The 115,343-nt window shown below is 60.3% G+C and carries 103 protein-coding genes and 1 pseudogene (2 of these 104 running past the window's edge); 56 read left to right on the forward strand and 48 right to left on the reverse strand.

All coding sequences use genetic code 11. The features are described 5' to 3' along the window. From kdpB to DHV10_RS03575, 6 genes are all read left to right on the forward strand, one after another. Window positions 1-678: the final stretch of a potassium-transporting ATPase subunit KdpB gene (kdpB, locus tag DHV10_RS03550; protein ID WP_109484918.1), read on the forward strand. The gene continues 1,503 nt to the left of window position 1, outside the view; the window shows 678 of its 2,181 coding nt (coding positions 1,504-2,181); its start codon lies off the left edge, out of view; it ends in the stop codon at window positions 676-678. 27 nt (window positions 679-705) lie between these two features. Beyond that, on the forward strand, window positions 706-1,329 hold the full coding sequence (gene kdpC / locus DHV10_RS03555; protein ID WP_109484919.1) for a potassium-transporting ATPase subunit KdpC: 624 nt from the start codon (window positions 706-708) through the stop codon (window positions 1,327-1,329). Between the two features lie 168 nt (window positions 1,330-1,497). Next, window positions 1,498-2,238: a (Fe-S)-binding protein gene (locus DHV10_RS03560; RefSeq protein WP_109484920.1), complete on the forward strand. Its 741-nt coding sequence runs from the start codon at window positions 1,498-1,500 to the stop codon at window positions 2,236-2,238. Beyond that, window positions 2,235-3,713 carry a LutB/LldF family L-lactate oxidation iron-sulfur protein gene (locus tag DHV10_RS03565; RefSeq protein WP_338042564.1) on the forward strand — a complete coding sequence of 493 codons (1,479 nt, stop codon included), beginning with the start codon at window positions 2,235-2,237 and terminating at the stop codon, window positions 3,711-3,713. The genes DHV10_RS03560 and DHV10_RS03565 overlap by 4 nt, the downstream gene beginning before the upstream one ends. Then, window positions 3,710-4,339 (forward strand): LutC/YkgG family protein, encoded by a 630-nt coding sequence (locus tag DHV10_RS03570; RefSeq protein ID WP_109484922.1) that lies wholly within the window; start codon window positions 3,710-3,712, stop codon window positions 4,337-4,339. The genes DHV10_RS03565 and DHV10_RS03570 overlap by 4 nt, the downstream gene beginning before the upstream one ends. 95 nt (window positions 4,340-4,434) lie before the next feature. Beyond that, on the forward strand, window positions 4,435-6,657 hold the full coding sequence (locus tag DHV10_RS03575) for a bifunctional rhamnulose-1-phosphate aldolase/short-chain dehydrogenase (RefSeq protein WP_109484923.1): 2,223 nt from the start codon (window positions 4,435-4,437) through the stop codon (window positions 6,655-6,657). 208 nt (window positions 6,658-6,865) lie between these two features. On the opposite strand, the gene dnaE is transcribed toward DHV10_RS03575, so the two are convergent. Beyond that, window positions 6,866-10,375: a DNA polymerase III subunit alpha gene (gene dnaE, locus DHV10_RS03580; RefSeq protein ID WP_109484924.1), complete on the reverse strand. Its 3,510-nt coding sequence runs from the start codon at window positions 10,373-10,375 to the stop codon at window positions 6,866-6,868. A gap of 224 nt (window positions 10,376-10,599) precedes the next feature. Between dnaE and DHV10_RS03585 the strand changes: the two genes are divergently transcribed. From DHV10_RS03585 to DHV10_RS03600, 4 genes are all read left to right on the forward strand, one after another. Beyond that, window positions 10,600-11,151, forward strand: coding sequence for a hypothetical protein (locus tag DHV10_RS03585; protein WP_162601165.1), 552 nt, complete (start codon window positions 10,600-10,602; stop codon window positions 11,149-11,151). 77 nt (window positions 11,152-11,228) lie between these two features. After that, entirely contained in the window at window positions 11,229-11,636 is a 408-nt protein-coding gene (locus DHV10_RS03590) for a VOC family protein (RefSeq protein WP_109484926.1), read from the forward strand. A gap of 224 nt (window positions 11,637-11,860) precedes the next feature. Next, entirely contained in the window at window positions 11,861-12,457 is a 597-nt protein-coding gene (locus tag DHV10_RS03595) for a hypothetical protein (RefSeq protein WP_109484927.1), read from the forward strand. A gap of 195 nt (window positions 12,458-12,652) precedes the next feature. After that, window positions 12,653-12,916, forward strand: a complete 264-nt coding sequence (locus DHV10_RS03600) for a hypothetical protein (RefSeq protein WP_109484928.1) — start codon at window positions 12,653-12,655, stop codon at window positions 12,914-12,916. A 9-nt stretch (window positions 12,917-12,925) separates the two neighbouring features. On the opposite strand, the gene DHV10_RS03605 is transcribed toward DHV10_RS03600, so the two are convergent. Further along, window positions 12,926-14,638 carry an alpha/beta hydrolase-fold protein gene (locus DHV10_RS03605; RefSeq protein ID WP_109484929.1) on the reverse strand — a complete coding sequence of 571 codons (1,713 nt, stop codon included), beginning with the start codon at window positions 14,636-14,638 and terminating at the stop codon, window positions 12,926-12,928. Between DHV10_RS03605 and DHV10_RS03610 the strand changes: the two genes are divergently transcribed. Beyond that, complete coding sequence (locus tag DHV10_RS03610) at window positions 14,637-15,032, forward strand: hypothetical protein (protein WP_109484930.1); 396 nt, start codon at window positions 14,637-14,639, stop codon at window positions 15,030-15,032. The genes DHV10_RS03605 and DHV10_RS03610 overlap by 2 nt on opposite strands. 594 nt (window positions 15,033-15,626) lie before the next feature. Here the strand turns inward: DHV10_RS03610 and DHV10_RS03620 are convergent. After that, the gene (locus DHV10_RS03620; protein WP_204101309.1) at window positions 15,627-16,859 is read right to left on the reverse strand and encodes a dipeptidase; all 1,233 of its coding nucleotides are present in this window, start codon (window positions 16,857-16,859) and stop codon (window positions 15,627-15,629) included. Window positions 16,860-17,170: 311 nt separating this feature from the next. Between DHV10_RS03620 and DHV10_RS27490 the strand changes: the two genes are divergently transcribed. Then, entirely contained in the window at window positions 17,171-17,902 is a 732-nt protein-coding gene (locus DHV10_RS27490; protein WP_204101310.1) for a hypothetical protein, read from the forward strand. 148 nt (window positions 17,903-18,050) lie between these two features. Here DHV10_RS27490 and DHV10_RS03630 read toward each other — a convergent pair whose 3' ends face one another. Then, entirely contained in the window at window positions 18,051-18,926 is an 876-nt protein-coding gene (locus tag DHV10_RS03630) for an SDR family NAD(P)-dependent oxidoreductase (protein WP_239461270.1), read from the reverse strand. Window positions 18,927-19,083: 157 nt separating this feature from the next. On the opposite strand from DHV10_RS03630, the gene DHV10_RS03635 reads away from it, so the two are divergent. Next, complete coding sequence (locus tag DHV10_RS03635; protein ID WP_109484933.1) at window positions 19,084-19,575, forward strand: hypothetical protein; 492 nt, start codon at window positions 19,084-19,086, stop codon at window positions 19,573-19,575. A 154-nt stretch (window positions 19,576-19,729) separates the two neighbouring features. Beyond that, a complete protein-coding gene (scpB, locus tag DHV10_RS03640) occupies window positions 19,730-20,521 on the forward strand; it encodes a methylmalonyl-CoA decarboxylase (protein WP_204101311.1) in 792 nt (263 codons plus the stop codon). 135 nt (window positions 20,522-20,656) lie between these two features. Here the strand turns inward: scpB and DHV10_RS03645 are convergent, their stop codons facing one another. Then, a complete protein-coding gene (locus DHV10_RS03645; RefSeq protein ID WP_204101312.1) occupies window positions 20,657-21,835 on the reverse strand; it encodes a hypothetical protein in 1,179 nt (392 codons plus the stop codon). A 333-nt stretch (window positions 21,836-22,168) separates the two neighbouring features. On the opposite strand from DHV10_RS03645, the gene DHV10_RS03650 reads away from it, so the two are divergent. After that, the gene (locus DHV10_RS03650) at window positions 22,169-23,401 is read left to right on the forward strand and encodes a glycosyltransferase family 4 protein (RefSeq protein ID WP_109485689.1); all 1,233 of its coding nucleotides are present in this window, start codon (window positions 22,169-22,171) and stop codon (window positions 23,399-23,401) included. Here the strand turns inward: DHV10_RS03650 and DHV10_RS03655 are convergent. Continuing rightward, the gene (locus DHV10_RS03655; RefSeq protein WP_162601166.1) at window positions 23,393-24,115 is read right to left on the reverse strand and encodes a LolA-like protein; all 723 of its coding nucleotides are present in this window, start codon (window positions 24,113-24,115) and stop codon (window positions 23,393-23,395) included. The two genes, DHV10_RS03650 and DHV10_RS03655, sit on opposite strands and share 9 nt — an antisense overlap. Window positions 24,116-24,415: 300 nt before the next feature. Here DHV10_RS03655 and DHV10_RS03660 point away from each other — a divergent pair, with 300 nt between their 5' ends. From DHV10_RS03660 to DHV10_RS03675, 4 genes are all read left to right on the forward strand, one after another. After that, entirely contained in the window at window positions 24,416-24,892 is a 477-nt protein-coding gene (locus DHV10_RS03660) for a multiheme c-type cytochrome (RefSeq protein ID WP_109484935.1), read from the forward strand. Beyond that, a complete protein-coding gene (locus DHV10_RS03665; RefSeq protein WP_204101313.1) occupies window positions 24,889-25,620 on the forward strand; it encodes a 4Fe-4S dicluster domain-containing protein in 732 nt (243 codons plus the stop codon). Before DHV10_RS03660 ends, DHV10_RS03665 begins: the two co-directional genes overlap by 4 nt. Window positions 25,621-25,726: 106 nt before the next feature. Continuing rightward, the gene (gene nrfD, locus DHV10_RS03670) at window positions 25,727-26,905 is read left to right on the forward strand and encodes an NrfD/PsrC family molybdoenzyme membrane anchor subunit (protein ID WP_109484937.1); all 1,179 of its coding nucleotides are present in this window, start codon (window positions 25,727-25,729) and stop codon (window positions 26,903-26,905) included. Window positions 26,906-26,938: 33 nt separating this feature from the next. Next, the gene (locus DHV10_RS03675) at window positions 26,939-28,675 is read left to right on the forward strand and encodes a hypothetical protein (RefSeq protein ID WP_109484938.1); all 1,737 of its coding nucleotides are present in this window, start codon (window positions 26,939-26,941) and stop codon (window positions 28,673-28,675) included. 69 nt (window positions 28,676-28,744) lie between these two features. Here DHV10_RS03675 and DHV10_RS03680 read toward each other — a convergent pair whose 3' ends face one another. Together DHV10_RS03680 and DHV10_RS03685 are read right to left on the reverse strand one after the other, a co-directional pair. Continuing rightward, the gene (locus DHV10_RS03680) at window positions 28,745-30,274 is read right to left on the reverse strand and encodes a Gfo/Idh/MocA family protein (RefSeq protein ID WP_239461271.1); all 1,530 of its coding nucleotides are present in this window, start codon (window positions 30,272-30,274) and stop codon (window positions 28,745-28,747) included. 112 nt (window positions 30,275-30,386) lie between these two features. Then, a complete protein-coding gene (locus DHV10_RS03685; RefSeq protein WP_109484940.1) occupies window positions 30,387-31,400 on the reverse strand; it encodes an SAM-dependent methyltransferase in 1,014 nt (337 codons plus the stop codon). Between the two features lie 198 nt (window positions 31,401-31,598). Between DHV10_RS03685 and DHV10_RS03690 the strand changes: the two genes are divergently transcribed. The 3 genes and pseudogenes from DHV10_RS03690 (at window position 31,599) to DHV10_RS03695 (ending at window position 32,640) form a co-directional block, all read left to right on the forward strand. Continuing rightward, the gene (locus DHV10_RS03690) at window positions 31,599-32,084 is read left to right on the forward strand and encodes a DUF2846 domain-containing protein (RefSeq protein ID WP_162601167.1); all 486 of its coding nucleotides are present in this window, start codon (window positions 31,599-31,601) and stop codon (window positions 32,082-32,084) included. Window positions 32,085-32,185: 101 nt separating this feature from the next. Then, window positions 32,186-32,239 (forward strand): annotated as a pseudogene (locus DHV10_RS27920) (VOC family protein); the annotation flags it as partial. Window positions 32,240-32,307: 68 nt separating this feature from the next. Then, window positions 32,308-32,640 carry a VOC family protein gene (locus DHV10_RS03695; protein ID WP_275425887.1) on the forward strand — a complete coding sequence of 111 codons (333 nt, stop codon included), beginning with the start codon at window positions 32,308-32,310 and terminating at the stop codon, window positions 32,638-32,640. Between the two features lie 36 nt (window positions 32,641-32,676). Here DHV10_RS03695 and DHV10_RS03700 read toward each other — a convergent pair whose 3' ends face one another. From DHV10_RS03700 to DHV10_RS27930, 4 genes are all read right to left on the reverse strand, one after another. After that, a complete protein-coding gene (locus tag DHV10_RS03700) occupies window positions 32,677-35,316 on the reverse strand; it encodes an ABC transporter permease (protein ID WP_109484942.1) in 2,640 nt (879 codons plus the stop codon). A 4-nt stretch (window positions 35,317-35,320) separates the two neighbouring features. Continuing rightward, entirely contained in the window at window positions 35,321-35,677 is a 357-nt protein-coding gene (locus tag DHV10_RS03705; RefSeq protein WP_109484943.1) for a PadR family transcriptional regulator, read from the reverse strand. An 84-nt stretch (window positions 35,678-35,761) separates the two neighbouring features. Then, window positions 35,762-37,126, reverse strand: coding sequence for a SulP family inorganic anion transporter (locus DHV10_RS27925; RefSeq protein WP_275425888.1), 1,365 nt, complete (start codon window positions 37,124-37,126; stop codon window positions 35,762-35,764). A 23-nt stretch (window positions 37,127-37,149) separates the two neighbouring features. Further along, window positions 37,150-37,437, reverse strand: coding sequence for a SulP family inorganic anion transporter (locus DHV10_RS27930; RefSeq protein ID WP_275425889.1), 288 nt, complete (start codon window positions 37,435-37,437; stop codon window positions 37,150-37,152). Window positions 37,438-37,628: 191 nt separating this feature from the next. Between DHV10_RS27930 and DHV10_RS03715 the strand changes: the two genes are divergently transcribed. The 3 genes from DHV10_RS03715 to DHV10_RS03725 all read left to right on the forward strand — a co-directional run bounded on the left by DHV10_RS03715 (window position 37,629) and on the right by DHV10_RS03725 (window position 41,298). Beyond that, the gene (locus DHV10_RS03715; RefSeq protein WP_109484944.1) at window positions 37,629-38,219 is read left to right on the forward strand and encodes a hypothetical protein; all 591 of its coding nucleotides are present in this window, start codon (window positions 37,629-37,631) and stop codon (window positions 38,217-38,219) included. 92 nt (window positions 38,220-38,311) lie between these two features. Then, window positions 38,312-38,641 (forward strand): PadR family transcriptional regulator, encoded by a 330-nt coding sequence (locus tag DHV10_RS03720; RefSeq protein ID WP_109484945.1) that lies wholly within the window; start codon window positions 38,312-38,314, stop codon window positions 38,639-38,641. Next, window positions 38,638-41,298: an ABC transporter permease gene (locus tag DHV10_RS03725; protein WP_109484946.1), complete on the forward strand. Its 2,661-nt coding sequence runs from the start codon at window positions 38,638-38,640 to the stop codon at window positions 41,296-41,298. The genes DHV10_RS03720 and DHV10_RS03725 overlap by 4 nt, the downstream gene beginning before the upstream one ends. 26 nt (window positions 41,299-41,324) lie before the next feature. Here the strand turns inward: DHV10_RS03725 and DHV10_RS03730 are convergent, their stop codons facing one another. The 5 genes from DHV10_RS03730 to truA form a co-directional block, all read right to left on the reverse strand. Continuing rightward, window positions 41,325-41,930, reverse strand: a complete 606-nt coding sequence (locus DHV10_RS03730; RefSeq protein ID WP_109484947.1) for a hypothetical protein — start codon at window positions 41,928-41,930, stop codon at window positions 41,325-41,327. A gap of 213 nt (window positions 41,931-42,143) precedes the next feature. Further along, window positions 42,144-43,073, reverse strand: a complete 930-nt coding sequence (locus tag DHV10_RS03735) for a DMT family transporter (protein ID WP_109484948.1) — start codon at window positions 43,071-43,073, stop codon at window positions 42,144-42,146. 134 nt (window positions 43,074-43,207) lie between these two features. After that, window positions 43,208-44,938: an amidohydrolase gene (locus tag DHV10_RS03740; RefSeq protein WP_109484949.1), complete on the reverse strand. Its 1,731-nt coding sequence runs from the start codon at window positions 44,936-44,938 to the stop codon at window positions 43,208-43,210. Between the two features lie 21 nt (window positions 44,939-44,959). After that, the gene (locus tag DHV10_RS03745; RefSeq protein WP_109484950.1) at window positions 44,960-46,231 is read right to left on the reverse strand and encodes a M20/M25/M40 family metallo-hydrolase; all 1,272 of its coding nucleotides are present in this window, start codon (window positions 46,229-46,231) and stop codon (window positions 44,960-44,962) included. 62 nt (window positions 46,232-46,293) lie between these two features. Then, on the reverse strand, window positions 46,294-47,193 hold the full coding sequence (truA, locus tag DHV10_RS03750) for a tRNA pseudouridine(38-40) synthase TruA (RefSeq protein ID WP_239461272.1): 900 nt from the start codon (window positions 47,191-47,193) through the stop codon (window positions 46,294-46,296). Between the two features lie 281 nt (window positions 47,194-47,474). Between truA and DHV10_RS03755 the strand changes: the two genes are divergently transcribed. After that, window positions 47,475-49,724, forward strand: a complete 2,250-nt coding sequence (locus tag DHV10_RS03755) for a TolC family protein (RefSeq protein ID WP_239461273.1) — start codon at window positions 47,475-47,477, stop codon at window positions 49,722-49,724. Window positions 49,725-49,835: 111 nt separating this feature from the next. On the opposite strand, the gene DHV10_RS03760 is transcribed toward DHV10_RS03755, so the two are convergent. Further along, window positions 49,836-51,299, reverse strand: coding sequence for a M20/M25/M40 family metallo-hydrolase (locus tag DHV10_RS03760; protein ID WP_239461274.1), 1,464 nt, complete (start codon window positions 51,297-51,299; stop codon window positions 49,836-49,838). Window positions 51,300-51,580: 281 nt separating this feature from the next. On the opposite strand from DHV10_RS03760, the gene DHV10_RS03765 reads away from it, so the two are divergent. The 3 genes from DHV10_RS03765 (at window position 51,581) to DHV10_RS03775 (ending at window position 54,427) form a co-directional block, all read left to right on the forward strand. Next, window positions 51,581-53,239: a trypsin-like peptidase domain-containing protein gene (locus DHV10_RS03765; RefSeq protein WP_109484951.1), complete on the forward strand. Its 1,659-nt coding sequence runs from the start codon at window positions 51,581-51,583 to the stop codon at window positions 53,237-53,239. Between the two features lie 327 nt (window positions 53,240-53,566). After that, a complete protein-coding gene (locus tag DHV10_RS03770; protein ID WP_109484952.1) occupies window positions 53,567-54,070 on the forward strand; it encodes a peptidoglycan-binding domain-containing protein in 504 nt (167 codons plus the stop codon). 150 nt (window positions 54,071-54,220) lie between these two features. Beyond that, complete coding sequence (locus DHV10_RS03775; protein WP_109484953.1) at window positions 54,221-54,427, forward strand: hypothetical protein; 207 nt, start codon at window positions 54,221-54,223, stop codon at window positions 54,425-54,427. Window positions 54,428-54,630: 203 nt separating this feature from the next. Here DHV10_RS03775 and DHV10_RS03780 read toward each other — a convergent pair whose 3' ends face one another. The 6 genes from DHV10_RS03780 to DHV10_RS27495 all read right to left on the reverse strand — a co-directional run bounded on the left by DHV10_RS03780 (window position 54,631) and on the right by DHV10_RS27495 (window position 62,693). Further along, window positions 54,631-56,202, reverse strand: a complete 1,572-nt coding sequence (locus DHV10_RS03780) for a carboxylesterase/lipase family protein (protein ID WP_109484954.1) — start codon at window positions 56,200-56,202, stop codon at window positions 54,631-54,633. Window positions 56,203-56,898: 696 nt separating this feature from the next. Further along, window positions 56,899-58,188 carry a diaminopimelate decarboxylase gene (gene lysA / locus DHV10_RS03790; protein ID WP_204101314.1) on the reverse strand — a complete coding sequence of 430 codons (1,290 nt, stop codon included), beginning with the start codon at window positions 58,186-58,188 and terminating at the stop codon, window positions 56,899-56,901. Window positions 58,189-58,375: 187 nt separating this feature from the next. Next, window positions 58,376-59,215 carry an alpha/beta fold hydrolase gene (locus tag DHV10_RS03795; protein ID WP_109484957.1) on the reverse strand — a complete coding sequence of 280 codons (840 nt, stop codon included), beginning with the start codon at window positions 59,213-59,215 and terminating at the stop codon, window positions 58,376-58,378. Further along, a complete protein-coding gene (locus DHV10_RS03800) occupies window positions 59,212-59,574 on the reverse strand; it encodes a PspC domain-containing protein (protein ID WP_109484958.1) in 363 nt (120 codons plus the stop codon). The genes DHV10_RS03795 and DHV10_RS03800 overlap by 4 nt, the downstream gene beginning before the upstream one ends. Window positions 59,575-59,664: 90 nt before the next feature. Then, a complete protein-coding gene (locus tag DHV10_RS03805) occupies window positions 59,665-60,882 on the reverse strand; it encodes a tetratricopeptide repeat protein (RefSeq protein WP_109484959.1) in 1,218 nt (405 codons plus the stop codon). A gap of 515 nt (window positions 60,883-61,397) precedes the next feature. Beyond that, a complete protein-coding gene (locus DHV10_RS27495) occupies window positions 61,398-62,693 on the reverse strand; it encodes a chromosomal replication initiator protein DnaA (protein WP_204101315.1) in 1,296 nt (431 codons plus the stop codon). 279 nt (window positions 62,694-62,972) lie between these two features. Between DHV10_RS27495 and DHV10_RS03820 the strand changes: the two genes are divergently transcribed. From DHV10_RS03820 to DHV10_RS03830, 3 genes are all read left to right on the forward strand, one after another. After that, window positions 62,973-64,415 carry a RapZ C-terminal domain-containing protein gene (locus DHV10_RS03820; RefSeq protein ID WP_109484961.1) on the forward strand — a complete coding sequence of 481 codons (1,443 nt, stop codon included), beginning with the start codon at window positions 62,973-62,975 and terminating at the stop codon, window positions 64,413-64,415. Between the two features lie 5 nt (window positions 64,416-64,420). Beyond that, window positions 64,421-65,158: a nucleotidyltransferase family protein gene (locus DHV10_RS03825; RefSeq protein WP_109484962.1), complete on the forward strand. Its 738-nt coding sequence runs from the start codon at window positions 64,421-64,423 to the stop codon at window positions 65,156-65,158. 234 nt (window positions 65,159-65,392) lie between these two features. Further along, window positions 65,393-65,584 (forward strand): Flp family type IVb pilin, encoded by a 192-nt coding sequence (locus DHV10_RS03830; protein WP_109484963.1) that lies wholly within the window; start codon window positions 65,393-65,395, stop codon window positions 65,582-65,584. Window positions 65,585-65,713: 129 nt separating this feature from the next. Here DHV10_RS03830 and DHV10_RS03835 read toward each other — a convergent pair whose 3' ends face one another. From DHV10_RS03835 to DHV10_RS03860, 6 genes are all read right to left on the reverse strand, one after another. Beyond that, window positions 65,714-66,685, reverse strand: coding sequence for a deoxyhypusine synthase family protein (locus tag DHV10_RS03835; protein ID WP_109484964.1), 972 nt, complete (start codon window positions 66,683-66,685; stop codon window positions 65,714-65,716). Window positions 66,686-66,943: 258 nt separating this feature from the next. Continuing rightward, a complete protein-coding gene (locus DHV10_RS03840; RefSeq protein WP_109484965.1) occupies window positions 66,944-67,438 on the reverse strand; it encodes a GAF domain-containing protein in 495 nt (164 codons plus the stop codon). Between the two features lie 115 nt (window positions 67,439-67,553). Next, on the reverse strand, window positions 67,554-69,134 hold the full coding sequence (locus tag DHV10_RS03845; protein ID WP_109484966.1) for a hypothetical protein: 1,581 nt from the start codon (window positions 69,132-69,134) through the stop codon (window positions 67,554-67,556). 154 nt (window positions 69,135-69,288) lie between these two features. Beyond that, window positions 69,289-69,687: an MGMT family protein gene (locus DHV10_RS03850; protein ID WP_109484967.1), complete on the reverse strand. Its 399-nt coding sequence runs from the start codon at window positions 69,685-69,687 to the stop codon at window positions 69,289-69,291. Window positions 69,688-69,739: 52 nt separating this feature from the next. Continuing rightward, a complete protein-coding gene (gene ribB / locus DHV10_RS03855) occupies window positions 69,740-71,041 on the reverse strand; it encodes a 3,4-dihydroxy-2-butanone-4-phosphate synthase (RefSeq protein WP_420818734.1) in 1,302 nt (433 codons plus the stop codon). Window positions 71,042-71,140: 99 nt separating this feature from the next. Continuing rightward, window positions 71,141-71,368, reverse strand: a complete 228-nt coding sequence (locus tag DHV10_RS03860) for a hypothetical protein (RefSeq protein WP_026447189.1) — start codon at window positions 71,366-71,368, stop codon at window positions 71,141-71,143. 317 nt (window positions 71,369-71,685) lie between these two features. Here DHV10_RS03860 and DHV10_RS03865 point away from each other — a divergent pair, with 317 nt between their 5' ends. Next, window positions 71,686-72,285: a hypothetical protein gene (locus DHV10_RS03865; RefSeq protein ID WP_109484968.1), complete on the forward strand. Its 600-nt coding sequence runs from the start codon at window positions 71,686-71,688 to the stop codon at window positions 72,283-72,285. 7 nt (window positions 72,286-72,292) lie between these two features. Here DHV10_RS03865 and DHV10_RS03870 read toward each other — a convergent pair whose 3' ends face one another. Next, window positions 72,293-73,339: a hypothetical protein gene (locus tag DHV10_RS03870; protein WP_109484969.1), complete on the reverse strand. Its 1,047-nt coding sequence runs from the start codon at window positions 73,337-73,339 to the stop codon at window positions 72,293-72,295. Window positions 73,340-73,726: 387 nt separating this feature from the next. On the opposite strand from DHV10_RS03870, the gene DHV10_RS03875 reads away from it, so the two are divergent. The 8 genes from DHV10_RS03875 (at window position 73,727) to DHV10_RS03925 (ending at window position 81,670) form a co-directional block, all read left to right on the forward strand. Further along, the gene (locus DHV10_RS03875; RefSeq protein WP_109484970.1) at window positions 73,727-74,164 is read left to right on the forward strand and encodes a hypothetical protein; all 438 of its coding nucleotides are present in this window, start codon (window positions 73,727-73,729) and stop codon (window positions 74,162-74,164) included. Between the two features lie 1,471 nt (window positions 74,165-75,635). After that, window positions 75,636-76,295 (forward strand): hypothetical protein, encoded by a 660-nt coding sequence (locus DHV10_RS03895; protein ID WP_109484974.1) that lies wholly within the window; start codon window positions 75,636-75,638, stop codon window positions 76,293-76,295. 135 nt (window positions 76,296-76,430) lie between these two features. Continuing rightward, a complete protein-coding gene (locus DHV10_RS03900; RefSeq protein WP_109484975.1) occupies window positions 76,431-76,640 on the forward strand; it encodes a hypothetical protein in 210 nt (69 codons plus the stop codon). Between the two features lie 221 nt (window positions 76,641-76,861). Next, window positions 76,862-78,226, forward strand: a complete 1,365-nt coding sequence (locus DHV10_RS03905) for a pilus assembly protein TadG-related protein (protein WP_109484976.1) — start codon at window positions 76,862-76,864, stop codon at window positions 78,224-78,226. A gap of 20 nt (window positions 78,227-78,246) precedes the next feature. Then, the gene (locus DHV10_RS03910; RefSeq protein ID WP_109484977.1) at window positions 78,247-78,738 is read left to right on the forward strand and encodes a TadE/TadG family type IV pilus assembly protein; all 492 of its coding nucleotides are present in this window, start codon (window positions 78,247-78,249) and stop codon (window positions 78,736-78,738) included. Continuing rightward, a complete protein-coding gene (locus DHV10_RS03915) occupies window positions 78,738-79,229 on the forward strand; it encodes a TadE/TadG family type IV pilus assembly protein (RefSeq protein WP_109484978.1) in 492 nt (163 codons plus the stop codon). The genes DHV10_RS03910 and DHV10_RS03915 overlap by 1 nt, the downstream gene beginning before the upstream one ends. A gap of 72 nt (window positions 79,230-79,301) precedes the next feature. Continuing rightward, complete coding sequence (locus tag DHV10_RS03920) at window positions 79,302-80,921, forward strand: phytoene desaturase family protein (protein ID WP_109484979.1); 1,620 nt, start codon at window positions 79,302-79,304, stop codon at window positions 80,919-80,921. 71 nt (window positions 80,922-80,992) lie between these two features. Next, the gene (locus tag DHV10_RS03925; RefSeq protein WP_109484980.1) at window positions 80,993-81,670 is read left to right on the forward strand and encodes a Rossmann-fold NAD(P)-binding domain-containing protein; all 678 of its coding nucleotides are present in this window, start codon (window positions 80,993-80,995) and stop codon (window positions 81,668-81,670) included. A gap of 89 nt (window positions 81,671-81,759) precedes the next feature. On the opposite strand, the gene DHV10_RS03930 is transcribed toward DHV10_RS03925, so the two are convergent. Both DHV10_RS03930 and DHV10_RS03935 read right to left on the reverse strand, forming a co-directional pair. Beyond that, a complete protein-coding gene (locus DHV10_RS03930) occupies window positions 81,760-82,971 on the reverse strand; it encodes an acyloxyacyl hydrolase (protein WP_109484981.1) in 1,212 nt (403 codons plus the stop codon). Window positions 82,972-83,035: 64 nt separating this feature from the next. After that, a complete protein-coding gene (locus tag DHV10_RS03935) occupies window positions 83,036-83,644 on the reverse strand; it encodes a TetR/AcrR family transcriptional regulator (RefSeq protein ID WP_239461275.1) in 609 nt (202 codons plus the stop codon). A gap of 91 nt (window positions 83,645-83,735) precedes the next feature. On the opposite strand from DHV10_RS03935, the gene DHV10_RS03940 reads away from it, so the two are divergent. Together DHV10_RS03940 and DHV10_RS03945 are read left to right on the forward strand one after the other, a co-directional pair. Continuing rightward, entirely contained in the window at window positions 83,736-84,116 is a 381-nt protein-coding gene (locus tag DHV10_RS03940) for a DUF4267 domain-containing protein (RefSeq protein WP_109484983.1), read from the forward strand. Window positions 84,117-84,147: 31 nt separating this feature from the next. Continuing rightward, entirely contained in the window at window positions 84,148-84,618 is a 471-nt protein-coding gene (locus DHV10_RS03945) for a DUF1772 domain-containing protein (protein ID WP_109484984.1), read from the forward strand. A 418-nt stretch (window positions 84,619-85,036) separates the two neighbouring features. On the opposite strand, the gene DHV10_RS03950 is transcribed toward DHV10_RS03945, so the two are convergent. After that, window positions 85,037-86,590 carry a carboxylesterase/lipase family protein gene (locus tag DHV10_RS03950; protein WP_109484985.1) on the reverse strand — a complete coding sequence of 518 codons (1,554 nt, stop codon included), beginning with the start codon at window positions 86,588-86,590 and terminating at the stop codon, window positions 85,037-85,039. 82 nt (window positions 86,591-86,672) lie between these two features. On the opposite strand from DHV10_RS03950, the gene DHV10_RS03955 reads away from it, so the two are divergent. Beyond that, on the forward strand, window positions 86,673-88,082 hold the full coding sequence (locus DHV10_RS03955; RefSeq protein ID WP_109484986.1) for an APC family permease: 1,410 nt from the start codon (window positions 86,673-86,675) through the stop codon (window positions 88,080-88,082). Between the two features lie 12 nt (window positions 88,083-88,094). Here the strand turns inward: DHV10_RS03955 and DHV10_RS03960 are convergent, their stop codons facing one another. Genes DHV10_RS03960 through hutU form a run of 3 tightly spaced genes read right to left on the reverse strand, consistent with a single transcriptional unit; the run spans window position 88,095 to window position 91,566 of the window. Further along, window positions 88,095-89,402: an imidazolonepropionase gene (locus DHV10_RS03960; RefSeq protein WP_204101317.1), complete on the reverse strand. Its 1,308-nt coding sequence runs from the start codon at window positions 89,400-89,402 to the stop codon at window positions 88,095-88,097. Between the two features lie 25 nt (window positions 89,403-89,427). Continuing rightward, a complete protein-coding gene (locus DHV10_RS03965) occupies window positions 89,428-89,883 on the reverse strand; it encodes a hypothetical protein (protein ID WP_109484988.1) in 456 nt (151 codons plus the stop codon). Window positions 89,884-89,907: 24 nt separating this feature from the next. After that, window positions 89,908-91,566 (reverse strand): urocanate hydratase, encoded by a 1,659-nt coding sequence (gene hutU, locus DHV10_RS03970; RefSeq protein WP_109484989.1) that lies wholly within the window; start codon window positions 91,564-91,566, stop codon window positions 89,908-89,910. A gap of 253 nt (window positions 91,567-91,819) precedes the next feature. Between hutU and ftcD the strand changes: the two genes are divergently transcribed. Both ftcD and DHV10_RS03980 read left to right on the forward strand, forming a co-directional pair. Beyond that, complete coding sequence (gene ftcD, locus DHV10_RS03975) at window positions 91,820-93,325, forward strand: glutamate formimidoyltransferase (protein ID WP_109484990.1); 1,506 nt, start codon at window positions 91,820-91,822, stop codon at window positions 93,323-93,325. A gap of 168 nt (window positions 93,326-93,493) precedes the next feature. Next, complete coding sequence (locus DHV10_RS03980) at window positions 93,494-94,360, forward strand: hypothetical protein (protein ID WP_109484991.1); 867 nt, start codon at window positions 93,494-93,496, stop codon at window positions 94,358-94,360. 10 nt (window positions 94,361-94,370) lie between these two features. Here the strand turns inward: DHV10_RS03980 and DHV10_RS03985 are convergent, their stop codons facing one another. From DHV10_RS03985 to DHV10_RS04005, 5 genes are all read right to left on the reverse strand, one after another. Continuing rightward, window positions 94,371-96,236 carry a cytochrome c3 family protein gene (locus DHV10_RS03985; RefSeq protein ID WP_162601168.1) on the reverse strand — a complete coding sequence of 622 codons (1,866 nt, stop codon included), beginning with the start codon at window positions 96,234-96,236 and terminating at the stop codon, window positions 94,371-94,373. Window positions 96,237-96,258: 22 nt separating this feature from the next. After that, on the reverse strand, window positions 96,259-97,281 hold the full coding sequence (locus DHV10_RS03990) for a 6-bladed beta-propeller (protein WP_162601169.1): 1,023 nt from the start codon (window positions 97,279-97,281) through the stop codon (window positions 96,259-96,261). A 50-nt stretch (window positions 97,282-97,331) separates the two neighbouring features. Further along, window positions 97,332-99,146 (reverse strand): hypothetical protein, encoded by a 1,815-nt coding sequence (locus tag DHV10_RS03995; protein WP_109484994.1) that lies wholly within the window; start codon window positions 99,144-99,146, stop codon window positions 97,332-97,334. 49 nt (window positions 99,147-99,195) lie between these two features. Next, window positions 99,196-100,221, reverse strand: a complete 1,026-nt coding sequence (locus DHV10_RS04000; RefSeq protein WP_162601170.1) for a peptidylprolyl isomerase — start codon at window positions 100,219-100,221, stop codon at window positions 99,196-99,198. A gap of 66 nt (window positions 100,222-100,287) precedes the next feature. Then, entirely contained in the window at window positions 100,288-101,175 is an 888-nt protein-coding gene (locus tag DHV10_RS04005) for a hypothetical protein (protein WP_109484996.1), read from the reverse strand. Window positions 101,176-101,720: 545 nt separating this feature from the next. Between DHV10_RS04005 and DHV10_RS04010 the strand changes: the two genes are divergently transcribed. Next, a complete protein-coding gene (locus tag DHV10_RS04010; RefSeq protein WP_162601171.1) occupies window positions 101,721-102,404 on the forward strand; it encodes a tetratricopeptide repeat protein in 684 nt (227 codons plus the stop codon). Then, complete coding sequence (locus tag DHV10_RS04015) at window positions 102,391-103,041, forward strand: tetratricopeptide repeat protein (protein ID WP_109484998.1); 651 nt, start codon at window positions 102,391-102,393, stop codon at window positions 103,039-103,041. Before DHV10_RS04010 ends, DHV10_RS04015 begins: the two co-directional genes overlap by 14 nt. 29 nt (window positions 103,042-103,070) lie before the next feature. Here the strand turns inward: DHV10_RS04015 and DHV10_RS04020 are convergent, their stop codons facing one another. After that, complete coding sequence (locus DHV10_RS04020; protein WP_109484999.1) at window positions 103,071-103,475, reverse strand: response regulator; 405 nt, start codon at window positions 103,473-103,475, stop codon at window positions 103,071-103,073. 310 nt (window positions 103,476-103,785) lie between these two features. Here DHV10_RS04020 and DHV10_RS04025 point away from each other — a divergent pair, with 310 nt between their 5' ends. Beyond that, a complete protein-coding gene (locus DHV10_RS04025) occupies window positions 103,786-104,559 on the forward strand; it encodes an XRE family transcriptional regulator (RefSeq protein WP_109485000.1) in 774 nt (257 codons plus the stop codon). Between the two features lie 58 nt (window positions 104,560-104,617). On the opposite strand, the gene DHV10_RS04030 is transcribed toward DHV10_RS04025, so the two are convergent. The 3 genes from DHV10_RS04030 to DHV10_RS27935 form a co-directional block, all read right to left on the reverse strand. Continuing rightward, a complete protein-coding gene (locus DHV10_RS04030) occupies window positions 104,618-104,977 on the reverse strand; it encodes a carboxypeptidase-like regulatory domain-containing protein (protein WP_162601172.1) in 360 nt (119 codons plus the stop codon). Window positions 104,978-105,130: 153 nt separating this feature from the next. Further along, window positions 105,131-105,751: a hypothetical protein gene (locus tag DHV10_RS04035; protein WP_204101318.1), complete on the reverse strand. Its 621-nt coding sequence runs from the start codon at window positions 105,749-105,751 to the stop codon at window positions 105,131-105,133. A 169-nt stretch (window positions 105,752-105,920) separates the two neighbouring features. Next, entirely contained in the window at window positions 105,921-107,648 is a 1,728-nt protein-coding gene (locus DHV10_RS27935; protein ID WP_275425890.1) for an OmpA family protein, read from the reverse strand. Window positions 107,649-107,931: 283 nt separating this feature from the next. On the opposite strand from DHV10_RS27935, the gene DHV10_RS04045 reads away from it, so the two are divergent. Beyond that, window positions 107,932-108,453, forward strand: a complete 522-nt coding sequence (locus DHV10_RS04045) for a hypothetical protein (protein WP_204101319.1) — start codon at window positions 107,932-107,934, stop codon at window positions 108,451-108,453. Between the two features lie 115 nt (window positions 108,454-108,568). Here the strand turns inward: DHV10_RS04045 and recN are convergent, their stop codons facing one another. Beyond that, the gene (recN, locus tag DHV10_RS04050; RefSeq protein ID WP_109485002.1) at window positions 108,569-110,251 is read right to left on the reverse strand and encodes a DNA repair protein RecN; all 1,683 of its coding nucleotides are present in this window, start codon (window positions 110,249-110,251) and stop codon (window positions 108,569-108,571) included. A gap of 226 nt (window positions 110,252-110,477) precedes the next feature. Between recN and DHV10_RS04055 the strand changes: the two genes are divergently transcribed. The 4 genes from DHV10_RS04055 (at window position 110,478) to DHV10_RS04070 (ending at window position 113,976) form a co-directional block, all read left to right on the forward strand. After that, entirely contained in the window at window positions 110,478-111,176 is a 699-nt protein-coding gene (locus tag DHV10_RS04055; protein ID WP_109485003.1) for a MotA/TolQ/ExbB proton channel family protein, read from the forward strand. Next, entirely contained in the window at window positions 111,160-111,582 is a 423-nt protein-coding gene (locus DHV10_RS04060) for an ExbD/TolR family protein (protein ID WP_109485004.1), read from the forward strand. The genes DHV10_RS04055 and DHV10_RS04060 overlap by 17 nt, the downstream gene beginning before the upstream one ends. Before the next feature lie 162 nt (window positions 111,583-111,744). Beyond that, window positions 111,745-112,530 carry a TonB family protein gene (locus tag DHV10_RS04065; RefSeq protein WP_109485005.1) on the forward strand — a complete coding sequence of 262 codons (786 nt, stop codon included), beginning with the start codon at window positions 111,745-111,747 and terminating at the stop codon, window positions 112,528-112,530. Window positions 112,531-112,632: 102 nt separating this feature from the next. Next, window positions 112,633-113,976 (forward strand): PD40 domain-containing protein, encoded by a 1,344-nt coding sequence (locus DHV10_RS04070; protein ID WP_109485006.1) that lies wholly within the window; start codon window positions 112,633-112,635, stop codon window positions 113,974-113,976. A 97-nt stretch (window positions 113,977-114,073) separates the two neighbouring features. Here DHV10_RS04070 and soxR read toward each other — a convergent pair whose 3' ends face one another. Next, window positions 114,074-114,556, reverse strand: coding sequence for a redox-sensitive transcriptional activator SoxR (gene soxR / locus DHV10_RS04075; protein WP_275425891.1), 483 nt, complete (start codon window positions 114,554-114,556; stop codon window positions 114,074-114,076). A gap of 84 nt (window positions 114,557-114,640) precedes the next feature. On the opposite strand from soxR, the gene DHV10_RS04080 reads away from it, so the two are divergent. Together DHV10_RS04080 and cyaY are read left to right on the forward strand one after the other, a co-directional pair. Then, window positions 114,641-115,192, forward strand: coding sequence for an NADPH-dependent FMN reductase (locus DHV10_RS04080; RefSeq protein ID WP_109485696.1), 552 nt, complete (start codon window positions 114,641-114,643; stop codon window positions 115,190-115,192). 148 nt (window positions 115,193-115,340) lie between these two features. Continuing rightward, window positions 115,341-115,343 carry the 5' portion of an iron donor protein CyaY gene (cyaY, locus tag DHV10_RS04085; protein WP_109485007.1) on the forward strand. The gene runs 321 nt beyond the window's last position, so the window shows 3 of its 324 coding nt (coding positions 1-3); it begins with the start codon at window positions 115,341-115,343; its stop codon lies beyond the right edge, outside the window.

The following is a 115,343-nucleotide window of genomic DNA, read 5'->3' on the forward strand; positions in this document are numbered from 1 at the left end:
GCTCGTCTGCGCGCCATGGGCATTCGCACCGTCATGATCACGGGCGACAATCCCCTCACCGCTGCCGTCATCGCACGTGAAGCCGGCGTTGACGACTTCCTCGCGGAAGCCAAGCCCAAAGACAAGATGGACCTCATCAAACGCGAACAGTCCAAAGGCAAGCTGGTCGCCATGACCGGCGACGGCACCAACGACGCGCCCGCACTCGCCCAGGCCGACGTGGGCGTCGCCATGAACTCCGGTACCCAGGCCGCCAAGGAAGCCGGCAACATGGTCGACCTCGACTCCAACCCGACCAAGCTCATCGAGATCGTCGAGATCGGCAAACAACTCCTCATGACGCGCGGTGCCCTCACCACCTTCTCGATCGCCAACGACGTCGCAAAATACTTCGCAATCATCCCGGCGATGTTCGCCGGTGCGTTTCCTGTGCTGAACGCACTCAACATCATGCATCTCGCAACGCCACAATCGGCTATACTCTCGGCCGTCGTCTTCAACGCGGTTATCATCATTGGTCTCATCCCCCTCGCTTTACGTGGCGTGAAGTACGAGCCGAAGTCTGCGCAGGCTCTCCTGCGGCAGAACCTGCTCATCTATGGCGTGGGCGGCGTCATCATCCCATTCATCGGAATCAAAGCCATCGATGTATTGCTCGTCGCCATGCACCTGGCCTGAGCACGATCGATCTGACAAGGACTGCATATGACTACGACAGCTACTCTCCCCGTTCCGGCACACGCCCACGAAGCTCAAACAGCCGAGCATTCGGTGTGGGCCACCTCCATACGCTTCACACTGCTGACCACACTTCTGTTTGGCATCGCGTATCCCCTCGTTCTGACCGGGGTAGCCGGCGCGGTCTTCCCGCACAGGGCCGCAGGCAGTCTCATCGAGCGCAATGGGCAGGTGATCGGCTCCGAGTTGCTCGCCCAGGGCTTCGCCAGCGACAAGTACTTTCATCCTCGCCCATCGGCGGCCGGGAACGGCTATGACGCCACCTCGTCCGGCGGCTCCAACTACGCGCAGTCGAACGCGAAGCTCGTGCAGCGCATGCAGGGCGATATCGATAAGCTCGCTGCGGAGAACCCCGGCCGCCCGGTGCCCATAGACGCCGTTACGACCTCCGGCTCCGGCCTCGACCCGGACATCACTCCAGACAATGCGCTCTTTCAAGCCCGTCGTGTGGCGAAGGCTCGAGGCCTGAGCGAAGAGCAACTCAAGCAGCTCATAAGCCAGCACACGCAGGCGCGCACATTCGGGCTCCTAGGTGAGCCGCGCGTCAATGTTCTTGAGCTGAACCTGGCTCTCGATCAGCTTGCGAAATGACTTTCCACGTTGTCCTGGAATTGGGGAGGCCGCAGTTCACGCCTCCCCTCCTTTTTGTCTCCACCACCTGCCAGCAAAGCTCGCAAGGTGCGCAGCATCATAGACGTGTCGCGCCGGCATCGCATATTCTTCCCTTTCATGCCGGCGTAGGATTTTCCGGTTCAAACGATGCGCGCATCGCTCTTCATCACCTGCTACAACGACACGCTTTTCCCGCAGACCGGCCGCGCCGTTGTGCGTCTCCTTGAGCGCCTCGGAGTAGAAGTCGAATTCGCTCCCGCGCAGACCTGCTGCGGCCAGATGCACGCCAATACCGGATTCCGCGGCGAAGCGTATTCGCAAGCCAAGCGTTTCGTTCAGCTCTATCGCGACACGGAATGCGTGGTCATTCCCTCGTCCTCATGTGTCGCGATGATCCGCGACCAGTATCCCGGTCTCTTTGCAGAACTGGGAAATGAGGAGTTGCGCCGCGCCTTCGCCGCCCTACTGCCGCGAATCTTCGAGTTCAGCGAGTTCCTTACCGACAAGCTCGGCATCGACGATGTCGGCGCTTGCTTCCCGCATCGTGTTGCGTACCACGCAAGCTGCCACGGCCTGCGCGGACTGAATATCGGCGAACGCCCGTTCCGGCTACTGCGAAGAGTCCGCGGACTGGAACTCACTCCTATAGCGAATCTCGATCGCTGCTGCGGATTTGGCGGAACATTCTCCGTCAAGAACGCGGATGTCTCGACCGCCATGCTCGATGCCAAGCTCACCGACCTGCTCGCAACAGAGGCCGAGTACTGCACGGCGCTCGACAACAGTTGCCTCATGCACCTGGGCGGTGCGCTCCATCGCCGCAATCTGAAGATGAAGCCCATTCATCTCGCCGAGATCCTGGCCAGCACGGAAGCGGGCGCATCGTGAGCGGCCCCGTACCCATCAGTACGCCAGTGATGGACCCGCGCCTTGCGCCTCCGTTCCCCAAAGCAGCGCTGCCAATCCTCCAGAACACGCAGCTGCGCAAGAACGTCGCCCATGCAACCGACGTCATCCAGGCCAAGCGTAATCGTCTGGTTGCAGAGAAAAAGGATTGGCAGGAGCTGCGCACTTCGGCATCAGCCATCCGCGCACACGTTCTCGCGAATCTGGCCACCTACCTCGAACAGTTCGAAACCAACTGCACTGCCGCCGGCGGAGTGGTGCACTGGGCCAGCAACGCCGCCGAAGCCCGCCGCATCATCATCGACATCCTGCGCGAAGAAAACGCAACTGAAGTCATCAAGATCAAGACCATGACTTCCGCCGAAATCCAGCTCAACCCCGCGCTCGAAGCGGCTGGAATCGCCGCGATCGAAACAGATCTTGCCGAACTGATCCTGCAACTCGGGCACGATGAGCCATCGCACATCGTCGTTCCCGCCCTCCACGTGAACCGCCATCAGGTCCGCGAAATCTTTGCCCGGCAGATGGGCTTGCCGCAGCTGCCCAACGATCCCGAGGCCCTCACCGCCGCGGCCCGCACCTACCTGCGCCGAAAGTTCCTCAGCGTCCCGACAGCGATCAGTGGAGCAAATTTCCTCATCGCCGAGACAGGCTCCGTTGCTATTGTCGAGTCCGAGGGCAACGGCCGCATGTGCCTCACGCTGCCGCGCACGCTCATCACGTTGGCCGGCATCGAGAAGGTTCTGCCCCGCTTCGCTGATCTCGAAGTCATGCTGCAGGTCCTCGCCCGCTCCGCAACCGGCGAGCGCCTCAACCCATACAACTCCCTTTGGTCCGGCGTAGTTTCCGGGGATGGCCCGCAGCGCTTCCATGTTGTCCTGCTCGACAACGGCCGTTCTGAAATCCTTGCCCGCAAAGTCGAGCGCCAGACGCTGCAATGTATTCGCTGTGCGGCATGCCTCAACACCTGCCCCGTCTACCGCCAGACCGGCGGCCACGCTTACGGCTCACCCTACGCCGGGCCTATCGGCGCCATTCTCACTCCGCAACTCGAACGCATGCGGCACGCACAGTCGCTTCCCTATGCCTCTTCTCTCTGCGGCGCGTGCTACGAAGTCTGTCCGGTCAAGATCAACATCCCCGAGGTGCTGATCGATCTTCGCGCCCAGGTCGTGGATCAGGAACGCGTGGATTCCGCGCGCTGGACGGATCCCATGTACCTCGGCATGAAAGCCGCCAACTTTGCCTTCGCAAGCGCATCCCGATTCCGCATGGCGCAATGGTTCGGCAGACTCGGCCTCCGATTTTTCACCGGCAAAGACGGATGGATCCGCAAACTGCCCAGCCTCGGTTCGCGCTGGACCCTCTCGCGCGACCTCCCCGCCCTGCCCGACCAGACCTTCCGCCAGTGGTGGGCCGAACGCGAATCTAAGCCAAAAACGGGGGCCGACAAGTGAACTCGCGCCAGCAAATACTCGACCGCATCCGCACCGCAACGAGCGGCGACAGGAGCAGATACGAAGACCTTCCCCGCGGCTACATCCATGCAGGTGCGCTCGAGAACGAGGCTCGCATCCAGCTCATGACCGAGCGCCTGCGCGAATACGGAGCGGAAGTAGTCGAGTGCGCGGCGTCGGATCTGCCGGCAACGATCTCCCCTCAACTGCGCGATAGCGGCAGGCACCGATTCATCGTCCCGGACGGAGTTCCCCACGAGTGGCTTGCTGAAGACTTTACTTGGCTCCGCGATCAGAACCTCATCTACGACGAAATCGAGCAATGCGCAGGTGTCATGACGGCAGCTTCTGCAGGCGTTGCCGACTCGGGCACCATCATCCTGCATCACGGGCCCGCCGAAGGACGCCGCATCATCTCCCTCCTCCCCGACTTCCACCTCTGCATCCTTCGCGCATCGCAGATCGTCGAGACCATGCCGGAATACTTCGCCCGCTTCCCCAATCCCCCACGTCTCGCTACCTTCATCTCCGGGCCATCGGCAACAGCAGACATCGAAATGACCCGCATCAAAGGCGTCCACGGTCCCCGCTTCCTCAGTGTCATCATCGTTCGCGACGACGCCTGAGCCCGCCCGCACCAACCCTCACCCTGGACCGTCATCCCGCCCGCATCCGCATTACAATCGAAGTCTGAGATTTCTCCCCCGATCGGTGGTGCTTCATGTCGCAGGCTACTCTCGCAAACGCAACCCTCCGCTTCCTCGAAGATCGCTGGAACTCTGCCGTGGCCGCCGGTCTCGATGAGCCTGAGTCCCTCCGCTACCGCTCCAACCTGCTCGGCTCCGACCTGCGCATCACCAACTTTGCCGGCGGCAACACCAGCTCCAAGGTCAAGGAGATTGACCCGCTCACCGGCCAGGAAGTTGAAGTGCTCTGGGTCAAAGGCTCCGGCGGCGACCTCGGCAGCATCAAGCGTGCAGGCTTTGCGACGCTCTATCTCGACAAGCTGCTCGCCCTCGAAAAGCTCTACAAGGGCGTCGACTTCGAAGACGACATGGTGGCCATGTATCGTGTCTGCACCTTCGGAGACAATCCCGTCGCTGCATCGATCGACACACCGCTGCATGGATTCCTGCCCTTCCCACACGTCGACCATCTCCATCCCGACTGGGCCATAGCCCTCGCCGCCTCCGCCAACGGCAAGGCGAAGATGGATGAATTCAATCGCGAATTCAACCACTCCCTCATCTGGGTTCCCTGGCAGCGCCCTGGCTTCGAACTCGGCCTCATGATGCGCAACGCCGTCCAGAAAAACCCCGGATGCGACGGCATCATCCTTGGCGGACACGGCATCTTCACCTGGGGCGACACCCAGCGCGAGTGCTACCTGAACACCATCACCATGATCGACCAGATCGGCCAGTTCATCGCGCGGCACGGCGAAGCTCTCGGCCCTAAGCGATTCGGTGGCGAATCCGTTCCCTCGCGCACCGATCGCCGCGCGCTCGCGACCGAAATCGCTCCTCACCTTCGCGGCCGACTCAGCGCGCAGCATCGCTACATCTCCAGCTTCAGCGACGCCCCCGATGTTCTTCAGTTCGTCAACTCCACGCACGCGCAGGAGCTGGCGTATCTCGGCACAAGCTGCCCCGATCACTTCATCCGCACCAAGATCCGCCCCATGTTCGTGCCCTGGGCGAAGAACGAAAGCGTTGCGGATCTGAAAGCACACATCGATCGCTCCTTGACCGAATATCGCGAACAGTACTTCACCTACTATCACTACTTCGTCAAGCCGGATTCACCACCGCTGCGCGATCCAGTCCCCGCCATCGTTCTTATCCCCGGGCTCGGCATGTTCAGCTTCGGCAAGAGCAAGACGGAAGCACGCATCACGGGCGAGTTCTACACCAACGCCATTCATGTGATGGAAGGCGCCAGCCTGCTCACCGGAACCGATGACGTGAAGGATGCACTTCCGCAGTGTGGCGAAGGCATGGACCCCGCCAGCTTCAAAAGTTTCAGCAACTACGTGGCGCTCCCGCCGATCGAAGCGTTTCGCATTGAGTACTGGGCGATGGAAGAGGCCAAGCTGCGCCGTCAGCCGCCAGAGAAAGAGCTGAGCCGACGCATCGCGCTGATCGTCGGCGGAGGCAGCGGCATTGGCCGCGAAGTCGCCCATCTCGCGGCCACCCGCGGCGCTCACGTCATGATTGCCGACCGCGACGAAGCCGCCGCAAAGCATGTCGAGGCGGAGGTCGCCAAAATCTCCAGCAAGGAATTCGCCGCCTCCACCACCCTCGACATCCGCAAACGGGAAACCGTGCGCGACGCCATCCGCGCCACCATCGCCGCATTCGGCGGCATCGACATTCTCATCAATACCGCCGCGCTCTTTCCATCAACCCCTGAGGGCCACATCTCCGACGATCTCTGGTCCACGACCCTCGACATCAACGTCACCGCGAACTACATCCTGGCCGACGAAGCCGCAAAGATCTTCGCCGACCAGAACCTTGATGGCAGCATTGTGCTCACCAGTTCCGCAAACGCGGTCGTCGCAAAGCGCGGCAGCGAAGCTTACGACGTCAGCAAAGCGGCTCTTTCGCATCTCGTCCGCGAACTCGCCATCTCCCTCTCGCCCAAAGTTCGCGTTAACGCGGTCTCGCCCGCTACTGTCGTCAAGGGCAGCACCATGTTTCCGCGCGATCGCGTGCGTGCATCGCTGACGAAATACAACATCCCGTTCGACGAAACGAAATCAGACGAAGAGTTGCGCAGCCTTCTCGCGGCGTTTTACGCCAAGCGCACCCTGACCCACCAGCCCATCGATCCGGTGGACTGCGCTGAAGCCATCCTGTTCCTGGCCAGCCCAAAAACGCGGTGCACCTCAGGACATATCTTCCCGGTGGACGGAGGTCTCAGCGAGGCGTTTCTCCGCTAAGACCGACTTAAACCTCAGATATCGATTCAGGAAATCCGCATAAGCGTCTCTATATAGGCGTGTTACCGCTACAGCATACTGCTGATAACTTTGGTGGTATAGCGTTCCTTCTCGGTCGACGCTACTCTTGCTCCACTAACCTTTCTTGCGATCCGGCAGCCAGATTCGGGGAAGCCCTAAGCTTCCCGTGACGGCTGCCATTTCGTCCTTAGGCAATAGGCTGCACGGTGCCCTTCCCAATCAGTTCCTCAACGCGCTCCACCCAGCAGCGGTCTGCCGCCACGCTCATCTGCTCGGGCTCAAGAATCACCTGGAACTCACCCTTCTTCTCCAGGAAGATCATCACCTTCCCGGGTCCAGGCGCCGCCTCTGCCGCACTCTTCAGGCCTGAGAACATCTCCTCCGTTGCGCGATCGAGGCTGATGCGGATGCGCACCGCATTGGGCAGCTTCACCTTCACTTCTTCAAGCGGCTGGATCCCGCTTACCGAGATCTTCGGAGCAGAATCCTCCTCGCCCATCAGCATTCCGCGAACGACAACCGGAGCCTGGATCTTCCACTGCTCCGTGAGCCGCTCGTAGTCGCGCGCAAAACTGATCAGGTCGATTTTGCCCGTCGCGTCTTCGAGCGTGCCGACCGCATACAGCTTTCCATCGCGCTTGCTCTTCTGCACCCGGAACCCATGAATGATCCCGGCGACCTGAATCTCGTCTGCCGGATCAGCGTCCTTACCCCAGCGGCGCTCCGGCGGTTTCCGCTCCAGAGCGTCAGCTGTCGAAATAATTCCGGAAAGATTCTTGATCTTGTCCGCGTACTTGTCGAGCGGGTGCCCTGAGACAAAAAAGCCAAGCACTTCTTTCTCATTCGCGAGCCGTTCGCCCTCTTCCCAGTCGGGCACTTTCGGCAGATCGTGCCCGTTCTTGCCGTGCGCCGGCCCAGCATCGAACAACCCAAACAGCCCGGCCTGTCCCTGCGCCGCATCCTTCTGCGCTTTCTGCGCGCTCTCCATCGCCTTGTCGATTCCCGCGAAGAGCGGCCCGCGTTGCCCCATCGAATCCAGCGCTCCAGCCTTGATCAGCGACTCAATCACGCGCTTGTTCATCACGCGCAGGTCGACCTTCTCGCAGAACTCCCACAGGTCCTTAAACCGCCCGCCTGCTTCGGCACGTCCCTTGATGATCGACTCGATCGCGTTGCCGCCAACATTCTTCACCGCTGCCAATCCGAACCGGATCACATCGCCTCGCGGAGTGAACTGCGCGCCCGAAGCCTGCACATCCGGCGGCTCAACCGCGATGCCCATCTCCTTGCACTCGCCAATGTACTTCACCACGTTTTCTGGCTTCGACGTTTCCGAAGTCAGCAGCCCCGCCATAAACTCCACGGGATAGTGCGTCTTCAAATACGCCGTCTGATACGCAAGCAGGGCGTACGCCGCCGAGTGAGACTTGTTGAATCCGTAGCCCGCGAACTTCTCCATCTGATCGAACAGTTCGCCCGCCGTGCCCTTGTGGATGCCGTTCGTAGCAGCGCCCGACATAAACCGTTCTCGCTGCTTAGCCATCTCATCAGCGTTCTTCTTGCCCATCGCGCGACGCAGCAGGTCGGCCTCGCCGAGCGAGTAGCTGGCCACCACGTTCGCAATCTGCATCACCTGTTCCTGATACACGATCACGCCCAGCGTCTCTTTCAGGATGCCTTCAATCTGTGGCAGCATGTACTCGACCTTGCGTCGCCCCCACTTGCGCTCGATGAAGTCGTCGATCATGCCGCCCTGGATCGGACCTGGCCGGTAAAGCGCGTTGAGAGCCGTCAGGTCTTCGACCGTCTCCGGCTTGTAGCGCCGCAGCACATCGCGCATCCCGCCCGACTCAAACTGGAACACGCCCGATGTCAGCGCCGAGTGGAAAACCTTCTTGTACGTCTCCTCATCCTTCAGCGGAATGGTCTCGATGTCGAGTTTGACACCGCGATTCTCTTCGATCAGCTTCAGACAATCGGTGATGACGGTTAGGGTCGTCAGACCGAGAAAGTCCATCTTCAGAAGGCCCATCTTCTCCACGGCCTTCATGTCATACGCAGTGACGATTTCGTCGTTCTTCGTCCTCGATACCGGAACAAGCTCGGTTAGAGCGCGCGGGGCAATCACCACGCCCGCAGCATGTACACCCTGCCCGCGAACCAGCCCCTCGAGCTTTTTCGCTGTATCGATCAGCTCGCGAATCTGCTTGTCGTTGTCATAGACTTTGCGCAGATCGGGCGACTCTTCCAGCGCCTTGTCCAGCGTCATGCCGATCGTCGGAGGAACCAGCTTCGCCACACGATCTACATCGCCGTAAGGCATATCCAAAGCGCGGCCGCAGTCCTTGATCGCAGCCTTCGCTGCCATCGTGTTGAACGTGATGATCTGCGCCACCTGCTCGCGGCCGTACTTCCGTGTAACGTAGTCGATCACCTCACCGCGGCGGTTCATGCAGAAGTCCACGTCGATATCCGGCATCGACACGCGCTCCGGGTTCAGAAAGCGCTCGAACAGGAGCACATTCTGCAGCGGATCGATGTTGGTGATCTCCATGACGTACGCCACCAGCGAGCCAGCCGCCGATCCACGCCCCGGGCCCACCGGGATGCCGTGGTCCTTCGCGTACTTGATGAAGTCCCACACAATCAGGAAGTAGCCCGCATACTTCATCTGCTTGATGCAGGCAATCTCGCGCTCCAGCCGCGCCTCATACTCATGAATCGGCGACCTCAGCAGTCCCTGCGACTGCAAATGATGGATCGCCGTGTCCAGCCGCTTCTTGTATCCCTCGCGGCAAACCTGCTCGAAGTAGCTGTCGATCGTGTGCCCTGGCGGCACCGCAAATTCAGGAAATGGATTGTCCACCGGGTGCAGCTTGAAGTTGCAGCGCTCCGCGATCTCCATCGTCCGTTCCATCACGCCGGGCGAGTCCGGAAACAGCCGCGCCATCTCATCGGCCGACTTCACAAAGAACTGATCCGAATCAAACCGGAACCGATCCGCGTCATGAATCTTCGCTCCGGTCTGCACGCAGAGCATCACGTCGTGCGCGTGCGAATCCTCGCCGCAGAGGTAGTGCGAGTCGTTCGTCAACACCAGCGGAATATTCAGGTCTTTCTCGAGTTGGAAGAGCCCCGACTGAATCTTCTTCTCATCCTCGAGGCCTTGATCCTGAATCTCGAGGTAGAAGTTCCCCCGCCCGAAGATGTCCTGGTACTGCGACGCCACGGCCTTCGCCTTGTCGTATTTCCCCGCCATCAGCTCTTCGCTTAGCTCGCCGCTCAGGCACCCTGAAAAACCAATCAGCCCCTTAGAGTTATCGGCAAGAAACTTCTTGCTCACGCGCGGCTTGCGATAGAAACCGTGCAGGCTCGCCTCGCTCGTCAGCCGGATCAGGTTGCGGTACCCCTCTTCGCTCTCCGCCAGCACCAGCAGGTGGTTGTACTGATCGTTCGGAGTCTCCGCACGATGGTCCTCGGCCTTGCACACGTAAAGCTCGCACCCCAGGATCGGCTTGATTCCCTTGGCCTTGGCCGCGTTGAAAAAGTGCACAGCCCCGTAAATGTTGCCGTGGTCGGTCATGGCAACGGACTTCTGGCCCAGCGCCGCTACGCGATCGATCAGCTTATGCACATCGCAAGCGCCATCAAGCAGAGAATATTCAGTATGGAGGTGGAGATGAGTGAATTCAGCCATGGACCTGTGTCTATTTTAGGTGGGACTTGAATGGGGTGCATTCGGTTGAAAACGGGGCCGAAACTGCTCTCGGGCAGCGAATCAGGCTGAAAAGCTAAACGACTGAAATCATTCTCGATTCCCTTCTGTCACGTTACCCCAGAGAATCCCGTAGCGACTTTTCATCCAAATTGGTATCTAATTATCTGTAGAGTTTTAGATTAAAGCACCCTAGAGGTACACATATGCATAGATCCCCCTGGATGGTCATTGGGCTCGCTGCCTTATCCCTTTCAATCTCCTCGGCTTCTGCTGCAGCTCAGAAGGTGCCTGTCGACGTCCTGTATCGCCAGGACAGCGATGTTGTGTATCACGCAGTCATCCCCGGCTACTCCGGCCCCAACGCCGACGTCACCGGCGCATGCACCCTCGATCCCGACCCGGCCAACTGCCCCGACCCGAATCTGAACTCCGATCCCAAGGGAGCCCCGACGTACCTCCTCCTGGGAACCACGCTCTCGCTCGGCCTGCCCGACGGCCGCATCGCCCTCGTCAACTGCATCAGCCGCCACTCAGCCAATGGCAACTACATCAACCGCCACAGCTGCGGAATGCCCATGACCGAACGCGCCGATGCCGAATTCACCGGCCAGAATGCAAAGCTGAGCTGGACTCTGGGGCAGAACGGCAACAGAATTGAGTCCGAAACTTACCGGGTCGTCGCCGTACTTCCCAAGCCCGGCGAGAACAGTCAGTTCGCGTCCAATCACGAACCCGCCCGCGCAACCACTCGATAACCCGTTCCACACAGGTCCTTTGACTCCGCGGCTGGGCTAAGATAGCCTCGGCTTTCCCGCCGCGGAGGTCCGTTTTCATGCGCAAAAACCGCTCTGTCCCGCCCTGCCCCGTCATTCCCGTCCTCATCTACCCAGATCCAAGCGCCGCCGCTGAGTGGCTGTCGAAGGCATTCGGTTTCACCGTGCGCCTGCGTATTGCGAACCACCGCATCCAGATGCGCGCCGGCGAGGGCTGCTTCACCATTGCCGAGGGAGACGTGAAGCCAAACCGCTCCTCCATCACACAGGTGAGGATTGAGGACGCCCTGGCTCACTGCGAACGCGCCCGCCGCAATGGCGCTGTCATCCTCACAGAACCCAGGGACCACATCTACGGCGAGCGCCAGTACAACGCCCAGGATTTCCACGGCCACTATTGGGATTTCACCGAGACGTTGGCCGATGTGGAGCCCGAGAGCTGGGGCGGCGTGTCTGTGGCTCTCTAACCTGGCCCAAAACACTCCTCATAAGGTATGTTTGGGGCACTCCGCACGCCCCCTTTCCCGCCGCCCAAGTACCTAGGTGTGAGTACACCACCGGGACGTTGTATTTACCGGAGCCATGCCAAGGGCGCTTACTGGATCGAATCAGCTGGAGATCGATTGCTGTTCAACTCTCCGGGCCCCTTGTCTCGAGCTCGATCGAAGCGCCTACACAGGAGGTCAACACCTTGAAACCAAGAATCGTTTTTCACGTTGTCGCGGTGATCGTGATTGCAGCCGCAGTGGCGGCCGCTCAATCGCCCAAGGATCAGAAGCAGGACCAGTCGAGCGCGCCCCAAAGCCGGCAGGCGAGCATTCCCTCCGTTTCCGAACGCGAAGCCGGCTCAGGAATGGCCACGGGAAAGCGTCAGCATAATCCGGTAAACATCACAGCACGCGAAGCGGGCAGCGGCCTGGCCACGGGCCGCAAATCGGGTAGCGTGATTGCGGCCGACTACGATGCAATGACCGCCCCGCGCGAAACGGGCAGTGGCATGGCCACCGGCAAGAGCATCTCCGGCGACCCGCACGAATACCTGAATGAGCGCAACTCTGCACATGCAGCAGAATCGCTCGATGTAGATTCGAAACACGCTGGCAACATGTCGTCGGCCCAATCGAACCCGATGTACAAGGATCCCGGAACTGCCGGCTCCAATCCCCTTTATCAAGGCAAGGACAAAACCGCCGCACCTGCCGGCAACGGAACCAAACCGGCCGAATACAAAGATGGCGAGGACGGAACTACACACACTCGTCCCGGAAACCACAAACCCTCAAAGTAGATTCCTCGCGGTCAGGCGAAGCCGGCTCTAACCCGGGCCGGGTTTTCCTGATACGCCCTCCACTTTCGTGGGAGTGCTCTCTTCTCAGGTTGTATGTACAGTAACCTTTGGAAGCGATGTACTGGTTACGACCGAGCAGGAAGGCAAGCTTACCAACCTGCCAGCGGGCCACCCTTTCTGACGGAGTAGTTGTTCATGAAAGCGCGCATCGCCTTTTACTTTGCTGCTGTAGTTGCCTTGGTTCTCTTCCTTGCCGCCGCTGTTCCCTCGCATGCCACCCAGCATCGCGATCCTGCATTGACACCCGACAACATGCAGAAAGCAGCACCGGCGCCATCGCCGAACGTGAAGCCCACCGGCGCGCCCGAACCGAGCGCCCCCAAAAACCGCAACCAGTCTTCTAAGACCCCGAAGCAATCGTCCGGTCAGAATGGCTCAAGCCATAAGCCCGGCCGCTAGCTAACTGCACTAGTATCGCCAACTCGTCAGGTCTGCACCCGCCGGCGCCGTCTTCTTGATCTGTTCCAGTATCTTCGGCAGGTACTGTGTGTTGTAGTGCAGCCGCGAGTACGCGTTCGGCAGTTTCGGATCCCCGTTCCAGCAATGCTCGGCCCGCGGACCGTAGGTCACTTCTCCTCCATACGCAGGGCTCTTCGTCGTATTCAGAAAATCCTCCATCCGATACACCGCGTCATTCAGGAAGTACGTATCGTCCGATCCGACGTAGATATGGATCTTGCCCTCCAGCTTCGGTCCGAGCGTCGCCCAGTCGCGCTCGAGGATGGCTTCGAGATCGTAGTGCTGCCGCCAGTACTCCGCCACCGCGTGATCGATCGCGCCCGTGTCCTTGTCGAAAATAGCCTTCGGATAGCCATCCTCGCCGACAGGTGAGTAAACCGCCTGCCAGATGTCGAACTGCTCGCCGCTACGCCCATGATCGCCAAGGGCAAGCTCGTACTCGTTGATCTCTTTCGTCGTGATCAACGTGTGCCCGAGATAATCGCGCATCGCCGGCTGGGCTACCCGCTTGTGCGCCCCCTCCAGGTAGAACGCATTCTTGTCCTCGTAGAGGTTGATATCCGTGAAGGCATGAAAGTCGATCGGGTCGGGGCATGCCGCGAAAGCTCCGTTGTAGTGGTCCGGATACAGCACCTGCACAGCCAGCGATTCCCAACCGCCCGTCGAGCCGCCATAGACAAATCGCGCCCATCCCTGCCCGAGCCCGCGGAACTGTTTCTCGATCGCGGGGATGAGCTCGTTCTCGATCGCATCGCCGTACGGTCCCACGTTCGCCGAGTTCACCGCATACGAATCGTCGTAGTATGGATTAGCGTGCTGGATCTTAATGATGAGCACGCGGGGAAAGTCAGGCGATGTCCACTGCTGATAAAACTTGTACGCTTCCTCCTGCTGAATGCGGTTGTAACCCGCGAGATGAAAGCGCTCGCTGTAGTCAGGCTTCAGGTTGGCATCCGGCGGCGTGGTGCGGAAACCGTCGAAGTCGTCGACGAAGTGATCGTGGAAGATGATCAGCGGGAAGTGCGCACTGGTGTGCTCGTCAAATCCCTCCGGAACCAGAATGGCAGCGCCAAGATACATAGGGCGTCCCCAGAACTTCGTGAGCACCTCGCTCTGGATGCGGATATGCCGGACGTACTTCGTGTCCTTTGGAGGCTCGATGGGCGGAATCACGCTGGTGAGTTCCACGCTGATGGGGGCAGCGTTCGGACCGATCGCGATCTTCTTCGGCTTAGAGTAGAGATTCCCAGGCGAAATGTTCCAGTGCTGGCCCTCCCCCTTGTCGGGGTGCAGCTTCACGGTCTTGCCATCGCTGCGGTGAAACGTCTCGTACTTGTTCAGCACAGCCTGCACCGTGTACTCGCCCGGAGGAACATCCTTGAGGCTGCGAATCGGGCAGCCATGCGCGGCGGCGTCAACAAGCGTCGGGTGACCTGCAGCCCAGCCATCCACCGTCACGCCGAATAGCATCTGCGAACGCGGTGTGTCATCGATCTGGAACCGCGGTTCAGCGCTGTTGTCCGTAGAGAGCAGGAGCAACAGCCGCCCGTCGAGCGGCTCAGCGCTCAAGCTCTTTTCATAGCTGACAGAAAAGCTCTGTGCGGAAGAGATGCACGTGGCGACACCAAAAAGGCCGAGTCCCAAAACCAGTTGCTTGATCATGCTCGCAATATACAAGCGCCGTCGTGCCCAGCGGAAACTCTTCTGCTTCTGCCACGAGCAGCGCTATCATTCAGACAACCTCCCGCTCCTCTGCAGCCCCGGAGTCACCATGCTCGACCGATGGCGCCTCGCGATCGTATTCGCTCTCTTTGGCTTTCTGGCCAGCGGAGCCCTGATCATCAGCGGCTCCATGGGAAACAACTCAGACCTCGAAACGCGCTGGGGATGGATCATCGATATCGCTTGCCCTGCACACCTGGTGATGGTGCAGTTCTTCCCCGGCGTAAACGATGGCTCCTCCACAATGCTGCTGTTGATGATCGGCCAGACTGTAGTCAACGCGGGCATCTGGTTCGCCGCCGGAGCACTACTTACACGCATTGCACGAGGATGACAGGTAGGGCAACCTTTGCGGCCACCCGAGATCGCGATTACTTTGAGGGATGAAATGATTGCAGCGCAATCCGCATACCGCAAGCAGCATCCGCCGGGGAACGTACGCGGCTTTCTCGTTTTGGCGATCGCCACAATTTTCGGGAGCACTGCCTGCCAGTCGCGTGCGCCGGCAGTGAAGATGCCGATCAAGTTCTACTATGTCCCCATCGGGGTCCAGACTTTGGTCCCGGTAATGCCCAGAGAGATGGAACGGAAGGGCAGATATTGCTGGATGGACTCTGAGGGCGACGCTATAGGGGTCGAGCGAATACTTGCCCGATCTCTTACATCCGGTCCAGAAGCTTTTTCCGATGGATCGACACGTGTGAAGTTGATGGATGGAAATGATCTCTTGATCGCTTTCGTCGACAACTATGGAGGAATTCGCTTTGCAAATGGCAGGTTTGCGAAAACGAAGAATGACGATTTGCACGGACTCGAGCAGCTGATCGAGTCTCGGTGCAGATCTCTATTTTCTGAATTGCACCAGCAGCCGTAGAGGCACCTCCATCGGCCTTGTCAAAACATCCCTTGCATAAGGCCATCTGATCCCCTACTTTTGCGGCTTGTCGTATGGCTGTCTGTCCGTGATGCGCGGACGGTTCTCGGCCTGCAGCTGTTTGCTCACCTGCTCTACCTCCCGAAACACCCGCAGCAGATTGCCTCCCAGAATCTTGCGGCAGTCTTCAGCGGAGTAGCCCCGCTGCATCAGAGCCTCCGTAAGCTTCGGCAGCCCTGCCGGCGAATCCATCCCCTCCGGCAGTTGCCCATTCACTCCATCGAAATCAGAACCCAGTCCCACGTGATCTACCCCGGCAACCTTCGCGATATGGTCGATCTGGTCGACGAGCGCAGAGAGCGGCGGGCGCGGTATACGATCGGCATACTGGCGCTGCAGCTTCTCGATCTCCTTTGCGGGCGTCTCCTTGCCCTCGGCTTTGTACTTATCCTTCAGCGCCTGCACTGCCTTCTCGACCTCTGGCTGCATCGCCTTTTGCGCATCCCGATATTGCTGCGAGACGAACGCCGAATAGAAGTTCACCTGAACCACGCCGCCCTTTGATCCCGGCCCGCCTGAGTTCGCAACCGCCCGCAGCATGTCGTCCGTCATGTTGCGCGGAACGTCGCACAACGCCCGCGCAGCAGAGTGCGAAGCAATCACCGGAGCACGCGATATCACGAGCGTCCGGAAGAATGTGCGGTCGGACACGTGTGAAATATCGACCATCATGCCTAGCCGGTTCATCTCGTACACAACGTCTTTCCCGAACTCGCTCAGCCCTTCCTTCGTATGCGGAATGTTCGTGTCGTTGATATCGCCCGACGAATCGGCCCACCCGTTCGAGTTCGACCACGTGAGCGTCATGTACCGAACACCGAGCGCGTAGAACTGCCGAAGCAGAGCAATCGAGTCCTCGATAGAGTGCCCGCCCTCGATCCCCATCAATACGGCTATCTTGTGTTCACGATGAGCCAGCTCAATGCCCTCGGGAGTCGTGACGAACATCAGCTTGTCCGGATGCTTCGCCACCTGCTGCTTCACCGCATCGATCAGAATGAGCGTCCGCTGGGCGTAGTGGCCCTTCTGTGTCTCGGGCTCCACCCATATCGAAAAGAACTCAGCGCCAACATTGCCCTTCTGAGCAGACTCGAGATTCCAGTTGCCCCCGTTCAGCGGATCAGCAAGATCGTAGTTTTCGTCTGCAAGGCGCTGCGGCGTGTCGGCATGGGTGTCGATCACGATGGCAGAGCGGTGCACCTGTTCAGGCGTAATTTTGGTCGTCATCTTTGGGGAATGTCCGGCAGGGGCTTGTGAGTACAACGGAGCTGATACCGCGACCAGCAGGAAGGCGAGCAACACACGAGTCCGCATAGGCTTGGGAAAAGTATAAAGACAGGGATCCGAGATTACGGGAACAGGGATCAGAAAATCTCCGCGTCCGCTGAAGCCGCGGGTGCCTGTTGAGTGTACGTTCTACCCGGTCAAAACGGAACTTGCCTTCGGCCAACCTCTAACCCGGCGTCTGAATCCATGCTCGGAGCAGTGGGCACGCAATCTTTGTAGCTGCCGGGGTTCCGGCGGCGGGAGCGGTAAAGATGACACTATCGAGAACGACAAGAGACCACGATGAAATTCGTAAATGGGCCGAGAGCCGGGGAGCTGTTCCGGCCGAAGTAGCAGGAACCGAGAAGGGCGGCGAACCCGGAATTCTGCGATTCGAATTCCCCAAGGCGCCGAACCACAACGATTCCAAGCTCCAGAAGATCGAGTGGGATGACTTCTTCGAAAAATTCGACGAGAGCAATCTCGAACTCGTCTACCAGGAGAAGACAGCCGACGGCGAAAAGAGCAACTTCAACAAGCTCGTGCATCCCTCAAACGAAGAGCATTCGTCGCGCAGCAAATCTCACTCCGGATCTTCCTCGAGCAGCGGCCGCAGCAACAAGTCAGAAACCGATGACGAGAACGAGTCTCGCAGCGGCACTTCCCGCAGCTCAGGATCACACTCTTCGAGCCACGGCTCCGGCAGCAGCAAGGCGAGTGCATCCGGTGAAAGCGACATCGACGACGAAGATATCGACGATGAAGACGACGAGGACATAGAAGACGATTACGAAGAAGCAGCCGGTGCCGACGATCTTGACGACAACGGCGAGCCTCGCAAACCCTCCGACAGCTCTTCGAGCAAATCCGGAAGATCCGGATCTTCGTCGAAGTCGTCCGGATTATCATCGTCTAAATCGGCTGGATCATCCTCAAAGAGCTCCGGAACCAAATCCAGCTCAACCAGCTCGAGCAGCAAATCCAGCAGTTCAAAGAAGAAGTAGACATACAGGTCCAGTCGAGACTCGGGTGCCCCATGTCCCCTGTAGTTGGGGACATGGGAGACAACCTCAAGCCGCTTCCGATTGTCAGACTCGATTTCCCTTACTTAGATCGGCATTCTTCCGCCCGTCGCTCCGTAGATTTCGCCGTTCACATAGCTGGCGTCATCGCTCGCCAGAAAACAAAAATCCCTGCCTGCTCCACCGGCATCGCAGGACGTTTGAACGTCGTGTTCTGCCCAAACGTCTTCACCTTCTCCGGCTCCATGGTTGACGGAATGAAGGGCGTCCACACAGGCCCCGGCGCAACTCCGTTCACCCGCACGCCTCTCTGCTCCATCGCCATCTTGGCAATGCTCTTCGTCAGGCTGGCGAGTGCCGCCTTCGTCGCCGCGTAAGGCGCAAGCGACGGCTCTGGCGTGAAGCTCTCAATCGATACCGTGTTGATGATCGACCCGCCCGGCTGCATGCGCGGCAGAGCAGCTTGTGTCATAAAGAACGTCCTATACACATTGGTCCGGAAGGTCGCATCGAACTCATCTTCCGGAATGTCTTCCAGCTTCTCGTACGTCCGCTGGTAGCCGGCGTTATTCACCAGGATGTCGAGCCGTCCCAGCTCTGAGAACGCCTGGTCCACGAGCTTTCGGCAGAACTCTTTCGTGCGAATGTCTCCGGGGACGTTGATCGCACGCCGGCCCGTCTGCTCGACGAGGCGCACCGTTTCCTCCGCGTCCTCCTTCTCCTCCTTCAGGTGCGTGAACAAAACGTCCGCGCCTTCTTTCGCATAACAGAGAGCTACTGCCCGGCCGATGCCGCTGTCTGCCCCCGTTATCAGAGCCACGCGGCCCTTCAGCCGGCCGTGACCGGTGTAGCTGTTCTCGCCGTAATCGGCTGGCGGCTTCAGCTCTCGCGAACTCCCGGGAGGAGCCTGTTGCTGGGCCGGAAATGGCGGTTTTGCGAAACGTTCGCGGGGGTCGGTCAGGGTGGCGGTGTTTGTCTCCACGGCGGGGTTCGATGAATTCGGCATCAGGCGGAGTCTCCTCGTTTCGTCCTCTGATGCAGGACCGATTGGTAACGTGGGATGCTCCCGCGGGACCGGATTTTTGTTCTTGCACATCAGTGGAAGTGCTAGAATTCAGGCCAAATCTATCTCTTCGATTGCACCTAAAAGGAGTCACCCGGTGATGCGCTCGTTCCGCCATCTTGCTGCTTTGATTGGTTTTGCTGGACTTTTGGCCGGTTCATCTCTCGCGAGCGCGCAAAGCGCGGATCTGCCGGATACCGCACCCATCGCGACCATCGGCGCAGGCTCTACCGTAGCCGTCAATGTCGACATCCTGTTGCCCGCCAATCAGGGCACGATCTACATCCAGAACGGCTCCGTCACCACCTGGGAACAGGTCGACAAAAAATCGCCGAGCTGCCGCCTCAATGCCGTGGAGAGCCCCGTCGTTCGGCGTCTCGTTCCCGGCCGCAAACTTGTCATCACCGGCACTACCCAGAACAACGGCAGCGTCTTCTTTTACGGCGACGTCCTCCAGTTCGAAGAAGATGCGACCGTCAGCCAGTTCCAGTGTTCCCCCGGACACAAAGGCGCCATGACCATCGGCGAACTGAAGCAGGTCTTCGGCAGCATGTTCTCCCTGATTCAGGCTCCAGCCGTCGTCGGCGAGTAGAACGCTCGCCGGCTCCGGTCTGCGCTTCCCACTCTGATTCCCGCGTCCCAAAAGTAATCGCTGTGCCGTGCTCCTGCAGCTCGCGTCACAGGATTCTGCGCGTCTCCAGCGCTACACTCCTCGCGGCTGAACTGAGCGGCCGGGACGGTGAATCGTGGACACAGGCTACGCACTGGTTAACGTGAAGATCGCCGGCAACGTCGGAGAGATCACGCTGAACAATCCTTCAAAGCACCATGCACTGAGCACGGCCCTTATCGATGACCTGTGCGCCGCGCTGGAGGAGATGCTACTCGCCCAGGTGCGGGCTGTCGTGCTCCGCGCGCCTGCCGGAGCCAGGGTCTTCTCTTCCGGGCACGATGTGCGTGAACTGCCCACCAACGGGCGTGATCCGATGACGTACGACGACCCGATCCGGCGCGTCATCCGCATGGTCGAACTCTATCCTGCTCCCGTAATCGCCATGGTCGAAGGCACCGTGTGGGGCGGCGCGTGCGAGCTCGTCATGAGCTGCGACATCATCGTCGCAGGCGACGACAGCACCTTCGCCGTCACTCCCGCTAAGCTGGGTATGCCCTACAACATCTCCGGTGTGCAGAACTTTCTCAACGCAGGAGGCATGCCGCTGTGCAAGGAGATGCTGTTCACCGCGCAACCAATCTGCGTGCAGCGGCTCGTCGCGCAGGGCATCGTGAGCCACGCAGTTCCGCGTAGCGAACTGGAGAGCCTGACTAGAACGATTGCCGACCAGATTGCGAAAAACTCCCCGCTGGTGATCAGCCTGCTGAAAGAAGAACTCCGCCTGCTCTCGGCCTCTCACAATCTCCGGCCCGAGACCTTCGAACGCGTACAGGCCATGCGGCGACAGGTATACGACAGCGAGGACTACCAGGAAGGCATCCGCGCCTTCTTTGAAAAGCGCACCCCACAATTCCAGGGCAGGTAGTGGAACTGAATTCGGAAGCGGTTCACTTCAGACCCGGAGCGCCCAGCGAGTTGCGAATGTACTCATTCACCATCTCGACAAACGAGCCAAAGAACGCCAACACTGATCGGACACACCTCAGGTCGAGCTTCCAAATCACGCGCCTGCGTCAGACCGATGCTTGCGCGGAAGCGGAACCAGCCTGGGATAGAGCCCACCGCCCGTGCCCTGTTCCTCCAGCGCCTGGGCCAACTCCCGCGCCTCGCTCCATGCGGCGCGCAGACCACCCGAGAACACTCCCCTGCCCATCAGCAGCACGATTGCGATTCCCCAACGAATCGCGCGCGGAGCTGTGCCGTCGGGCCACAACGTAGCCAGAGACTGCGGATTCCCGCGCGCATCCGGGTGATAGACCCGCTCATCCCATCTCTGCGACCCCGCAGGGAAATGCGGATAGTGACTCACCACGTCTACTGCGGACTGCAGAACGCGGTGCTTCAAGGGCTGCGCATACTGCGGCATGAACAAGATCCGGCTCATCTTTTTGTCGCGGATCTCGCAGGCAAATTCGTCGAAGCACTCCGCGTTTGTCAGATTGATGTTGGCGTTCGGCTCCAGCGAATGACGATCCCCGCCAGACACAAGCACCATCTCCCATTGCTCAGCCAGGCTGCATGCGCTCCGGTTCTCAGCCCAGCTCCGCAGCCCATTCAGCTCAAGCGCATGTATCCACTCTCGATGCTCCCGCAGAAACGCGTTCACTGAATGCACGTGAAGATCGGCTCCAACGCCGTAAAGATCCCACATCGGGTGATTGAAGACGAATAGCACTCCAGGCTCGGCATGGAGTGCAGCCAGGATCTCCTTCAACTGCCCGTTCGTCGGATAAAGCGTGTAGGAACTCAGAATCTGCATCCACTCTGAACTCCTCGCGCTCGGCAAATTGTGCACGCCAAAATGAAATGCTTCACCGCCGAAAGGAACCGTCCACTCAAGCGAGATCGGGCAGTTTCTACTTTCGGGGCCTCCCTGCAGAGACAGGCACGCCTGAATGCTGTCGTGATCCGTAAGAGAAACCATGGCAGCGAGGCCCAGCCGTTCAATTTGCCCGCGCTCCAGATCGAACGCCAGCGTGGGGTGAGCTGGCGGCGTCCAGTAACTCAGGCCATAGTCCACGCGCATACCATGGTTGACCATGGCGCGCTGCTCGAGCCTCTCCATGAGCTGTCGCATGAAGGCGTAGCGGCTGCCAAGCACCGCGAGGAACTTCAGCGTCTCTCGCGACTGATTTGTATGACTGTGAAGGGAAACTCCCGAACGAAAACTCTTTGCCACTTCGGGATGTCGCCAACGGTAGAAAACTTCCCTGTCTTCCACTTCCCGCCCTTCCCTGCTGATCCGCGATTCAAAACAGTTGTGTTGCGCTTCCGGAGACTTAGCTGTGGCGAGTGAGTTGATCCGTCTTCTCAGTTATGCTGCTCGGTTTCAGTGGGGGAGTGAGAACAGGTGTCCATCGGTTCAATGGAAAGCTATCAGAACAGGGCTCACCATTGTCACTTACTCCGCGAAGATGAACGCATCTTCATCTTTGCGCTCGAAGTGCAAGGTACCAATCTTCGAGATGGCTGCCGTGTTACCCTCTCTGGATTCACAGCTCTTGACTCGAACATGCGAATCGCCCTCTTTACCGAGACATTTCTGCCCAAAACAGACGGGATTGTCACCACCCTTTGCCAGACCATCCGTCAGCTGCGGCAACTTGGGCATGAGGTCCTCATCTTCTCGCCGGAGGGTGGGATTCGGGAGTTTGAGGGCTTCCGGGTAGTCGGCATGAAGAGCTCAGCCTTTCCGCTTTACCCTGAGCTGCGCCTTGCACTCCCCCGCGCATCAATGCGCAGCATCCTCTCCGACTTCATGCCTGACATCCTCCACATCGCTGATCCCGCGCTTCTCGGCATCGCCGGACTTTACTACGGCGGCGGCCCGCACGGCGGGGCGCTGCACCTGCCCGTGGTCGTCTCTTACCACACGGACCTGCCTCAGTATCTTCACTACTACGGCCTCGGCTTCCTGGAGCCGCATGTCTGGAAGTTTCTGCGCATCCGCCACCGGCGGGCCGCCATCAATCTCTGTACATCAACGTTGATGGTGGCTCAGCTGCGCGAGCACGGAATCGACCATGTGGCGCTGTGGCCCGGCGGCGTGGATGCCGACCTGTTCAGACCTGAGCGCCGATCCGCAGAGATGCGCAATCGCCTGACGCAGGGGGAACCCGATGCCCCGCTGCTCCTTTACGTCGGCCGCCTATCCGCGGAGAAGAATCTCGAATCGCTGCGGGCGTGGATCGAAGGCAATCCGGGTGTGCGATTGGCCCTCGTTGGGGACGGTCCCCGGCGCACGCATCTGGAGGAGCACTTCAAAGGTCTGCCGGTGCACTTCGCAGGTTTCCTGCATAAAGAAGAACTCGCCTGTGCTTACGCCTCCAGCGACATCTTCGTCATGCCCTCGCGAACCGAAACTCTGGGCCTGGTTGTTCTCGAAGCCATGTCCTCCGGCTTGCCGGTCGTGGCCGCCCGAGCCGGCGGAATTCCAGAGATGATTCAGAACGAGGTCAGCGGCCTCCTCGTTGACACCGAGAACGAGGCAGCGATGCGCATCGGCGAACTGCTGCAATCGAAGCCCAGGAGAACGGCAATCGGAGACGCGGCCAGAACGGAGGCTTCACGCCGCACCTGGCGCTGTGCAACAAAGCAGCTCGTCGACTTCTACGAGCAGGCCATCGCCCTCTCCCAAGCCGGCCGCTCTCTCATGCAGGACTCTCAGCCCATGGGCCTGCGGGCCAGAAGTCGCAAGGCCATGGGGCGAGCCACAGTCTTTGCGCTTAGAAAGCTGCTACCTTGATTCCGTATTCGCAACTGCTCCGCTCTGAACATCGCGGGAACTCTGGGACCTTGCCGGCTGCGTTTCCCCAGCCCGGGTGATGCGATACGTCCCGTAATCGATAGTGAGAACCGCTGACCCGCCTACCCGGATCTTGGATTCACTCCGATTCTTCTCAGGAAGCCACATCCCATCCGTCTTCTCATTGATGTTCTCGATGCGGCTGCTCGAAATCCAGAACGAAGGGTTCTGTGCGGGCTCCACTTCGATCTTTGTCACAGCGAAGTCTGCGGCATCGACATACACCCGGCCGCGATACAGAAACTTGCTCTTGCGCAGAGGTTCTACTTTGAGAACGTACGCCGGCCTGCCGTCTACCTGCTCCGTTCCAGCCAGTTCGAACCTGTAGTTTGTCTCGTTCAACGCGGTTGAGGACTTATCCTTCGAAGCTTCCTCTTCGCTCTCTACCGCGCGCTTCAGTACCTTGTCGCACAGCAGCTTCGACCCGCTCTGGGAGACGATCCGGAAAGATTTGCCCGTGTCGCTGTCATAGGTAAGGTCCACATCCATCGCCGCCGCCAGGTGCGCTCCAAGCCCCTTGTACTGTACCTGGTAATGCCGGACAGCCTCGTAGTGCTTCAGTTCTTTCGACTGTCTCGCGTCGTGCTGCTGCATGCGGTCGACAATCTGCTCGACCGAAAGCGCCGTCTGGCAATGGGCCGCCAACACTGCCATCAGCAGAACCGAAACAGAACCAACAGGCATCAAGCGGGGTAAGAAGGCACCGGACATGCCACATCATATCGTGGCTGATCTGTGGCTTCCCAAATCCACCCGACAGGGGATGCTTCCGACAGTAATCGGAGGACAAAGAAACCCAGAACTACCTCTCCTGAGACGGCCGTCACAAGCGGTCGTGATTTGTCTCACATACAGTTCTCTGCTCTGGCGTCCAATCTTGCCGCGAAAAGATGATCTGGGTCACACGAGGACAGTCCGGTCCGGCAGTGGCTCAGGTTGGGAGAATGCGCTCGGATGAACATCTTCAAAGATGCTGGGCATCTGTTTCGCTTCGCAGGGCTGTTTGTTCTCGCCTTTATCGTCTTCCTCGTGGTCCGTGGCTACGTGGTTCCCAAAAGCTTCGGGCAGTACGGCCATTACCGGGGTGACGCAATGTCGGACATAGCGGCTCACCCGGTGAAGTTTGCCGGACACCAGGCCTGTGAGACCTGCCACACCGATAAGGCCGATGAGAAGAGCAAAGGCAAGCACGCGCACGTAAACTGCGAAGCCTGTCACGGCGCGCTGGCAAAGCACGCTGACGACCCCGCGGCCGTCACTCCAACGAAACCCGATACCGCAACTCTTTGCGCGCGCTGTCACACCGCCACTGCGGCAAAGCCCAAGGAATTCCCTCAAGTCAATCCCAGCGACCACTCCAATGGCGTCCCATGCGAAACCTGTCACCAGCCGCACAATCCAGCCATAGCAGACGCGGGAGGTGCCAAGTGAATCTGTCGCGCCGTCATTTCCTGGTTCTCGCTCCCGCAGCCGCCATCGCCTGGAAGGCGGTATCCGCCGGAACGCCGGAACAGTCACCCAACTACAAGACGGCCGACCACTGGTGGGGCATGCTCATCGATATTCCCAAGTGCATCGGTTGCGGAAACTGCGTCCGTGCGTGCGCAACAGAAAACGACATTCCCGATGGCTACTTCCGCACCTGGGTGGAGCGCTATCACGTTGAAGATGAGGATATGACGAATCCGCAAGTCATCTCGCCCGACGGCGGCAAGGAGGGCTTCCCTGTCGCTGCCGAAGATGCCGGCAAGTACTTCTTCGTTCCGAAAATGTGCAATCACTGTGCGGATTCTCCGTGCACGCAGGTGTGTCCGGTCGGAGCGACATTCGTCAGCCCGGATGGCGTGGTGCTCGTCGATCCGAAGTATTGCCTCGGATGCGCTTACTGCGTTCAGGCATGCCCCTACGGATGCCGATACATCCATCCCGAGAAGAAGACAGCGGACAAATGCACGCTCTGCTACCACCGCATCACCAAGGGGCTCACTACCGCGTGCTGCGAAAACTGCCCCACGGGCGCACGCCAACTCGTGGACCTGAAGAATCCAAAAGATCCGATTCACGAATTCTTGAGAACACACCCCGTACAGGTATTGAAGCCGCAGATGGCAACCGGCGCGAAGGCTTATTACAACGGGCTCGATGGATCAGTGCGGTAAACCAGTCATCAGCTGTCAGTCATCAGTTTCCAGATTTTGCAATCGCACATCTGGATTCTGGAGCGAACTGGAGACTGAAAACTGAGAACTGAAAACTGGAGTTTCTATGAATGGCGTTGAAGGTTTCATGTATCCAAACGAAATAGGCCTGCAGTGGAGCGTGCTGATTGTGCTCTATCCCTTCATCACCGGGCTGGTCGCTGGAGCGTTCATCCTGGCGTCGCTCGAGCGCGTCTTCCACGTCGAAGCAGTTAAGCCGACCTACCGGCTGGCTCTGCTCACGGCGCTCTCTTTCCTGATCGTCGCTCCTCTGCCGCTGCAGTTGCACCTCGGCCATCCCGAGCGCTCGCCCGAGATGTACTTCACGCCGCACAGCACCTCCGCCATGGCCATGTTCGGGTATGTGTACCTCTGGTATCTCATGGCCGTTCTTGTCTTTGAGATCTGGCTCGACTACCGAAAAGACATCGTTCTCCTCGCGCGGTCGTCGAAAGGCCTGCTCCGCCTGAAGTACAAAGTCATGTCGCTCGGATCCGACAACATCAATCCGCGTGCGCTGCATATCGACGAGAAAGTCGGCTGGGTGGTCACGCTCATCGGCATCCCGTCTGCGTTCCTGCTCCACGGCTACGTCGGGTTCATCTTCGGCTCGATCAAGGCCAATCCCTGGTGGTCATCCCCGCTCATGCCCGTCGTGTTCATCTTTTCGGCGATGGTATCGGGAATCGCAGGGGTCATGCTCATCTACATGGCGACCACAAAGCTTCGCGGACAGAAGATCGAGATGCGCTGCGTGGACACAATTGCGATGTACCTCTTCTACATCTTCATCATCGATTTCAGCCTCGAAATGCTCGACCTCATTCATCGCATCTACGAGGCCGATGAGTCCTTCCGTAGCCTCGATTTCCTGGTACACACCCAGCTCTACATCCCGCACATCGTCATTCAGATCATGCTGGGCACCATCACTCCTCTTGTACTGCTCTTCATCACGCAGGTCATCAAGCTGCCGGAACAGCTTCGCAAACGGATCTACGTAGTCTCCGGCTGTCTCGCCCTGATGGGCATCTTCGCCATGCGTTGGAACGTGGTAATCGGCGGCCAGCTCTTCTCCAAGAGCTTCCTCGGTTACACGACCTATAAGATGGCGCTGGTCACGCGCGAGGGTTCCCTGGTCGCGCTAGCCCTCGCCATCCTGCCGCTGTTTATCTTGTGGGCCCTGATCAAGGTACTGCCTCCGTGGATGGCTGAGCCGGCATCGCACCAGCCTGCCGGAGACTAGCAAACAGGCACCAGCAGAATGTGCGGGTGAGAAATGAACGATTCTCCCGGTACGTTGCAATCGCTTGCAGAGCGCGTCGATGATCTCGAGAAGCGGGTCCGCGCTCTCGAACATTCGCCCGAACCCACAATCGCTGTTCGACAGGACGAGCACACCCGCTCCCAGCAAATCAAGGCCGATCAACCTCCGGCAGGGGGCAGCCTTCTTCCGGTCCTCGGTCAGGCGCTGCTCGGAGTCGCAGGCGCCTACGTTCTCAGGGCGATCGCAGCATCGGGAACACTTCCCCGCTTTCCGGTCTCTGCCGTTGCAGTGGTATACGCCTTTACGTGGCTGATCTGGGCCGCTCGGACCGGCAGTGGCGCCGCACGCCAGGTGTTCGCCGCGACGGCCGCGCTGATCCTCGCGCCGATGCTTTGGGAAAATACGCTTGCGTTCCACGTCTTCACGCCGGTCGTCGCTGCCGGCGTGCTTGCCGCTTTCATGACGCTCGCTGTTGTGTTGGAGTCGACTAGCAGCGGATCGCGTAGCGTCAGTGTGGCGCAAAGCATCGCGGCATTGACGGCGGCTGCGCTCGGCTTTAGCACCCTTGAAGCTCTTCCTTTCATCACAGCGCTACTGATCGCCATCGGTGCAAGTGACTTCCTCCGTTCCCGCGAGGTCCCGCAGCCCGTGTGGCCGCTCCTTGTGCTGGTCGCTGATGCCGCCATCTCCGGGCTGCTCTTCATCTACTCAGGCCCGCCGGACACACGTGCCCTGTATCCCGTTCTGAGCATTCCGGCTCTCATTGCGCCCGCCTTGATGCTGTTTCTCCTCAACGCAGTTTCTGTGGCCGTGCGCGTGCTCGCGCGCAGGCGCACGCTGTTGATCTTCGAAGCGGTTCAGGTTTTCATCGCATTTGCTTTGACGGTCGCGTCCGTTCTCATCTTCTCCCCCACACGCGGCGCGATCCTCCTCGGGATAGGCTGCATCCTGCTGTCGGCCGCAGGTTACTTCGCAGTGTTGCGGTATCTCGCGCAGCGAGAAGAGCGGCGAACCTTCAGGATCTTTGCGGCGTTGAGCGCGGCGCTGCTGATCTCAGGATCTTCGCTGGTTGTGTCCCGTGAGCCCGCGTCCCTCGTGCTTGCGGTCGCGGGGCTCTCTGCGACGTACCTCAGCAGGCGGACGCAACCTGCGATGCTGTCGGTCCAAGGTGCCATCTTCATCGTCTCCTCCGCCGCGCTTGCCGGACTCCCCAACTATTTCTATACCGTCATCGCAGGAAGCTCAGCCGCACCTCCGCATGCGGCCGCGATCGTCGTCTCTCTCTGTCTCGTGACTGCGATGGTGTTCTCCAGCGCCTCAAGCCGGGAACGGGCGTTCGCCGCTTCGCGCATCGTGCAGACTGCAATCGGGCTGGTTGCCATTTGCGCCGTCATCGCTCTCCTCGTGCATGGGCTCATCGCCGGCGTTGGCGCTGGTATGGCGCTCGCCGCGCATCACATCGCCTTCCTTCGCACGCTTGCAATCTGCGGGGTGGCGCTTGCAGTCGCATTCGAGGGTCCGCGCTGGGGCCGCCCGGAGCTCACCCTGCTCGCCTGGACCGCGCTGGCGGGAGTCGGTTTGAAGCTCCTGCTCGAGGATATGCGTCACGGCCACATGGGCTTCGTCGCCGCCTCAATCGCCGTATTCGCCATCACGCTTATGAGCGTGCCGCGGCTCGTTCAATTAGGCGATCGAAAGCGCTCAGCCGCAGAAGCCGCAACGACAGCAAGTGAATCATCCGTCGTCTGACCCCGCTGTAGCCGCAAAAAGCAAAACCCGCCGATCCGGAAAAGATCGGCGGGTGTATCCCATCACTGGCTAGGAAAGGGCCCAGCCGGACCGATCTTGCCGCTTGATGAACTGATCGGCCTCGGGTGTGTTCTTGGCCTTCATCTTGTGCGAATCCCACTCGATCTTCTTGCCGGTGCGCAGTGCAACGCAGCCAAGCAACAGGATTTCGGTGAGCGGAGCCGCAACATCGAACCGCGAATAGCAATTCTCCGGCTTGTGCTCCTTGATCGCCACGAGCCACTCCTTCGCGTGAGCTCCCACGTCGCCCCCATCGCCCTTCTTCCCGGCGTACGGGTTGCGTGGAATACGCTCCGGATACTTCGCTAGGGCGGGGTGCTTCTTATAGTGAACGAACTTGGGATCGCCCTTGAGCTTCACGAAGAAGTTCGTTCCATAATCGTCCGGCGAGAATACCGTACCGCCTTCGCCGATGATCAAACACCCGCTGTCAGGAACCTCCCCGAGCAATGCGGTGATGTCAGCAGTCATCTCCGCTGGCGGCTTGTTGCTGTTGTCGTGCCCGCCGCGAGCTTCGGGGTTAGGCTGTCCGCCGTCGTACCACCACAGCGTCAGCGGATCGTGCTCCACCTTCCGCGAACGATGAAAGAAGCTCGGATGCTCCAGCGGCACGTGGCCCGTGCGCTTGGGGAACGCGTAACGAATCTTCGAGCCCACCGGGAACGATTCCTTGTTCATCTTGCCGAACGGCATCGCCTCAATCTCTGTCGGAGCCCCGAGGTCCAGCCCGCGGAATGGCAGGTTCACCGTGTGGCATCCCATGTCGCCGAGAGCGCCGCAGCCGAAGTCCTGCCAGCCGCGCCACGTAAACGGCTCGTACACTCCGTAATGCTTCTGCTTCGGATCGCGGCTGCCTACATAGGGCCGCATCGGAGCGACGCCAATCCACACATCCCAGTCGAGAGTCGAAGGAACCGGATCCTCTCCCTCGGGGCGATCCATCGCCTGCGGCCAGATCGGGCGATTGGTCCAGACATGAACTTCGTGCACCTGGCCGATCAGGCCGTCTTGAATGGTCTCAACCCCACGGCGCAGCCCATCGGCAGCGCTGCCCTGGTTGCCCATCTGGGTGACGAGTTTGCGGTCGTGAGCCATCTTCCGCAGGTAGCGCGCCTCGTATACCGTCTGCGTGAGCGGCTTCTGCACGAAAACCGCCTTGTTCCGCTTCATGGCCGCGGACGCAATCACCGCGTGCATATGGTCGGGAGTCGACACCGTGACCGCGTCGATCCGATCGCCCATCTGGTCCAGCATCTGACGATAGTCCTTGAAGAACTTCGCCTCGGGATACTTCTTCGTCTGGACCTCGTACGCGTCCGAACCGGCATCGACGTCGCACAGCGCAGCGATATTCTCCTCGGCACACGCATCCGTATCGCTGCGGCCCTTGCCGCCAATTCCGACGCATCCGATGTTCAGCTTGCTGTTAAGATTCTGCCCGCGCACAAGACGCGGCACGCCCAGCGCGACGGCGCCCGCGGCCATCGTTCCGGTTTTGATGAATTCGCGGCGATCAACACGAGTTGAACGTGTAGGCATAGGGGTCTCAGGAGTTTTCATTCAGACGCAACTTTTCAGGTGGTTTCGATACCACAACAGCATACTCGCCGGTCACGTAGTCAGCAACAGCCTCTTGCTGCCCATAGTTGAACTACGCTCGAAAAGCCTGGAACGCAACGAACCGATCGCCCGGCAGCAGATTCCTCGTCTTTACCGTACGAAATCCCGCCTCGCGCAACTGCCCGGCCAGTTCATCTTCCGCTGGCAGACGTCCGCAATCCGCTGTCGCGGCACCCCACAGATTCAGCGCTTCTGAACCAACACTGCCTCCCTGGCAGCAGGTCGTCAGCAGAAGAAACCCTCCGGTTTTCAGAAAGCCTGCAAGGTGTTTCAAAAGCGCCACGCGTTCATCAACTGGAAAGTAGTAGAGGTCGTTGTAGAGCGTTGCGATGTCGAAGAGCTCACTGGGAGTTTTGGCGCGGATGTCGCCCGCCTCGACGGTGACTCGGCCTTCGAGCCCCCAGTTGCTCAAATTCGTACGCGCTGCTTCCGCCACCGCAGGCTGTAGCTCCACACCAACTGCCGTGAGGGCCGGATTAACTTCCGCAGCGTGCTTCAGGTAAACGCCCGAGCCGCAGCCGATCTCAAGCAGCCGCACCGGACCCTGCTTCGGAAAGGTACGCTGAATGGCTTCAACCTGAAACGCCTCCAGAATCCGCGACGAGCGCGCAATCAGCTCCCCATCCTGATCCGCAAGCGTGAAAAGCCTTTTCTCGCGAACTCTGGGCACCGTCTCCGCGATCAGCTTGTGATGGAGCTCCGCGACCTCCTGCACCATCGCCAGCGCTGCATCATTCTTCGGCTCCGCAAGCGCCGCCGCCATACCGCGCAGCGTGTAGCCCCGCCCATCACGTCCCATCAATTTCAGTCGAACGCCCAACTGCAGCCACGCCTCCAGGGCTTCTCTGCCCTGTCCCTCCGCACCCACGTGCGCGGCAATCGCATCGAACGTCATCGGCCCATCCGCAAGCAGAGCCAGCAATCCGCTCTCTCCGGCAGCCGCCAGAAAAGCGAGTTTGTAGTAGGGTTTCAGCGCCGCCCCGATGCTAAGCAGTGGCGCAAGTCGTCCATCCCGTTGCAGATCCAGAAATGGCTTGAGAGACATCGCTGTTCATTATCGCTAGTTTGCATCAACTCACGCTTGTCGCGAGCGACCTGACTTCGGACACCTCCGCCAATCTTGTGTGACCCCCGTCATCTGGTGATGGCGGCCCATTGCTGCTATATCTTGCTTGCCACTCAGAACATTTCCTTAGCAATTGGCCACAAGGCCATGGGAAAACGCTGTCCAGCAAGGAGGATTATGCGACTGCCCGCCGCTATCTCTGCACTGCTTCTTTCGCTCACCATCTGTGCCTACGCACAGGAGACGCCCGCACCCAAGACTCAGGAAGACCAGCAGACAGTCACCGCAGGCAATTACGCCTCGGCGACCGTCTATTTCTATCGCTACAAGCAGTACGTCGGCAGCGCTCTGTCGCCTTCGGTTTACTGCGATGAGGGCGAACTGGCCCGCATGGAGAATGGCCGATATTTCGTCGCCAAGGTCGCTCCGGGCAAACACGTCTTCCGTTCCAATGACAAGCAGTCCGGTATCGAAGCGGAGTTCAAGGGCGGTCAGGAATACTACATTCGCGTTGAACTCGTGACGGGGGCATGGAAGGGTCATGGCAGATTAACTCTGGTGCAGCCGGAGCAAGGCTCCTACGAAGTGAAAAAGCTGAAGGTGCTCGACGAGGACAAGGTCAAGGATCATGACCACGTCACACCCGTCGCCGCCAGTCGATAGCTCAAGGCACAATGCCGCTGGTTCGAGTCTTCCCATGTCGTTGGTAGGCACCAGGAGGACCTCGGCGCGTTCATGGGAAGACGCCTGTTACCATGCCACTCATGAACAAGGTCTCCCCCTTTCTCTGGTTCAACGACAACGCCGAAGAAGCAGCCGAGTTCTACCTGAGTGTCTTTCCCCACGCCCGCAAAGTTTCCGAGGTGCGCTCGAAAGGCGTCGGCCCGTGGCCCGCAGGCAAATCGCCACCGTCACGCTCGAGCTCGAAGGCCAGCAGATGGTCTTCCTTAATGGCGGCCCTACATATCAACTCAACCCGGCCTTCTCCTTCTTCGTCAGCTGCGACTCGCAGCAGGAGATCGACGCGTATTGGGACAAGTTGCTCGAGGGCGGCAAGCCCATGGCCTGCGGATGGCTCACCGACCGCTTCGGGCTATGCTGGCAAATCGTTCCCCGCAACATCGGCGAGTTGATCAGCCACCCCAAGGCGATGCAGGCGATGATGGGCATGATCAAGATGGACGTGGCGGCACTGGAAGCCGCAGCACGAGAATCCTGATCGCCAGGGCGAGGATGGCCTAGTCGCGCAGATACGCTACGCCTCGCGCAGCGTCTCGATCGGGCTCACGCGGACCGCGCGCCACAGCGGGAACGCCGCCGCTGCCATCACCATCATCAGCGCTCCAGCAGCAGCGAAACCCAGCACCGCCGGATCGTGCGCCGTAATTCCGAAGACCATGCTGGCTATCCATCGCGATGCGAGCCAGCTCCCCACCAGCCCCATCGCCAGGCCGGCAGCCGCCAGCATGGCGGCTTGCCTTCCGATGCGGCGCACAATCGCCACACTTCCGGCTCCCATGGCAATACGAATCGCGATGTCCTGTCGCCGGCTGCTCACCCAGTAATTGAGAACCCCATAGCATCCAATCGCAGCCAGAAGCACAGCGATGCCCGCGAAGATCGCCAGCAGCACCGCGATGAACCGCCGCTGCTTGAGCGTCGCTCCGAGCCTCTCGTCGAAGGGCTTCAGCGACTGGATCGGAACATCTTGATCAATCAACGCGAGTGTCCTTCTCACCATCGCTGCAGCCTGCTCAGGATCACCATGCGTGCGAATCGCCACAACCATCCCCGAACTCACTCGCTGCGCCGAAGGAAAATATATCTCCGGATACGGCGCGCTATCCAGACCCATCTGCGGCACATTCCCGGCTACTCCGACAATCTCCAGCACAGGTCCCTTCATGTACGGGCCGCCCAGCTTGATGTGTTGGCCGATCGCCGATCGGGCATCCTTCCACCAAGCGTGCGCAAGTTCCTCATTGATAATGACGACCGCAGGCCCATCGGCACGATCTTCGCTCGACGGCCCACGGCCCGCAACCAGCCGAATCTTCATCGCATTGAAATACTGCGGATCAGCCACATTCAGAAGCGTCAGGGGCACATCGTCGCGCGCAGGCGTCGGCTTCTCCGCAACGGAATACCACCAGTCCCCGCAGTCACCCGCACCGGGAGGACAGTTCACAGCGCCGACAGACTCAACTCCAGGCTGCGCCCGAAGGCTGTCTTCAAGCCGGTTATAAAAGTCGAGAATCGCCGCATCGGCCTTGTACTTCCCGGAGGGCAGCTGCAACTCGAGAGCAAGCAGATCGCTGGAGTCAAAGCCCGGGCTTGCCGCCTCAGCAAGGTAGAGACTGCGCATCAGGATTCCGGAGACGAACAGCAAGACGACCGCCATCGCGATCTCCGCTACCACCAACCCTCCGCGGATTGCATGCCCCACGCGGTTGCTGCCGGCTCCCTTTGTGCTCTCCTTCAGCAGAATGGACAGGTTCACACCGCCGGAGCTGAAGATCGGTGCAAGAGCGCAGAAGAGTCCCACAGCGATCGTGACCGCCGCCGCAAACAGCAGCACCGGGACATTCAAGGTCGCTTCCGCAAGCCGCGGAATGTCGCGCGGTGCAAACTGCACCAGCAGGCGCAGACAGAAATGCGCGAGCAGAACTCCCGCCGCACCACCAATGGCCGTGATCAGCAGAGTCTCCGTCACAAGCTGCCGAGCGATACGGCTGCGCCCTGCTCCAATTGCCGTCCGGATTGCCATCTCCCTCGCACGCGTCGTCATCCGGATCAGAAGAAGGCTGGCGATATTTGCGCATGCGAGCAGCAGGACCAGAGCAACCGCACTCATTAGAATCACGAATACGCGGCCCAATCCTTCCGTGCGCTCGTCTGTAAGGAACGCGGCGTAGACGCGATGGCCGTCTTCAGGCCCGGGATCAGCCTTCGCGAGACGTTCGAGAATTGTGTTCAGGTCCGTTCGCGCCTCGGCCAAAGTCACGCCCGGCTTCAGCAGCCCCAACACGCGCATTGACCCATGTGCATCGCGCTTTGCAGCCTGCGCAGCGCTTGGGCGCAGCGGCAGGTAGTAGTCAACAGGACGGAGAAAGAAGCCCGGGTCTCTCGCGAGAACTCCGACGACCTCGTACGCGGAGCCGTTCAGCGTCAGAGTCTTGCCCACGATCTGCGGATCGGCGCCCAGAGTCTTCGCCCAAAAGCTCTCCGTTACGACTACGGTTTCCGGCTTCTCCGCCTTGTCGTCAGCCGCTGTAAACAGGCGCCCCAGCGCTGCTCGTGAACCGGTCAGCTGGAAGAACCGATTCGTCACCAGCCCTGCATGAGTCAGCAAGGCCTGTCCCCTGCCTGTCAGCGTCAGGTCGGCATTCTGAAAGCCTGCCATCCCGTCGAACGAACGGCTGTCAGACTGCCAATGCTCAAAGTTGATCCACGTGACGCTGATCCCCGTGGCCTTGGCGCTCGACTCGCCCAGCCACACCAGCCGTTCGCCCGCGGGATACGGCAGCGGCTTCAACAGAACTGCATAAACCGTGCTGAAGATCGCCGTATTTGCCCCGATCCCGATCGCAAGCGTCAGGATCACCACAAGTGAAAACACCGGCGTGCGAAAGATGCCGCGCAGCCCGTAGCGCAGGTCCTGCAGAAACGACTCGAGCCTCGGAAACTGCCAGGTCCTGTACGTCTTCTCGCGCACAGACCTCACATTCCCGAACTCCCGCCGAGCAGCCGTGCGAGCCTCATCCGGCCTCATCCCCCGCTCCAGATTCTCGTCCATCAGGAACTGGAGATGTGCATCCATCTCCTCGTCGAGTTCCAAGGCGATTGTGCTTCGCTTCCCAAACGCGTTCCGGATTTTCGACCACAGTGCGCGCATGGGCTTACCCCTCCGATGCGAGGATCTTGGCCATTGCCGTTGCGAACCGCTGCCACTTCGATGTTGCTCTCAGCAGTTCCTTCCGCCCCGCCGCAGTCAGGCTGTAGTAGCGCGCGCGCCTCCCGTTCGGAGAGGTCTTCCACTGTCCCTGAATCCACTTGCGCTGCAGAAGGCGCTGAATCGCGGGATACAGAGAGCCGTTATCCACCACGAACTCGCTGTCGGACTGCTGCTGCAGAAACAGCGAAATCCCATAGGCGTGGTTCGCCTGCAGCTTCAGGCAGCGCAGGATAAGAACCTCGAGAGTTCCCTGCAGCATCTCCAGCCTGTCCTCTCCCGGTAGATCGCCTACGGTAGACATGCTATGTGTCTACGCCGGACGGAGGCTGCCTGTCAACACGAAGAACAAATCTGATTTGGAGACCGGCCTGTTCGCCGGTTTGAATCAGCTCGCGAGCACCGCATGCGCCCTGTGCAGCTCGCGAGCCCGATCGAGCGCGGCCTGGATATTCGGCATGATGTTCTCCGGCCCAACCCGCTCCAGAAAGCGCGGATGCTGAAGCAGTTTCGAAGGCTGCTGCATCGCTCCGCACAGTAGAAGCGTCCGTCCCGACTCGGCCAGCCGCTTCGCGAAGGTCTCAATGGCATGTGTCCCCGTCGCGTCAATCGCCGTCATGTTACGCAGCCGCAGGATCACAATCGGCGCGAAAGTCTCAATATTCGCCGTCGCATCCACCAGCTTCTCCGTCGTGCCGAAGAGAAACGGCCCGTGAATGCGCAGCAGAGACACATACGGCGGAATAATTCGTCCCTGCAATGAGTGCGGCAGCCCGTCGCGAATGTAATCGTCCGTCACCGGCAGAACGGAAGTGGTCTCCGAAATTCGATAGATGTAAAGCAGCGCAGCCAGCGCGAGTCCCACGCCTACGGCCACCGTAAGATCGGCGAACACAGTCAGCCCGAACGTCACCAGCCAGACAGAGATGGCCGTGAAATCGAGATGGAAGATGGTTCCGATCTCGTGCCACTCGCCCATGTTGTACGCAACCACAAAAAGAATCGCTGCGAGCGTCGCAAGCGGAATGTAGCTTGCCAGAGGCGCAGCCACCAGAAGCACCGCCAGTAGCGTGAGCGCATGAATCATGCCCGACACAGGCGTGCGCGCGCCCGCGCGGATGTTGGTTGCAGTGCGGGCGATCGCGCCGGTCGCCGGAATGCCTCCGAAAACAGGTGACGCAAGATTGGCGATTCCCTGCGCCATCAACTCGACGTTGGGATTGTGCCGGTCGCCCGTCATCCCATCCGCCACAACCGCCGACAGCATGCTCTCCAGTGCCGCGAGCAGCGCAACCGTAAACGCTGACGGAATCAGCGGCAGGATGTGCTCCGCGTGAAACGTCGGAATCGCGAAGGGCGGCAGGCCCCGCGGGATCCCGCCGAAGCGAGTGCCGATCGTTTCCACGTGAAGATGAAACACGACCGACACCACCGTACAGACAAGCAGTGCGACGATAGACGCCGGCACGCGCCGCGTAAATCGCTGAAGAATCAAAATGATCGCGAGTGCCCCCGCTCCAAGCCCCACCGCAGCCCAGTTCAACGATGCAAAGTGAGCGATGAGCAGCCGCATGCGCGGCAAAAACTCGCTCGGCACAGCGCCCACGCGGAGCCCGAAGAAATCCTTGATCTGCGTTGAAGCGATGAGAACGGCAATCCCGTTCGTAAATCCAATCACCACCGTGCGCGGAATGAAGCGCACCGCCGCGCCCAGTCCCGTCAGAGACATCCCGACCAGGATCACGCCTGCCATCAGCGTGACCATCTCCAGCCCGCTCAGCCCAAACCGCGCGATGATCCCGCGACGATCACGACGAACGCGCCCGTCGGGCCGCCGATCTGCGTCCTCGATCCGCCGAGCGCCGAAATCAGGAACCCAGCGACAACTGCCGTATAAAGTCCAGCTTGCGGCGTCACTCCCGAAGCGATGCCAAACGCCATTGCGAGCGGCAGAGCTACCAGCCCGACCGTGATGCCGGCCAGCAGATCGTGCAGAAACATGGGTGCGGAGTACTGGCGTAGAGACACGACCAGCTTGGGCAGGTTCGGATTACTGAAAGACATCGGTCTTGCTTTCTTGCAGGAGTGTTACCTCTATTTTAGTGCGGTTTTGATTGCAGATCGCCGCATTGCGACACCCCGGGAGCGCAAGAGTAACTGCACCTCACCTCCATCGACCACGTCGAAGCACCCTCAGAAAACTAAGCCATTCTCCAGCAGCTGTGTCACAATGGCCCTCATCTATCTTGCCTGCCATGATGACAACACCGCCGCGTTCACGCCTCATCGTCTGCCTTGCAGCCACGCTCGCCGCCTGCACCGCTACCCCGTCAGCGCACGCCCGCAATCTCGAACCGATCGCCCCCGCCGCTGAACAAGCCCCAAGTCAAACCAGCTCCACTGAACTCGAAGAGATGCTCTTCGTTCAGGCCCCCGAGAACGGCATCCCCAAAGACGGCATTCACCTCATCTGGCTCCCGGAGCCCTTGCAGAAGCTTTGCCTCGGTAAAACCGCCAGCCGCTGCGCAACAATCGACTACTGCATCCGCACCACAAATAGCGACGACTCGAGATGCCGTAACCTCGGCGTCAATCTTGCTCGGATTCCGAACTATCCTCCCGGCACTCGCCCCGCCCGCATGATCAGTCTCACGTTGTTCAAGATCCGCGAGTACAACGGAAACGGCTACGGCAAGCTGCAGGAGTTTTACAAGAGCCTGCCTCCTGCCTCCCTCAACCGGCTCTCACTGAACGCCAGGGTCAAAGCGCGAATCCAATTCACCCGCAAGCCCGACGACGATGACTTCAACCTTCTCCAGATCCTCGCGGTCGGCGACACACACTGATTTGTGACGAATCGCAACGCTGCTCGTCCCTGACCCCTTGCACTTCGACAAGACCCTCGTCTATTCTCCTGTCGAAGTAGAAGGGGAACAGATTGACGGATCGCATCGAACTTCCCCAGGGAACCCTGGACCTCCTCATCCTCCGCACCCTCCAGCCAGGCGCGCAGCACGGCTGGGCCATCTCAGAGCGCGTACAGCAGGTTTCAAGCGATGTGCTCAGCATTCAACAGGGCTCGCTTTACCCCGCCCTGCACCGGCTCGAGCGCCGCGGGTGGATCAAGGCGAAGTGGGGCACCTCCGACAACAACCGCCGCGCCAAGTACTACGAATTGACGCCGCGCGGCAAAAAGCAGCTTGAGGTTGAAACCGAAGCCTGGCGCAAGCTCACCGCCGCCGTCGGCCAGGTGCTGGAAGGTGCATGATGCTCGACGACCTGCGTTTTCGAACACGCTCTCTTCTCCATCACAGCCAGATGGAAAACGAACTCGACGAGGAGCTTCGCTTTCACTTCGACAAACAGGTTGAGAAGTTCATGAGGTCAGGAATGTCGGAAGACGAAGCAAAGCGACAGGCACGGCTCGCCTTTGGTACGCAGGAGAAAGTGAAGGAAGACTGCCGCGAAGCACGAGGCACCAGCTTCCTCGAACTCACGGTCGACGACGCCCGATACGCTGCACGTCAGCTCATTGCCAATCCCACATTCGCGCTCGTGATGATCGCTACCCTCGCCCTCAGCATCGGCGCCAACAGCGCCATCTTCAGCGTCATCAATGGCGTGATGCTCAAGCGATTGCCGTACCCGCAGCCGGAGCGCCTCGTCCGCATTTTCCTGTCGTCCAAGGAGTTTCCGAAATTCTCCCTGAACCCGTGGGATTTCCTGGATTTCCGCGCGCGCAATCGCTCGTTCGAATCCATAGCCGCCTTCACGCGCGGCGACGTGCAGCTTTCCGGCGAAGGCGAGCCCATCCGGCTCAATGGCTTCGGCATTACATCAGGCTACTTCCGCGTGCTCGGCATTCAGCCGGAGATCGGTCGCGAATTCGATTACCAGGCGGAAGTACCTGGCAACGGACTTCAGGTCGTCATCAGCGATCGCCTGTGGCGCACGCGTTTCGGCGCAGACCCGAGCGTAATCGGCCGCAAGGTCACCTTGAATACGCAGCCCTTCACCATCATCGGCGTCATGCCGCGCGGCACGGAGCACCCCGGCAACACGTATCACGCGGTAGCCTATGGCGAAAGTGTCGACGTATGGTGGCCGTTTTCCTTCGCGGGCAATTCTAATAACCGCGGTTCGCACTTCATTGAAGGTATCGCTCGCCTGAAACCTGGTGTCTCCGTCAATCAAGCCGGCGCCGACATGAATGCCGTGATGCAGCAGATGGCTCGTGAGCATCCCAACGGCGACAGAGGATGGACTGTGCTCGTCGTTCCGCTCTTCTCAGAGGTCGTCGGATCCACACGGCAATTGCTCTTCGTGCTGCTCGGCGCGGTTGGCATTGTGCTCCTCATCGCCTGCGTGAACGCGGCAAATTTGCTTCTGGCGCGCGCTTCGGCTCGCCAGCGCGAAATCGCCGTGCGGCTGGCGATGGGCGCACCACGCATCCGCGTTGTGAGGCAGCTGCTCACGGAAAGCCTCCTCATCTCGGTGATCGGCGGCGCGGTCGGGCTCGCTCTGGCGTTCGGTGGTGTCCGGGCTCTCGTCGCCCTGCTGCCCTCGGACTTCCCTCGCGCGCACGACATCCACGTCAGCGGTCCCGTGTTCCTGTTCACCCTTATCGTCAGCGTCCTTACCGGGATCCTCTTCGGCCTCGCTCCTGCAATGCAGGCTTCCCGGACAGATCCCAGGCAGGGTCTGCAGCACAATACGCGCACCAGCACCGCGAGCCGCAATCAGGGCCGCATTCGCAGCGCGCTCGTCATCGCAGAGGTCGGCCTGGCTTCTGTCCTCCTCATCGGCGCAGGTCTGATGCTCCGCACCTTCCTCAACCTTCTGCATCTCGACCCCGGCTTTCAGGAAGATCACGTTCTTACCGCGAGCATCTCCCTGCCCCACAATCGCTACAACGCCGGCGAATTGACAGCGCAGTTCTACGATCGCCTTGCCGCGAAGATCAACGCGCTCCCCGCCGTCGTAAGCGCCGGCGCAGGCAGCGATCTGCCCTGGACCGGCTACGACGAGAACACTGGCTTCACCATCGAGGGCAAAAGGCCTGCTGAAAATGAAGGAAACCATGCTCGCTATCACATGGCCACCCCCGGCTACTTCAGCGCGATGGGCATCCCGCTTCTCGAAGGCCGACTCTTCACCGAAGGCGACAACAAGCACGCGCCGCAGGTGCTGATCATCAACCGCGCAATGGCTCAGAAATATTGGCCCGGCTCAGATGCAGTCGGCAAGCGCGTCAGCTTCGACGACAATCCGAAGAAAGACACCGATTGGCTGAGAGTGGTTGGCGTTGTCGGCGATGTAAAGGACCAGCCGAACAGCACCGCCGCGGAACCTGCCTTCTGGATGTCGGAGTACCAGTCCTCGCAGCCCGACATGTCCATCGCTTTGCGAACCCAATCCGATCCGCGGCAAGCTGCCGACGGGCTGCGCAGCGCCATCCACAGTCTCGATCCTGAGCTCGCTGTCGCTGACGTGAAGTCGATGGATCAGGTAGCAGATGCTTCCATCTCAACGCCGCGGTTCACGTTCGCACTGGTTGGCCTCTTTGCAGGTCTCGCAATCCTACTCGCGGCCATCGGTGCCTACGGCGTCATCGCATACACAGTTGCCCAACGCACACCTGAGTTCGGATTGCGCCTGGCGCTTGGCGCGCAACGAGGCGCTCTGCTGAGAATGGTTCTCGCGCAGAGCGCCCGACTAGCCATACCCGGCATCATCCTGGGAGTCCTGCTCGCCATTAGCTTCGGCCGCGTTCTGCAGACTCTGCTCTTTGGCGTGCGACCAGCCGACCCCATGATCCTGGCCAGCGTCACTCTCCTGGTTCTGATCGTTTCGCTGCTTGCATCCTATGCCCCCGCCCGCCGCGCCGCCCGCGCCGACCCAATGAGCACGCTCAGAGCGGAATAGCAAACGGGGACCTGGGGAGTCGTGTCTTACCAACCCGCTCCGTAGGCCACCACCTGCGCGGTGCCGATCGGGAACGTTCCATCCGCCGGGATTGCATTAGAGCCCGTGAGTCCGAAAACCCCATTCAGAGCGCTCGCAGCCCACGGGTCGAGCGTCAATCCGACACCCTTCAGCGCCAGCCTGTTTTCGTTGAGATGAAGCGGCAGCGAGAAGCCGGCGGGCAGCTTGATGTCAAACAGCGGATAACGTCCGATGAGCTTTCCGTTCACGACGACAAGCCCGGTGATGACCGGCTTGCCCGTTGTGTCGATGATGTAGCTCTGCAGCGCTACCTTCGTTGTGCCCGCCTTCAGGGTCAGACCGCCAGAGTGCAGAATGTTGCCGGCTGCTGTATCCAGGTCGATGGCGCCTCCCGTCACCGGAAACGTCGCTGCTCCGTCTTCGACTTCAGTTGGGAAGACACGGCCTACAGAAACATTCAGAGAACTGAGTGCGCCGGTGAATGTGCTCGAAAGCTTCACGGTCGTGCGCCCCGTGAAGAGTGTCTTTGTCTGCTGTGCCGACGCACCGGTCGAAACGACCGCGATGGCTACCGCTGCAATGATGCTGGGGAATGCAGTTTTCAATCTCATGTGTTCAATCCTTCTCAAGCTGATTTGCGGGCCAGACTTTCGGTATCGCTTCAACAAGTGTTGGCCTCACGCAAAATGGAGGTTAGTAGCTGCTCAGCTTGATTGGGAAGGGTTCGGTCTCTGCCGCTTTGGCCCAGCTACAAAGATTGGGCAACATTTGCGCTCCACTGAAAATGGCGGTCCGCTTCACCTGAATGCAATGGTTCGGCGAGCCTAAGCCTCGTGGGCAGTCGGCACATGGGGCTGCGGGATCAGCTCCGTTACCGCGATCCCAGCGAGAATGAGAACGGCACCGACGGCTGGAACCATCCCCAGCCGCTCTCCTGTGACCACAAAAGACGTGATCCACGCGAAGACGGGCTCCAGCGCCAGGATCAGCGCCATCGGCGTGGTGGGCAGAATCGACTGGGCCCAGCTCTGGATGGAGAACGCCGCAGCCGTCGCCAGTGCCGCGGCCACAATCAGAGCAAAGATCAGCCGACCCGTCACGTGCACATGAGGATGCTCGATCAACGGCAGGCTTAGCCCCATAAACAAGGCGCAAAAGCCCACCTGCAAAATAGCTAGAGGCTGAAACGAAATACGAGGCGATGTATGCCCCAGCGCGATGCAGTGAAGTGCGAACGAGATCGCACAGCCCAGGGTCAGAACGTCTCCGACGTTGATCGAGGAGAAGTCCGGCAGAAACGACGCCAGCGATCCCGAGGCCCCGGCAGCCGGCGGAGCAGTAATCAGCACGATTCCCGCGAATGCCATCGCCCCACCTGCAAACGCGTTCCATCGTGGAGCGCGCGCTCCAGGAGGCCTGAGCGCAGGCGGAATCGAAAACAGCGGGACCAGAACGACAACCAGCCCCGTGATAAACGCCGACTTCGAAGGAGTGGTCCGGACCAGGCCGATCGTCTGGAACTGATACCCGGCCGCGAGACACAGTCCCACCAGTGCACCCGCCGCGATCTGTGATCGCTTGATCGACCCCCACGCCCGGTGGTATCCGACCGCGAGCAGCACGAATGCCAGCGTCATGCGGATCAGGTTGAATGCCACCGGCGTTGCGTCGCTCAACGCGCCTTTGATGACGACAAACGTCGACCCCCACACAGCGACCACCAGCGTCATCAGGATGTATGCGCGAGCTTTCATCTCAGATCCAGAGTTTGGGGTACCCCATCCTGAACGCGTCTTTTGCGTTTAGGGTGGGAACGAGATTGTGGACTGAACCCGGGTGCCCCATGTTTCCTGGTTTCGGAGACATGGGAGACCAGGATGTCATCGGGTCATTGTGCCGATGACGAGTGCACCTGCTGCCCCGCCACCCAGGTCTGGCGCACCTGCGTCTCCAGCACCGCCGACGGCCTCAGCTTGTAAATGTCGCGATCGACAATCACGAAATCCGCGTCGAACCCCGGCGTCAGGTTTCCCTTGTGCTTCTCCGCAAACTCCGCATACGCCGAACCCTGCGTGTACGCGTACAGGGCCTGACCCCGCGTGAGCTTGTTCTCCAAAGACAAGGATTTGGTCCCATACTCATTGGTGCGCGTCACCGCTTCAAACAATCCGCGGAACGGCGTGATCGGCTCCACCGGATAATCGGTCCCGAACGCCAGCGGCACGCCCGCATCCACGAATCTCTTCCACGCATACGCGCCTTTCGCGCGCTCCGGCCCGATGCGGTCCATCGCCCAGTTCACATCCGTCATCAGGTGATTCGGCTGCATGCTCGCGATCACGCCCAGTTTCTTGAAGCGCGCGAAGTCCGGAGCATCCACCACCTGCGCATGCTCAACGCGATTCCGCGCTGTCTCCGGAACACCCGACTGTGCGAAGGCATCGAGCGCCATCGAAACGGCCTTGTCACCGATGGCATGAAACCCAATCTGGAACCCCGCCTTGGCCCGCTCCACCGTCATCTGGTTCAGCCGCTCCTGCGTGTACTGCGGCAGTCCCGTGTTCTTCGGATCATCGGAGTAGGGCGCCTTCATCGCGGCTGTGTGCGACCCGAGCGACCCGTCCATGAACCCCTTCAGCATCCCCGTATGCAGCATCGCATCGTTCGCATCGTGATGCGCGCGGTGCGCCTTCAACACCTCCAGCGGCGCCGCAAACGGCAGCCACTCCGAAATCCGCAGGTGCAGATTCCCTTCCTTCTCCATCTCCTCGTACACCAGAAAATCTTCCCAGGCGCTATTGTCCTGCGCGCTCGTCACCCCGTGCGCCAGTGCATCCTCGATTGCCAGCTCATCGCCCTTGCGACGCTCCTCATGCGTGGGTGGCGGAATCACCTTCTCCACCAACTCCTGCGCCGACTCACGCACAATTCCCGTCGGCTCTCCGTCCTTGTCCAGATCCACCGCGCCGCCCTCGGGCATCTTCGTCTGCGCCGTGATACCGGCCGCCTTCAGCGCCGCGGTGTTCGCAATCGCAATGTGCCCGTCGATGCGCGACAGAAACGCCGGATGATCGCCCGTCACCTTGTCCAGATCCTGCCGCGTGGGCAGCACCTTCTCCTTCCACAAGGTGTGATCCCAACCTCCGCCCGTAAGCCAGTGACCGGCCGGAGCCGCCGCCGCAGCCGCCTGAATGCGCGAAAGCATCTCCGCCAGCGACCCTGTCCCGCGCAGGTCCACATTGAGCTTCTCGCGCCCGGCCTCGCCGAGGTGCGTGTGCGCATCGTTAAATCCCGGAAAGATGAAGTGATGCGTATGCGCCGTGTCGAGATCGTGCAGATGCGTGCTCGGTCCGGCGAGCCTCGTGATCTCCGCTGTCGTGCCCACCGCAACGATCTTCCCCTTCGACACCGCCATCGCCTCCACAACGCGCGGCTTGTCGTCGGCGAATCCCTCGCCTGTATAGATCACGCCATTGAAGAAGAGATCGTCCGGAGCGCCTGCCGTAACCGCGGCAGCTTTCTTCGTATGTTGCGGAGTCGCATGTCTCGCCGGGGTCTGAGCAGCTGCCAGAATGCACGCGGAAAACACCACAGCAAGCAGAGCAAAGTTGGTGCGCATGCGCGCAGTGTATCAGAGCACTTACTGCTCGGCCGCCCACTCAGCGAGCGCCAGGATCAGCAGCAGAATGCGCCGCAAGCCAATCTCGCGATTCTTGTCGGAGTACCACTCAGCCACCGTATGAGCCCCGCCTCCATCGCCGCCCGCGCCTACTGACAACGCTGGAACGCCCAGCGATATCGGAATGTTCGCATCCGTCGATCCCAGCCGCAGATCCGTTTGTATCCCGAGATGCCGATCGACGGCACGCAGTGCTTCAAGCACCGGAGAGTCCGCAGCCAGCGCTCCCGCCGGCCGGTCCCCGATCTTTTCGATCGTGAATGTCAGCGCGCCTCGATTACGAGGGCCCGCGTTCTTCGCCGCAGCGTTCGTCTGCTCCACTGCGTCTTCGACCGCACGATGCAGCGCTACCTCAAGCCGCAGCAGCTCATCCGAACTCGTAGACCGGAAATCTATCGAAGCCGTCGCGCTCTCCGGAACCGAATTGACGCTTGTGCCGCCCTGCACCGTGCCCACATTCAATGTGGTCGTCGGCCGTTCCGGCACCGGAGTTCGCGCGAGCGCGGCGATCGCAGTTCCCAGCGCCACAATCGGATTCGGCGTCCCTGAATCGGTGAAGCTGTGTCCTCCCGGCCCCTTGATCGAAACCTGGAAGCGTCTGCTGCCCAGCGCCTGGGACACCGCGGAATCCGCACCTGCGCCATCCAGCACAACATGCGCTGCCACGCGCCCAGCCAGTTCGCGCCGCTCGTAGAAGTATCGAACGCCGCGCAGGTCGCCTTCGCCCTCTTCCCCGACATTGGCCAGAATCACAACGGGAACCGGCAGACACACCTTGGCCTGCAGCAGAGCTTCAGCCAACGCCAGCATGCCGATCACTCCCGCGGCGTTGTCGCACGCCCCCGGCGCTGCCAACCGGCAAGCTCCGTCCTCTCGTGTCAGTGTGGGTATCAGCGGAGTCCCTGCGGGAAACACAGTATCGATGTGAGCCGAGAGCACCACGACGTGCCCCGTGCTTTCGGGTGGCAGGTGCGGCGCGGGAACGAACGCGATCACGTTTCCAATCGCATCCACCTGCACGTTCTCAAGCCCGATCTCTTTGAATTTCTCTGCCGCCCACTTCGACCGTTCCTGCTCTCCAAATGGCGGCGCGGGGATGACGACAAGCTCCGTCTGCAAATCCATCAGTGTCTTCGGATTGTTGTGCAGCCACGTGAACGCAGCGTGCACGGGGCGCTGGCTCGCCAGCGAGGTGACGCGCGCGAAGGCTGAACTACGAGAGAAGATCGGCATCCACTCCAAGGTTAGCAGGACAAAAGGCGTTCAAATGAGCTGCCTGATGCGGGACACAGAGTTTAGTAACTGACGCTTGCTCCATGGTTCGAACTAAACTCCGTTTCCCGAAACATCATCGAGTACTCCACCGAATGCAGGAAAAGTCCGCGCGCCGGCGCCGTTGGACCAGCGGCGGCTCGGTCCCGCGCCCCAAGAATCCGCGGAATCTCTTCCAGCCCCAAGTACCCTCGCCCCACATCGAGCGTCGTGCCCACAAGATTGCGAACCATGTGATGCAGGAATCCATTGCCTCGCACGCGATATATGAGTAGCCGAAATCCGTCTCGCGTCTCCTCGCGCCACTCCGACGCGAAGATGGTCCTTACAGTGCGCGGTTCTGTCGCAACCGCCTCTCCTGCCCCCTCCACGCCGGCCCTCGTCGCCAGATCGGGATCCGAAGCTGCGAAGCTGCGAAAGTCGTGCTCGCCCACCAGAGCCGCAGCTGCTCTCTGTAGCAAATCCAGATTCACTCTCCACGAGTACGGGTATACATAGCGCGCCAGGAACGGTGAACAAATCTGGTCCGCCGCCGGCTCAATCGGCAGTACACGATATTCGTACGTCTTCGCCACCGCCGAATGCCGCGCGTGAAACGAATCGGGCACGACAGCCGCATCCAGGACTCCGATCGAACCGGGCAGTGTCCGATTCAGTGCACGAACCAGATTCGTCGCGGGTATGCGCGCCTGCAATTCGAAGCTCGCCACCTGAGCCAGCGCATGAACTCCCGCATCAGTCCGTCCCGACCCCTGCGGCAGCGGCGCCTCTCCCACCAGCCGTCCCAGTGCCGCCTGCAGCTCGCCCTGTACCGTTCGCTTCTCTGGCTGAACCTGCCAGCCGTGGAAGTCCGTTCCGTCATATGCGAGCGTCAGCTTCCAGGTCTGCTTTTGTTGCAGCTCGGCTTGGGTGATTTCCGTCACGGGTACCTGTGTTGTTAACAGGTTAATTGACCAAAAGGGGCCATCCGGTTAGCTCCTCGCCGTGGGATATACTCAGCTTTTCGTGCCAGCTTGTGCGCGAAGTGCCCTGCAAGAGGGAACGAACTTACCGCGGTGCGCGTAATCCTAAGTGACCCAATGGTCATTCGAAGCACGGGAAGAGGAAATCGCCGCGCAGAATCACAAATTTGCGTCCGGAATTGCCTTCCGGACGTCATGTAGAACGGCACCCCACATGCCTCAGCGACTCGTGGAGAGGAATCATGCAATTGTTCGGTATCCGTGTGTTTGAAAGCAATACAATCACCGCTCGTCACAGAAACGGGAGCGCCTCGGATTCTTTGCGCGCTGCCGCGGCGGTGATGCTGACGCTGGCATCGGTCGTGCCCCCGGGATTTGCACAGGAAACGCAGTCGGGCGGAGTGAAGGGCGCCGGAACCAACGCGCCGCAAAAGGAAGCTTCGCAACTTCCGCAAGCCCCCAACCCAAACCTGACGGAACCCTTCAGCCTTCGTCCCACCAATCGCGACTTCTCCAAGCCCGCCGGTCGCTTGCTCGGGAACCCGATCAACATCTATCGTCCCACCGACATTCCCAAGGCCAACTTCGCGAACTCGGTTCGCCTCGACAACCTCGTCAAGGACGGCAAGATCTACCTCAGCCTTTCTGACGCGATCGCGCTCGCCATTGAGAACAACTACGACATCGCGATCGCGCGCTACGACTTGGACATCGCCGATACCGACATTCTGCGCACCCGCACTGGCGCAACTCCTCTCGGCGCACCTTCAGGACTCGTAACCGGCACTCTCGGCGGATCGGTTTCGATTCTCCAAACTGGCGGAGGTCCCGGCGGCACAACAGTCGGCTCCGGCGGCGCGGGTTCCGGTGTCAACGGACTCACGTTGACCACCGCGGGCGCAGGACCATTGCCTGAGCCTCTCGATCCCAATATCACCGGTACCATCCAGTTCGAGCGCGCCCGCCAGCCGCAGGCCAACACCCTCTTCTCTGGCGGCAAGACCTCGCTGACGACCAATACGAACCAGTACAACTTCGGCTACAACCAGGGATTCGTCACCGGCACGGCGCTACAGGCAAACATCGTGAACAACCGCATCACGACGGATAGCCCGTTCACCGTGTACAGCCCCGAACTCAGCTCCACCTTCAAGGCGACGGTCACGCAACACCTGCTGCAGGGCGCCGGCATCTGGATCAACAAGCGCTTCATGTACCAGGCGATTAACGACCGCCGCATCACCGACTCTTCGTTCCGCCAGCAGATCCTCTACACCGTCAATCAGGTCGAGGGCATCTACTGGGGTCTCGTAAGCGCATACGAAGACGTGCAGGCAAAGCAGCGCGCGCTCACCCAGAGCAGCAAGCTCTCTGAAGACACGCACAAGCAGCTCGAGATCGGCACCATGGCCCCGCTCGACGTGGTGCAGGCCGACTCGACGGTGCAGACCGACAAGCAGGCTCTCACCGCCTCGCAGAACACGCTCAACTACCAGCAACAGATCATCAAGCAGGCCATCGCCCGCAACCTCAACGACCAGAGGCTCGCGACAGCGCCGGTCATTCCCACCGACCGCATCAAGATCGACTCGATCGACGAAGAGAAGCAGCCGATCGAAGATCTCGTGCAGAACGCCTTCAAGAATCGTCCTGAACTCGAACAGGCGGCCCTGACGCTGCGTAACGACGAAATCACGCTGCGCGGCGCAAAGCATGCCCTACTTCCCGCCCTCGACGTGTACGGCTTCTATGGCTCGGCCGCTCTGGGCGGCTCGCAGAGTCCAGACGCACTGAACTTCAGGACCGGCGGCCCTTATCCTCCGGGAACCTTTCCTTCGAACGGTTACGGCTCTGTGCTTACGAATCTCTTCAACAGCACCGCGCCGGACAAGGGAATGGGCTTCAGCATGACCATTCCTCTGCGGAATCGTGAAGCGCAAGCGCAGCAGGCGCGCGCGCTCATGGAGTACCGCCAGGCTGAACTCCGCCTCGCTCAGCTCTACACGCAGATCCGCATGCAGGTGGTCAACGCCCAATTCGCGCTGACCAACGATCGGGCCCAGGTGCAGGCCTCTCTCGCGGCCCGCGACTATGCTCAGCAGAGCCTCGATGCGGAGCAGAAGAAGCTCCACCTCGGAGCCTCGACAACGGCCAACGTTCTGCAGCAGGAACGCAACCTGGCCGTTGCGGAAAATAATCTGATCGCCGCAAACGCAGCCTTCGCAACAGCGCGCGCCAGCCTCTATCAGGTGCTGTCCACCACGCTTCAGCACTATGGGATCAATCTGCAGGATGCCGCCAAGGGAACGGTCAACACGGCTCCCATCGTCTCTGGCGTGCAGCCCGCCGCCCCCGGTCAGGAGCCCGGCAGCTCCGCCGCCATGCCTGCCCAACCCGGCCAGCCTCAGCCAGACCAGACGCAACCGGAGCAGCCGGCAACACCCGCGGCACCAACGACTCCACCGTCTTCAACACCTCAACCTCAGCGGTAGAGCCCAGCAGATCGATCCAGCACAACAAAAGGCCCGGCAAACTCGCCGGGCCTTTTCGTCTCACATCTCGTCCCCTCGTCTCCTTTTAACCTTGTCCCCTCGTCCCCTGCTTCACTCATCTGCCAGCGCATACGCCAGCACCGTCATGATCGCCGCGTTCTCGTTCAGATATTTCTTATCAATCTTGTCGAACGTATCCGCTGCCGTGTGGTGGTAGTTGAAGTAGAACCTGCTGTCCTGAATAGGCGCAAAGCTCGGCACGCCCTTCTCAGTGAGTCCCGCAATGTCCTCGCCCGTCTCCGGCGCACTCACCAACGATCCAGCGCCAATTGCTTCTAGTACCTGCGCGACCGGTCTCAGCGTCTGCCCGAGTTCAGGCTTGCCTGCGTAAAAGATTCCCGTCGGATGATCCGCTCCGAGATCGCTCTCGATCGCACCGGCGTGGTTCGCCATCTCGCCCGCGTGGTCCTTCAGATACTGCGCCGCACCCTCCGACCCTTCCTCTTCGCTCATCCACGCGATCATCCGCACCGTGCGCTTCGGACGGACGCCCATCTCCTTCATCAGCTCCAGCGCCGCCATCGAAACCGCGACACCCGCTCCATCGTCGATCGCGCCCGTCCCCAGATCCCACGAGTCCAGATGCCCCGACACGATCACCACCTGCTCCGGATGCGCTGTCCCCTTCCAGTCCGCAATCACGTTGTAGCTGTCCGCATCCGGCAGCGTCTGCGGAGTCAGCGTCAAATGCATCGTCACCCTGCCTTCATGCGCCAGCGTCCCGAGCAGTTCCGCGTCTTCCGCAGTCACCGCCGCTGCAGGAATCTTCGCCACTCCCGGCGCATACGCAGTCATGCCCGTGTGCGGAGACCGATAATCTCCTCCACCCGCGCTTCTCACCAGTACAGCCGCAGCGCCGGCGGTCGCCGCAGCGATCGGCCCAGCCCCGCGATACACCACGCTCTGCCCGTATGCGTCGAGCCCGTGCCCGGTAGCCGCGAGCTCCTTGTCGAAAGGGTGATTGAACAGCAGAATCTTCCCTTTCACCGCACCCGCCGGAAGCGCCCGCAGCGTCTTCCAGTCATTCACCACGACAACCTCTGCCGTGATCCCGTCCGCCGGAGTCGCCACGCTTCCGCCCAGCGCCGTCAGCACGATCTTCTGCTTCGTGCCCGCGGCCTGCCCCGGCCACTCCGTCAGCTCGGCTGCCTCAGCTCCCCGCACCCAGTGCGGCACTTTGGCCTTCTCCAGCGTCACCTCGGCGCCGAGCTTGCGCATCTCGTCCGCAACCCACTCCACTGCCTTCTGCGTCTGCGGAGATCCGCTCAGTCTTGGCCCAATATTGTCCGTAAGGTGCCGCAGTTCCTCATAGGCATAGTCGCTGGCCATTGCCTTATCGCGCAGCTTCTGCATGGTGTCGATCTGCGCGTCGCTCCACGCGCTCTTCCCGCCGCCGATCATGGCGTTCAGCCGATCCAGAATCGAAGGCTGCCCTCCCGCCGGTTGGCTCGATCCGCCACCAGCCTGCGCCTCACAGACACCGCTGAAAGCGACGGCGGACACAACCGCAATCACAATGAATCTGCAACACTTCTCAAGGGGAATCATGCCGGATGTTAGCATGTTGCGCGTTAGCCCCCTTCGCGCTCCTCGTCGTCTAATACTGCAGCGCGTCCACCGCGGCGCTCCGGGGGTAACTGCAATGCTCGTTTGCGCATCCGACGCGTAAGGCCGTAGGGAGCACGCGGTCTATCACTGAGCCCCGGTGGGAATGCCTTCCGGGTTCTATACTTACCATTGGTGCCCTATCTCTATTTCCAGCCGGCAGGCTGAACCGTTAAGAGGTCCTCGAACCTATGAATTCGATCTATGCACGACTGCGGTCGCACCGCCTTGCATCCGCCTTCCTGTTTCTCGCAATCCTCTCCGCCGCTATCGTAGGCGGCTCCTACGCAGCTCACGGAGTGCGCGGGCAGGAAAGAACAAGCGACAGCAGCGATGCCACCCCGCTCAAAGTGGTGAACTCCCCCACTGAACCCAACGCCTTCGTCAAAATTGCCAAGTCAGTAGGTCCGGCCGTGGTCAACATCAACACCCAGACCCTGCCCAAAAACGCCGGCAACAAAGGCGGTCGCCGTCTGCTGCCCAATCCGCACAACCGCGTCCAGCCGAACCCTCAGAACCCCGGCGACAACCCCGATGACGACGATCAGGATCAGGGCGGGCAAGGCGGCCAGGGTCAGAACAACTTCCAGGACTTCTTCAATCGCTTCTTCGGCGGACAGGGTCCCGACCAGGGCGATGGCGGCGACGACGGCCAGGTACGGGAATCCCTCGGCTCCGGCTTCATCGTCGATCCCAAGGGCTACATCGTCACCAACAACCACGTCATCGAGAAGGCCGACAAAATCTTCGTCAAGCTCTCCACCGATCCCGACTCACAGGATCTCGGCCGCCCCGCTCGCGTCATCGGCACTGATAAGGCTACCGATCTTGCCGTCATCAAGATCGAAAGCAGTTCCCCGCTCCCCATCGTCAAGATGGGCAACTCCGATCAGGCCCAGGTGGGCGACTGGGTTGAAGCGATCGGCAGCCCCTTCGCGCTCGCCCAGACCGTCACCGCCGGCATCATCTCCGCAAAGAACCGTACCATCGAGCCCGGCGTAGCCGGCCAGTTCCAGCACTTCCTCCAGACGGACGCCGCCATCAACCCCGGCAACTCCGGCGGCCCCTTGCTCAACATGAACGGCGAAGTCATCGGCGTCAACACCGCCATCTACACGCAGTCTGCCGGGTACCAGGGCATCGGCTTTGCCATGCCCTCCAACACCGTCGTCTCCGTCTACAACGACCTCATCAGCCCGAGTCACAAGGTCACCCGCGGATCCATAGGCATCTCGTTCCGCTCCAACCTCTCCGGCGCTGTGAATCGCATCTACGGCTTCAAAAACGGCGTACTCGTGCAGCAGGTACAGCCCGGCGGGCCGGCCGACAAGGCGGGCATTAAGTCCGGCGACATCATCAACTCCATCGACGGCCGCTCCATCAAGGATGGCGACGATCTCGTCAACGACATCGCCAGCCGCCGTCCCGGCTCCAGCATTCGCCTTGGCTTCATGCGAGACGGCAAGACGCAGGACGCAACCGTCACCGTAGGTGATCGCGACAAGGTCTTCGGCGAAGGAATTGGCAAGAAGGAAGAAGCTAATCCCGACAGCACCAGCGACGCGGGCGAGAAGCTCGGCCTCGTCGTACGCCAAATCACCGACCAGACCGCCCAGAAGATCCACACCTCGGGCGTCATCATCCAGTCCGTGCGGACCGGCTCCTTTGCCGACCTGCAAGGCCTGGAACCCGGCCTGGTCATCGTCCGGATCAACAAGAAACCCACCGGCACCAAGGACCAGTTCGACGCCGTGGTCAAGGGTCTCAAAACCGGAGACGACGTGGTATTCGAAGTCCTCGATCCGCGTCATCCAGAAAACGGAATCAACTACATAGGCGGAACACTGTAAGCATCACTTCAACTACTTTGACCAAAAACGGGTGACCCATCCTAAACCGCTGCTCTTGCGGTTTAGGGTGGGAACCGGAACTTCATTCCGCCAATCGCGTCCAATCAAGGTGGGTCGAGTTCCCTGAGACCCGCGTCACAGACCGGCCCGTGCCCTCCAACCGAAAGTGCATATAGAACATCTGAACCTTAGTCACGGCCTCTGAACTTTCGTTTCGCGCACCATCCCGCCTCAATCAGCGCCACGCGCTTTTTGTGGCACACTCAGTGGACGTTCGGATAGAATGCCCTCCAACGTCCAGGGAATCTAATCATCGAGGTCTATTGCATGCTTTTATCCCGAGCAGGCCTGGCGTTTCTGTTAGTGGCATCCATCGCCGGAGCGTCGGCCCTGGCCACTCCAACGCACAAGAAATCCTCCAGCCCGCACGCCCGCACCGCGCGTACCTCGGCCCACAGCGCCAAAGCCGGCTCAAAGTCCCGCAAAGGCTCGAAGTCACGCAAAGCAAAGCTTCGCGGGCAGCAAGGCATCGACACCGCGCGCGCCATCGAGATTCAGCAGGCCCTCATCCGCGAGCACTACCTCACCGGCGAACCCACCGGACAGTGGGACAGTGCCACCGTCGCCGCTATGCAGAAGTTCCAGGGCGACCAAGGCTGGCAAACCAGGCTGACCCCCGACTCCCGCGCTCTCAAAAAGCTCGGCCTCGGGCCGGATTACTCCAACGCCATCAACGCATCTGGCTCCAGCTTTGCCGATCCCAAGCTCGCTGGCGAGCTCCCCGCCTCCCAGGCAGCCGGATTTGCAGCGGCCTCCGGCGTGAACCGCTAAATCCAGGTCCCAAACGAACACCAGGCCGCCTCAGAGGCGGCCTTCTTCATGTCTGCTTGTTTACGTCGGCTAAATTACGCCCCAGAAATTTCCACAGGCAACTTCTTGCCCACCTCCTCGCATCCGACAATTCACCGGAGAAGAGTTTTTATGACCCAGGTCGACCACGCAAGACTCGTTCAGGCTCTGCAGGACACTTCCACGATGGTCGCGCGCAACATCGGCCCCGAGAAGCACACCGTCGCAGCGAAGAAGCTTCAACACTCGATCGCCCAGCTTCTGGGCGAACTCAACAAGGACTGGCTGGAAGTGATGACGCAGCAAGGCGTCGAACCCAGCGTCGGCATCCCCGACTAACGCATCATCCGTTTCCTTTCCCCTTTTGGCTGCTCAGACCGTCCCAGCGCTGCACATCCGCCGCTGCGAGGCTCTCCGAGCGGCCAATCGCGTTTTCGGAAGCAAAACGTTCTGCTATCCCCCTTCTTCGTCGCAAATCCCTAAAAAGAAAAAGGAGCAGTGAGCTTATTACTCACTACTCCCTAATCCTTATTCCCTGCTCTTTAGAACCGCATCGGCGGAATTCCCTTCAGCAGGAACATGTACCGATCCCGTGTCTGATCCGGTCCTGACGTAATCGGGCTGTTCAGATGGATGATGCCGTTGTCGGTCGTATCGTACTTCGGCCAGTTCGGCACTCCCTCGCCATTCGGATCGCCCTTCTTTGCGAAGTTGGTCCAGTAGGTCATCATCGCCTCGCTCAGCTTCCGGTCCTCGTCGCGAACCGTCTCGCCGGGTCGCGTATCCAGCGTCCCGAAGACATACTCGATATCGTCCGAGTGAAACGCGAACGTTCCCGGGTGATACTTGCTCGGCAGCGCCGCCAGTTCGAAGTGGTACCGATATACCGGCGAATCCCCGCCAGTCTTGCGATGCGCCTCGAGCCACTTCCACGTACCGAACGCGATGAACTGATCGCTACCGAAATCAATCGCCGATCGCAGCGCCTGCTCATCCGTATCGCCGGGATACAGCTTCAGGAACTCCTCGGCGCGATCTCCGAACTGCTTGGTCGCGAATTCCTTCCACTGCGGAGCCTTCATGCCGCGCATCGCGTAGAAGCTGCCTTCATCGGCATTCCATCCTGCCATCAGCGGAACGTGCGCCTGCTTGCCGACTGCGAACGTCTCCGACACCGGCTCGCTCAGAAACTTCCCGTCGATCACCGGCGCAAACCCGGTAGTCCCCTTCTTCTTTGCCGCGTCCAGAATCTGATCGGTCGTCATCGCGCGTAGCGCGGCGATATCCTTCGCTCCGGCTCCCGTCATCCACTTGCCATCGACCTCGGCGCGCTCCTTCACGCTCTCGCCGCCAAGGTTCAGCGCGCTCGGAAACGCCGCGCCGCTCTCGCCGATCGCCTTCGCAAACAGTCCCTGCGCCATCGGCGACGCCATCAGCGTGCTCACCGCAAACGATCCCGCGCTCTCGCCGAAGATCGTCACATTGTTCGCGTCGCCGCCGAAGTTGCCGATATTCTTCTTTACCCACTGCAGGGCGGCAACCATGTCCTCAAGCCCATAGTTCCCCGCAGAGCCGTTGTTCTCCTTCGCCAGCTCATCCGTAACCAGGAACCCGAAGACACCCAGCCGGTAGTTGATCGTCACCAGCACCACGCCCTTCAGCGGGAGGAAGTCGCCATTGTGCCGCGGCTCATTGCTGCCGCCGCCCGAGTAGCCGCCGCCATGAATCCAGAACATCACCGGCAGCTTCGCATTCTTCTTCGCATCCGCAGGCGTGTACACGTTCAGGAACAGGCAATCTTCGCTGGGCCCCGAATCCTGAAACACCATGTCGTCGAACACGCGTCCCTGTGCGCAGTGCGCGCCAAACTTCGTCGCGTCGCGATCGCCCTTCCACTTCGCCGCGGGCTGCGGAACCTTCCAGCGTAGATCGCCTACCGGCGGCGCAGCATAGGGCAGCCCAAGAAATGCGCGAACCTTACCGTTGTTGATCGTCTTGCCGACGACCTTTCCCTGCTCCGTCTTCACTTTCAATGAATCAGCATGCGCGCCGGCTGCGAGTCCCATCATCAGCCCCGCCGCCAAGGCACACATCGCCTGCGTACGAAAAAACATTTGAAATTCCTCCGCGAGATACCTTATCAGGACGGACCAGGATGCGCAGGAGTTTCAAGCAGATGCCGAACATGAGAGATGTGCAGAGCCTCAGAGCCGATTATGATTCCGACAATGACCCGAATGCGAAAACTGAGGCTGCTTGCGGTAGCTGTCTTGGTCGCACTGCTCGTTCCTATCCCTTACCTCGCATCACCGCAATGGACCATAGTCGTCTCAGATGAAGCAGGTCATCCACTTCGAGGCATGCTCCTGCGTTTGAGCTACGAAAACTACTCCGTCGAAGACTCCGATCATGAAATAGACCTCTCCACAGACTCCATCGGGCAAGTCATCTTCCCGGCACAAAGGCGGAGCGCAACCCTGCTGACCCGCTTCTATTACACCGCTCGATCTGCGATGGCCTTGGCTCACGCCAGTTTTGGGCCGATCGCATACGTCACGTTTTTTGGAGAGGGGCGCGAGGGTTCCGTTGACGCTCCCGACGGAACTGTTTACTTTTGGAATGGGAAACCGGCTCGAGTCTTTTCTACTGTAGTTGCCAGACCACGAGATCAGTAGGTTGTCTAGATGGTCTCCCTCGCCAGCATCCCCCATCTCCTCACGCGCCGAAAATTCGGGGGCCGGGTGCCCCATGTCTCCCGATTTTGGAGACATGGGATCTGAAAACTGAAGACTGACAACTGACAACTGCTCCTACACCATCTCCGTCGCCAGCAGATCTCTCATCTCCTCACGTCTCCGAACCAGCCGGTACTTCTTCCCCTCCACCAGCACCTCCGCAGGCCTCATGCGCGAGTTGTAGTTCGAGCTTTGCGCCATGCCGTAAGCACCCGCATCCAGCAGCGCCAGCAGATCGCCCGCTTCAACCGGCTTCATCTCCCGATCGCGCGCGAAGAAGTCCCCCGTCTCGCACACCGGCCCCACCACATCTACGACGCGCGTTCTTCCCGCTCGCGGCTTCACGGGAACAATCTCGTGATACGCCTGGTACAGCGCTGGCCGGATCAGGTCGTTCATCGCCGCGTCCGTAATCACGAACGTCTTCTTGCCGTTCTTCTTCACATTCAGCACACGCGTCACCAGCGCCCCGGCCTGCGCCACGATAAACCGCCCGGGCTCGATCAGCAGCCTGCCCTCGAAACCATCCAGCGCCTTCTCAATCGCCGCCGCATACTCCGCCACCTTCGCCGCCGGATCAGAAGCATCACCGCCGGCGTGATAGTCGATTCCCAGCCCCCCGCCCGCATCGATCACGCACAGAGAGACTCCCTCGCTCCTCAACTGCGCTGCAAGCTTGCTCACCCGCCGGATCGCCGCCCCAAACGGATCCGCCGAACGAATCTGCGACCCAATATGCACGCTGATGCCATGCGGCTCGAGCCACTTGTTCTTCGCCGCCGCACGGTAGATCGCCGCCGCCTGCCGTATATCAATCCCGAACTTGTGCTCTCGCAGCCCCGTTGAAATATACGGATGCGTATCCGCAAACACATCCGGATTCACCCGCAGCGCAAACCGCGCCTTCACGCCGCGCTTCTTTGCACGTGATGCCAGCAACGCAAGCTCGCTCTCGCTCTCCACGTTGAACTCGAGGATCTTCGCGTCAAGCGCAGCATCGATCTCCTCGGCCGTCTTCCCCACGCCTGAGAACACCACACGTCCCGCAGCCTCGGGCGCGGCCGCCAACACCCGCGCCAGTTCCCCGCCCGATACGATGTCGAAGCCCGCTCCGTTCTCCGCCAGCAGCTTCAGAATCGCCAGGGATGAGTTCGCCTTCACGGCATAGCACACCAGGTGCTCGCGCCCCGCAAACGCACTCTGAAAGAGCCGCAGCCGCTCCACAATCTGAGTACCCGAATAAACGTACAGCGGAGTGCCATACTGCTTTGCCAGCGCTTGGAGCGAAACACCATCGCACGCCAACACGCCGCGCGCACCAGCCGCATGAAAAGGACGAGATAAATTGTTCTGATCAGATTTCAATCGAGGCTACCCGAAATGGAGTGATACTCCGAGCCTATCGCATCCGCTCCACTCAATCGACGAGGCGGGTACCCCATGTCCCCTTCAGTTGTGGAGACAAGAAGGGGTGCCCCATCCAAGCTTTGCTTGGGTGGGGAACAAGGACCTGTGCCCCATTCATCGCGCAGCGATGAATGGGAATTCAATCTCAGAACTCAAACTGCGCAAGCCACGGGCGCATAATAGCCGCCACCGTCTCCGGCTGCTCGTACGCCGCGAAATGCCCCGCATCCGGCAACAGATGGAACTCGCATCCACCCGGAGCAGCCTCAAACGCCCGCATCTCCGCCTCGGTGATCCCCGGATCCTCACCGCCGCAGATCGCCAGCACCGGCGCATCGATCTCCGCAATATCCGACACTGAATTCGGCCTTGTCGCAAGCCCCGCCTGCACCGCAACTACTGCCTCAGGCATCAGCGTCATTCGCGCGCGCAGCTCGCTCACCACCTCAGGCCGTCGCGCCCGCGTGCTCGCCCCGATCAGCGTCTGCGCATTCCCGTCGAACACGCCCGCCGTCCCTTCTCGCCTGAGCCTGTTGATCGTCTCCACGCGCTTCACCAGATTCGCTTCAGCATCGGGCTGCGCCTTGGAGCAGACAAACACCAGCCCGCGCATCCGCATCGGCGCTCTCCGCCACAGGTCCAGCATCACGTACCCGCCTATCGAGCAGCCCGCAAACACCGCCTCTCCAATCTCCAGCTCATCCATCAGCGCCAGCACGTCCGACGCGAGCTGCCCGATGCTCAGCACCGGCGCATCCGGCACGCGCGAGAATCCGCCGATGGGCAGATCGTCGCCCAACTCAGAGGCCCCGTGCGCGCGAAAGTCCGGCAGAATCGAGCGGTACTCGCCGATTCCGATTCCCTTCAGAGAAGGAAGCCAGTATGTGTGATCCAGTGGAGTGGGATGAAGAAAGAGGATCGGCACGCCTGAACCAATCTCTTCGTAACTCAGGCGTGCCCCCTGCGATTCGTAGGTCTTGCTCATACAGTTGGAGGATACCCGCCCGGAGGGAAAGGCCCCTGAGGATAATTTCCCGGCGGGTAAGTCCCCGGCATTCCAACCGGCTCTTCAGGAATACCGATCCAGCCGGCGAGATACGCAACCCCGACCAGCCCGCTCGTCAGCAGAAATCCGGCAACCGTAAGGATGCGAACCGTGGTCACGTTCCAACCATTTGCCTGCGCCACGCCGATGCACACTCCCGCGATCTGTCGTCCCACAATGGGCCTCACCAGCGGCCTCCCGGGAGCGGGCGGAGCAGCAGTCACCACATTCCCGCAGTTCGAGCAAAACCGCGCGCTCGGCGGCAATCCGGTTCCACAGCGTTGACAGAAAAAGGCCATTGGGAGAAACCTCCGTTTTCACCATATCACTACGCAAATCACGGCTGGCCGGTTCCCCTCCCGGACCTTCTCTACCGCCAACGACAACGATCAGTTCACTTTGTAGGGCGACTTCAGCCGCTTTCGTGCTGTGTCTGCTCGCGAGGTATTCGGGCCCGCATCGATGGCCGCCTGGTAGTCCTTCACGGCCTGCTCCCGCTCCCCCAGAGCGTCATGGCACTCCCCAGCGTCCAGCAGCGTTCTCACCTTCAGCTCCGTGCCCACGTTCTTCTCTGCCGCAGCCATCTCATAGGCCTGTGCCGCCTCTCCATAATGCCGCTGCCCGCGCAGCGCATCTCCCAGCCCGAAATACGCAAGCTCCAGCCGCGCCTCCGCAAAGTAGCCCGGCTTCTGCCCGTCGGCGATCAGGGCGCGATAGGCATCCACGGCCTTCATACCCTGGCCATCGTCCTTGCGCAGATTCGCCTCCTCCAGGCAGAAGAGAAAATCCCGCGGATACTGCTGCTTCAACCCAAGCACCACCTGGATCGCATCTGTATACTTTCCCTCCCGCCGCAGAAACAGAGCGATCACCGTACTCGCATCCACCTTCGTTGCCACGCCCCGCGCCGCGTCATCGCGCAGCAGCTCCATTCCCTTCGACTTCGAACCCGTGATCCCTGCAAAGCCAATCAGAATCTTGAACGGAAACGGCAGCGCCCCAACTACGTACTCATACACGCCCACTACCAGCTTCGCGTCTACGTAGTTCGGATCGATCTTCAGCACACGTTCGCAGTCGTCCTTCGCCTTGCCCGCCAGCCGGAACCCCGCTCCGAACCCGCGCTCCACCATCGCCACGTACGTGCAACGCAAACTTCGCGCCCACCCGCGCGCAAACAGCGCATCTACATCGTTGCCGTTCTTGCTTACGCGCCAGTCCGCTTCGCGCACGGCCTCATCCGCAAGCGCGAAAATCTCATCGCGCTTCTTCGCATCCTCGTTGGTCGCGTGCTTGCCGGTTAGAAACCCGTCGTTCGCATAGAACGTCGTGTCCAGTAGATCCTGCCGATACAGCTCCTGGAAGATCATCACTTCCAGCAGCATCGTCGTTGCGTAGGGATCGCCGGGATGTTCTGCGTGAATGCGCTCGAACCGCTGCACCGCGGCCGGATAGTCCAGCAGATAGAAGGAGTGGTACGCCTCCCGCACCTTCGGGTCGAAGTTCAGCGCATTGGTATGAACCCGCGCATCAGCGCGGCAAGACGAAGCCGACGCAATCAGGAGGGCGAGAATCCCGGCAAAGCATGTCTGAGTCAGGCGAGCCATATCGCCCCATCACACCTTGGAGTTGAGAGGATTCCCATCCCTCCAAGTTTAGCCGGGGCAATTGACCGTCTCCGCAAGCTCTGAAAGGCGCGACTTTCGCAGCTTGCTGAAAAGAATCGACTCAGCACGGTTTGAAAGGGCACGGCTTCAGCCGTGCCGCTAAGCTCCCCAAGAAAGGCGGGCTTTAGCCCCTGAGGGATATACCCTTCCGCTGTCTGCCGGGAGCGTCTGGGCACGACTTTTAGCTTGCCCTGAGCGAAGCCGAAGTGTGCCGAAAAGCCCTGCAAAATCGACGTGGGCTTCAGCCCCTGGGCACAATTCCTGCTGATAAACAGACTCTTCATCAAACGGTTTTGCAATGCCGCCAAAAGCCAGTCGTCGCACCAGAAGCAAACCGAAACCGGAAGCGTCAGGGCACGACTTCAGTCGTGCCGAAACGCTCCGCAAAATCGACCTGGGCTTTAGCCCCTGACGGACGCCTTCTCTCGCGGGATTGCAGTCCTACGCAAACCCCGCTACTCAGACCGGGGCTTCTCCTGCTTCGGACCTCCGCCATGCGCTTCAGGATGCGCTGCAGCCGGCCTGCTCTCTGCCCGTGCTGCTTCGCGTTGCGGCGCAGGACGATTCACACCTGCATGAGGCTCAGCCGGATGCGATTCACGCGGAGGCGGCGCCGGCCTCGACTCACGCGCCGGGGGCGCAGGCCGAGACTCCATCCTTGGCTGCGGCTCAGGACGCGACTCAGGTCGCGGTCTCTCCGCAGGCGGTTGCGGACGCGATTCGGTTCTCGGCCTTTCCTGTTGAGGCGCGGGCCGCGGTTCGTATCTGGGCTCTTGTGATGGCCGCGATTCCTGGCGCGGTTCCGGCGCTGGTCTCGATTCAGGACGAGGCGCCGGCTCGCGGTAAGGATTTCTCTCCGTCGGCGCCGGGCGCGATTCCGTATAAGGACGCCTCTCCGTCGGCACCGGCCTCGATTCCGGCCGCCGATTCTGCTGCTCCCGGTACGGCTCGTTTCGATACGCAGGCGAAGTACGCGACGGCTCAGGACGAACCTCACCTCTCGACGGCGCAGGTGCAATCGGAGCACCTCCGATCCTTCCTCCGCTCTCCGGCCTCGCGACAACCACTCTCTGCGGACGCCCGCCATTTGCCCTTGCATACGAGCTGCGATCCGCGCGTGCCGCCTGAATCTGCTGCTGCTGCACCGGCGTCAGGGCCGTGTGCCTGCCCGACATGCCTCTGCGCTCGATCGGCGTCGGATCGTGCCGGATGCCGCCGGGCCCTCCGTTGTACGCAATGCGCCGCTCGTTCGGAATCGTTCGCTCCTGCACGATCGTCCTGTCCACATAAACGTTGCGGACCACGGTCGTATTCACCCGCATCACCGCCGTGTTGTACGCAAACCGCCCATCGCGCCACTCACCGCCCACGAAGCCCTCGCCCATGTAGCCGTAGCCGTAGTCGATCCCGCCGTAGTATCCGACATCATCTCCCCAGTACCCCTCGTGAAAGCGGTAACGACCGCCCTCCCAGCCCCACCACGGCGGCGTCCACAGCGCCCCAACATAAGGCGCAGGCACCCACTCGCCCGGCACCCAGTAGTAGCCCTCATCGTCGTCGTACGCCCAATAACCCGGCGCCCACATCCACCCCTCCTCCGGACAGGGCGGCTGCTCATAAACGGGCAGCTCCGGCGGCGCCATCGTAACGCTGATCGCAATCTGCGCGCGCATCCTCGCGGGTGCCGCAGCGAAAACAAGCGCCAGCAAAAACGCTGGCAAAATACAACGCATCACTCTGGTTGCAGCCATGGGGAGAAATCCTCCTTCATCGCGCCCGTCGCTTCTAAATATGCGTTCTCTAATGACGGGCGAATCCGGCGTGGGCATTTCAGTTTGCGCCTGCTCCTACGGACCGCGCCCAGCCACACGCCTATGACTTGGAGCCTCATCACGCAAAATGCGTTGTACTCTGCTCGAAGTCTCCTGCGACCTACTCCCGCCTGCTTCTCACGCTCGGACCCACACGCCGGGCCAACTCTCGTGCGTTATCTTTAGAGAGCACCCGCGCCCCACGCGCAACTGAAAAGCATGGACGTACTCAAGCGACTCTACGAACAGCACTTCGGCTCGCCGGCCGAGATCGTCAAGCCTCTGCAGGGCCAGCTCGGCGGCTCCGGACGCGCCATCATCCGCCTCTCCGGTTCACCCGGAAGCGCCATCGGCATCCTGTACCCGGTCCGCGAAGAAAACGTCGCCTTCCTCGAGTTCTCGCGTCACTTCCTCCGCCACGGCCTGCCCGTCCCCCATATCTATAAAGAGGACCTCGCCAACAACGCCTACCTCGAAGAAGACCTCGGCGACACCACGCTTTTCGAATTCCTCAGCGCCAATCGCTCCGGCGAAGACATCTCGCCCGCTGTGATCGACATTTACCGCAAAGTCGTCGCCACTCTTCCGCGCTTCCAGATCGAAGCCGGCCGCGACCTCAACTACAAGGTCTGCTATCCGCGCTCCAGCTTCGATCGCCAGTCCATCAACTGGGACCTCAATTACTTCAAGTACTATTTCCTGCGCCTCGCCGGAATTCCGTTCAGCGAACAGGCTCTCGAGAACGACTTCTCCCGCCTCACCAAACTCCTTCTCGCCGCACCGCACGACTACTTCCTCTATCGCGATTTCCAGTCGCGCAACGTCATGCTCCGCGATGGCCAGCCTTACTTCCTCGACTACCAGGGCGGCCGCAAAGGCGCGCTGCAATACGACATCGCTTCCCTGCTCTACGACGGCAAAGCCGACCTGCCTCCCGCTGTTCGACAGGAGTTGCTCGATGACTATCTCGATCGAGTCGCTGAATTCATCCCGCTCGATCGCGCGGCCTTCATGGAGCACTACTACGCCTACGTCTACGTGCGCATCATGCAGGCCCTCGGCGCCTACGGATTCCGCGGCTTCTACGAACGCAAGCCGCACTTCCTCCAGTCCGTTCCCTACGCTCTCAAGAACATTCGCTGGCTCGCGCACAACGTGAAACTACCCGTTGCCCTGCCCGCGCTGATGGAGTGCTTCCAGGGCATGCTTGCGTCAGAAAAGCTGATGCACATCGCCACCGGCACCGACAACCTCACGGTGCGCATCTTCAGCTTCTCCTTCCATCACCAGCCGCCCGTCGATGAGTCCGGCAATGGCGGCGGCTTCGTCTTCGACGCGCGCAGCCTTCCCAACCCCGGCCGCGAAGAACGATTCAAGCAGCTCACCGGCGTCGACGCGCCCGTAATCGACTACCTCAACCAACAGGGCTCAGTGCATCGCTACTTCGAGCACGTCTCCGCTCTCGTCGACTCCACGGTCACCGCCTACCGCAGCCGCGGCTTCGCACACTTGATGATCTCTTTCGGATGCACCGGAGGCCAGCACCGCTCCGTCTTCCTTGCCGACCAACTCGCTCAGCACCTTCGCGCTCGCGAAGGCGTCGAGGTTGTCGTCCGCCACATCGAGATGGAATCGAAGTTCCCGGAGAAGTTCGCATCGTGAGGGCGATGATCCTCGCGGCCGGCCTCGGCACCCGCCTGCGCCCGCTCACTGACGACAGGCCCAAGGCTCTCGTCGAAGTCGCCGGTCGCACCCTCCTCGAACTCACGCTGGCGCGCCTCAAAGCATCCGGTGTCGTCGAAGTCATCATCAACACGCATCACTTCGCCGACAAAGTCGCCGACTACCTCTCCGCGCACCACAACTTCGGCATGAACATCGAGATCTCCCGCGAAGAGATCCTCCTCGACACCGGCGGTGGAATGAAACAAGCTGCAAGCTTCTTCCGCCCGGATCTGAACGGCGACGAGCCCTTCCTCCTCCATAACGTCGACGTCCTCAGCAACATCGACTTCGCAGCCATGCTGCGGCACCACCGCAACACCAGCGCTCTCGCTACCCTCGCCGTCCAGGATCGCCCGACATCGCGCTACCTGCTTTTCGACGAGGCCGGCCATATGTGCGGTCGCCGCTCCGGCCTCAACGGTCCGGTCGAGCAGGTCCACCCCGCCCGCGAACTCCACGCTCGCGCCTTCTCCGGCATTCACATCATCTCTCCGCGCATCTTCGATCTCATGCACGAAGAAGGCGTCTTCTCCATCGTCCCTGTCTACCTTCGCTTAGCTGCCGCGGGCGAATCGATCATCTCCTTTGCGGCCGACCAGTACTACTGGCGCGACCTCGGCCGCCCAGAGCAGATCGCCGCCGCCTCCCGCGACATCGCCGACGCATCCTTCGAACTTTGACACCTCTCAGTCCACTAGGGAGCCAAAGTAGGCGACGGTAACCGATCTCGGTGCGGATCCATAAGAGATAACTTTCATGTTTTCAGCTAGGCCGGGCCAACTGCGACCCGAATCAGCGGTAAAGGTACCCGGATCTCACTTCGGGAGAAACTCCCGAATGTTACTGAAGGGCCATAGACACCCCTCTATACCCTCATGCATCATCGTCCCTACCAAACCAGTAGTGGAGGATTTATGCATTCGTTAGGGATCTTGTATTTGGCCCTTCGCAGCTTTATCCAGCGTGAAGAAGGCCAGGATCTGGTCGAATACGCGCTGGTTGTCGCCTTGATCGCCTTTGGCGCCATAACCGGAATGGGTGTTCTAGCCAGCGGTCTGAACAACGCGTTCTCTCAGACGGCGTCGACCTTGACCTCAAACGTCTAGAACTCTGCTCTTCATCACTTCCCCGGGGCCCCAGGAAAAAAGCGACGCCGAGTGCGAGAGTACATCTCGAACCCGCGTCGCTTTCTGTTCAGCAGCTCAGTGGCTGTTCAGCAGGTCTCTGCGCCTGCTCTACCACCCCAGCACGTAGGCAAATATCAGCGGAGCCACGATCGAGGCATCCGACTCCACGATGAACTTGGGCGTCTTCTCGCCCAGCTTGCCCCACGTGATCTTCTCGTTTGGCACCGCGCCGGAATAAGACCCGTAGCTCGTCGTCGAGTCCGAGATCTGGCAGAAATACGCCCATAGCGGCACATGCTCGCGCTGCAGATCCTGGTGCAGCATCGGCACCACGCAGATCGGAAAATCTCCCGCGATTCCGCCGCCAATCTGGAAGAACCCGAGCGGTGCCGTCTTCGTCGTCTCCGTATACCACTCCGCCAGTTCCATCATGTACTCGATGCCCGTGCGCACCGTGTGCACTTTCTTCACGTCACCCGAGATGCAATGCCCGGCGTACATATTCCCCAGCGTCGCATCCTCCCAGCCCGGCACAAACATCGGCAGATTCTTCTCCGCCGCAGCCAGCAGCCAGCTGTTCTTCGGATCGATCTGATACGAGCCCTTCAGCACGCCCGAAAGCAGAATCTTATACATGAACTGGTGCGGGAAAAAGCGCTCATTCGCCTTGTCCGCCTTCACCCACTCGGCAAGAACCTCGTTCTCGATTCGGCGCATCGCCTCCATCTCGGGAATGCACGTATCGGTGACTCTATTCATATGTCGCGACAGCAGCGCCGCCTCATCCGCCGGCGTCAGGTCCCGATAGTGCGGCACGCGCTCATAAAAATCATGCGCAACGAGGTTGAAGACATCCTCTTCGAGGTTCGCTCCGGTGCAGCAAATCCCATGCACCTTGTCCTGCCGGATCATCTCCGCCAGCGACAGCCCCAGTTCCGCCGTGCTCATCGCGCCCGCAATGGTCATGAACATCTTGCCGCCCGACGCGAGATGGGCCTTGTATGCTTCCGCCGCGTCCACAAGAGCCGCAGCATTGAAATGACGATAATGATGCTTGATAAATGAACTGATCTCTGGCATTTTCCGCTGTTTCTAACTCCCGTTCCCTACGCTAACACAGCGAAATCAGCAGGAAATGAACACCACATTGCAGCCCGTTGCGCTCTCCATCTTCGACGCACAGGGTGTCTGTCATTCCGACCAGAGGTCGCCTGAGGCGAACCGTAGTGGACGAACCCGCAGTTGCTCTTCGCATGCACAGCCAAGATGCACGGGTGCCCCATCCTAACCGCAGCTTTTGGCGGTTAGGGTGGGAGACAAAGATCTACATCCGCCCATTCAAGGTCCCGTCTCCGCCAGCACAAGTTCTTGCTCAGCCAGCCGCGCCAGATCCCGCAATAGCTGCCGGTCTTCCTCAGTAAACGTCCTCGCCTTCATGTCAATCACGCAGACCGTTCCGATCCGGTATCCGTTCACCACCAGAGGACACCCCGCATAAAACCGGATCTTCGGATGCTCCGTCACAAACGGGTTGTCCTTGAACCGCGCGTCCTTCGCTGCGTTCTCCACCACCAGCAAATCATCGTAGAGAATCGCATGCGCGCAGAACGAAATCTCCCGCGGAGTCTCGCGCACATCCACGCCCCCGCACGACTTGAACCACTGCCGATTCGAATCGACCATCGTCACCGTCGAGATCGGCACGTTGAACGCCCGTCGCGCCAGCCGCGTCAGCCGGTCAAAGCGCTCCTCCGGAGGCGTATCCAGAATATTCAGCGCACGCAGTACTTCGATTCTCGCGTTCTCATCCGGCGGTACAGGCGCCTTCTGCATAAGGGGAATCTCCAGGTCAATTCGTCAAATCAGCACAACAGGTCTGTGGCCCATTCATCGCACAGCTTGATCGTGCGATGAGTGGGATCTCGCTACGATGCGACGCAACTCCGCTTCACTTCACTCTGCATGCAGCATTTTTCGCCGACGGCACTGCCATGAACACCAGGCTCGCCGGAGCCAGCTCAACGGTCCCCGCTTTCACATGCTCGTTGTTCAACGCCGGCAACGAACCATCCGCATTGGCCTTCAGCACCGCCCCATTCAAAGCCACAGCGTTGCTCGTCAGCGAATCCGAAGTGAGCACATACTTCTCCGCAGGCGTCGCAATCGCAATCGAGTGCTTCTCCTTCGCATCCGTATTCATCGCGACAATGGCCACGCCCCCAGGCACCCCACGCATGCAATTCGCATACACCCGCACCGCCGGATCCGCCTGCGCCTCCGGATTCAGCACCGTCGTCCCCATCAGCCGCTTCCACAACACCCCGGCCCAATAGTCGGGCCGCGGCTGCATCGTGCTCTCATCCAGCAAACCGTAGTCGCTCGCCGCCAGCGTGTTGTGCATGACCACCTTCACGCCCTTCTGCGCCAGCGTCCCGAGCTGATTCACGAATCGAAACGTATCCACAAACTGCGCCGCAATCCTGTCCCCGCCGCACGCAGCCTCAGCCGTCTCATTCAGCCACAACGATTTCGCCGGCAGATACTTGTCGCGGAGCCCAGCATAGTAGGCCTCCGTCGTGTCCGTGCTGTTCAGCCACTCCGGCGTCAGCGCCTTCTCCACCGTCATCGTTCCGCCGCACCGCTTCGACACCGCCCCGTAGAAGTGATACGAGAACGCATCGAAAATCGGTCCCGTACCCTTCAGGATGTCGTCGCTCTTGATCATGTTCATCCGGAACCGCGACGAAATCAGCCCCTCCGCTCCCTCGCCCACTCCGCCCGGCCCCAGATACAACGTCTTCGGCGACTCCTTATGCACAAAATCGCCAAACAACTTCGCATCGCGCGCGAACGCCTCAGCGTCGTAGTCCTTTGGCGCAGCACCCGCTGCCGGAATCGTCGGCTCATTCATGAACTCCGTCGCAGCAATGGTCCCGCCCGCCTTGCGCGTGTAGTCAAACAAGGCCTTCGCCTGATCCGGAGTCCACACGCCCTCTTTGTTGCGTACGCCCGCACTGATCGCCACCGAAGTCACGATCGGGGCATCCGTCGCGCGAGAAAAATCAACAACGCCCTTCCACTGCGCGCGCGTCAGCACGCCACGGTAGCCCTCCGGCGGCGCAGCCGGAGCAGGCGCATCGTTGTCCTGAAAAAACACGCTGTTCGCCCACGTTCCGCTCACGCGCATGTAAGCCGGGCCCAGCGCGGAAGCAAGCTTGCGCAGCCGTGCATCCGACAAATCGATCGGCTTCCTCTGCTGGAAGAGATTCGGGTCCAACCCCGCGGGCTGATTCGGATCAGGCGGCTTCGGCGCAGCCTCCGCATTCGAGTCCTTATACGGCGCCCAGAACCTGCCGCCAATCACTTCGACCATCTCCACGTTGTACGAGAGATACCGCGGATCCACCGTCGCCGTCTTCGCCATCTTGCCCGGCTCCAGCTTATGCGGAACCTCATTCTGCGCCGAACAGACCAAACCCGCCGCCGACAAACCAATGATCAGAACTGCAGACCAAGCCGCTTCACGCATTCATCCCTCCCGGTGCTCGCTGCGACAAAAAGGCTCGCAAATCGTTCCCCGAAATCCTAAACCCTCCCGGAGCGACAGCGGCCTGTTCAATGCATTGCTGGTAAGCCCACAAGCGGACAAACGTCTCGTTCAGTCAGCAGCGCGAACAATCTCTCTAGAGTTCCCACGGCCGAAGCGCGTGCTCGTACTTGTCCATATCCACTCTCTCGCCGGAAAGGCGAACACCCTCCATCCTCAGCAGCCTCCGCTGTTCCTGCGCAGCCGCGCCTCGAAGCTTGATCTGCCCACCGGCACCGATGACACGGTGCCACGGCAACAGATGCGGATCTGTTCTCAATAACCTCGCCACAGCTCGATGAAGACGCGGATAACCGGCGGCAGCGGCGACGCGCCCGTAAGTGCTCACCTTGCCTGCTGGAATGGATAGGATGACGCGCTGAAACGCGATGTCGCGCGGCTCGTCCGAGCGCATCGAGGCGCGCAGAAAATTTCGTTTCGCCTTATGGGTCCCAAGCTGATCGGCAGGAAGAAATCTGTTTCCGCGATCGCGCATCGATCCCTCGCCCTGGTTCCTCAGTCGAACGCAATCGTTCTCGAGTGCCGTCTTAAACCCGCGAGCACTCTTCCACCGGAACCGGCACCTGCTCCACGATCTCCAGCCCGAATCCTTCCAGCGCCGGAATGTGCATCGGCGTATTCGACAGCAGCCGAATCCGCTGAATTCCCAGATCCGACAGAATCTGCCCGCCCAGGCCAATGGCCCGCAGAATGCGCCCGGTCCTTGCCTGTGAACCCTCGCGCGTCCGCAGCTCCTGATGCAAAATCAGCCGGTTCGCCGGAACCGCCGCCGCGCCCGCAATCTCAAACGCCGATCCCCCCGCGGGCTCCTTCTCAATCTCGAATCCCCGCGAAGTGTTGTGCAGATACAGAATCGCTCCGCAGCCCTCTTCCGCAATCATCCGCATCGACTGGTCCAGCATCTCGCGGCAACGGCAGTCCGCCGCAAACACGTCGCCCGCCGTGCAGCGCGTATGCACCCGCACCAACACCGCATGAGAACACGGCGGCCGGTTCGAGCGCGGGTCCCCCGGCACATTCGCCGAGCCCTCGGTACACGCCGGACAGCTCGGGCACAGATCTCCGCGCACCAGCGCAATGTGGCTCTCGCCCCCATTCACTTCACTCTCGTAGGCGATCATCCTGAACTCGCCGTACTTCGTCTGGATCCGCGTCTCGCCCGCGCGCACAATGTACCGCTCGTTCCTCAGCCTGTAGCGAATCAGCTCCGCCACCGTCAGAATCCGAAGCTTGTGCTCGGTGCAGAACGGAATCAGGTCCGGGATCCGCGCCATCTCGCCGTCATCGCGCATGATCTCGCAGATCACGCCCGACGGATTCAGCCCCGCCATCCGCGCCAGGTCCACCGACGCTTCGGTCTGCCCCGCCCTCACCAGCACGCCTCCCTGACGCGCGCGCAGCGGAAAGATATGACCCGGCCTTGCCAGATCCGCCGCCGTCGACTTCGCATCGATCGCCGTCCGGATCGTATGCGCCCTGTCCGCCGCCGAGATCCCCGTCGTCACGCCCTCGCGTGCCTCGATGGTCTCGGTAAACGCCGTCCCAAAGCGCGACGAGTTTTGCTGCGTCATCGGAAACAGCCGCAGGTAATCCGCCCGCTCCTCCGTCAGCGTCAGGCAGATCAGCCCGCGCCCATACCGCGCCATGAAGTTGATCGCCTCCGGCGTTACGTACTCCGCCGCCAGCGTCAGGTCGCCCTCGTTCTCGCGATCCTCGTCATCAACCACTACGACCATGCGGCCCGCGCGGATCTCTGCAACGGCTCCAGGAACATCGATAAAGGGCGGCTCGAAGGTGCGCTGGCTCTCAGGCATGGGATCAACTTTCATTCTCGCTTATCGCAAGCGCCGCCGCAAAGACCGTTACTTTCGCGCAACGAAAACGCCGCCCGTAGGCGGCGTTTCGTTGACAGAGGTTGAACCAGAGATCTACAACGTAGACTCGATCTCAAAGCCCCATGCTTCAAGCAGTGCCTCAGGAATGTACTTGGAGTTTTTGTTCCGGCGGGCCCACTCACGAAGACGGGTGGACCGGATGTACTGATCCGGGGTCAACTTGAACTCCTTGACGATCTGTTCGAAGGAGGTCACGGTGGGTACAACTGGGCCGATGGGCTCAGGCTTGCCCCAATTCGGATTTCCTCTACGCTTTGCCATTGGTATTTTTGTTCCTCAGAAAGGAGTGGGATTGCTTTCCAACTACCTTGGGCGACTGGCTGGGGGTCCTCGGCAGCCCTAAGGCGACTCTATGGGTTCTATTTTAGGTAGAAATGCTATAAAAATCAATAGCAAATGCCCAAAAAGTTAAGCGTTTTCAGAGTGGAAAAGCCTGAGGAAATACCGGACCCAGGTAACACATAATGAATGACTTGCCCCCGGTTACGATCTGACAAGTTGTTCTAACATGTGTCCTTTCTGCCACTTCCCCACTCTACCAAATGGCGGTTCTCGCTTTTTGATGGCACTATAAAGGTATGAAGAAAATCTGGCCGGTTGCCCTCTGCAGCTTTGCCCTGCTTGCCGCCGGAGCCTCGCCCGCCCCAGCCGCCGAGCTGCGCATCGGCCGCGACGCCCTCGAGCGCACTCTAAAGCAGCAGCTCTTCACTGGGCCCAACGGCCGCTTCTATCTCAAAGGCACCCCTCGCTCCGCCTGCTCCGTCTACGCCGACGACGCCCGTGTCGCCTTCGTCCAGGACCGCATCGTCGTCAAAGTCAAGACCCGTGCCCGCATGGGCAAATCCGTCGGCGGAGCCTGCATCGGCATCTCCCTTTCGCCTCTCGCCGAAGTCTCCATGGCTCCGTACGGCGAAGGCGAGTCCATCGGCTTTCGCGACGCTCAACTCCTCCGCGTCAGCGATCAGCGCGAGCTCAACTTCCTCCTCACCCCGTTCCTCAGCCGCCAGGTTCCTTCCAGCATGAAGGTCGACGCCGCCGACCTCCTCCGCAAAGCCCTCGAGGGCTCCACCGCCTCCTCCGGCTACCAGGTCAGTCTCGAGCGCCTCAAGGTCCACTCCATGCAGATCCAGGGCGACTCCCTCGTCGTCGACGTAGACGGCGACATCAGCGTCAAGTAGCAGCCAATCAGAATCGCGGTCTCCACACGTAGCCGTGAGACACCCCTTCGGCGTCCTTGTAGCTACCCGTAACTTCACCCCTCGGGTTGATGGCAACCGGCTCATTGTATGTCGACCCCGGAGGATCAAACGTAATGAACGCCCCACTCTCAGCGCGCAGGAAACCGTGCGTCACATAGCCGGCATCGCTGTAGCTTCCAACGATCGTGCCGCTCGGATTGATGGCTCGGGCTGAGGTAAAGATCGATCCCGGAGGATCAAACGTTGTGAGGTTGCCATCGGGCGCGCGTAGAAAGCCGTGCCCCCTGTAACCCTCGGTGACATACTGTCCGGCGATCGCCCCTGCCGGGTTGACACTCCAGGGCACTGTGTAAATCGATCCCGGAGGATCAAACGTAGTGAATGCACCATCGGCCGCGCGCACAAAGCCGTGTCCAACAAACCAATGGATATTTGTATCGAACACCTCATACCCTCCGGTGATCACGCCTGCCGGATTAATGCTCATGGCATCAGGAAAGGAATAGACGACCCAGAACTCCGGCGGAAAAAACGTGGTGATCGTGCCGTCGTGAGCGCGCAGGAAGCCATGCATCATGTCAGCAGAGTAGTCCCTCCATACTCCCGCAATCGCGCCCGCCGGATTAATGCTCAAGGCAGCGGTAAGGGGACTATACCGGTTGGGCGTAAATATCGTGAACGCGCCGTCGCGATCGCGCAGAAAGTTGCGCGACCCACTGTCGGCGATATAGCAGTACCCCGTGATCGCGCCCGCCGGGTTGATGCTCATCGGTGTGGTTGAAATCGATCCGGGAGGGTCAAACGTGGTGATCGTGCCATCCGGAGCGCGCAGAAAGCCATGCCGCACATTGTCAGCATCCGTGTATTCACCGGTGATCTCCCCCATTGGGTTGATGCTCTTGGGCAGAGTGTTCGTCGAACCCGGAGGGTCAAATACGGTGAATTGGTTTCGCTTTGCAGAAGGTTGACCTTGAATCGCGAGCGCAGCAAGCGAAATTGCTGCAACGCACGTGAGTGCGCCGAGTCGTTTCATGACATCCTCCCCTTATGCATTTCCCTTTCGGTTGCCGGGCGATTGAAGGGAATGGAGCGGTGGTAGGTCACTCGGCCGTCGGCAGATTCAAGCGGGACAGCACACCGAAAGGTCCAAACAAGATCCTGCTTCTTGCCTCCGGGGGTGCAAGCCAGTTGGACAGTGCTCTTTGAGGGAGGCAGGAAAGCCCGCGTCTCTTATCTGCTCATTTCTTTGCCACTGCGGTGATGCAATGCACAAGCCTCTGTGATGAATCTGACTCATCGGTATCCACTCCCGCGTCGCCGTCTGTACGGAAACAGCTTCCGCATCGCATCCGGCCAAACTTCCGAAAACTAGCGCGACGGAGAAAACGCGTGGAGTTGAACGATGTAGAATCCTCCCCAAATGAGCTTCGATCTGGCCGTGTGGAATAGCGAAGAAGCGATGACAGACGCGCAAGCGTTAGAAATCTATGACCGACTCTGCGAGGATTGGCCCTTTCTCGAAGGAGAGAGCGCAAATGTCGAAGCTTTTTATCAGGAACTGATCCAGAAGTGGCCAGAGATCGACACGATCCCAGAAGACAGGGTCGGTGAATTTGACTTCTGTCCGTGGTCTTGTGCGCTGAACCATTCCGGTGGAGCTGTCGTCATGTCATGCGTGTGGTCGAAAGCCACAGATGTAGCTCAGGAGGTCGGGTCTCTCGCGTACAAACATGGCCTCGTGCTGTTTGATCCGCAAGCGAGCCGAGTGATCCTGCCCGAACATCTGCAGGAGAAGCTCCAATCACGCCACAGCGAGTCGCCGCGACGTAGCCTCTTCCAGCGACTGTTCGGCAGATGACCTGGCAATCATCGGTCACTCTGAATTGCCGACCATAGGATCAGTCCAAAACAGGGTGCTTTCCAAGTGGGTGCTTTACACTTTCGTGCATTCTCAACGGCGGTTGCAGCAGCATGAACAGCAATTCAGAACCTCAGCACCGAGCAATTGAAGAGATCAAGGAGAAGCAGAGAAACACAATCTGGCCGGACACTATGGTGAATGGCCGGAGTGTAGACGAATTCCTCTGGAAAGGGTCTCCTGACGCACCAGTCGTGCAGCGAATTGGCGCTTGTATATTTGGCGTGTTTTTTATGCTCGGCGGCGCAGTCCTGATCGAATCAGTTCGAGAGATGTCGCCCGACCGCAAGTCTCCCGCGTGCGTATTTGTTTCAGTCCTGATCGCACTTCTATTCGTACTGGGTGGACTGAAGGTGTTCATGAACGGATTCCGGCGACGAAAAGGAACTGCCCGCAAACTACGATGACTCAGCCTGGCCCCCACAGGGCCGGACACAAAAACTGATGTGTCTGGCCACGCGAATTCGGAGATTACTCGCGGATTGCCGACCGCTCACTCGGAGTAGCAAAGCAATCTCCACCACCAGTGCGTCGCCAGAAGCGCAGCGATTTGACACGTTCAACTCTTGGTACCAAAACACTCTTCGATCCGAATACGCGGAGCGATACGGTTTGCCTGTTTGAGTGTGAGCGTCCGGGCGAATGACCGCGCATACGGAGGGTTTGAGCGCTCGAGGCGCGCCGATTCTATCAACCCATGAGAACATGATATTAGAATGCAGCCCTCGTCTGTGCGTTGGGGAATGCGAATGCTTTGGGGTCCAGTTTTTGCTCCGAACTCGCCTGAGTGGAAGAACCTCGCCCTCGGTGCCTCCTTTCTGATCGGAGCCCTGCTTGTTTATCTCGCTCAGTCAAAACCGAAATGGCGCTTCTTCGCGTCTCTCTTCCTCGCACTGAATGCAGTTCTGCTTTTTCTGGTTCTTACCTTATTTCACTGACCCGGTTCGTTTGTTCTCGCCTCACTTCGGGCGAATGACCTCGTTATACGGAATTCCTTTTGTCTTGCTGACCACTTGCCCATCGCAGGCTTAACCGGAGCACAGCTATTTCCAAGATGCCGCAGCCATATACAACACCCACGCAGCAAGGCCAAGGAACCACAATCGACCGAACCACGTCTGTATCCGCCGCTTCGACTGCCTTGCAATCGTTCCGGTATAGAACTCCTTACAGAAGACACCCATTGCGAGTGCAAACACTCCCATCGCGAGAAAAACAACGCTATTGAAATGCCAGGTCATGCAGCGAACAATTCGAGTGGAAGTTATAGTTCCCGAACACCACTATACGGACCTTTCAAGTTTTCATCGAAAACCAGCAGCGCAGTTCCGGTCTCGGCTTTCGAAATCCCCTATTCGCATCGATTATCATCGACCCAGCACCCCCAATAAAGCCCTGAGTGGAGCGCACGATGCTCGATGTCCGCCCTCCTCGCGCGCTGGCCGCCCCCCGCACGTTCTATCTCGCGATTTCGCTGCTCATGCTCGTGCTGGTTACGTACGGCTTCAGCCGCACCATCGGTCCCGGCCTTCTGCATTCGCAGCGCCCCCCTCATGACATGCTCCTGCTCAGTCTTCACGGCGCTGTCTTTTATGGCTGGATGCTTTTCATGGTTGTGCAATCCGCTCTCGTGCGATGGCGAAACCTCCGCGTCCATCGATTGCTTGGGTGGTTTGGCGCCGGCGACGCCGTTCTGGTCGTAGGAACGGGATTGTGGGCAACCTTCCACAAGTCCGTGCCTCTGCCCCTCGAGAGGATTGGCCTGCTCAGCATGGTGGCCTTCGGTATCTCCGTCGCTCTCGCCCTTCTGTGGAGAAAGCGCCCGGCCTTTCACAGGCGTCTCCTGCTCATCGGCACGGCCATCCTTAGCAACGCAGCTTTCGCCCGATTCCCGGGCACGTACCTTCCAGGACACTTCTTCTATGCAGGGACAGACCTGCTCATCATCACCGGTATCGCTCACGACGTCTTGAAAGATCGAAGTGTCCACATCGTCTATCGCTACGCCATGCCCTTACTCCTCGTGGCGGAGACCGCCGTCCTCATCCCTGCGTGGCGCTACCTCGGCTAGCTGCCCATGCAACGTTGCTCTCACAGGTATCGCACGAGGCCAAGTGCTCATCGAATAAGGCAAAATGATCGCCAGTCCGGAGTTCCGAAGATACGCGAACCAAGCCCTTGGTGATGTGACAATGAATCATCTCTCGTGAATGAATCCCCACAATCAGCTCGCGTCGCCGCGATTCAGTTCCTCGCCAAAGCTCTGATGGTGATCGGTGTCCTTGTCTTTCTACTTGGGGACCGCTTCCTCAGAAACGTCATGCATCTCGATTTCTGGGCCGGTGAGGCGATCGGCATCCTCTCGGGATTGCTGCTCTGCGCAATTGGCTTTGCTCTGGGAAATCGGCCGGCGTGAAGGGCTGGTGACGCCTCTTCGGAGCCGCCCGGTTTTGAAAGGGCCGCAACTCCAGCTGCCTAACTCCCACCGCCTGCGATCAAAAACCCTGAACTTTCCGCCCCCTCTGCCGATATCTAGGCAGGAGCCCTGTGCCGGAACCCAGGCTTTGCGTTCGCTCACCAACACACGAACGACGCGCCGGCACAGGACACTCCTATGCAGCATTAGCGGAGCCGCGCATGAAGTTCCTGAACGACGAATCGGGTCAGAGCATCGTCCTCGTCGCTCTCTGTCTGCTCGCCCTCGTCGGCTTCATCGGACTGGGTGTCGATGTCGGCCTCCTCTACCAGCAGAAGCGGCAGCTTCAGTTGGCCGCCGACAATGCCGCGCTCGCCGCAGCAGCAGGAGAGAGCCTTGGAGCCGGCGCGCTGACCTCCGCACAAACAGCCGTTAGGCAGAATGGCTACACCCTCGGCAGCGGCGTCGGACAAGCGGCCGTCACTGCAACCGACAACATCGCCGGCACGGGCAGCACCGTCTACGTCGACGTCACGGTTACAAAAAATGTGCCCACCATCTTCATGGGCCTCATCAACTCCCGATTCTCTCAACTCGGCATCACCGCATCGGCGCAAGCCTCCTACCGTATCGCTTCGAACCAAAGCTGCATCACCGCGCTCAGCAAAACCGGCACCACCGATCCCAGCATGTATCCCGTGATGCAGGCCGACATCATTGTCAACGGCAACAGCCAGATCAGCGCCCCAAAATGCGGCGTCTGCGGCAACAGCAACGGCGCGGGCGGCGTTGGTGTGTACGCTTCGCAGAGCGGCAAGATCCTGACCCTCTCCCTCGACAGCCAGGGCGGCGCGTGCGGCGTCTATGGCAGCGGCGACACCTGCTCAAGCCAGGGTGGCCGCATCGCGAACCCGACCAACACCGCCGCGCCCGCTACACAAACCACCGCAGCGTGCGTCGATCCCTACGCCGGCACCATGCCCGTCATCACGCCGGGCTCGACCATCGGAGCCGGCTCCCTTCCCTGGAACCCTCCCAACGCCGGCGGCCGCTCCTTCACCATCAATCCCGGCACCTACAACAACTTCGATCTCTCCAACGTCGCCACTCTCACCATGAACCCCGGCCTCTACATCTTCACCGGCACCTTCAACTCCGGCGGCGGCACCACCATCAACGGAAACGGAGTGACACTCTACTTCGCTCCCGGTTCATCGCTCGTCGGGTACAGCTACGGCGGCAGTTGCAACTGCGGCATTCAGAACAACACAACCCTGAACCTCTCCGCTCCCGCCAATCCCGCCACCATCTCCCAGGGCATTAAAGGCGTGGTCATCTATGACGGTGCCTCCGCCTCCTCGCCCGATACCTTCGAATTCGGCGGGGGCTCCAACTCCCAGGTCACCGGCACGTTCTACGCACCCAATACCAATCTGCTCCTCGGCAACGGCACCAGCACTCAATCGCTCAGCGCCAACATCATTGCCGCCACCGTGCGCGTCATCGGCGGCAGCAGCTTCACTGACTCCTACATCCCCGCCGGCGGAGGCTCTCCCTCCAACGGCGGCGTCTCACTCACGCAATGACCAGCCTGAGGCGGTGCACCATGAAACGATCTTCAGCGCGAACGAGAAAACACCGCGGCGAACGCGGAAGCTCGCTCGTCGAAACAGCGCTGCTCCTCGGCACCTTGGGACCGGTCTTGCTGCTCGGCACCACCGAGAGCGCCTTCATGGTCTATCAGGGAATCGAACTCTCCAACGCCGCCGCAGCCGGAGCAAGCTACGCCGTGCAGTTCTACATGGCGAACTCCAACACTGCCCTTCCCACGCAGGCGCAGGTTGCAGCCGCCGTCCAGAACGACGCTCCCGAACTCCAGAACATGTTGAAAGCCGGCACCCAGCTCTCCGTCACCATGGCTACAGGCTGCACCGGCTCTGCCCCGGTCGCCGGCAACTCCATTCCAAGCTGCCTTGCCGGCGTCCAGCCCTACGTCCAGATCACCGCGCAAGCCACCGTTCGATCCATCGTGAACGCTCCCGGCCTCCCTCCCTCTCTGACGCTCACGCGCACCGCAACCATGGTCATGGTGAACTGATGGTGGCTCACGACTGGATCCGGAAATTCATCCTCCGCCCGATCTCATCGCTCTCTCTTCACGATCAATTCGGCGCAGGCATCGTCGAGTTCGCCATCGGATCGGCCGTCCTGTTTTCCTTCCTCATCGGTGTCATCGAGCTATGCCTCGTCTTCTTCATGTACAACTCCACCGCGCAGGTCGCGCGTGAAACCTGCCGCTGGGCCAGCGTGCGCGGCACCACCTGTTCCAACCCCACCATCACCGCCTGCCCCACCACGCTCGCCCAGGTCCAGAGCTTCGCATCCGGCCTGCCCGGCGGCGGCGCCATGACCGTGCAGGTCTGGTTCTGCAATCCCGACGGCGTCACCAATTGCGTACAGAACACCTCCAACGCCAAGGGCGGCAACATCGTTAAAACAACAGCCTCCTTCCAGTTCGCCAGCGTGCCCTTTGTCTCCCGCAACGCCCTCACCGTCTCCAGCACCTCGGCGATGGTCATTTGGCAGTAAACCCCGGCTACACAAACTCTCTCCACACACCCATTACCATAGCGCCGTCCCCGCAGTGTTACCGTAGCTTCCATGGAGTCCCCCACAGCCGCGGTCCTCGGCGAAATCGGCCTTCCTGTTCCCATCCGCGACCTCGCCGCGAAACGCTGGGACGCGATCATCGTCGGCGCCGGCCACAACGGCCTCGCCTGCGCCGCCTACCTCGCCCGCGCCGGTAAACGCGTCCTCGTCATCGAAAGCCGCCAGCGCATCGGCGGTGCATGCACCATCGAAGAGCCATTTCCCAGCGTGCGCATGTCTCCCTGCGCCTATCTCGCCGGCCTGCTTCATCCGCTCGTCGTCGAAGAACTCGACCTCCCTCGTCGCGGCTTCCAGTGGACCCCCGCCGTTAACGGCCTCTTCGTTCCCTTCCTCGACGGCTCCTCCATCCAACTGTGGGACGACGACGACCGCTGCGCCGAAGCCGTTCGCAAGCTCTCTCCCACCGACGTCGATGGCTGGAACGCCATGTGCGCCGTCATCCGCCGTCTGCGCGACACCCTCCGCCCCGCCGCCACCAATTCCACCCAGCGCGATCTGTGGGTCGGCGACGCCCCCACCCGCGACGAGATCGAAGCCCGCCTCGGCAACGACACCGAAGCCCGCGCCGTCCTCTTCGACTGGTCCATGGCCGAGATGGTCGAGCACTACCTTCGCGACGAACGCCTTCAGATCGCGATGCTCGGCCAAGGCGTCATCGGAACCAACGCCAGCCCCTTCGACCCCGGCACCGCATCCATCCGCTTTCACCACTCCTCCGGTCGCCTCGGCGGAATGCCCGGTATGTGGGGCTACGTCAAAGGCGGTATGGGCATGGTCTCCTTCTACTTCTGCGACGCCGCGCGCGAAGCCGGCGCCACCATCGTCTCCGGAGTCCCCGTCGCGCAAATCATCCCCGGCGAAGGCATTCTGCTCGACAGCGGCGATCGCATCTCCGCTCCCATCATCATCTCCAACGCCGACCCGCGCCGCACTCTCACGATGCTCGGCACTGCCGCCGACACCGCGTGGAAGCAGCGCGTTCTCGATATTCCTATTCAAGGCTGCACCGTCAAGCTCAACGTCCACCTCCGCGAGCTCCCCAACTTCACCGCGCATCCCGGCACCAACGAAGCCCACCACTACGGCCAGATCAACACGCCCCTTACCAAACACGAGTGGAAAGCCGGCTACGCCGCAGCCCGCCGCGGCGAACTCCCCGACCACCTCTGGTGCGAACTCTATTTCCAGAGCGTCCACGACTCCACCGTCGTCCCCCACGGCGAGCACACCATGAGCGTCTTCGCGCAATACGTCCCCTACACCTTCGCGAACGGCAATTGGGACCAGCGCCGCGACGAGGTTCGCGCTCTCGCCATGAAGTCTCTCGCCCGCTTCGCGAGCAACATCGGCGACGGCTTCACCGACTCCGCCGTCCTCGACGCTCAGGTTCTTGGGCCCCCTGACATCGAGCAGAAAGTCGGCCTCACCGGCGGACACATTTTCCAGGGCGAGTGCCTCCCCGCCTACATGTGGGACAAGCGCCTCACCGCCCGCACCCCCATGCAAGGCGTCTACCTCTGCGGAGCCTGCACCCACCCCGGCGGCTCCGTCATCGGCATCAACGGCCGCAACGCCGCCATGGCCGTCCTCAAAGACCTGAATACCGACTGAAGATTTGGGTGCCCCATTCTAAATCGGTCGTGAGACCGATTTAGGGTGGGATACAAAGAGGACTTCATCTCATGACCAACAACTTCGCCGCAATCATCCTTGGTGGTACCGGTCAGGTCGGCAGCGCCACCGTCACCGAACTCCTCGCCATCCCCGCCTGCCGCGAAGTCATCATGATCACCCGCAAGCCCGTCGCACCTCAACCGCGCATCCGCAACATCGTTCTCGACACCGCCGGCTCCGACTTCGCCGATCGCACCATCACCCTCGCCCGCGAAGTTCTCGGACAGGGCCCGGCCAGCGCCATCAGCTGCGTCGGCGTTGGTTCCGGATCCATGCGCTGGACCGAAGAAGAACTCAAGCGCCTCGAACTCGGCGTCGTCGGCGCGTTCGCGCGCGGTTGCCGCAGCGCCGGCATCGCCCACTTCTGCCTGCTCTCCGCCGTCGGCAGCACCGCCCGCAGCCGTTTCAAATACGTCCGCGTCATGGGCATGAAAGAAGACACCGTGCGCGCCATCGGTTTCCCGCGCCTCGCCATCTTTCGCCCCGGCATCATCGTCGGCAATGCGCACACGCCTGCATACGCCGGATGGTTCGGCTCCCTCATCCCCGGCAAATTCGGCAACATCGACCAGCAGATTCTCGGCCGCTCCATCGCCGCCGAAGTCGCCATCCACAGCAGCGAACGCGGCGAAGTCATCCTCGAAAACGCCGCCATGAAAAGCCTCGCCGCCGAACTCAGACGCTAGCCATCAGAACAGCCCCGAAGGCGCGACCAGAACCCTTCGACGATCCACCACTTTCAACGACGCTCACCAACCCCATCCACTCATCCCACTCACTGCACCGCAACCGGCCGCCCCAGATGATAACTGAGCCCCGCGCTCCAGTTCATCTCGTCCAGCCCCGGATTGCTCGGCACCACAAACCCATTCGACTGATGCAAAAATCCGAACGCAGTCCGCAGATCGACCCGCTCACTCAAACGAAACTGAACGCCCGCATCCTGGTCCAGCGCGAAATCCTGGTACGACGCATACTTCGAAAACACCTTCTTCGTATACCCCGTCATCCCCGCCTTAATGTCGTAGAACGGCTTCACGTGTCCGTGGCTGAACCACATCACGCGCGCCCCAATCGGCAGAATCCCAATTCCGTAAACCGTCTTTCTACCCGGCGCCAGCCGATCCCCGTAGACATCCGTCACGCTCGGCTCCCGCAGAATGATCACCGGTAGCACCTCGCCGGCGTAGTCCACGTCAGCCCCAAGCACCCTGCCCCACGAGTGCCGGTCGTACTCCACTGCCCCCGCGTTCAAGTAGCTGAACCACTCGTCGGAGAACAGATGGATATGGCCCACCGAGTTCAAGCTCTCCACCGCAACCTCCGACTCAACCGGATGGTGAATTGCTGGTTGCGAATTAGCCACGATCTCCGGCCCCAGTCGCGGCGTCCACACCACGCCCGCTGAAATGCGCCCGAAGTAATCCGGCAAGCCCGCCGGATGGTACGGAAGCGATTGCGGCAGCGGAGTCAGCGCGTCGAAGTTGCTGTGCTGTACGCCGCCCTCGATTCGGAACGCCGTGTGAGAGCCGATCGGCGTATCGACGCCTCCGCCCAGGAACTCCGCAAACGACGCGATCGTGCCGGTATTTCCGTTCTTGTAGTTCGTGTTCGCAGTGCTGCGCCACGTGCCGTTCACCGCGCCTTCGCCCGCCAGCGCCTCCACGAAAAAGCGCTCGCGATGCCACGTGCCTCCGTACTGCCCGCCCGCCATGATGAAGAACGCATTCTGCGGATCGCCCTGGTTGGTTCCCTTGTAGAGCGAGTAGTCCACCTTGATGCGCAGGTGGCGCCACTCCGGAAACGCTACGCCTGCGTACATGCCGTTCAGCGGCTTATGCTGACCCGGAAATCCATTGAACGAATTGGAGAGCCGCGAATATCCGGCATAGATCTGGAACGGTGGAGGCTGCCTCTGGGAGTCGGCAGCGTAGATCGCGGGATCAAGGAGCAAAAGCGTCAGAAACAGTAAACAGAAATGTCGCATCTCGTTGGCAAAAATAGTGAGATGCGACCATCCCGCGCGGGGGTTTCCAGAGTAGCCTTCCCCGTCACTGCAAACGGGTAAACAGCGCCACCAGCACCCGCAGTCGCTCCTTCTGCCAGGCCGGCGGAAACCGCCTCGTCCTCGTCAGCTCTGCGATCCCGTGCAGGCTAGCCCAGAACAGCTCCGCGACAATCTCGGGCTTTGCCTTCCTGCCTTCAAACAACTGCACCAGCTTCGAGAACGCAGACCGCAGCTCCACCGGCGTCGCCGCATCCCCAAAGGGCACAGTCAACCCCAGCGTGAACATCACTTCGTAGAGAGCCGGCGACGACTCGGCGAATTTGAGATACGCTCCGGCAACTCGCTCGATGGCCTTTCCCCGGCTGCCGCTCGACCGCGCCTTCTCCAGAGCCGGACCGAGCTCGCGAAACCCCTCGAGTGCAACCGCCGCAAGAATTCCCTCGCGGCTTTCAAAATGACTGTAGAGAACGGGCTGGCTGTATGCGATCTCGTCAGAGAGCCGCCGCACCGTGACGCTCGCCCAACCCTCATGCTCTGCAATCCGCCGCGCTGCCCCTACAATCCGTTCGCGCCGCGCCTCCCGGTCCCGCGCCTTGCGCCTGGCAATCCGATCCCCTGCCTCTTCTCTGACCATAGCTACATATTCTAGCATTGCTAGGTTTTTCCACAGGATTGCTGAATCCTCCCTCCATTCCGATCCATCTCATCTAGCGTTGCTAGCTTTTCTACCAGAGGAGAACGTCATGCACAGCACAGTTCCACTCATCGCCGCCGTTCTGGTTTCTGTAGGCATCATCATCATCGGCGCCTTCTACATTGCGGCACCCCAGCGCATCCTGGCAGGGTTTGGCCTCAAGCCTCCCGCCTCTGACCGCGACACCCTCGCCTGGCTCCGGCTTAAAGGCATTCGCGACATCGCCTCGGGCCTCGTCGTTCTCACCCTCATGCTGGCCGCCGACAGCCGCAACGTGGGGATCGTGCTACTCGTCTTCGCCCTCATCCCCTTCGGCGACATGTCCAACATCCTCTTGTCCGGCGGACGCAGGGCCACGGCCTTCTCCGTCCATGGCGTTACGTGCGCCATCATGCTCGCCGCCGGGCTTCTCCTGATCCACGCAATCTGACCCGCAACCCTACCCCGAAAGAGAGCACGCAATGAACCACCTCATCGTTCTGTTTTCTCCCATCGCGATTCTGTGCACGGCCGTGGTATTTGGCACCGACATGTTCTTCCTCACCATCGGCCGTCCCGCTCTCAAGCTCGCTTCCGCCTCGGCTTCAACTGAGGTGATGGGGTTCCTCCACCTGATCGCCGACACGCGCATGCCCTTCTGGGCCATATCTGCGATGCTCCTCAACCTGCTGCTCGCCATCCTCACCGGGCATCAGCAGCGCTGGTTCTACTTCGCATCGCTCCTCATGCTGATTGGTTTCACCATCGGCTACCTCCGCCTCTCCAAGCCCATCAACCAGATCCAGACACGTGCGGCGAAAAACGGCGAAACGCTTCCCAACGCAAGAGAACTCCAGGCCTCCTGGGATCGCTCGCTGCTCCTTCGCGTTCCACTCCTCACCGTCTCACTTCTGGCCCAGTGCTTTGCTCTCCTGATCGCGTCCGCGTTCTGACCGTTACCGGCGCGCACATTTCCACGAAAAATCTCCGGCAGCTTTGCAGTCTATTTCTTCGAAAAGTTCATAATGAGACTTAGAACCTCTCGCTCCAGGGTGCACACACTCTTTGGGCAGACGGCCAAGTTGAACATCGGAGAGAAAAGCTCGAGAACAACGCGTCATTCACATCCACAGCCGGCCCAGGGAGACTAGTATCCGGCTAAGTCGTTCGCCAGGACACACTTGCGGCTAAGTTCAATCCTGAGATACACTTGCGGACGGCCCATCGCTGCAAGTTGAAGAAAACACGATATTTCTTTCTTGGGTATATGGGGAGGGGGCGGGGGTACCAGGCTCAATGAAATGCAACCTTATGGGTGCATTTCCGCCGAGACCTGAAACGACTCCTCTCGGCAACCGCACGAACCGGCCTCTAGAACGGCCCCGCATTCTTGCTTTCCGGCGACTCGAAGTACCGCTTCCAGAAGTCAAGCTTCGCCGCATCCATCACCGGCATCGGTCCGCTCTCCGCTCCCAGTCGCATCACCACCGGTTTGCCCGGTTCAACCACAGGCCAGCGCGGAACACTCGCACCATTCGGATCGCCCGACGACGAGAAGTCCTTCCAGTACGTCATCATCATCTTCGAGATCGTTCGATCCACCGGCTCCCACGGCCGATCGAAGATCGCCAGATTTCCAAACGTATACGGCAATTCGCCGGAGTGAAACGCTCCATACTCCGGATGCGCCGGCCACGGCACCGCGCGATCGAAGTAGTAAATGTACACCGGCGATTTGTGCGTCTCCGCGCGCTTGCTCGCCCACAGATACATTCCAGCCTTCAGACGGTCGCGTCCGCTCGCAACTCCGGACTGCTTTGCCTCTTCATCCGACGCCGCCGGATACAGCTTCAGAAACTCCTCGGCCATCGGTCCATAGGCCTGCTTCGCGCGGTTCTGAAACTGCTCCGCAGCATTCGTTCGCCCACCGCCCAGCGCCGCATCGTTCGCCTGGAATCCCGTAATCACCGGAACATCGCTTCCGCTGCCCTTCTGCTCCGTCGCAGCGATCGCATTCTCCGGCACAACCCACCCATCGACGATTGGCGCAAATCGCCCGCCCGGCTTTGCAAATTCGCTCGCAGGCAAGGCCCGCAGCGCCTCGATCGAAGCTGCTTTCTTCGCGCTTGCGAACGCCTCGCCTGATTTCTCCGCTTCATCCAGCGTCTGCATCGGCACGCCGCGCCCGCCGATTCCGCTGTCCGCAATTGCTCCGCTGAACAGCCCCTTGGCCAGCGGCGAAGCCAGCAGATCTGCCACGCTCATCGCGCCGGCCGACTGCCCCACGATCGTCACACGAGCCGCATCTCCGCCAAACGCGCCGATGTTCTCCTTCACCCACCGCAGCGCCTCAATCTGATCGAGCAAGCCATAATTTCCCGAGCTGTGATGCTCCGACTCAGCGGTCAAGGCCGGATGCGCAAGGAACCCAAGCACGCCAAGCCGGTAATTGATCGTCACAATCACCATGCCCGTTCGCGCCAGAGCCTCGCCATCGTAGACCGGAACATCGCCCGATCCGCTCGTGAAAGCTCCTCCGTGGATGTACACAAGCACCGGCAGCTTTGCCGCAGCAGAGGCCTTCGGTGTCCACACATTCAGAAACAGGCAGTCCTCGCTCACTGGAGTCACATACATGAACTCCTTCGTCCACGGCAGCAGCTCGCTGTTCGGCCCCTGCATGCACGAAGCGCCAAAGTGATCCGCCTTCAGCGTCTCCTTCCACGCGCTCACCGGCTTCGGCGCCTTCCATCGCAGCTGCCCAACTGGAGCCGCCGCGAACGGAATCCCCTTGAAGCTCACAACTCCACCATCCTTGGTCGCAACTCCAGAGATCGCGCCGGAGTGTGTCTTCACCACAGGCGACTGCGCAATCGCAGCCGCCGACAAAACAAGAAAGACGAAGCCAATAGCCTTGCGTTTCATACCTGTCCCTCGCACCTCCGCAAGAATACATCTGCGTTTTCGGTTGGTACGCTCCACGCGGCTCTGCTATTCTCCCACCCACATGGCTGCCAATCCGGCATTGAAGCGCGGCATCCGCTTTCGCGACCTCGCGCTCTTCTACGTGGTCGTTGCGCTCAACGTGCGCTGGACCTCGACCGCCGCCGCAGCAGGTCCCAGCATCCTCGTCATCTGGCTCGCCGCCCTCTTCTGCTTCTTCATTCCGCTCTCCGCCTCAGTCATGGAGCTGTCCTCCCGCCATCCCGAAGAAGGCGGAATCTACATCTGGACGCGCCGCGCCTTCGGCGACTTCACCGCCTTCATCGCCGCATGGATGTACTGGATGAGCAATCTGCCGTTCTTCGCCAGCGTGCTCTACTTCGGCGCAGCCTCGGTGCTCATCCCCTTCGGCAGCCGCGCAGACCGCCTCAGCAGCAGTCCCCTCTACTTCATGGCCTTCGCCGCCTTCTGGCTCACCGTCACCGTCGTCCTCAATGTCCGCGGAGTCGACTCCGGCAAGTGGCTCAACAACATCTGCTCCATCGGCAGCCTCGTTCCCCTCACGCTGCTCATCATGATGGCCGTAGTCTCCTGGCACAAGTTCGGCTCCGCGACCCAGTTCACTGCGGCCAGTCTTACTCCGCATCTCTCCTTCGACAACGCCGTCTTCTGGTCCGGAGTCTTCTTCGCATTCGGCGGAGTCGAAGCCGGCAGCGCCATGGGCGACGAGATCCAGAATCCCCGCAAGACAATCCCCTGGGCAATTCTCGTCGGCGGCATCGTCGTCACCGCCGGCTACATCGGCGGAACCGCTGCTCTCCTCGTCGCGCTGCCCAGCGAGTCCGTCAGCGGCCTGCAGGGATTCGTCAATGGAGTGCACGCGCTCAGCGATCGCCTCGGCCTCGGCTGGGTCCTGGTCCCAACCGCACTGCTCGTCGGCGTCAACACCGTTGGATCGACAGCCGCCAATCTCTCCTCCACCTCGCGCCTTCCCTTTGTCGCCGGCATCGATCATTACCTGCCGCCCGTCTTCGGCTCCATTCATCCGCGCTATCGCACGCCCTGGGTTGCCATCGCGGTCTACGGAGCAGCCAGCATCTTCGTCGCAATTCTCGGTCAGGCCGGAACCACGGTCCGCGGAGCCTACGACGTCCTCGTCAGCATGGCTGTGGTCTGCTACTTCATCCCCTACCTGCTGCTCTTTGCATCGATGATCAAGCTGCAGCGCGAACCCGCAGGCCCCAACATTCGCCGCGTCCCCGGCAAGAAGCCCGTCGCCATCGCGCTCGCCCTCATCGGCTTCACGGCCACCAGCGCAACCATCGTCCTCTCGCTCTTTCCCGGAGCCGATCAGCCCAACAAGGCTCTCGCTGTCGCGAAAGTCATCGGCGCCACACTCATCCAACTGGGTCTGGGAATCGCCATCTTCACCGCCGAACGCCGCCGCTCCCGCCGCTCCGCGGCCGTCGTGTAGCGGAACTCCGAATTAGCTGCTGACTTCTCGTCCGGCGATGAAGACCCGCGGTCGCGCCGGAGCTGCAATGAAATACGCAAGCTCGCGATAATCCGTAAACTCGTGAATCAGGAAATCAGCCTGCTTGTCCGGTTCCAGCGATCCCACCTCGCCACCAAGCCCCAGGCTGTGCGCCGCATTGATCGTCGCAGCCGTCAGCGCCTCCGCAGGTGACAACCTCATCTTCACGCAAGCCAGTGACATGATGAACGGCATCGAAGGCACCGGCGAAGACCCCGGGTTGAAGTCCGTCGCAATCACAATCGCCAGCCCCGCCTCCACCATCTTCCGCGCCGGCGGATATTCTCTGCGACCCAGCGCAAACACCGACCCCGGCAAAAGAACCGGCTGCACGCCCGCCGCTCTCAGCCGCTCCAGCGTCTCCTCCGTCGCCGTCTCCAGATGATCCGCCGTTGCCCCGCCCAGTTCCGCCGCCAGATCCGCACCCGTCCCCGACCGGAACTGCTCCGCATGAATCCTCAGCTTCAATCCATGCCGTTTCGCTGCGCTCAGCACAGTCCGCGTCTCCTCAACCGTAAACGCATGATCGTCGCAGAACGCATCGCAATACGTCGCAAGCCTCTCTGCCGCAACTTCGGGAATCAGCTCCTCGCAAACGAACCGCACATACTCCGCTCGCCCACGATACTCGGGTGCCCCAGGTCTCAATTCTGAGACCTGGGAAGCCATAACTGCTGGTCCGCTCTCTCGAAACTCCGGTGGCACTGTATGTGCAGCCAGCAGCGTCGGCACAATCCGCACTGGCCCTTCCTCATTCAGCCGTCGGATCACACGGAGCATCTTCAGCTCCGTCTCCCGATCCAGCCCGTATCCCGACTTCGCCTCCAGCGTCGTCGTCCCACCGCGCAGCATCCAGTCCCGATGCCGCCTCGACGCAAGCAGGAGTTCTTGCTCACTCCCCGCGCGTGTCAGCGCAACCGTTCGCAGAATCCCCCCGCCCGCCGCTGCAATCTCCTGGTACGTCACCCCCGCAATCCGCTGTTCAAATTCCGCCGCCCGATTCCCCGCGAAGACAAGGTGCGTATGCGCATCCACAAACCCCGGCGTGACGCACCGTCCCTGCGCATCCACGATCTCCGCACGATCCGGAATGCTCGCCTTCAGATCCGCACAACGCCCCGAAGCAACGATTCGGCCCTCGTCAACCAATAGAGCTGCGTCCTCAATAATCCCGAAAGCACTAAGTGCTTTCCCAACGCGCGGCCGCGCCGTCCCAGCAAGCGTTACGAGCTGCCCAATGTTGACGATCGCAGTTTTCATGACAGTCTCTGATTTAGTGCTGGATTCAACCATTGAGGTGAAGATCGACCGGTGCGTCTCCTTCATCCCTGTAAAGCCCGTTGTCAGATGGGTAATTGGAATTCAGTTTCTGAATAATCTCGCAAGACCCGATTGTGTTCTCGGCGATGTACCACTCTCCCGGATCGTCGGGGTTGTACTGAATGGAGAGCTTGTTGTGAATCAGATTCCTGATCAGGTCCTCAGATCGAGCATCGTCGGCCTTCAGGAAGAATTTCCCGGAGTAGTATTCGCCATCCACTACGTAAGAGAACGCGAACCCGGGGTACCAGACGTTCTTATCAAGTCTTTCGATCGCAGCGCTCTGAATTGTCCCTTCCGTCTCAAGCCATTCTGCAGTGTTGGCAATATTCACGTCTTCTTGCGACTCGGCTCGCTGCGTTAACGCCACCACGCCTGCACCGGCTGCAAGAATGCCAATCACAATCATCCAGAAGATCAAGCTGCGACCGCCTCCGCACTAACTTTACGCCATCGGAATGCGAATCCCCTTCTCCCGCGCCGTATCCTGCGCTAGCCCATACCCCGCATCCGCATGGCGCGCCACCCCAATTCCAGGATCATTGTTCAGCACCCGCGCAATCTTCTTCGCAGCCAATTCCGTCCCATCCGCCACCGTCACCTGCCCCGCATGCAGCGAGAAGCCCATCCCGACTCCGCCCCCATGATGGAAGCTCACCCACGTCGCGCCCGAAGCCGTATTCAGCGCGAAATTCAACAACGGCCAGTCTGCAACAGCATCCGACCCGTCCAGCATCTTCTCCGTCTCGCGATAAGGGCTAGCCACCGAACCCGTATCCAGATGATCCCGCCCGATCGCTACCGGAGCCGAAATGATTCCGCGCTTCACCAGGTCATTCATCGCCTCGCCCATCAGCGCGCGCTCCCCGTAACCCAACCAGCAAATGCGCGCCGGCAACCCTTGAAACGCAAACCTGCCGCGCGCCAGCTTCATCCACCGCTTCAGAATCTCGTTATCCGGAAATAGCTCCAGCGCCAGGTCATCCGTGACATCGATGTCCTTTGGATCTCCCGACAAGGCGACCCAGCGGAACGGCCCCGCACCCGTGCAGAACAGCGGGCGAATGTACTCCGGCACAAACCCTGGAATCAGGAACGCATCCGCACAGCCCGCGTCGAACGCGAATCGCCGGATGTTATTGCCATAGTCGAATACCACCGCCCCGGCCCGCTGCAGAGCGAGCATCGCATCCACATGCGTCACCATGCTGGCAGTCGACCGACGCACGTACTCTTCCGGATCGCGCCTCCTCAACTCCGCCGCCTCTGCCAGCGACATCCCCTGCGGCACATACCCATTCAGCGGATCGTGCGCGCTCGTCTGGTCCGTCACCACATCAACCTGCACCCCGCGCCGCGCAATCTCCGGTAGCACCTCCGCGCAGTTGCCCACCAGCCCCACCGAAAGCGCCCGTCCCTCGCGTCTTGCCGCGTCGCACAGCTTCAGCGCCTCATCGAGATCCTCGCTGATCGTGTCGCAGTAGCGCGTCTCCAGCCGCCGATCGATCCGGTACCGGTCCACTTCGATCACCAGCACCACGCCGTCGTTCATCGTCACCGAGAGCGGCTGCGCTCCGCCCATGCCGCCCATGCCGCCCGTCACAACCAGCTTGTGTTTCAGGCTGCCACCAAAGTGTCTCTCCGCCAGCGCCGCAAACGTCTGGAACGTCCCCTGCAGAATTCCCTGAGTCCCGATATAGATCCACGACCCCGCCGTCATCTGCCCATACATCATCAGGCCCTTGCGGTCGAGCTCGTGAAAGTGATCCCACGTCGCCCACTTCCCCACCAGGTTCGAATTCGCGATGATCACGCGCGGAGCCATCTCGTGTGTCGGAAACACGGCGACCGGCTTCCCCGACTGCACCAGCAGCGTATCCTCCGGCCCCAGCCGCTCCAGCTCTCGAACAATCGCGTGATAGCACTCCCAGTTCCGGGCCGCACGCCCGATCCCGCCATACACCACCAGGTCAGATGGCCGCTCCGCCACCTCAGGGTCAAGATTGTTCATCAGGCAGCGCAGCGCCGCCTCCTGCTGCCAGCCTTTGCAGCGAAGTTGTGTTCCGCGCGGTGCGTGAATCGTGGGAGAGGTTGCGGTAGTCATAGTGAGCTCCTGCTCGATTTCCAAAGTAGAGAATACAACCGCTGCCGAGCGCAGGTCCGATTCGCAGCTCTCCTCACCTGAAATGCCTTTTGCTCAATCAAACCGCTCACCCGCTGACTTGCTATCGGGCGCGCAGCGCCAGCTGACTCGCTAAGAGAGTGACCGCCCAGAGATCGCCCTCAAGGACCAGCTGGATACAGCTTGTGAACAATCCCGAAACATCTGCACTCGCCCGCTGATTTATCCTCTCCTCGTGCCAAACACATTGGTAGAGTGCGTTCCCAATTTCTCTGAAGGCCGCGACAAAGCAAAGGTCGACGCCATCGTCGAAGCCATGAGAGTCCCCGGCGTGTATCTGCTCGACCGCGAAATGGACGCCGACCACAACCGCTGCGTCATCACCCTCGTCGGCGACCGCGAGGCCATCCAGGAAGCCGCCATTCGCGGCGTCGGCAAAGCCGCAGAACTCATCGACCTCACCCAGCATCAGGGCGCGCACCCTCGCATGGGCGCAGCAGATGTCGTCCCCTTCATTCCCATCGAAGGCGTCACCCTCGCGGACTGCGTCGCCCTGGCAAAGCACGTAGGCGCCGAAATATGGAAGCGCTTCGAAATCCCCGTCTACCTCTACGAGGCTGCCGCCTCCGCACCCGAGCGCCAGAATCTCGAAAACATCCGCCGCGGTCAGTTCGAAGGCATCCGTGCCGAAATCGCCACCAACCCCGCCCGCCGCCCCGACTTCGGCGAACCGCGCGTTCACCCCACAGCCGGCGCCACCGTCGTCGGCGCGCGCAAATTCCTGATCGCTTACAACGTTTTTCTCAACACCACTGACGTCGACGTCGCAAAGAAGATCGCGAAAGCCGTCCGCTTCTCCTCCGGCGGCATGCGCTTCGTCAAAGGCGCAGGATTCCTCGTCCGTGGCATGGCCCAGGTCTCCATGAACCTCACCGACTTCGAGCAAACGCCCATCCACCGCGTCTTCGAACTCGTCAAGCGCGAAGCCGCGCGTTATGGCGTCATGCCTGTCTCCAGCGAGATCGTCGGCCTCATCCCCAAAGCCGCCCTCGAGCACGCCGCCGAGTGGTTCCTCCAGGTCGAAAACTTCGACTCCTCTCTCATCCTCGAGAACCGCCTTTCCGCCGTCATGTCCGGCAAGATGGCCCCCGGCGGCCCCAGCGCCGGCCTTGCTGCGGGAGTCGCCCCTTTCATTGAGCAGCTCGCCGCCCCCACCGCAACTCCCGGCGGAGGCAGCGCCTCAGCGGCAGCCGGAGCCATGGCCGCCGGCCTCGCGCATATGGTCGCCTCCATGTCTCGCGGCAAGAAGGCTTACCTGCAATACGAAGCCCGGCTGAGCGCAGCGATCGCTCGCCTTGCCACGATCCGCGAGGAATTGAAATCCGCCATCGACGCTGACGCAGAATCCTACAATGTCGTCATGAAAGCGTACCGTGCCGCCCGAGAAGCCGATGACGGCGGCATTGGCGTCAACGCCGCTCTGCGCGGAGCCATCAGTGTCCCCCTCGGAGTAGCGCAACACTCCTCAGAGATCATGAAGATCGCCGACTCCCTCAAGCCCATCACGAACCCCAATATGGCTTCCGATCTCATCACCGGTATTGCACTCGCCAGGGCTGCCCTCACCGGGGCTCTCTCCAACGTCGACATCAATCTCGACTCCATGAAGACCGGCATCTCCGCCGACGACGATTCCTTCATCGCCGAAACGCGCGCCAAAGCTGCAACCCTGAGATCATAAGAAGTTCGACTTCGATCGGGTGACGGGTGCCCCATTCTAAATTGGTCGTCAGACCAATTTAGGGTGGGACGCAAAGAACACCTCCACCACAACAATCAGAAACCCGTGTGATCTAATCCCGCACACCCTTCCGCCGATACATGAAACAGAACCGTGAGGCTCCGTTCCATGAATCGCATCTCGTTTGCCGCACTCGCCGTCATTGCCTCGAGCATCGTCGCCGCAGCCCAGATCACCACGCCCGGAACCGACGTCCTCGGCGCGCATCTCAACTACGGCCGCGGCTGCACCGCTTGTCACTCTCCGCACAGCGGCGCATCGGGAAACGGCAAGGCGCACACGCCCGACGCATCCGCAGCGCGCAACCCAATCCTCTGGGGTGAAGACGTGACTAGTCTCTATGGCAGATCCATCACCACCGGAGGCGGCAAGTTTGTCGAAGTCCTTCCCGCCAGCATGTCAGCCAACACGCCCGACGTCGCCGGAATGCTGACCTGCCTCAGCTGCCACGATGGCAATTTCGCTCCCGCTGCCATGATGAAGAACAAGGTGTATGAGACACTTCCCTCCACCTACGGTATTCGTTCCCAGGTCCCCACCCTCATCGGTGGCAGTGGCATCAGCGCGGGCAGCTTTATCAGCGAACATCCAATGGGCCTCAACGCCAACATCCGCTGCGGCGGCTCGGGCTGGGACTGCGCCGAAACCAACGGCGCCATCGCCATGCGCGGCGCTGCATCCAGCCGCTTCGTCCAGAGCTACGGATTCTTCGTCAAACCCGGCTCGTACAACAACCGCGCGATTATTGTCTGCACCACGTGCCACGAGCCGCACGTCATGAACGTCGTCAAAGTCACGCAGGGCTCCAACTCCGGTCTGCCTCCCGGCAACTACGCCACCATGTTCTTCCTGCGCGCGCCCTACAACCCCGCCGACACCAACCCATCGTCAAACCAGACAGCGCAGTTCTGCCGACAGTGTCACGGCGACAAATCGAACGAGATGAACGGAAGCACCGCCGGCACTGTGTTTTAGAGTTCTTAAATTAGCGCTTGATTCCAGTCGCCCGGGCCGCGGCCGTCGTCGTCCCTGATCCGGTACCGGTGTGCGTAACGCCGTGACAAACCAGCGTGCACGAGTTCGTCGCGCGGTTGTAGCTGATGGCCAGACCGCTATTCTGCCCCACAACGTTCACATCGAAGTTCACCAGCCGCTCGCCGCTGACAGTTCCGCTCGTGGCCCCCATTCCATGGGCCGTGTGGCACGTCGAGCAGCTCGCTCCTGCATTGATGTGGTTTGCGTGATCGTTGAAGCTCGTGTTCTTCATCACCTGGTTCGTCAGGTCATGACACTTGCCGCACATCGCATACGGTCCGTTCACGCTCAGGTCCGGATTCGGGAACAAGTTTGTGATCAGCGCGCCCGGCAACGTCGCCTGGCTCATCTCGTAACGGCGCTCGAGGATGTGCGTCCATCTCGAACCATGCGGCCCGTTCGCACCCGTCCCGCCGAATTCCCGATTGTCATCGCTGTTGTGGCAATCGCTGCAGAAGATCTGCGTTCCCATCGCCCTGCCTGCCGTGATGCCGTCGAGATTCAGCATGTTCGCCAGCAAGCTCGGCTGCGTAAACGCGCTGCTTCGGACCTGCATAACGGGGTGACTCGATGTGGACGTCTGCGCAAACTGCGGAATCAAATTGAGCGGGTCGCCATTTGCAACCAGGCGCACCGGCGCATACCCGTAGATTGGCATCACCTGCTTGCCCGTACTGGTCCCATGACACCGCAGGCAGTTCTCATACTGATTCACCGCCGGCGTCAGCACGCTGGTTCCGTCCGCGGCGCTCACGCCCGCAACGTTCTTCTGTGAAACGCGAATCGCCGGCGCCGGCAAAAATGATCCCACCGGTTGTGTCCCGTGTGCATTGTGGCAGTCAACGCACGTGGCATGACGGTTGTTGTTCAGCAGCGTATTCTCTGACGCGTCATGCGGATTCGTCGATGCCGGAAACGGATGTCCCACCTTCGGCGTCGCGTACTCCGCAAATGCATTCTGATAGGCCGGCATCGAGATCGTGGACGCCCCGTTGTGGCACGCGATGCAATCCTGCTCGTTTTGCCCCCGCAGCAGTCTCGCCGGGCCGCTTGCATTATGGGTCGCGTGGCACGAATTGCATGCGTTGCTTCCGACCGTGGGATAGCTGCCCACCATCACCGCCGGCGTGAGCTTCGTTTGTGAGAGCGCATGACCGCTTGTCGTCCAGTCCGCCAGCGGATTCACCTGCCCACCCATCGTCCGCGCAGGATCGTGGCAGGAAAGGCAGAGCTGCCCGTTCGAGCTGTCCTTCACCAGAAAATTCAGCGACACCGGATCCTTCGCTTGAATGTGCGGATTATGACACGACGTGCATTCCACGTTGCCATTGACGAGCGTCACAGCCCCGGTTGGATCGGCAGTCTTGCCGCTGCCCGCAAGCGAGGCTGCCAGATCGATACTGTCCTGCAGCGGCGTCACCAGGCTGAACGGATGCGACGATTGCATGTTGCTCCCGAACACATCAGCCGAGTTCATTGCGCCGTGCGTCGTCACCTGCCCGTAAGCGACCGTTGCACCCACCGCAACCGTTCCGTCATGGCAACTCAGGCACTGGTTGCTCACGCCGCCCAGCATCGGCTGGGTGGCCGTGTTCTTTTCCGTATTGCTGGTATAGGTGTTGTAGCTCTGCGTTGTTAGCCGCTGATTCCACAGCCCAGTATTTAGACCCGAGTGAGGCGCGTGGCAGTAGGCGCAGGCATCCGGTCGCGCACCGGTTACGGGCGACGAACTGCCGGGACCCAGGTTGTGAACACCAAGTGCATCTCCGGTAATCGGAGCCTGAGCCGCCGCCTTCAAGATTCCGAAGAGAAGCACAGCCAGCAGCCTGCACCGCACGTCATTGCCCCCCGGTAGGATTCTTCGCCCCAGCATACTGGAAGACCTGCACGCGACGATTGTAGGAATCCACTACGTAGACGTGATCTTGATGGTCGATGAAGACTCCCGACGGCAATTGGAACTCTCCCGCATGGGTTCCCTTCGCCCCGAAGTAATACAGCAACTGCCCTTGCCGATTGAAGACCTGCACCACTCCCCAGAGAGCGTCAACAACATATACGTCGCCCTCTGAGTCGACGCTGACCGCCTTCGGCCTGAAGATCGCTCCGGTCGTATCGCCTTCCTTGCCAATCGAAAACTGAAACTGCCCTGCAAGGTCGAACGCCTGTACCCGAAAGTTCATCGAGTCCACAACCAGCAGCTCGTGCCCGTTCAAACGCAATTCCGTCGGCAGGTTGAACTCGCCCTGTCCCTGCCCCGCCTTTCCGAATTTGCTAACTACCGTCCCTTCCAGATCAAGAATGAAGACCTCATCCCGCAGAGTGTCCGTCACGTAGATCCGCTGGGCCGCTGCATCAATGGCAATCCCCGTCGGGCGCTTGAAGTACCCCTCTCCACCTTTCAGGCTTCCAATCGCCCGCACATACTTTCCACTGGGCTCGAAGACAAAGATCTTCCCCGACTCCGAATCCGTCACGTAGATGTTGTCATCCCCGTCAACCGCAACGCACTGAGGCGTCAGCATCGGATCGCGCGCCTTCTCCCTGCGCTCGATGAATCGATACTTCTTCTGCGCAAAGTCGAACACGTGCACGCCTGAAGCGCCTGGGTCCGTCACGAGAATGCGACCCTTCGAATCGGAAACAATGCTGTAGGGCCGCACAAGAAACTTGAAATCCGGAGCCCCGGCAACCACGTCCACCAGCTTGTTCCAGAAGCCGCGGTTCGGCTTCACCTCATGTTCTGAACTAAAGCTGTTCTGCCACGTGAGGCTGCGGCCCCCATCCAGCGACATCTGCCACAGCTCCGGCGATCTCGCCACCTTCGGTTTGCCGCCGGCCCAGGCAACTGTCGCCAGCATCGCACCTAGGCTCATCACCATTAACGCGCGCCGCTTTCTCAGTCCGAACTCTAGAAGATGTTGAACCACCGCGTAAGCCCCATGTAATAAGCCGAAATAGTCTCAGGCTTCTGGCCGCTACCAGTGAAGCCCTGCTCCAGCCGGGAATAACCGCTCACCACGTTCATCTTCCTCACCTGATACTGAATGATCGTGTTGAACTGGTTGTTGTTGTTCGCGCTCGAGATCCCGCCGCTGAAAGTGTTGCTCCTCGAATTTGAATACGTCGCCGACAAGGTCAGCTTCTTCGCCGGCGAGCTGGATATTCCACCCGAGTAGCTCCGGCCGCCAAACAAATTCACCAGATCCGAAGGCACTACCGGTACTGGCACGGGGACTCCCACCAGCCCTGCGCCCGTCGCCAGCGCCTGCCCATTCGCCTTCGAGTAGCTACCCGTGCCGGTGATGTACTGCCCGAACCCCATGCTCCCGTTGTACGACTGGCTGCTGCTTGAGGTCCCCGCCTGCTGCGTAAGCGCAGTCCGTGCCCCGCCCGTCCCCATGCTCACGTTGTATCGTCCCCAGTTGCGCCGCGCGTTTCCGGAGTAGTTATAGAACGAATTGGTGTAGGTCACCAGCAGCGTCTGCGCATTCTGCGCATAACTGAATGACTCGTTCAGGTGCCATTTCAGCAACACATTGGAATAGGTCTCTGTAGCCGAAAAGCCAAGCGTGTCCTCACCGGTCTTGTCCGCTTTGTTTGCTGTCACACTCCCCGAAGCATTGATGGTTCCGTTCAGCAGCGCATGGGTGTAGACCGCATCTCCGCCGTAGGACGTTACGCCGTAACTCTCTCCGAGAAACGTCTGTGTTCTCCGCTCTACAAAAGCAGACGTCTGCAGGTTTGGCATCGGCGTGAACGTCCCAAGGGACATCAGATCGAACGAATTGGAAGACTGGCTGGTGTTTAGGCCAGGCAGAACGCCTCCCGCCGCAATCACTGACTGCTCCAGCTGACCGGAGAGATTGTCCGAGTAGTTCGTGCTCACTGAAAGCGATATCCGGTTGTGCGGATGCACGCCGGCAGTAGCATTGACGGTATCAATGGTTCCCGTTGAGCTGTAACCAAGAAATTCGCTATTCCAATTCGACCGGGCGAAACTTGCAGAAGCCGACCCGCGCCAGGGAATCCGATGTGCCGCGTTCGCACCGTACACGTCCGTCGCGGAGCGCGACTTCAGGACCTGGCTTGAAACAATCTCCGGCACTGCCGCGTGCGAATTGCCGTGAGCGTAAAACGCGCCAAGATTGAATCCCTCCCACACGTACGCCGAGTGGAGATTCACCGACCGGAACGCATTATTGCCGTCGCCGCTTGAGCCGTATACGTTGTACTTGCTCTTCCCCATCTGGTAGCCGGCGAAGAAGCTTGGCATCTCCTTCAGATTCTCGCTCCAGTTGATTCCGAACGTATCGCTGTTCCCGTGCGTGACGAAGTTTGCGAGCCCGGGAACTGCATAGTTCCCCTCGCTGTTATAAGCCTTCGAATACGTGATCGATCCCGGAAATTTGCTGCCCGCAAAGATATTCGTACTCAGGCTCAGTCCACTGGAATTCGTGATCGACTGAAAATTCGAGTTCGCCCGCGACTGGTTCAGGTACGGAGAAAAGTTGTACGAAAGAAAGTTGGGGCTGTGAAAGGATCCCGAGAACGTGCCCGCTCCGCCAAACGTCCATCCGTGGCTTGACTGCACCATATTTCCGTACGTTGCACTGTACCCGGACGAAAGATTCGCTGTCCCTTTTGTCGAAGTCTCGCCCCATTTCAACTGTGCGTGCAGGCACAATGCCGGCAGCAGCATCGCTGCCGCCAAAACCTTCGTCACTCGGATAGAGCTCGCCACTTGGTGCCGCCTTCTCGTCTTTTCTTCTGCCTTAGAGCTCCTCGATCTTTGCGTTCTGATGAAGCTTTGCGTCCAGCGCCACGCGAAGCTTGTTCCTCTTCCCTTCTTTCAGTTCCTTGGCGAGATCAGCCTTCACCTCTTGAAACTTCTTCTGCCCTGAGGGTGTGTGCTCCTGGAGCTTCACGATCGTATAGGCCTTGTCGATTTGAATCAGATCGCTGACGTCATTTGGCTTCATGGCGGAGAGCGCCTTAATCACCTGCGGAGCCATCTGGTCCACGGGCATGGGCTTGTGCTGCCCCATCATCACGCGGTAGTCATCGTCGGAAATCTTCTCCGCCAGTAACCCGAACTCGTCCACCGTCTTTGTAGCTTTTGCCTGCTTCAGCGCATTCTGAGCACGCGTAAGTGCCTCTTTCAGTTGAGCCGCCGTTGCGTTCTGGGGAGGCAAAATCGAGATTGTCTGGAAACGGTAGGTCTCCGGCTGGTGGAACCTGGCGGGATTCTTGTCGTAGAAGGCCCTAACATCGGCAGGAGTCACGCTGCATCTGTCTTCCACTTCTGCCTTGAGAAGCGCTTCAATCAGCAACGACCGCCGGATCTTGTCGTCCAACCGCTGTCTGGAGCCGCCGAAATCGCCCTGCAGAAACTTGCTGAATTCGTCGGGCGTGGCAAACTGCTTGCGAAAGTCAGCCTTGGCTCTCTGCATTCGAGCCGGAGGAATCGCCATGTTGCGACGCAGCGCTTCCTGGTACACCAGTTCCTCGAAGATGATCATCTTCAAGGCGCCGTCACGGATCTGCTTCTCAAACTCTTTGGGAACGCCGCCTCCATGCTGCTTCGCATAGGGAAAGATTGCATACTCTTCACGCAGTAGATCGGCGCTGGTCAAAACCGAGCCGTTCACGCGAGCTACTGCCGCTGCGGTCGGAGTCTGCGAGCCCGGCGTTGCAATCGGAGCGCTCTTGAATACGGTGGGCTTGTGGGATGTGACTTGCGCTGAAACTGAAGACACGATGCCCAGGAGAAGAGCGAGGAAAGTGAATTTGAATCTCATTTGCTGACCCCCAGCTTTAAAAGGACGGGGAGGGAAAATTCCCCCTCCCCTCATGCATAAAGAAACCTAGTAGGTAGTTCCTGCGGTGCTGCCGTTCATCTCGTTGGCCTCACCACCGTGGCATTGGCGGCAGAACTGCGCCGTCTGGTTGCTGTTCGCCGTGCCGCTCGCCGGATTGTACGGCGCACGGATGAAGAACATCGTGGCGTAGTTGCCGGCCGGTTGGCCCGAGTTCTTCGAGTTGACCGCAACGGTGTTCATCACGTGCTGGTTGTGGCAGGTAGTGCACATCACGACCGGCTTGCTGTTGTAGACAGCCGGACGAACGAAGAACCCGTAGTTCTGGACGAATGCCTTTGAACCAGCGCCGGTCATCAGAACTTTTCCAGTTGCGTCGATCGTGCAGTCCCAATCGTAGGGTCCGCCGCAAGTCAATTCGGCGTTCACTCCCACCGGGTGATCGTTCAGATAGTTCCCGGTGCCGCCGCCGTCATTGCCCAGCAGCGTCGGAATCGCGTTCCTGGTTCCGTAAGTCGCAGGAAGCGTCTCATAGACCTGGTTCTTCATCATCGCGCCGGCTGCATAGTTGCCGTCATGGCAGCTCATGCAAAGCAGCACGCCTTGCGTGGTGGGGTCGGTCGGGGTCATGGACGTCGGCATCGTAGCCGTCACGTAGCTGGTGACGCCGCCATGGTCGGCCTGGCCGAAGTTCATCGTCTTGCCATAGAGGCTGCCGACATCCTCGCCCCAGAGGGCGATGTTGCCCGAGGTCGGATCGGCGGTCTTGGCATTTCCGTTTCCATAAGCGCCGCTGTGTGGCGCGTGACAGGCCGCGCAACCGCGACCGTAGTTGAGGTGTGCGCCGAGAACGTCAGTCGTCGGCGTCGCAATCTGAGCCGACGCGTATCCCGCGCCCGCCAGAATTATCAGAGCAATTAAGGAAAGTTTCTTCATTACTTGGAGCCTCCTAGTGCGCACTCCCTAATTCGCCTGAACTTTCACCGCGACCTGACTCGTCTTGTTTCCAGTTCAGTCACCTCCGTCTGTGCACGTCTCGTGCCGTTATGGAATTTTCCTGTCCTGTTTTTAAACGCTGTGCGCAATCCCCTGTCGAATTGAGAGTTGAATCACATCCATCCGCGCCCTGTATTCCGTCGGCAAATTCTTTCCGCACAAAACATGGGAGTTCTCGCACACCGGCGTGGTGAAAACCCCCACGTTCTTAGTGACATGCGTCACAATTTGGCCAATCCCCGCAGCTCGATCTGTGACGCATCACATGCGCTCGCATCCGCAAAGGCAAAGCGTGTGATTCACATCACTTCTTTGCAGGAGCCACCTTGCTCTACTCGATCCAGATACTTCGCTCTGCTCCGCACGCTGCAGAACTCCGCGCGCGTTCAATCACGGCTCTCCACGTGCCTGCAGCTCGAGGTTGCGACAGATCATCTTCACGCGCGAACGATCTGCTCACGCAACTCGAATCAGGAGGTCTTCGCATGGTTGATGAAACCGCACCACTGCCTCAGCCCTCAGCTCTGCTCGCATCACAGGTATATGCGATGGCTCTCATCTGTCTGCTTGCCGGGCTCGGCATTGGATACCTGATGCGCAGTTCGCAATTTGCGGTCGCATCGCCGCAGCGAGCCGCCGTCGCCTCGCCGCACAGCTCTACTCCTGCCGGCCATCCGCACTCGCTCGAGGAACTCAAGCAAATCTCCGACCGCCAGGCAGCGCCCCTCCTCGACAAACTCAAGAGCAGCCCGCGCGACACCGCTCTCCTCACCCAGGTCGCCGCGCTCTACCACACGACGCATCGCTTCAGCGAAGCTGCCGGCTACTACAAGCAGGCGGTCGACATCGATCCCCGCAACGTGCCTTTTCGCACCAAGCTCGCTGCCAGCCTCTATCGCGGCGGAGATGTCGATGGGGCCATCGCGCAGCTCAACCAGGCGCTCACCTACGAGCCCAGAGACCCCAACGCTCTCTTCAACCTCGGCATGATTAAGCTGCAGGCCAAGGGCGACAGCAAAGGCGCAGTTGCAGCATGGCGTCAACTCCTCAAGTCCAATCCAGACCTGAGCCCCGATCGCAAATCGGCAGTCATGAAAGCCATGGCGGATGCATTGAATGCGGAACAGCACGGCATAGCAAATCCAGGAGCGCCCCATGCAAGCAATTAGTCTCCAGCGTCAATGGACAAACAAGCAGGCTCTGCTCCTCGTTTCAGCATGTCTCGCATTTGGCATCGCGGGCGGTTGGTTCACCCGTGGATTTCAGAAGACCTCTGATCCGCCTGTCGCTCAGCCGCGTGCCGCCGTAACAAAATCCGCCAGCAGTGCAACTTCTCAGGCTTCACCCTCAACTGCTGCACCTCTCAAGGAGATGGCAGACAAACAGGCTGCCTCGCTCCTCGCAAAGCTCAACGCCGATCCGACAGATCCCGACACCCTAAGCAGTATCGGCAACCTCTACTACGACGCGCAGCAATACACAATCGCAATCGACTACTACAACCGCGCGCTTCAGTCGCGGCCGTCCGATGCCTCCGTTCGTACCGACATGGCCACCGCGTGGTGGTATCTCGGCAACGCAGACGAAGCGATTGCGCAGTTCAACCGCGCCCTTGCCGATGCCCCCACCAATCCCAATACGCTCTTCAATCTCGGACTGGTGAAGTGGCAGGGCAAGCACGATGGCGCTGCCGCCATCGCTCTCTGGAAGAAGCTCCTCGCCTCCAATCCCAACTACGAGCAGAAAGACAAAGTGCTCCAGATGCTCTCAGACGTTGAGAAGCAGATCGGCTCAACGAAAAGGTGAAAGCATCGCCCCTGACGACTCTGCATCGCTCAGTCGTAGAGAGGCTCTTCCGTTCCCTCAAGCAGAGCTGAAGCTCTCTCCAGCATCACGTTTGGGTGCACCGGTTTCGCCATCACCTCAAACTGGTGCCCTTTCCGTCCAGCTTCCTCCAGCAGGATCGCTGTGTTTGCGTGACCAGAAAAGAGCAGCACATGGCACGAGGGGTAGTTTGCTTTGATCACGATCGCGAGATCGATGCCGTTCATCTGCGGCAGGATCACATCCAGCACCGCCAGATCCGGCCGCCACTCTGCAAGCGTTTCTATCGCCCGCTCGGCGGCATACGCCACACGCGCTTCATAATGCTGCGTCTTGAAGATCAACGCCAGCGTATCGGCGATCGCTCTTTCGTCGTCGACTATCAGGATGCGCCGGTTGGCTTTTTGCTTTGGCATTCAGTCCGCTTTTTCATTCAGATGCAGACGCGGGCCATTTCCGGTTGGACGTTCCGCGACCAAATGGGAGAAAATCAAGTTGCGAGGTTTCGCTGTCGTGTTCGGCGCCCGCAATACCGTTGTTCTCCCGTCCGCCAGTTCTCCTGTTCCGATTACCCGCTGGCGCCCTTTCCGTATCTCCGTGCCCCATACCGACTTACGATGCGCGGCAAAGCCTGCTAGGATACCTCGAACAACGTTAAACCGTTGATTTCATTGAGGCAATTGCACCAATGAAAGAAGTTGTCGAGACGCTCGGAAAGGCAATATCGTGGAACAGCAAACAACCCGGGAATGGTCCGACCGCCTCCGGCGGCTCCTGAAAGACCTCAAGGTCACCCAGGCTGGTCTCGCTGAACGCTTGGGCGTCTCGCCCGCCACAGTCTCCCGCTGGCTCGCCGGGAAGAACGAGCCCACCGCTGAGACCTACGTCGCCCTCGGAAACCTCGCAGGAAGGCCAGCAGGCGATTACTTCTGGGAACGAGCTGGAATCGACACCTCCGAATTGCCTGATGCCAACATGCGTCAGGCGCTCTCGTCCATGCGCGTCAGCCTTGAGAACTTCAATCTGATCGCAGGCAAGCAGGTTTCGCAGCACATTTCAACCGCTGGAAACGCCGTTGCTATCCCGCTCATGAACGTCACTGCCTTTGGCGATCCGGTCCCGCCGCATGAGAACGTGCGCTTATCGCAAGCCCAGATGGAAGAAGTCCTCCTCGCCCCGCTCTCCTGGTGCAAGCATCCAGAGAACATGCTCAGCATGCATGTTGCCGGCGACTCCATGTACCCCACCATTCCCGCCGGTTCCATCCTCTTCGTCGACACGGCTTCCGTGGAGCGAGAGAACCTGAACGAAAAGCTCGTTGTCACCGCTCATCGCGATCTCGGCTTCAAAGTCGCTCGCTTCCAGCGCCTCGCCGGCTCCGACCTCCTCGTCTCGGCCAATCCCAAATACCTCCCGCTCGACGTGAGCAACGCGACGAAGTGGAAGATCTTCGGCGAAGTCCTCTGGTGGATCTCCAAGGACCTCAAGAACGGTCACTGATCTCCGCAGCCCTCTTAATGCGGCACAATCCTGAGCGGACAAAGCGCACGTTGTCGAATCACCTTATCGTGCCTGAGCGGTGCAATGCGGGGCTGACCACCAGGTCAGTCGTTTGACCGGCGCTCAGGGTGACTTTCACCGGTGCAGCTTCCAGTTCACCAGCCTTCGCCCACACTTTGTAGTCGCCCGGCTCGAGATCGGGTAGGGCGTAATCACCGTCGGCGTTCGTCTCCGCTGTCATCACCTTCCCGTCCCTCATTCTTTTCACCCATACGGAGGCGCTCGGGACAGCATGAGCAGCCGTGTCTCTCACCTTGCCCGACAAGCTGTACGTCTCCCCAAAAGCGTTCACGCTCAGCAAACCGCCGATTGTCGAGCCGCACGCAAGCAACACAAACTTCCGTCTATCCAAACTCATCACAAGCCCTCTCATCGCAATCCGAAGATACGTGCATGGTTGTAAACGCAAAAGCGCCCGCTTCACCCGCGGCAGATCGAAACCTGCCTGGCGGTGATAGCGGACGCTCAGCTCAATCTGTATCAAATTCCGGCGAACAAACGCACCGGCCGATTACGAAGCCCGCCGCCGAATCTCTTCGCGCTCTGCTTCGCGTCGGTCCACGACCACCGGACCGCGATCCTTCACAGCCTCTTTCCTGTCGTACACGATGTCTTCAAACAGCGCACGGTAGTGGATCATCGCGCGGCGCAGATCCTCAGTCGTCGCCTGTCCCTTCGCCTGCCTCAGCGCAATCTCATGTGCTGCCCGGTAGTTCTGAACAACAACCGGATGGTCCACCGAGACATCTGCAGCGCGCTGCTCAAAGTCGCCCATCGGATAACCACACGTCGCCATGATGTCGCCCAGCAGTTGATCCGCTTCTGCCACCGCCCCCGCCGGAGCGTCAACAAAGTGCGCCTGCACGCGATCCCACTGCTCTGTGAATCGCGAACGATCCTCCGCCGTCAGCGCACGAAGGTGAAACTTCTCCACTCGCTCGGCTCGCTTTTCAAGTTGAGCTTCAGCGCGCCGGCGGTCGCCGCTCTCCGCGACCGAGCGCTCGTACTCCGGTCCGAAACGTGAGCGCAGCTTCTCTGAACGGCGCCGCTGAGCGAACACGATGATCGCGCCAATCACCACCAGCACTACGGCAGCGATGATCGCAATCTGGGTAGGGGTCAGATCCTGCATAGGTGTAGCCCTCCTGCTTTAACTTTTTGAGATATAGAGATATGCTTTCGGCCGCACAGCCGCGCAGCGGCAATACAGCTTGGAACGCCCCCAAGCAGCTGCAGGTTGCCTCTCCCCATTGTGTGGAAAAGCAACCTGCATGACTGTTTGAAGTTCTTTCGCCGTGCGTTTACTGCGGTACGACGCTGTCCGGAACCGCGGGCTTTGCCGGAGTCACAGGCTGTGCCGGCGGCGGCGCGGTCTGCGGTGCTGCGTACTGCGACTCGCCACCCGGTGCAGGCTGCTGCTGTCCCTGCACCCCGATGGACGCACCAGAAACCACCAGCTCCACGCGCCGGTTCTTCGCTCGCCCGGCAGACGTCGCATTATCCGCGATGGGATCGCTCTTTCCGAATCCCTCCGCAGTCACGTTGCTGTCCTGCACGTTCTCACTCACCAGGTAGCTCTTTACGCTGTCCGCGCGCTGCTCAGACAGTTTCTGGTTGTACTCATCCGAACCGATACTGTCTGTGTAACCTTCCACCTGCACCTTCAGGTCGGGATAAGCCAGCAGAATGCCCGACACCTTCGCCAGCTTCTCGCGAGCCGCCGGTTTCAGCGTGTACTTGTTAAAGTCGAACAGCACATCCGGCATCTCCATGATCAGGCCCCGTGCCGTTTCGCGCGTCTCCAGCACCGCGCTCAGTTGCTGCCTCAACCGCTCGCGCGCAGCCTGTTCTTGTTGGGCAAGCTGCTGCGCTCGCTGTTCGGCTTCCTGCTGTGCCTGCTGCGCTTTCTGAGCCTGCGCCTGAGCCGCTGCTGCAGCCGCTTCTGCCTGTGCACGTTGCGCCGCCTCGGCCTGAGCCCGCTGCGCTGCTTCCTGCTGTGCCTGTGCAGCCTGCTGCTGGGCAAGCTGTGCCTGCTCGGCTTGCTGTCTCGACTGCTCCGCTCGCTGGCGGGCTTCTTCCGCGTTCTGCTCCGCCTGCACGCGCGCCGCTCGCTGCGCTTCCTCGTCTTCCTCCTTCATCTTCCGAATCGTCATGATCCGAGCATCTTCTGACGCCTGCACTGCTTCACGCGCGTAGGTAATCGACTGCTTCTCGTCGTGCTTCTTCTCATTGAACTGCTCCGCGTTTTCCAGATCGCGCTTAGCTCCTGCCATCGTGTCCGGAGCGTATTTACCGGCGCCGGCCGCCTCTGCAATCATGACCGCGTTCTCCGCCTCGTAGACTTCCAGCGGGGTCTTATCCTTGCGTGAAATCGGATGCAGCACCGTGTGCCGTCCTGCGGTATCCGCGTACGCTCCGCGCGGCAGTAGCGTGTAGTGCGCTGTCACCGGCTCGATAATTCCCGAGGTGTTCTTCGTCGCAATGTTCTGCACTACGACCAGATCCGATGGCATTGTCACCGCGAAATACGGCTCCGCTGTCACCATCAATCCAAACGTCTGCAGGCCTGTCGAAACCGTGATGTGGTCCTTCCCTTTTCCTGACGGAAGCACCTCACCCAGGTTCACCGGTCTTCCTTCCGGAGTGATCGCCCAGAGCACATACGTCAGGTACTCCTGTCCGAATCCGTTCGCCGGTGACAATCCCTCAAAATCCGCATCAACTGTCGTCCGGCCGTTACGCGCATTCACCTTCGCCTCGCCTTTGGCCTTCGGCAGCAGCTGCGTTCCCTCAAACGCAATCTTCGTATCTCCCGTGCGATGAAAGTAGTTGATCGCCGGCAGCGTGCGATCCACCACCTGCACCTTGTAGTAGGCGATCCCGTTCTTCATCTGCACCTGACCCTGATCTTGCTGACTCTGAGTCGACGTTGGATTCGGCTCCTGCGCCGCCGCGGCAGGGTTAAACAGCATGGCCCGAACCAATGCAAATACCAATCCCGAATAGATCGGTTTATATCTAAGCCTCACTTCAAACTCCTTAAGTTTCCGGTTCGTCTTGCACTATGTACGTTTCAATTGCTTCGATCCAAATTGATGCTTCAAAGGGGGAGCAAGTTGCACCCAAAAGAGACTCCAACTCTGTGATTCCTAAGTAGATGAAGGCCACCGCCTCACGCAACTCACCTTGAGGCACGCATGGTTGCCTCGGACACACAAGTGACTTTCGAAACCGCTAAAATCGCTTCCGGCGTTACGCGTCCTTCAACGAGGGCTAGACTCGTTCCAGAGCACCTATCCAAGGAGAATCAAGGTGAAATCTTCGCGGCTTCTCGCGCTCGCTCTCTTCGCGCTTCTCTCGTTCGGCGCATCCGCCGTCAGAGCTCAGGTCAATATCTCGGTCAATATCGGGCCCGAGCCCGTATGCCCTTACGGCTACTACAATTACGCGCCATACAACTGCGCTCCATTCGGCTACTACGGACCAACCTGGTTCACCGGCGGAGTCTTCTTCGGAGCAGGCCCGTGGTTCCACGGCCCCGTGGGCTTCCGCGGCTACATCGATCGCACCTACGATCCACGCTTCGGCTACCACGGCCCGTTCCCTGTTCGCGGCGAGCACGCTGACTGGGGCCGCCACCGTGGATGGGAGAAGCAGTTCCGCGGTCACGAATACCGTGAGGAATACCGCCACGACAACGGCAACCACTACGGCCAGTACAAAGACCACGACGATCGCGGCCGCGGTCACGATCGCGATGATCACGGTCACGGTAATGGCCACGGTCATGACCACGACGACCATGGACACGGACACGGCCACGACCGCGACTAAGCCATCGCACTTTTCCGCTGAAAGTGGGTGCCGGGATAACGCCCATTCGAAAGCACTAACTCGCAACGAAAAAGCCCCGCATCGCGCGGGGCTTTCTTATCAGATCGAACCGAGCTTACCGACTCGTCGCAATCATCTGCGCCGCATGCTGCAGGCTCGTATCCGTCACCTTCGCGCCCGACAGCATCCGCGCCACCTCATGCGTCCGCGCCCGATCATCCAGCAGCCGGATATTCATCTTCGTCCTGCCGTGATCTTCCTTCTTCTCCACCACAAAATGCTGATCCGCAAACGCCGCGATCTGCGGCAGGTGCGTTACGCACAGCACCTGCTGCGCGCGACCAAGAGCCTTGAGTTTCTGCCCCACCGCATCCGCCGCTCGTCCGCCGATGCCGATATCGATTTCATCGAACACCAGCGTCCTTGGCGTTGGCAGCTTCTTGCGGGTCTTCGCTGAAGCTTCCTCCACCGCAACCTTCAACGCCAGCATCACGCGCGACATTTCGCCGCCCGACGCGATCTCGTGCAGAGGCTTCAGTGGCTCGCCGGCATTCGTCGCGATCCGATACTCAACCTCATCCCATCCATCCGCGGTCCACGCAGACTCCTGCTCCTTGCTCGCAACTGAAATTTCAAATCGCACCTTCATCGCCAGCGAATTGATCTGCGCCTCTGCCAGTTTCGCCAGCTTCGCCGCCGCCGTCTTTCGCTGCGCCGACACAGCCCCGGCTGCCTGCCTGTATGCATCCGCAGCCTTCGCCAGCGCAAGCCGCAGCGTCTTCAGAGTCTCGTCGCGGTCTTCAACTTCGGCCAGCTTCCGTTGCACATCCTCGCCCAGCGCGATCACCTCAGCGACTGTCTTGCCATACTTTCTCTTCAGCCGATCGAGCAGCGCCAGCCTGTCCTCAATCTCCGCCAGCCGCTCCGGCGAAGCATCGATGCGCTCCGCATAATCCCGCAGCGTCGAACTCACATCGCCCACAATCGCCCGCGCCGAAGCAATCTGCTGCGCCGCTTCATTGAACTTCTCGTCGTATCGCGCCAGCTCATCCAGATTCTTCCCCGCCGCGCGCAGCGCCGCCTCCGCCGAAGCCCCGCCCTCATACAGCTGATCGAACGCGCCCATCGCCGCCGCATACAGCTTTTCTGCATTCGCCAGCACGCGCTTCTCCGTCTCGAGCTTCTCGTCTTCTCCCGCAAGCAGACTCGCCGCTGCAATCTCTTTGGCCTGGAAGCTCCACAGATCCACCATCCGCAGCCGTTCCTGCTCGTTCGTCAGCAGATCATCCATCTTCGATTGCGCCGCCCGCCAGCTTCCGTACGCTGCCGCAACCCCCTCCGTCGAGATCGCCGCAAACCGGTCCAGCAGTATCCTCTGCTGTGTCTGGTCGAAGCTCGCCAGTGTCTCCGACTGCGCATGCACCAGCGCCAGCTCCGGCGCAAGCTGCCGCAACACGCCCACCGTCGCCTGCTGGTTGTTCACGAAAACTCTGCCCTTGCCGTTCGACAGGATCTCCCGCCGCAGAATAATCTCGTTGCCCTCGGCATCGATCCCGTTCTCTTCCAGAACCGCTTCTGCCGCCGCAGTCGACTCAAACACACAAGCAACCACAGCCTTCTCCGCGCCGTGACGCACAATCTCCGCCGAAGCCTTGCCGCCCATCAGCAGCGCCAGCGCATCCACAAGAATCGACTTGCCCGCCCCGGTCTCGCCCGTGAGCAGGTTCAACCCCGGCCCAAACACCGCTATGGCGTGGTCGATGACAGCGTAGTTTTCTGCGCGCAATTCAACGAGCATGAAAGGTCAGTCCGAGCGCAGCATAGCATGAACCACGCAGCCTCGGGCTAAGCCTCTCAGAATGCGGAGCTTCGAGTGCACCACATCGATAACTTGGAGCCATTTCACACGTCTGATACCGTGGATACTGAGGTAAATTCCGATTTTCACAGCTACCCTGTTCCTCGCTTTACAGGCTGATGCGGGCGCTCCCACCGGGCCCGTCTCTTCGGGTACAAGCGCCGTGATGGAGATGCTCGGCAACATCGGTGGCATCGCTCTCGGCGTCCTTATTCTGTTGCTCATCGCCAGTCTCTACTCCTGGACCATCATCCTCGGCAAGATCGGCACCTTCGGAAAAGCCACCCGCGAGAGCCGCAATTTCATCAACGCCTTTCGTCGCGCCACGCGCCTGCAGGAAGTCGCGGCCTTCGCAGACAACTACAAGTCCAGCCCGCTGGCTCAGGTCTACGTTGACGTCTACGAAACCTACAAGCGTCAGACGGGCGGCTCCGGACCTCCACGCAATCTCGCCCCGCTCGAACGCTCCGCACAGACCGCAGCCAGCGAAGCCGTCACTGCACTCGAGCGCCGCCTCACCTGGCTCGCCACGATAGCCGCCACCAGCCCGTTCATCGGCCTCTTCGGCACCGTCATGGGCGTGGTCGACGCGTTCCACGGCCTTGGCACCGCCGGCGCAGCAACTCTCCGCGCCGTAGCACCCGGCATCTCTGAAGCGCTCATCACCACCGCCGCCGGACTCTTCGTCGCCGTGCCTGCTGTCGTCGCTTACAACCAGTTCGCCGCGCGCATCAAGGTCTTCGCATCTGCGACCGACGACTTCTGCCGCGAATTATTGAACTCACTCGAAGAAATCCCCGTGCGCAGCAGTTCCGCTGCGCCGCGCGACGAGCCGCAAGAGGTCAGACGTGGCTTTCACGACTAGCAACGGCAAAACGCAAACCTCTCTCGCGGATATCAACATCACGCCGCTCGTCGACGTCGTGCTCGTGCTGCTCGTGATCTTCATGATCACCGCGCCCGTGCTGCAATCCGGCATCGAAGTCAACATTCCGAAAACGCGCACCGTCAAAGAAATCACCGAGCAGCGCCTCGTCGTCACCATCGACCGCGATCAAAAAGTGTTCCTCGGTGACAACCCCGTCAACGTGCACGATCTCGGTCAGCGCCTTCGCGACGCCAGCGGCCCCGACACCAAGAAAGTCATCTACCTTCGCGCCGATGAGCGCGTCCCCTTCGGCGCATTCGCCAGCGTCATGGACTCCGTCAAGCAAGCCGGCATCACCAACATCTCCATCGTCACCCGCCCCGTCGAAGGCAAAGGCAAATAGCGATGGAGTTCGCCGAAACACAAACTGCAGCTCCTGAGTCGTACAGAATGCAACATATTCAGGCTGTCATCCTGAGCGCACGGGGCCCCAAGCGTTTTCATCAGCTTGGGGGTGGTAAGCGAAGAATCTGCTTTTGCATTTGATTTTTGAAAGTAACAGCCCATGAGCAGCCCCTTCCTTCAAGCCGGAGATCACCTGCAGCAGGAGTTGGCCCCCGAGCCATTCGCCAAACCTGCCGCAGGCGCCGTGCTGCTCCACTGCGGCATCGTCATCGCCATCGTCCTCTACGGCGTCATCGGCGGCTTCTTCCATCGCAATCTGTGGGGCGGCGCAGGTCCCGGCGGAGCCATCCAGGTCAACATCACCAGTTCCATCCCGCTCCCCTCTGATCACCCGCCTAACCAAAACGTCCTCGCCACCGAAAAGCCCAGCGAGGCTCCCGCTCCTCCTGAGCCCAAGGCCAAACAAGCTGAAGACGACACCGCAATTCCGATCCAGGGCAAGGTGAAGAAGCCGCAACAGCAGGAAGTAAAGCAGACACAGAAGCACCAGCCCGACGTCCCCAAAAACACCGCGCAGTACGGCGAGCAGGCCGGCAGCCAGCTTCAGCGCACCGTAGCTCAGGGAGCCGCAACCGGCCCCACCACCACCGACGCCAACTTCGGCAACCTCTTCGGCTGGTACGTCGACAACATCAATCGCAAAATGGAAGCCAACGGCTACCGCTCTCTCGCAGACCCGCGCACACCCAAAGGTGCCCGCGCCTACATCTCCTTCGCCATCGCACGAGACGGCTCCGTCAGTCAGGTGCGCCTCGATCGCTCCAGTGGCAGCCCCACCTGGGACCAGGTCTGCGTACGCGCCGCACAGCGCGTCGACAGCTTCGGCCCCCTGCCCGGCCAATATCGCGGAAGTAACCTTAACGTTTCCTACTACTGTGAATACTAGGACCCGGCTCACCATCCAAATTAAAATGAACTCCGATAAGAGACACGCAGAGTTCCCCACTTCACCGCTTCAGAATCATTAAAGGAAGGGTTTAGCGTTCTCATGAAACTTACGTTGCGTTTTGGTCTTCCGCTTCTCGCCCTTGCAGCATGCGCCTCGCTCCCCTCATTCGCGCAGGATTGGGTCCGCACCGGCTCCGGGCTCGGCAACGCGCCCATCCGTCTCGCCGCGGCCGACTTCAAGCAGGTCGGCGCAGATCCGCAGACACCCGCGCTCAAGGCCACCTTCGACGCCACACTCTTCAGCGACCTTCAGAACGCCGGCGTCTTCGACATGGTCTCGAAGAGCTTCAACCCACCCGGCGCACCAGGCTCGCAACAGGAGATCAATCTCTCGCAATGGTCCGCCAACCCGGCAAACGCCGCCATGGTCGCCTTCGGCGCTCTCTCCGCGTCAAGCGGCAAGCTCACCGTTTTCGGCTTTCTCGACGACGCGCGCAACACCGCCAACCCGCAGGTCCTCGGCAAGCAATACAACGAAGCAGCAACGGAAGACATGGCGCGCACCGTCGCACATCGCTTCGCAGACGAGATCATCCTTCGCCTCGGCGGCGGTATCAACGGCATCGCCGAAACCAAGATCTTCTTCATCAGCAATCGCACTGGCTCTAAAGAAGTCTGGGAGATGGATTACGACGGCCAGAACCAGCACGCCGTTACGCACCTCGGCAGCATCTCGCTCTCGCCCCGCATCTCGCCCGACAACTCCCGCATCGCCTTCGCCACTCTCGGCAAGCTCGGCTGGTCCATCCGCCTGTATTCGCTGGAACTGAACCGCCTCGTTTCCTTCCCAGCCGGAACCGTAGGCGGCAGCAACACCAGCCCCGCATGGTCCGCGGACGGCACCAGGATCGCCTTCTCCTCTTCGCGCTCCGGCGACCCCGAAATCTGGATCTCCGACGCTAGCGGTGGCGGCGCACACAAGATCACATCCTTCCGGGGACCCGACGTCGCACCCACATGGAACCCGCGCACCAACGCGCAGCTCGCATGGGTAAGCGGCCGCACCGGCCTCCCGCAGATCTACACCATGGATCAGGACGGCGCCGGCGTCACGCGCCTCACAGACGGCGGCTATGCCGTCTCGCCCTCATGGGCGCCCAACGGCCAATTCCTCACCTTCGCGTGGAACCGCAAGTACGGCCCCGGCGCTCCCGGCGGGCAGGACATCTACGTTATGGACATCTCAACAAAGCGCTGGCTCCAGCTCACCCACGAGTCCGGCAGCAACGACTTCCCCTCGTGGTCGCCAGACAATCGCCACATCGTCTTCGAACGCACCGTAGGCGGCAAAGCCCAGATCTGGACCATGCTCGCAGATGGCACCCAGCAAAAACAGCTCACCACCTCCGGCCAGAACTTCATGCCCAACTGGAGTTGGAAATAGAGGGTCTCACTTAACGACGGATGGGAATTATGGGTGCCCCATCCTAAACCGCGGTCTTTTGCGGTTTAGGGTGGGAAGGCTGACCACTGATCCCTGATCACTGCACTTCCAGCAATCTCGCTCCCGCACCCTCTCTCCCCAATCGGTCTCCCGGATTTCGCAGCGGACACGAATCCACCGACAAACACCCGCACCCGATGCATCCATCCAACTGATCCCGCAATCGCGTCAGCCGCTCGATCCGCTCGGTCAACTGCCCGCGCCACCGAGCCGACAGCTTCTTCCAGTCCGCCGTCGTCGGCGTCCTCTTCTCCGGCAGCGTAGCCAGCGCCTCGCGAATCTCCTTCAGCGGAATCCCCGTCCTCTGCGCCACCTTGATCACAGCAACCCGCCGCAGCACCTCCCGCGCATACCTCCGCTGATTCCCGCTGTTCCTCCAGCTTGTAATCAGTCCCTCCGCCTCGTAAAAGTGCAGCGTCGACACCGCTACTCCCGCGCGCTCCGCCACTTCTCCCACCGTCAACGGCCGTCGAAACTCCGCCATCTTCTTCTCCATCTCCGAACTCATCTTTGTCGCCATTCAGCCCAGCCCCTTGACCTCAAGTTTACTTGAGGTTCTACCCTGAGTGTAGTGACAGAACTGTTCAAGGAGAACGATCAACCAATGGAACTCCCCATCAAAGTCGGCCTCGTCTACGGATCAACCCGCCCCGGCCGCTTCTGCGACACCGTTGCCCAATGGGCCGCAACCCGCATCGCCGCTCACGCAGGCTTTGCTGTAGAGCACATCGACCCCGCCCAGCCCGCAAATCCGGAGAACGGCCCCACCCTCAGCCAGCGGCTCGCTGCCTGCGACGCCTTCATCGTCGTCACGCCTGAGTACAATCACAGCTTCCCCGCGCCTCTTAAAGCCCTCATCGATTCCTACGGCCCCGAGTGGCACGCCAAGCCCGTCGCGTTTATTTCTTACGGCGGAATCTCCGGCGGCCTCCGCGCAGTCGAACAGCTCCGCCTCGTCTTCGCAGAACTTCACACCGTCACCGTACGCGACAGCGTCTCCTTCGCCGGTGCATGGGAGCAATTCGACTCCACCGGCGCTCTCCGCAACCCCGATCGTTTCGAGCGCTCCATGGACGCCATGCTCCGCCGCCTTCACTGGTGGGCCGTCAGCCTCGCCCACGCCCGCAACATCATGCCCTACGCCAAAACCGTGTAGCACGTTGATGGGTGCGGGTGCCCCCGGTCCCTCGCACTTGGGGACCGGGGATGAGGCTTAACAGCTGCCACCGCTGTGCCCGTTCATCGCACGGCCTTGCCGTGCGATCAGCGGGAACCAAACCGCCCTCAATTGTTAAACTCATCTCATG

The organism is Occallatibacter savannae, from assembly GCF_003131205.1.
Taxonomy (GTDB): domain Bacteria; phylum Acidobacteriota; class Terriglobia; order Terriglobales; family Acidobacteriaceae; genus Telmatobacter; species Telmatobacter savannae.

What these genes read in the sequence shown, in the direction of transcription:
- DHV10_RS03845 (WP_109484966.1), bottom strand. Translation starts at nt 69,134, where the DNA reads ATGCGTGAAGCGGCTTGGTCTGCAGTTCTGATCATTGGTTTGTCGGCG.
- DHV10_RS03585 (WP_162601165.1), top strand. Translation starts at nt 10,600, where the DNA reads ATGCATAGATCCCCCTGGATGGTCATTGGGCTCGCTGCCTTATCCCTT.
- DHV10_RS03735 (WP_109484948.1), bottom strand. Translation starts at nt 43,073, where the DNA reads ATGAAAGCTCGCGCATACATCCTGATGACGCTGGTGGTCGCTGTGTGG.
- DHV10_RS03875 (WP_109484970.1), top strand. Translation starts at nt 73,727, where the DNA reads ATGAGCTTCGATCTGGCCGTGTGGAATAGCGAAGAAGCGATGACAGAC.
- DHV10_RS04055 (WP_109485003.1), top strand. Translation starts at nt 110,478, where the DNA reads ATGGAGATGCTCGGCAACATCGGTGGCATCGCTCTCGGCGTCCTTATT.
- ribB (WP_420818734.1), bottom strand. Translation starts at nt 71,041, where the DNA reads ATGAAAGTTGATCCCATGCCTGAGAGCCAGCGCACCTTCGAGCCGCCC.
- DHV10_RS03770 (WP_109484952.1), top strand. Translation starts at nt 53,567, where the DNA reads ATGCTTTTATCCCGAGCAGGCCTGGCGTTTCTGTTAGTGGCATCCATC.
- DHV10_RS03730 (WP_109484947.1), bottom strand. Translation starts at nt 41,930, where the DNA reads ATGAGATTGAAAACTGCATTCCCCAGCATCATTGCAGCGGTAGCCATC.
- DHV10_RS03915 (WP_109484978.1), top strand. Translation starts at nt 78,738, where the DNA reads ATGGTGGCTCACGACTGGATCCGGAAATTCATCCTCCGCCCGATCTCA.
- DHV10_RS03610 (WP_109484930.1), top strand. Translation starts at nt 14,637, where the DNA reads ATGCTCGCAATATACAAGCGCCGTCGTGCCCAGCGGAAACTCTTCTGC.
- DHV10_RS03825 (WP_109484962.1), top strand. Translation starts at nt 64,421, where the DNA reads ATGATCCTCGCGGCCGGCCTCGGCACCCGCCTGCGCCCGCTCACTGAC.
- DHV10_RS04005 (WP_109484996.1), bottom strand. Translation starts at nt 101,175, where the DNA reads ATGAAGAAACTTTCCTTAATTGCTCTGATAATTCTGGCGGGCGCGGGA.
- DHV10_RS03630 (WP_239461270.1), bottom strand. Translation starts at nt 18,926, where the DNA reads ATGCCGAATTCATCGAACCCCGCCGTGGAGACAAACACCGCCACCCTG.
- DHV10_RS03560 (WP_109484920.1), top strand. Translation starts at nt 1,498, where the DNA reads ATGCGCGCATCGCTCTTCATCACCTGCTACAACGACACGCTTTTCCCG.
- DHV10_RS03860 (WP_026447189.1), bottom strand. Translation starts at nt 71,368, where the DNA reads ATGGCAAAGCGTAGAGGAAATCCGAATTGGGGCAAGCCTGAGCCCATC.
- DHV10_RS03690 (WP_162601167.1), top strand. Translation starts at nt 31,599, where the DNA reads ATGCGACTGCCCGCCGCTATCTCTGCACTGCTTCTTTCGCTCACCATC.
- DHV10_RS03655 (WP_162601166.1), bottom strand. Translation starts at nt 24,115, where the DNA reads ATGGCAGTGTTGGCGGCCCATTGCCAGACGGCGCTTTCGGTCGAGCAG.
- DHV10_RS04015 (WP_109484998.1), top strand. Translation starts at nt 102,391, where the DNA reads ATGCAAGCAATTAGTCTCCAGCGTCAATGGACAAACAAGCAGGCTCTG.
- DHV10_RS27925 (WP_275425888.1), bottom strand. Translation starts at nt 37,126, where the DNA reads ATGGCAGGCGTGATCCTGGTCGGGATGTCTCTGACGGGACTGGGCGCG.
- DHV10_RS03950 (WP_109484985.1), bottom strand. Translation starts at nt 86,590, where the DNA reads ATGAAACGCAAGGCTATTGGCTTCGTCTTTCTTGTTTTGTCGGCGGCT.
- DHV10_RS03920 (WP_109484979.1), top strand. Translation starts at nt 79,302, where the DNA reads ATGGAGTCCCCCACAGCCGCGGTCCTCGGCGAAATCGGCCTTCCTGTT.
- DHV10_RS03955 (WP_109484986.1), top strand. Translation starts at nt 86,673, where the DNA reads ATGGCTGCCAATCCGGCATTGAAGCGCGGCATCCGCTTTCGCGACCTC.
- DHV10_RS03680 (WP_239461271.1), bottom strand. Translation starts at nt 30,274, where the DNA reads ATGCCTACACGTTCAACTCGTGTTGATCGCCGCGAATTCATCAAAACC.
- DHV10_RS27930 (WP_275425889.1), bottom strand. Translation starts at nt 37,437, where the DNA reads ATGTCTTTCAGTAATCCGAACCTGCCCAAGCTGGTCGTGTCTCTACGC.
- DHV10_RS03675 (WP_109484938.1), top strand. Translation starts at nt 26,939, where the DNA reads ATGAACGATTCTCCCGGTACGTTGCAATCGCTTGCAGAGCGCGTCGAT.
- DHV10_RS03800 (WP_109484958.1), bottom strand. Translation starts at nt 59,574, where the DNA reads ATGGCCTTTTTCTGTCAACGCTGTGGAACCGGATTGCCGCCGAGCGCG.
- DHV10_RS03925 (WP_109484980.1), top strand. Translation starts at nt 80,993, where the DNA reads ATGACCAACAACTTCGCCGCAATCATCCTTGGTGGTACCGGTCAGGTC.
- DHV10_RS03795 (WP_109484957.1), bottom strand. Translation starts at nt 59,215, where the DNA reads ATGAGCAAGACCTACGAATCGCAGGGGGCACGCCTGAGTTACGAAGAG.
- nrfD (WP_109484937.1), top strand. Translation starts at nt 25,727, where the DNA reads ATGAATGGCGTTGAAGGTTTCATGTATCCAAACGAAATAGGCCTGCAG.
- DHV10_RS03765 (WP_109484951.1), top strand. Translation starts at nt 51,581, where the DNA reads ATGAATTCGATCTATGCACGACTGCGGTCGCACCGCCTTGCATCCGCC.
- DHV10_RS03685 (WP_109484940.1), bottom strand. Translation starts at nt 31,400, where the DNA reads ATGTCTCTCAAGCCATTTCTGGATCTGCAACGGGATGGACGACTTGCG.
- DHV10_RS03940 (WP_109484983.1), top strand. Translation starts at nt 83,736, where the DNA reads ATGCACAGCACAGTTCCACTCATCGCCGCCGTTCTGGTTTCTGTAGGC.
- DHV10_RS03745 (WP_109484950.1), bottom strand. Translation starts at nt 46,231, where the DNA reads ATGCCGATCTTCTCTCGTAGTTCAGCCTTCGCGCGCGTCACCTCGCTG.
- DHV10_RS04030 (WP_162601172.1), bottom strand. Translation starts at nt 104,977, where the DNA reads ATGAGTTTGGATAGACGGAAGTTTGTGTTGCTTGCGTGCGGCTCGACA.
- DHV10_RS04065 (WP_109485005.1), top strand. Translation starts at nt 111,745, where the DNA reads ATGAGCAGCCCCTTCCTTCAAGCCGGAGATCACCTGCAGCAGGAGTTG.
- DHV10_RS03835 (WP_109484964.1), bottom strand. Translation starts at nt 66,685, where the DNA reads ATGCCAGAGATCAGTTCATTTATCAAGCATCATTATCGTCATTTCAAT.
- DHV10_RS04070 (WP_109485006.1), top strand. Translation starts at nt 112,633, where the DNA reads ATGAAACTTACGTTGCGTTTTGGTCTTCCGCTTCTCGCCCTTGCAGCA.
- DHV10_RS03980 (WP_109484991.1), top strand. Translation starts at nt 93,494, where the DNA reads ATGAATCGCATCTCGTTTGCCGCACTCGCCGTCATTGCCTCGAGCATC.
- DHV10_RS03590 (WP_109484926.1), top strand. Translation starts at nt 11,229, where the DNA reads ATGCGCAAAAACCGCTCTGTCCCGCCCTGCCCCGTCATTCCCGTCCTC.
- DHV10_RS27495 (WP_204101315.1), bottom strand. Translation starts at nt 62,693, where the DNA reads ATGGCTGCAACCAGAGTGATGCGTTGTATTTTGCCAGCGTTTTTGCTG.
- dnaE (WP_109484924.1), bottom strand. Translation starts at nt 10,375, where the DNA reads ATGGCTGAATTCACTCATCTCCACCTCCATACTGAATATTCTCTGCTT.
- DHV10_RS03780 (WP_109484954.1), bottom strand. Translation starts at nt 56,202, where the DNA reads ATGTTTTTTCGTACGCAGGCGATGTGTGCCTTGGCGGCGGGGCTGATG.
- DHV10_RS03830 (WP_109484963.1), top strand. Translation starts at nt 65,393, where the DNA reads ATGCATTCGTTAGGGATCTTGTATTTGGCCCTTCGCAGCTTTATCCAG.
- DHV10_RS03840 (WP_109484965.1), bottom strand. Translation starts at nt 67,438, where the DNA reads ATGCAGAAGGCGCCTGTACCGCCGGATGAGAACGCGAGAATCGAAGTA.
- DHV10_RS03905 (WP_109484976.1), top strand. Translation starts at nt 76,862, where the DNA reads ATGAAGTTCCTGAACGACGAATCGGGTCAGAGCATCGTCCTCGTCGCT.
- DHV10_RS03910 (WP_109484977.1), top strand. Translation starts at nt 78,247, where the DNA reads ATGAAACGATCTTCAGCGCGAACGAGAAAACACCGCGGCGAACGCGGA.
- recN (WP_109485002.1), bottom strand. Translation starts at nt 110,251, where the DNA reads ATGCTCGTTGAATTGCGCGCAGAAAACTACGCTGTCATCGACCACGCC.
- DHV10_RS03930 (WP_109484981.1), bottom strand. Translation starts at nt 82,971, where the DNA reads ATGCGACATTTCTGTTTACTGTTTCTGACGCTTTTGCTCCTTGATCCC.
- DHV10_RS04080 (WP_109485696.1), top strand. Translation starts at nt 114,641, where the DNA reads ATGGAACTCCCCATCAAAGTCGGCCTCGTCTACGGATCAACCCGCCCC.
- DHV10_RS03935 (WP_239461275.1), bottom strand. Translation starts at nt 83,644, where the DNA reads ATGCTAGAATATGTAGCTATGGTCAGAGAAGAGGCAGGGGATCGGATT.
- DHV10_RS04020 (WP_109484999.1), bottom strand. Translation starts at nt 103,475, where the DNA reads ATGCCAAAGCAAAAAGCCAACCGGCGCATCCTGATAGTCGACGACGAA.
- DHV10_RS03705 (WP_109484943.1), bottom strand. Translation starts at nt 35,677, where the DNA reads ATGTCTACCGTAGGCGATCTACCGGGAGAGGACAGGCTGGAGATGCTG.
- DHV10_RS03725 (WP_109484946.1), top strand. Translation starts at nt 38,638, where the DNA reads ATGATGCTCGACGACCTGCGTTTTCGAACACGCTCTCTTCTCCATCAC.
- DHV10_RS04035 (WP_204101318.1), bottom strand. Translation starts at nt 105,751, where the DNA reads ATGCAGGATCTGACCCCTACCCAGATTGCGATCATCGCTGCCGTAGTG.
- DHV10_RS03600 (WP_109484928.1), top strand. Translation starts at nt 12,653, where the DNA reads ATGAAAGCGCGCATCGCCTTTTACTTTGCTGCTGTAGTTGCCTTGGTT.
- DHV10_RS03865 (WP_109484968.1), top strand. Translation starts at nt 71,686, where the DNA reads ATGAAGAAAATCTGGCCGGTTGCCCTCTGCAGCTTTGCCCTGCTTGCC.
- DHV10_RS03700 (WP_109484942.1), bottom strand. Translation starts at nt 35,316, where the DNA reads ATGCGCGCACTGTGGTCGAAAATCCGGAACGCGTTTGGGAAGCGAAGC.
- kdpC (WP_109484919.1), top strand. Translation starts at nt 706, where the DNA reads ATGACTACGACAGCTACTCTCCCCGTTCCGGCACACGCCCACGAAGCT.
- DHV10_RS03740 (WP_109484949.1), bottom strand. Translation starts at nt 44,938, where the DNA reads ATGCGCACCAACTTTGCTCTGCTTGCTGTGGTGTTTTCCGCGTGCATT.
- DHV10_RS27490 (WP_204101310.1), top strand. Translation starts at nt 17,171, where the DNA reads ATGACACTATCGAGAACGACAAGAGACCACGATGAAATTCGTAAATGG.
- soxR (WP_275425891.1), bottom strand. Translation starts at nt 114,556, where the DNA reads ATGGCGACAAAGATGAGTTCGGAGATGGAGAAGAAGATGGCGGAGTTT.
- DHV10_RS03895 (WP_109484974.1), top strand. Translation starts at nt 75,636, where the DNA reads ATGCTCGATGTCCGCCCTCCTCGCGCGCTGGCCGCCCCCCGCACGTTC.
- DHV10_RS03870 (WP_109484969.1), bottom strand. Translation starts at nt 73,339, where the DNA reads ATGAAACGACTCGGCGCACTCACGTGCGTTGCAGCAATTTCGCTTGCT.
- hutU (WP_109484989.1), bottom strand. Translation starts at nt 91,566, where the DNA reads ATGACTACCGCAACCTCTCCCACGATTCACGCACCGCGCGGAACACAA.
- DHV10_RS03960 (WP_204101317.1), bottom strand. Translation starts at nt 89,402, where the DNA reads ATGAAAACTGCGATCGTCAACATTGGGCAGCTCGTAACGCTTGCTGGG.
- DHV10_RS03820 (WP_109484961.1), top strand. Translation starts at nt 62,973, where the DNA reads ATGGACGTACTCAAGCGACTCTACGAACAGCACTTCGGCTCGCCGGCC.
- DHV10_RS03850 (WP_109484967.1), bottom strand. Translation starts at nt 69,687, where the DNA reads ATGCGCGATCGCGGAAACAGATTTCTTCCTGCCGATCAGCTTGGGACC.
- DHV10_RS03990 (WP_162601169.1), bottom strand. Translation starts at nt 97,281, where the DNA reads ATGCTGGCGACAGTTGCCTGGGCCGGCGGCAAACCGAAGGTGGCGAGA.
- DHV10_RS03620 (WP_204101309.1), bottom strand. Translation starts at nt 16,859, where the DNA reads ATGACGACCAAAATTACGCCTGAACAGGTGCACCGCTCTGCCATCGTG.
- DHV10_RS03715 (WP_109484944.1), top strand. Translation starts at nt 37,629, where the DNA reads ATGATGACAACACCGCCGCGTTCACGCCTCATCGTCTGCCTTGCAGCC.
- DHV10_RS03755 (WP_239461273.1), top strand. Translation starts at nt 47,475, where the DNA reads ATGCAATTGTTCGGTATCCGTGTGTTTGAAAGCAATACAATCACCGCT.
- DHV10_RS03575 (WP_109484923.1), top strand. Translation starts at nt 4,435, where the DNA reads ATGTCGCAGGCTACTCTCGCAAACGCAACCCTCCGCTTCCTCGAAGAT.
- DHV10_RS03775 (WP_109484953.1), top strand. Translation starts at nt 54,221, where the DNA reads ATGACCCAGGTCGACCACGCAAGACTCGTTCAGGCTCTGCAGGACACT.
- DHV10_RS03805 (WP_109484959.1), bottom strand. Translation starts at nt 60,882, where the DNA reads ATGGCTCGCCTGACTCAGACATGCTTTGCCGGGATTCTCGCCCTCCTG.
- DHV10_RS03660 (WP_109484935.1), top strand. Translation starts at nt 24,416, where the DNA reads ATGAACATCTTCAAAGATGCTGGGCATCTGTTTCGCTTCGCAGGGCTG.
- DHV10_RS03945 (WP_109484984.1), top strand. Translation starts at nt 84,148, where the DNA reads ATGAACCACCTCATCGTTCTGTTTTCTCCCATCGCGATTCTGTGCACG.
- DHV10_RS04010 (WP_162601171.1), top strand. Translation starts at nt 101,721, where the DNA reads ATGGTTGATGAAACCGCACCACTGCCTCAGCCCTCAGCTCTGCTCGCA.
- DHV10_RS04000 (WP_162601170.1), bottom strand. Translation starts at nt 100,221, where the DNA reads ATGAGATTCAAATTCACTTTCCTCGCTCTTCTCCTGGGCATCGTGTCT.
- DHV10_RS03605 (WP_109484929.1), bottom strand. Translation starts at nt 14,638, where the DNA reads ATGATCAAGCAACTGGTTTTGGGACTCGGCCTTTTTGGTGTCGCCACG.
- DHV10_RS03635 (WP_109484933.1), top strand. Translation starts at nt 19,084, where the DNA reads ATGCGCTCGTTCCGCCATCTTGCTGCTTTGATTGGTTTTGCTGGACTT.
- DHV10_RS03650 (WP_109485689.1), top strand. Translation starts at nt 22,169, where the DNA reads ATGCGAATCGCCCTCTTTACCGAGACATTTCTGCCCAAAACAGACGGG.